The following is a 115,343-nucleotide window of genomic DNA, read 5'->3' on the forward strand; positions in this document are numbered from 1 at the left end:
GTTCATGGGCGTCGGTTTTCTGATCGGCGGCACCGGCGGCATGATGATCGCCTTCCTGGTCGCCGCGGGCACCAATCTGTTCAGCTACTGGAATGCCGACAAGATGGTGCTGTCGATGAACCACGCCGTCGAGGTCGATGCCAGGAACGCCCCCGAATTCCACGCCATCGTCGAGGCGCTGGCCAAGCAGGCCGGCCTGCCGATGCCCAAGACCTATCTGATCGACAATCCGCAGCCGAACGCCTTCGCCACCGGCCGCAATCCCGAGAACTCCGCGGTCGCGGCCTCGACCGGGCTGCTGGAGCGCCTTTCGCATGAGGAGGTGGCGGCAGTCATGGCGCATGAGCTGGCCCACATCCAGCATCGCGACACGCTGACCATGACCATTGTCGCAACACTCGCCGGCGCCATCTCGATGCTCGGCAATTTCGCCTTCTTCTTCGGCGGCAGCCGCGACAACAACAACCCGTTCGGCTTTGTTGGCGTGCTGGTGGCGATGCTTGTCGCGCCCTTCGCCGCCATGATCGTGCAGATGGCGGTCAGCCGCACCCGCGAATACGAGGCCGACCGGCGCGGCGCCGAAATCGTTGGAAATCCGCTTTGGCTGGCATCGGCGCTTGACAAGATCGCCCGCGGCGCCGAACGCATCCGCAACCCGGATGCCGAACGCAATCCCGCGACCGCGCATCTCTTCATCATCAATCCTCTTCACGGCGAGCGCATGGACAGCCTGTTTTCGACCCACCCGAACACCGACAACCGCATCGCCGCGCTGCAGGCGATGGCGCGCGACATGGCAGGCCGCCAGCCGGCGCCGCGCCAGGCGCCGACGCCAGAGCCGATCGAAGAATTGCCGGCCGATGCCGAGCAAGGTCCGTGGGGCAAGGCAGCACGGCCCACGCCGCCGACCAAACCGGCCAAGCCGAAAGCCAATCCGTGGGGCCGCAACCCGACCGGACCCAAAGGTCCGTGGTCGTGAGCGGCGCCAGACCCCGGCTCGCACATTCAGGCGTTCGCGAAAACAGCTCGGACGAATTCGTCGCCGGCCTCGCCGCGCGCAAGGCAGCGGCGCGGCTCCTGGCCGCCGTTATCGACGCCAAAACGCCGCTCGACGGGCTGACGGACCACGAGAACGGCCATCCGCAATACAAGGTGCTCGACCTGCGCGACCGCGGCCTGGTGCGCGCCATACTGGTGACCGCGCTGCGCTACCGCATGACCATTGCCGGGCTCCTCGCCCGCCGCCTTGAAAAGCCGCTGCCGCCCAACGCCACAGCTTTGTTGCACATCCTGCATGTTGCGGCGGCGCAGATCCTGTTCCTCGACATCCCCGACAGCGCCGCCGTCGATTTGGCTGTGACCCACGCCAAGTCGGACCCACGCACGCAGCGCTTTTCCGGCCTCGTCAACGGCGTGCTGCGCACTTTGGCGCGCGCCAAGGAGGCCGAACTGCCTGCCGCTCTTGCCGCCACCGATGAGGCGCCAAAATGGTTCTCCGACCGGCTGAAGGCCGCCTATGGCGCCGAGATGACCAGACAGATCCTGGCGGCGCATCGCGTTGAGGCGCCGGTGGATTTCACGGTCAAGGCCGATCCCGAATCGTGGGCCGAAAAGCTCGGCGGCATCGTGCTGCCGACCGGCACGGTGCGAGTGGAAAAGCTCAGCGCCTCCGTCACCGAACTGCCGGGCTTCAGCGAAGGCGCATGGTGGGTCCAGGACGCCGCCGCCAGTTTTCCGGCGCGGCTGTTCGGCGATGTCAAAGAATTACGCGTCGCCGACCTCTGCGCCGCCCCCGGCGGCAAGACCGCTCAGCTTATCCTTGCCGGCGCCAAAGTCACCGCCTTGGACACCTCGAAGAACCGGCTGGCGCGGCTGACGCAGAACCTCGAACGGCTTGGGCTGTCCGCCGAGATCGTGCAGGCCGATCTGCTGAAATACCAGCCGGCGGAGCTTCTCGACGCCGTCCTGCTCGACGCGCCCTGCTCTTCCACCGGCACGGTTCGGCGCCACCCGGACGTGCCATGGACCAAGACGGCAGCCGACGTCGAAAAGCTGGCCGATCTGCAAGCAAAGCTGCTCGCCCGCGCCGTCACTTTGGTCAAACCGGGCGGCCGGATTGTTTTTTCCAACTGTTCGCTGGACCCGATCGAAGGCGAGGATCTGTATCGCGTCTTTCTGGCCGGCAACAAAACCGTCGCCGACGATCCACTGCAGCCCGGCGAAATCGCCGGCATCGACGCCTTCCTGACCCCGCAAGGCACGCTGCGCACCACACCCGCCGATCTTGACCTTGGTTCGCCAGGGGTTTCCGGCCTGGACGGCTTCTTCGCCGCCCGCATGCGACGTGTCGCCTAGGATTTTGTCGGCAGAGCCGCAGCCCTTCGTGACTTCGTCATCCACGGGCGGAGCAAGGAGCGTAGCGACGCAGCGCAGACCCGAGGATGCCATGCCGCGACACATGAGCGCCGCTACGACGCAGAATCTGCTCCGCTGCAACCCACGGCCAAGGTCACGGAATGGATCCCAGGGCCTCCGCGACGGAGCTTCGCTCCTGCTTCGCCCTGGGATGACGAAGTGCGAATGCCTCGACTAATCCCGAACGGCTGCGCCCCCTAAAGCATGTCGTCCAGGGACCAGTGCTTCCCCCACCTTGCATCGATCTCATCATCGACATTCTGGTAGCGGATATCGGTGGAGAGCCGGATACGCCCCTCCGCGCTCTGGTTGGTCGTCGAGGCGTGGATCATGTAGGGCGAGTGGAGGACGACATCGCCGGCCTCGAAATCCGCGATCAGCCAGCGTGTATCGAACCGCTCCGCCATGTCGGGCAGGTCCTTCGACACCCAGCCGCCCTCGCTCATGTTCCGGTTGTAGGCGCTGATGCGCTCCTGCGGGCTCAGCCCGGCATTTTCCCTGGCGAACCGGGCCTCCATGTCGAGGCCGATGGCGTGCGATCCCTCGAGATAGACCAGGCCGCCCATGTCGACGGGAACGTCGCCGATCGGGATCCAGGCCGTGACGATGCGGCTGGTGCCGCCGCGCAGATAGACGAGGTCGTAATGCGCCGGCGTCGCCACAGTGGTGCCCGGTTGGGTGAAACGCATGATCTTGCGCTTGTGCAAATAGGACAGCCCGCCGACGAACGCATCCATCAGCCGAGCCATCAGGGGCTGTGCGCAGAACCCTTCATAGGCGGTGGAGCGAACTAGCGCCATCAACCGGCGATCGGCGAGCTGACGGTCGAACGTGCCGGCGGCCGCCGCCAGGCCAAGCGCGGGATCGGACCCGGGCTGCAGCAAGCCGGTGTCGGCCAGATATGAAAACACCCAGCCGCGAAAATCGATGACGTCGCGGCGCGGCAGCATACTTTTCAGCCAGACATAGCCTTGCTCGGCAAGGAGGCCGCGAATGGCATCGATGCCGACCCCGGCGTCGGTTGGCACGAGATGACCCAACCGGTTCGGCGCCATCGATAATGTCTTGCCGTTGGCGTTCAGATCGATTGACGCAACAGGACTCCGTCGTTGCGTGCCACCTGTTGAGCTTGACATTTCAGCCACCTGCGATTTTCCATCCTTAGCTGGAAATGCCATACTGTTCGCACGCTCGCCCATGGACGGAACGAAGCCATGGACTTTTCGCTCATGAACGATCACCCTTACGCGCTCTACAGATCCGCACCGGCCGCGGCCGGCGGCCTGTCGGTTACAGGGATTGGTCGGCATCGCGTCACGCAGGCGATCCAAGCGCGCAAATTGCCGGAATTCGCCGTGGTGCTGATTGAGGATGGTCAAGGCTGGCTTGAAACCATGACAGCCGGCATGCAGACGATCCGAGCGCCGGCCCTGTTCTGGCTGCTTCCCGGGAGGATGCATTCCTACGGGCCGGATGCATCGGGATGGCTCGAACGCTGGGCGCTCTTCGACGGCGCCTTGATACGCGATTTCACCCGGCTGCGGCTGATCGCCGAGGACGCCCCTGTCGTCCCCTTGCGCGACCTCGGCAAAATGCAGCGGCTGTTCGACAGGCTGCATGGTGAGCTGTCGCTCGATACGATGCTGAGCCAGGCAGAAGCCGCCGCCACGATGCATCGCATCGTCGTGCGTGCTGCCCGCCAGGCAATGGATTGGAACAACCGTCAACGAAACCCCAGCCTCCAGGATGCCGCTGACATGCAGCCCATCATCGACGAATTGCGCCGCTGCGCGTGCGACCCGGTGGATCTCGATGCCTTCGCCGCGAAATTCTCGATGTCGCCGGCAACCTTGCGGCGCAGATTTGCGCGGGCAGCCGGCATGTCGCCCAAGGCCTTCCAACTGCGCACGAGGCTCGACCGCGCCAAACAGATGCTGGCCGCCTCCGATTCGCCCATCGAGTCCATTGCGGCCGCCGTCGGCATCCACGACGCCTTCTATTTCTCCCGTCTGTTTCGCGACCGCGAAAGCTGTTCGCCCAGCGAATTTCGGTCTCGCCACAACCGCAAGTGAGTGCCGGATTACCAGGCTTAACCCCGCGAAGCACTTGATTTTTTCGGGGTGGGTCGGTGGCCGGCAGCGTGAGGCGCTTCACGTCGGCGGAATTCGACTTCGCATAAGTTCTTGAATCATATAAGCTTGTGCTGGGGTACCGGAACATGATGCCGAAACCTGCGACGCGGTTTTCGGACGACAGCATGCTCTATCTCCAGGCGACGAGGAGGGGTTTTGGCACTGGCTGCCGGCAGCACGACACGTCTGTGGACGCTTGTCGCTAAGGAGTTTTGGCGCAAGACGCGCCGGCGCCTTCGCGCGGGGCCAGTTTATCGCTGGCGCTATTCCGGGCGCACGCCCGAACGCGTCCTGATTGCACCGCCCGACCTCAGGCTCGCCGATCCGCAGATCGCGCTCGAGATTTATTATGGCCGCTATCCGCTGTCGGGACATCTGGTCGAGACCGGCGGCAAGTCACCATTCCAGATCGACGTCGCCAACCGCGGCTGGGTGAAGACGCTGCACGGTTTCCGTTGGCTGCGCCATATGCGCGCCGCCGGCACCGAGCTGGCCGCCGCCAATGCACGCGCGCTTGTCTCCGACTGGATCGCCATGCATGGCAACCAGATTTCCGGCATAGCCTGGGAGCCCGGCACCACCGCCAAGCGAGTCATTGCCTGGTTGCAACACTCCTCGGTTGTCCTACAAGGGGCCGAATTTCCGTTCTATCGCGCCTTCCTGAAATCGCTCGCCGTGCAGATCCGCTATCTCCGCTCGATGGCGCGCGAAATGCCGGACGGCAAGGACAGGCTGCGCGCTCGCATCGCGCTTGCCTTCGCCGCGCTGTCGCTGCCGGCGCCGGCCTCGGCACTGCGCGGCGCCACCCGCAACCTGGCGGAAGAACTCGACCGGCAGATCCTTCCCGATGGCGGCCATATTTCGCGCAACCCGATGGCGGTGCTCGAACTGCTCGCCGATCTCCTGCCGCTGCGCCAGACCTATGCCAACCAGGCCGAAACGCCACCGGCCGCCCTGATGGGCGCCATCGACCGCATGCTGCCGGCGCTCCGTTTCTTCCGCCATCAGGATGGCAGCCTCGCCCGCTTCAACGGCATGGGCGCGACCATCCACGACCGCATTGCCACCATCTTGCGCCACGACGACACCGCCGGTGCGCCACTGCTGCATGCGCCGCATTCCGGCTATGAGCGCCTGTCGATGGGCGGCGTGACGGTGATTGCCGATACCGGCCCGTCGCCGGCCGTCGATGTGTCCAACGCCGCGCATGCCGGATGCCTGGCCTTCGAACTCTCGTCCGGTCGCCAGCATTATATCGTCAATGCCGGCATCGACACCTATGGCGCCGCCGAGTTCCGGCCGCTGGCCCGTGCCACCGCGGCGCATTCGACCGCCACCATCAACGACACCTCGTCGGCGCGGTTTTCCCATTCGCTGCGCGTCAACGACCTGCTCGGCTCACCCTTGCTCGGCGGCCCGCAGCATGTGCCTTGCAAGCGCATCGACCAGAAGGGCACGCAAGGCTTCATCGCCCGCCATGACGGCTATATGCAGCGCTTTGGCTTCCTGCATGAGCGCGAGCTGAAACTGTCGAGCGAGGGCAATGTGCTCGCCGGCAGGGATCGCTTCCTCCGCCCAGGCGGTGCGGCGATCCGCAACAATGGCCGCGACTTCGTCGTGGTGCGCTTCCACATCCACCCTGACATCAACCTTTTGCAGGACGAGCATGACCGCCTGGTGCTGACCGCCGACCAGGCCGACACCTGGGTGTTCACCTGCACCGAAGTGGTGCCGGAGGTCGAGGAATCGATCTATTTCGCCGGCCTTGGCGGCCCGCGCCGCAGCCGCCAGATCGTGCTCGCCTTCAAGGCCTCGGAGATCGCCGAGGTGCATTGGCAGCTCACGCGCACCGGCATCGCCGGCTATCCCGAGAACAGCTGAGCGTCGTTGCCGGCGCCGGCTTGATCGAGCTTCCGGCTTGATTTCCTGACCTCATGTGCTACGGCCCGGCAACGCTCTCCAATCAGCCCTGAAAGGCCGCCAGCCCATGGCCGTCGCCGCCAAGAACATTCCGGCACCCGACCTCGTTCCGGTCCGCCGCGCCCTGCTTTCCGTCTTCGACAAGACCGGCCTGATCGACTTCGCCAAAGGGCTGGTCGCGGCCGGCGTCGAGCTGGTGTCGACCGGAGGCACGGCAAAGGCGATCGCCGAAGCTGGCCTTGCCGTGCGCGACGTTTCCGAACTGACCGGCTTTCCCGAGATCATGGACGGCCGCGTCAAGACGCTGCACCCGTCGGTGCACGGCGCGCTGCTCGGCGTGCGCGACGATCCCGAACACGCCAAGGCGATGCACGATCACCGCATCGAGCCGATCGATCTGCTCGTCTGCAATCTCTACCCGTTCGAGGAGGTCCGCCGTTCCGGCGCCGACTATGCCGCTGTTGTCGAGAACATCGACATTGGCGGCCCGGCGATGATCCGCGCTTCGGCCAAGAATCACGCCTATGTCGCCATCGTCACCGATCCCGGCGACTACGCCTCGGTGCTGAACGCGCTGGAGATGAACATCGGCTCGCTGTCGCTGGATTTCCGCCAGAAGCTGGCGGCCAAGGCCTTTGCCCGCACCGCCAGCTATGATGCGGCGATCTCCGGCTGGTTCGCCGAAACGCTTGAGATCGAGCACCCGACCTGGCGCACCTTCGGCGGCAGGCTGGAAAGCGTCATGCGCTATGGCGAGAACCCGCATCAAAGCGCCGGCTTCTACGTCAATGGCGACAAGCGGCCCGGGGTCGCCACGGCTCGCCAGTTGCAGGGCAAGCAGCTGTCCTACAACAACATCAACGACACCGATGCCGCCTTCGAGCTGGTCGGCGAGTTCGATCCGAACCGCTGTGCAGCGGTCGCCATCATCAAGCACGCCAATCCATGCGGCGTCGCCGAGAGCGCTTCACTGGCTGCTGCCTATGCGAGAGCGCTGGCCTGCGACCCGGTTTCGGCCTTTGGCGGTATCGTCGCCATGAACCGCATCCTCGATGCCGAAGCGGCTCAGGAGATCGTAAAAACCTTCACCGAGGTGATCATTGCGCCGAACGCGTCGGAGGACGCTGTCCGCATCGTCGCCGCCAAAAAGAATTTGCGACTGCTGGTCACCGGCGGTCTGCCCGATCCGCACGCCGGCGGCATCACTGTGAAATCCGTCGCTGGCGGCATGCTCGTCCAGGGCCGCGACAACGCGGTGGTCGACGATCTCGAACTGAAGGTGGTGACCAGGCGCGCGCCGACGGCGGCCGAGATGGCCGACCTCAAATTCGCTTTCCGCATCGCTAAGCACGTCAAGTCGAACGCCATCGTTTACGCCAAGGACGGCGCCACGGTCGGCATCGGCGCCGGGCAGATGAGCCGCGTCGATTCCTCGCGCATCGCCGCACGCAAGGCGCTCGACGCGGCGGAAGCAGCTGGCCTCGCGGAGCCGTTGACCAAGGGCTCGGTGGTCGCCTCCGACGCTTTCTTCCCTTTCGCCGACGGGCTCATATCCGCGATCGAAGCCGGCGCCACGGCGGTGATCCAGCCCGGCGGCTCGATGCGCGACGACGACGTTATCGCCGCTGCCGACGCGCATGGCATCGCCATGGTGTTTACCGGCGTGAGGCATTTCAGGCATTGAGCGCCTCTGCCTTTTCCCACAAGGGGAGAAGGAAAAGTGCGGCGCTATTCCACCGGCTGATCCGCCGGGTACGGCGTCTTGATTAATATCGCTATGCCGACGCCGAGAAACAGTACGATTGTCGCCATGCCGAGCCGATCGGAGCCGCTGACCAAGCCAACTGTTGCCACCATGAACGGCGCCAGAAAACTGGTCGCCCGTCCGGCCAGCGCATAGATGCCGAAATAGCGGCCGGACTCGGCTGCGGTGACGCTGCGCGCCATGTAGGAACGCGACGAGGCTTGCACCGGTCCGAAGGCAACCCCGATCAGCAAACCATAGAGAATGTAAGCCTTTTCCGCCGCCGTGCCGAACAGACCGCCTGAGTCGGCGGTGGGAAGCTGCACAACGCCGAGCAGCGTGAAACCCGGCCCGGTCGAGACGATGCCGATCGTGGCGATGCTGAGCAGTACAAGCGAGATCATCACAATGACCTTCGAGCCGAGCCGGGTATCCAGAAAAGCCGCGCCCCAGCAGCCAAATATGGCGACGACATTGAGGATGATCCCGAACATCCCGACCTCTGTGATCGACCAGCCGAACATCTTGGCGGCGAAGGCCGCGCCCAGCGCCAGAAGCGCATTGACGCCGTCCTGGTAGATCATGCGGGCGATCAGAAAGCGGAAGATGCCTTTGCGCTGGCGCACTTCAGTCAGCGTCGACTTCAGCTCCGACAGGCCTTCCCGTACCGCCGGCCCTATCGGAATGCCTTTGATGGCATCCGGCGTGAAGAAGAACATCGGCAGGATGAACAGGAAATACCAGCCGGCCGAGAGCGGCCCGGTGGCCCGCGCGTCCTCGCCGAGTTTCGGGTCGAGCCCGAAGAGCGGGTCGAGACCGAGAATCGTCTTGCCGGTCTCCGGCGTGCCCGCCATCACCGCAACGACGAAGATCAGCGCGATCATTCCGCCGAGGTAGCCAAGCCCCCAGGCGATGTTGGAAATCCTTCCGATCTCGCTCTTCGGCACCAGGCGCGGCATCATCGAATCGTTGAAAACGGTCGAGAATTCGGCGGCCACCGAAGCCAGCGAGAACAAGGCCACGATCAGAAAAAGGTTTGATCCGGGTGCCGCGAACCAAAGCAGACAGAGACTGGCGATCTTGATCGCGGCGAAGAACGCGATCCAGGGCTTGCGCGGGCCGGTCTGGTCGGCAATCGAGCCAAGGATCGGCGACAAAACAGCGATGACCAACCCGGCGGCAGCAATGCCATAGCCCCATACAGCCAAGCCCGTATCTGGATCGCTCGCCATACGCGAGACGAAATAAGGGCCGAAGATGAAAGTGGTGACGACGGTGAAGAACGGCTGCGCCGCCCAGTCGAAGAACATCCACCCCCAGATGCCACGCCCGGATGCCCGCTGCGCTGTTTCTACTGCCGCCATGATGATTCCCCCGGCACCGCCCGTGTCGGGCGCCATGTCTGCATGTTTCGAATGCTCATGCAAACCGCGAAAGATTCGCGCTGCCCCTCACCTGGATGTCGCCGCTGTCTACCTGCATAGAGACGCGAAGAAAGGCGCCGCGCCCCTACCTCCCCCTTGTGGGGAGGTCGGACCGAAGGTCCGGGTGGGGGTCGGTGCCGCCCCNTCGGTGCCGCACCCCCACCCCGCTGCTTCGCAGCGACCCTCCCCACAAGGGGGAGGGTAAAGTCCCGAGCCTCACATCCCCGTCAGATCGCTCATCAGCCCCGAAGCCACCGACAGCCTGGACACGGTGATATCCCCGCCTTCGGTCAGCGCCTGCAGCCGCTCGCGGATGCGCGCCACGCGCTCGCCGCCGGCTTCCAGCCAGGCCGCCACAGGATCCGCCGTCCCGGCATGACCGGCGAGAGCCGCCACCGCAATGCCGCGCCGCGCCGCGCCGATCGTGTCGGTGGCGCGCGACAGCGCCAGCTGGTCGTAATAGTCCGACGGCGTGATTGAACGCGCCGCCTCTTCGACGCGCGGAATGCGGAAGGCATCGCTGACGGCGAAGAACACCTTGGCCGAGGCGACGACGTCGGCATTGGCCGTGCGCGCCGTCAGTGCGATGTCGGGGATCAGTCCCGCCACATCGGCCATTGCCAACTGCCCGGCGAGCTTTTCCGGGGCGCCGGCCTTGAACAGGCCATACCGCCTCTCCTCGACCCGCTCGCGCGAGAAGGCCGGCAGCAGCGAGAGCAGCTTCGGCTCCAGCGCCATGCGCGCCTCTTGCAGTTCGGCAATGCGCTGGCCGAGCGCTGCGGTGCCGGCATCGTTCTTCAGATACCAGCCGCTGGTCACGAAGATAAGCCGGCTGACGGACTGGTAGAGATCGAGCTGCGCCTGGCCGTCGATGTGGCTGTCCAGCGCATCGATCTCCCGATAGAGCGCCGGCAACGCGAAGCCGTCGCGCACCACGGCGAAGGTGCGCACCACGTCGGCCGCGCTGCACCCCGTGGCTTCCTGCAGCCGGTTGACGAATGACGGTCCGCCGCGATTGACGAGATCGTTGGCGACGACGCGGGCGATGATTTCGCGGCGCAGCCGGTGGCCATGGATCTCGGCCGCATATTTCTTCGTCATCCGGTCAGGGAAATAGCCCATCAGGTCGCGGTCGAAATGCGCGTCGTCAGGCACGTCGCTGGCGACGATGTCGGAAAACAGCACGATCTTGGCATAGGCGAGCAGCACGCCAAGCTCCGCCCGGGTCAGCGGCTCGCCACGCGCCTCGCGCTCGGCAAGGGCGGCCGGCGACGGCAGCGTCTCGACAGCGCGGTCGAGCAGGCCCCGAGCCTCCAGCGCCGCCATGAACCGGCTCTGGTGCGCGATGTCAGCAAGGCCGCGCTTGCGGGCGATGGAAAGCGCCAGCGTCTGTTCGTAATTGTTGGACAGCACGAGGCCGGCGACCTCGTCGGTCATCTCGGCCAGCAGCTTGTTGCGCGCCGGCCGGGTCAGCGATCCCTTGCGCATGGCGGACGCCAGCGCGATCTTGATGTTGACCTCGACGTCGGAGCAGTTGACGCCGCCGGAATTGTCGATGGCATCGGAGTTGCAGCGACCGCCATTCATGCCGAATTCGATGCGGGCACGCTGCGTGACGCCGAGATTGGCGCCCTCACCGATCACTTTGGCCCGCACATCGAGCGCGGTGATGCGGATGGCGTCATTGGCGCGGTCGCCGACTTCGGCATTGGTTTCGCCCGAGGCCCGTAAATACGTGCCGATGCCGCCGAACCACAGAAGGTCGACGTTCGCCTTGAGGATGGCGGTCATGATCTCGGCCGGTGTCGCGGTGGTCTTGGCGAGGCCAATCGCCGCCGCCGCTGCCGCAGGCAGCGTGATCGACTTCTGGCTGCGCGAGACGATGACGCCGCCTTCCGACAGTTTGGTCTTGTCATAGTCCTGCCAGGACGAACGCGGCAGCGCGAACATGCGCTCGCGCTCGGCCATCGACGCCACTCTGTCTGGATCGGGATCGATGAAGATGTCGCGATGGTCGAAGGCGGCGATCAGCCTGGTCTGCGGCGACAGCAGCATGCCGTTGCCGAACACGTCGCCCGACATGTCGCCGACGCCGACGACGGTGAACGGGGTGGCCTGGATGTCGCGGTTGATCTCGCGGAAATGCCGCTTGACCGCTTCCCAGGCGCCTTTGGCGGTGATGCCCATCTTCTTGTGGTCGTAACCGGCCGAGCCGCCGCTGGCGAAGGCGTCGTCGAGCCAGAAGCCGTGGCTTTCGCTGATGGCGTTGGCGGTGTCGGAAAAGGTCGCCGTGCCCTTGTCGGCGGCGACGACGAAATAGGGATCGTCGGGGTCGCGCCTGACAACGCCGGCCGGCGGGATGACACCGTCCAGCCCGATATTGTCGGTAATCGACAACAGGCTGGAAACGAAATTCTTGTAGGCCGAGGTGCCGGCCTCGAAGATGGCGTCGCGGCCGGCGCTCATCGGCAGCTTCTTCGGATAGAAGCCGCCCTTGGCGCCGACCGGCACTATGACGGCGTTCTTGACCTGCTGCGCCTTGACCAGGCCGAGCACCTCGGTGCGGTAATCCTGGGCGCGGTCTGACCAGCGCAGGCCGCCGCGCGCAACCGGGCCGAAGCGCAGATGCACGCCTTCGACCTCGGACCCATAGACGAAGATCTCGCGCCACGGCCGCGGCGCCGGCAGGCCATCGACCGCTTGCGAGTCCAGCTTGATCGCCAGTGACTGGCCCCGCGCCTTCGTTCCCGCAACGAAATGATTGGTGCGCAACGAGGCTTCGATCAGGTTGAGATAGCGGCGGATGATGGTGTCGTCATCGATGTTAGGGACTTCCTCCAGCGCGTCCTTGATCTTGGCCTTGAGGTGCTTGGCGGCGACGACGCCTTCCGTCTCGGCGGTCGGGCCGAGACGAGCGACGAACAGTGCATGCAGGCCGCGCGCAATGTCGGGATAGCGGTTGAGCGCGGCCGCGATGAAATCCTGGCTCTGCGGGATACCGGCTTGCTGCAGGTAGCGGCCATAGGCGCGCAGAATGCTGACTTCGCCCGACCACAGGCCGGCGGTCTGGGCAAGCCCGTTATAGCTGTCATTGTCGATGTCGCCGCGCCAGACCGACAGGAACGCGTCCTCGAACAGCGCGCCGCCATCGCTGAGGTCGATCGGCTTGCCGTAGCTGTTCTCCAGCTCCATGTCGTGGACGAAGACGGTGTCGCCGCCGTCCTCGCCAACCTCGAAGGTGCGCTCGCTGATGACGCGGAAGCCGATGTTTTCCAGCACCGGCACGCGACGCGACAGCGCTACCGGGCTGCCGTGGTGGTAGATCTTCAGCGCTGCCTGATGCGGTTTCTGCTCGGCATGGCGGTAATAGTCGATGGCGATCGGGTTGGCGGTGCTGATGCCGGCGATGCGCCCCGCATCCTTCAGCGCGATGGCCGCGCTGAAGGAATCGCGATAGCTCTCAGGCAGACGCGCGGCGATCGCCTTCAGCGATGGATCGCCGCCGACGGCTTCCGCGGCTTCGGCCAGCGCGTCGTCCCAGGTTCGCACGATATCGCGGATCGCCGCTTCGATCGCCGCCTGCTCGACCTTCGGCGTCTTGCCACCCGAGCGGCCGATGATGAAATGCACACGCGCCAGCCCGCCCTCCGGAAACGCCGGATAATAAGCCGACAAACGGCCCTCGAAGACGGTCTTGAGATAGGTGCCGATCTTCTCGCGCACGACGCTGTCATAGCGGTCGCGCGGCACGAAGACGAGGATCGAGACGAAGCGGTCGAACTGGTCGGCGCGCACCAGCGCCCGCACCCGCGGCCGCTCGACCAGGCCGAGAATGGCGGCGGCGTGCTTTTTCAGGACCGGCACCGGGACCTGGAACAACTCGTCGCGCGGATAGCTCTCCAGAACGTTGATCAGTGCCTTGCCGGAATGGTCGTGCCGGTCGAAGCCGGACTTGGCGATGATGGTCTCGGCCTTTGACCTCAGATACGGGATTTTCATCACCGAGCGCGTGTAGGCAGTCGAGGTGAACAGGCCGACCATGCGCAATTCACCGGCAAGCGTGCCCTTGGCGGTATAGGTTTTGACGCCGATATAATCGAGATAGATGCGGCGGTGCACCAGCGACTTGGCGTTGGCCTTGGTGACGATTAGCGGCTCCGGCCCATGCAGGAAGGCGCGGATTTCAGGCGTCGTCGTCACCGCCTCGGTGCCGCGCCTGAGCACCAACACATCCGGGTCGGCGAGGATGCCGAGACCGGGTTTGTCGGCGCGCTCCAGATTGCCGCTCTCCGCGCCGCCGGAATATTTGAACTCGCGCATGCCAAGGAAAGTGAAATTGTCGTCGCGCAGCCATTCCAGGAAGGCGATGGCCTCGGCAACGCTCTTCTTGTCGAGCGGCACGGCGGAATAGCGGAATTCGGAAATCGCCTGGTCGAGACGGGCGAGCATCGGCTTCCAGTCGCTGACGGCGGCGCGCACCTGGTTGAGCATCTTGCGCAGGCGGTCGGCCAGCGCGTCGGCCTGCTCCGCCGTCAGGCGCGGAATATGGACATGGACGACGCTCAGGCGGTCGTGATTGCCATCGTCCTTGAGGGCGCTGCCGTCGCCGAGGATCTCGTCGACGCCGGCCTTGCCGTGACGCACGACGATGACCGGATGGGTGACCAAAGTCGGTTCGCCGGCAGTTTCTGTGATCTCGCCGAGGATCGAATCGAACAGGAACGGCATGTTGTCGTTGACGACGGTGATGATCGTCATCGGGCGGCCCTCGCGGGAGACGCCCGACCCGGCATCGACGGCGACGACACTTTGGCCCTTCTTGTGGGCGGCGACCGCACGTCCTGCCAGGTCGGCGGCGCGCTCCAGGTCGGCGGCGTCATAGGCGGCAATGTCTTCGGCCGGCGCGCGGGCCAGCAGATAGTCGGCGAGCCTGGCCGGCTTCCCGTCGGGTTTCACCCCGGCAGTGGCTGTTTTCCTCGGCTTAGCTGCGGATTTCACGCTCGCCATGTTGTCCTCCCGTCACATGCTTTTACGACTATGGTAGCAGATGACCGCTGTTTGGCGACAAAGGTTTGACGGCTCGATAAGAATTACAGGAATTCGACGGTCAGGCGGCGGTGAACCAGGAGGGAGACCCCATGTCCGGCAAAATCAGCGCACTTGACCTCGGTATCGCGGAACTGAGCGAGGCGACAAAAGCCTATTTCGCCAAATGCGAGGAAAAGCTCGGCCTGGTTCCCAACGTGCTTCTTGCCTATGCCTTCGACGAGAAGAAGCTGCGCGCCTTTACCGACACCTACAATGATCTGATGCTGGGTGAATCCGGCCTGTCGAAGCTGGAGCGGGAGATGATCGCGGTCGTCGTCTCCTCGATCAACCATTGCTATTATTGCCTGACCGCGCATGGCGCGGCGGTGCGCCAGCTCTCCGGCGATCCGGCTTTCGGCGAGATGACGGTGATGAACTTCCGCGCTGCCAATCTTTCACCGAAACAGACGGCGATGCTCGAATTCGCCGTCAAGCTGACGGAAGAGCCGGCAAAGATCGTCGAGGCGGACAGGGAAACACTGCGCAACGCCGGCTTCACCAACCGCGACATCTGGGACATCGCCTCGACCGCCGCCTTCTTCAACATGTCGAACCGCGTGGCGGCGGCCATCGACATGCGGCCGAACGACGAATACCACGCCATGGCGAGGTGAAAGTTTCCTTCTCCTCGTAGGAGAGGTCAACGCGCCGCGATGGCACCGGCAGCGCCGGCCATCGTCGTGGCGCTGATTCGGTTGGCGATCTTCATGGCGCGCCTGCTTTTGAGCAGCTTGCGCGCCTGTGAGGCCGCGACGACCCAGGCGAGATCGATGGCGATCAGAACCACCGCCATCGTCGCCGTCAGTTCGACCCAGCCGATGACACTCACCGAAGCGAGGTCGATGATCGTCGGCAGCAGCGCCAGATAGAACATCATGATCTTGGGATTGCCGAGCGTCACCGCCATGCCGGCAAAGAACAGTTTTGCCGGCGAATCCTCGCGCGGCATCTCGCCTTCTTTTGCGTCGACAGGTGCGGTCCACATCTTGAAGGCGAGGTAGGCGAGGTAAGCGACGCCGATCCATTTCACGACGACGAAGGCGAAATGGAAGGTCTGCGCCACGACCGCCAGCCCGAACACCGCCAGCGACAGCCAGATGCCCTCGCCGATCCACATGGCGAGCAGGAACGGGAATACGTCGCGAAAGCCTTTCGAGATGACGCGGGCGACAAGGGCTGCGATCGACGGGCCGGGCGAACCGGCGGCGACGAACAAAGCGGCAGCGAAGATCAGGAGCGAGGTGAGGTGCATGACGGAGCCTTCGAGCGTTGGATGGCGAAGAATATCCGATCGGTGGCGATTTGGCACCCTGCAGCCTAGTGGGCCAGCCGACGCGGCAAATTTCGGCGGTCAGACCTTGCCCGCGCTGGTGGTTTGAGAAAGGATCGCGGCCATGAAATCAATCGTCATCCACGCGGCAAAAGACCTTCGCATCGAAGAGACCGATCCCGGCGCGCCTGGCGCCGGACAGGTCGAAATATCGGTCGAGGCCGGCGGCATCTGCGGCTCGGACCTGCACTATTACAATCATGGCGGCTTCGGCGTGGTGCGCCTGCGCGAGCCGATGATCCTCGGCCATGAGGTCGCCGGCACGGTGAAGGCACTTGGCGCCGGCGTTTCCAGCCTTGTCGTCGGCGACCGCGTTGCGATTTCGCCCAGCCGGCCCTGCAATGCGTGCCGGTACTGCCTGCAGGGCGTGCAGAACCAATGCCTCAACATGCGATTCTACGGCAGCGCCATGCCGATGCCACATATACAGGGCGCCTTCCGCCAGTGCCTCGCCGCCGAGGCCTGGCAGTGCCACAAGATCGCCGACCATGTCTCCATCAACGAAGCCGCCTTTGCCGAGCCGTTCGCGGTAACGCTGCATGCCGTCAACCGCGCCGGCTCGCTGCTCGGCAAGCGGGTCTTGGTCACCGGCTGCGGGCCGATCGGTGCGCTCAGCATCCTTGCCGCACGTGTCCACGGCGCGCGTGAGATCGTCGTCACCGATGTCATGGACGCGGTTCTGGCCAAGGCCAACGAGATCGGCGCCGACCGCACCATCAATGTCGCCACAGATGCCGACAAGCTCGCTGGCTACAATGTCGAGAAGGGCAGTTTCGACGTCATGTTCGAATGCTCCGGCAATGAGCGCGCGGTGCGAGCCGGGCTCGATGTGCTGAAGCCGCGCGGGGTGCTCGTGCAGCTCGGCCTAGGCGGCGACATGTCGCTGCCTCAGAATCTCATCGTCGCCAAGGAGATCGAAATGCGCGGCTCCTTCCGTTTCCACGACGAGTTCGCGCTGGCCGTCGATCTGATCAACAACCGTCGCGTCGACGTTAAGCCGCTGCTGACCGGCATCTATCCAATGGACGAGGCGGTTGCGGCTTTCGAGATCGCCGGCGACCGCAACAAATCGATGAAGGTACAGATCGCCTTCGCCTGAGCAGGGCGAGACACCCTATGAACCTTGCCCGCTCGGCATCTTGCCGCTAGAAGAACCGTCCCGACATTCATTTCGAGCTTCATTTTGCCTCAGTAACCGCCGGTCTCGCCAACTCCCCTGATCACACTTGGCAGGGCGCCGCATTAAGCGGTGCCTGCTCCATTTCACGTGTTCCTCAGGCGGCGGTTCGAGACCGGTTTGGCACTGCTGAACCGTTGTCGCGCGCTTTGCCGCCCGTGACAGCTGATTTCCGACATAGCTAGCTCTCGCCACGCCGTGCCCGCATGGGCATCTCGCCATTGCCGACCTGAAGAACTTCCACACTGGAAGGTCTTCCGGCTTGTCCCAACATCTCGCTATCCACTGGGCAATCACGCCCGAAATCGCGCCTCGACCCCTGGTCCACTGCAACCGCTGCAGCGCCGTGAAAGCCTATCGCTGCAGCGACAAATTCCGCGTCAACGCCAATGGCAAGCGAATCGACGTGTGGCTGATCTATCGCTGCATCGACTGCGACAATTCGTGGAATTGCGGCATTTTCGAACGCTGCAACCGCCGCGACATCGAACCCGCGCTGCTGGCAGCGCTCGAAAGCAACGATCCGGCCCTCGCCCGCCGCCATGCCTTCGATGTCGTGGCTTTGCGAAACCGGGTCGGCCGCGTCGAGGAGTTTCCCGATGTCGCCGTTCACAAACACCGGCTCGGCGGCGAAGGCCGACCCGCAGCCGCGCTTGAAATCAGGCTTGGGCTGGAAATGCCGACATCGCTGCGGCTCGACCGCTTGCTCGCCGGCGAACTCGGCATCTCGCGGTCGCGGCTTCAGGCGCTGGAGGAGAAGCGATTGCTGGTTGTCGTTCCCGACGGGACCAAAGCTTTGCGCAAGCCGGCCCGCGACGGCACGGCGATTCGCATTGCCCTGGCCGACGAGCCGGATCGTGAAGCCATCATTTCGGCTGCCATGGGTGAATGACAAGAGGGGCGAAGCACCGGTGCTTCGCCCCTCTTGAATCTAGACAATCAGGCGATTACGCCGCGCCCACAACCTTGGCCGACTTCTCGAAGCGCTTGCGCTCGTTCGGGTCGAGATAGAGCTTGCGCAGGCGGATGGTCTTCGGCGTCACCTCGACCAGCTCGTCGTCCTGGATCCAGGCCAGCGCGCGCTCCAGCGTCATGCGGATCGGCGGCGTCAGCTTGACCGCCTCATCCTTGCCGGCGGCGCGGATGTTGGTCAGCTTCTTGCCCTTCAGCACGTTCACTTCGAGGTCGTTGTCACGGCTATGGATGCCGATGATCATGCCCTGATAGACCTTGACGCCCGGGTCGATGACCATCGGGCCGCGGTCTTCGAGGTTCCACATGGCATAGGCCACTGCCTCGCCCTGTTCGTTGGAGATCAGCACGCCGTTGGTGCGGCCCGGCAGTTCGCCCTTGTAGGGCTGGTAGGCGTGGAACAGCCGGTTCATCACGGCGGTGCCGCGCGTGTCGGTCAACAGTTCCGACTGGTAGCCGATCAGTCCGCGCGTCGGCGCGTGGAAGACGATGCGCTGACGGTTGCCGCCCGAAGGCCGCAGCTCGACCATCTCGGCCTTGCGCTCCGACATCTTCTGCACAACGATGCCGGCGTGCTCCTCGTCGACGTCGATGACGACTTCCTCGACCGGCTCCAGCAATTCACCGTTCTCGCCCTTCTGCATGACGACGCGCGGACGCGACACGGCGATTTCAAAGCCTTCGCGGCGCATCGTCTCGATCAGCACGGCCAGCTGCAATTCGCCGCGGCCGGAAACGAAGAACGAATCCTTGTCGGGCGATTCCTCGATCTTGAGCGCGACATTGCCTTCGGCTTCTCGCAGCAGGCGGTCGCGGATGACGCGGCTGGTCACCTTGTCGCCTTCAGTGCCGGCGAGCGGCGAATCATTGACCAGGAAAGACATGGTCACGGTCGGCGGATCGATCGGTTGCGCATGCAACGCCTCGGTCACCGCCAGGTCGCAGAACGTGTCGGCGACAGTGCCCTTCGACAGGCCGGCAATTGCCACGATGTCACCCGCCTGCGCCTCTTCGATCGGCTGGCGCTCGAGGCCACGGAACGCGAGGATCTTGGAGATGCGCCCGGTTTCGATCTGCGTGCCGTCATGGTGGAGCACCTTGACCGCCTGGTTGGACTTCAGCGTGCCGCTCTCGATACGGCCGGTAATGATGCGGCCGAGGAACGGATTGGCTTCCAGGATGGTGCCGATCATGCGGAACGGGCCGGGATGAACGGTCGGCTCCGGCACATGCTTGATGACGAGGTCGAACAGCGGCGCCAGGCCCTGGTCCTTCGGGCCTTCCGGATTTTCCGAGACCCAGCCATCGCGGCCAGAACCGTAGAGGATCGGGAAGTCGAGCTGCTCGTCGGTGGCGTCAAGCGCTGCAAACAGGTCGAACACCTCGTTGACCACTTCGACGTGGCGGGCGTCCGGACGGTCGATCTTGTTGATGACGACGATCGGCTTCAGGCCGACCTTGAGCGCCTTGCCGACGACGAACTTGGTCTGCGGCATGGGGCCTTCGGCGGCGTCGACCAGCACGATCGCCGAATCCACCATCGACAGGATGCGCTCGACCTCACCGCCGAAATCGGCGTGGCCGGGCGTGTCGACGATGTTGATGCGGGTGTCCTTCCAGTCGACCGAGGTCGCCTTAGCCAGGATGGTGATGCCGCGTTCCTTTTCGAGGTCGTTGGAATCCATGGCGCGCTCGGCGACGCGCTGATTGTCGCGGAAGGAACCGGATTGCCGCAGCAATTGGTCGACGAGGGTGGTTTTTCCATGGTCGACGTGCGCGATGATCGCGATATTACGAATTTTCATTTTGTGGTCTCGGGAGCGTTGCAGGCAGCAGGCCAAAAGGCGCCGCCTATTTCGGTTGGGCGGCTCATACAGGGTTTTTCGCAATTGCGAAAGAGGAGGCGCACCACCAAATACTCATCAAATCTTAAGCATCTCGGTGTGAGATGGTTTTGTTAACCAAGGCGGGAACCTTTCTGGGCCCGGGTAGTTCGAAATTCATGACCGACAAACTCAACCGATTTTGGCCCCTCATCGCTTCGGTCGCATTCGCTGCCATGCTGGCGGCCAATGCCGCTCAATCGGCCGCCACGGTGAAGGAAGCCAATCCGGCTTCGTCGTCCGACCGGACGGCCGAGCAGATGTTTGCCGACGCCCCTGATGGCGTCGACCCAATGGTCACTGGCCCGGTCAGCGCCTCTTTCAAGCAGAGGCAGCAGGTTGCAGGTTGCGACAGCGCGGTGTGGCCGAAGATTCCGACGGTTTGCTACCCGGACTGACGGTTGCCCATTCCAAGCGTAGCGATCCTTCGCGCCGTCCCTACAGGCTTACGCCGACCGCACCGGATCGAGCGTCACCTTGTAAAGCTCGATGTCGTCGCGATCCATCAGCCGCACGGTCAGCTGCTCTGTCGCCCCTGAAATGTCCACCAGGCCAAAGAACTGCAGGCCGGCCGAGGGTGGCAGGTTCTGGCCCTGTTCGGTGGTCGGCGCCTTGATGAATTTCAGCTCCGGGCCGAAGGTCATGTCGAAATCATTGGGACCGAAGGTACCGGCGTGGATCGGGCCCGAGACGAATTCCCAGAAAGGATTGAAATCCTGGAACCGCGCCTTGTCGGGGTTGTAATAGTGCGCCGCCGTGTAGTGGACATCGGCGGTCAACCAGACCGTGTTGGTGATGCCGGCAGTCTTGATGTAGCGCAACAGGTCGGCGATCTCGAGCTCGCGGCCTTTGGGCAGGCCATTGTCGCCATTGCTGATGGCTTCCGCGCCGACCTTCTTGGCGCCGTCGTCCCAGACGACGAGGCCGAGCGGCATGTCGGCGGCAATGATCTTCCAGGTCGCCCTGGAATTCGTCAGCTCGCGCTTCAGCCATTTCGTCTGCTGTTCGCCCAGCATGCGTGACTGCGGCGTCATGTCCTCCTGCATGTCGGGGCCGTTCGGGCCGCGATAGGAGCGCATGTCGAGGAAGAACACGTCGAGCAGTGGCCCATGCGCGATCTTGCGGTAGACGCGGCCGGGCTCGGACGGCTCGTAGCGGATCGTCGTCATCTCATGGAAGGCGCGCGCCGCACGCGCCGCGAGCACATGGATGGATTTTTCGGTGTAGCGGCTGTCGGCGCCGAGATTCTTCGAATCCGACCAGTTGTTCAGCACCTCGTGATCGTCCCACTGGTAGAAGGTCGGGCAGATGGCGCTCAAGGCCAGAACGTTTTTGTCCATCATGTTGTATTTCCACTGGTCGCGGTACTCATCCAGCGTCTCGGCCACCTTGCGCTTGCCGTCGATCAGGACGACGTTTTTCCACTTGCCGCCGCCAGGCAGGTCTACCTCGTCCTTCATGGCGCCATCGGCATAGATGGTGTCGCCGGAATGCAGGAAGAAATCCGGCGTGTGCCTGGCGATGGTGGCGTAGGTTTTCATGCCGGTCTCATCGATTCCCCAGCCCTGGCCGGCCGTGTCGCCCGACCAGGCGAATTTTATGTCGCGCTTCGAGGCGGGTGCTGTGCGGAAACGGCCGACGATCGGTTCGGAAACGGCGTTGATATCCGACAGGTCGGCGGCAGTCATCCGGTAGAAGATATCCTGGTCGGAGGCGAGGTCGGTAAGCAGGCGCTTGACCGTGAAGTCGCTGGCCGGCGAGGTATCGAGCGGCGCCAGCCGCGTCGCATTGGCGAAGTTTTCCGTCGACGACACTTCGAACATGACGCGCGAAGGCCGGTCGGTGCGCGTCCACACCATGCCGCTCGAGGCATCGACATCGCCGGACTGGACGCCATGGGTGAAGGCCGGGCGCTGGCTGGCGCGCGAATAATAGGGCAAAGCGAGCCCCGATGCGCCGAGCAGACCGGCGGCGCTGGCAGAGGTGACGAAAGCGCGGCGGGTCAACGAGATCTTGTTCATGGCTGTCTCCTGATGGCTTCGAACGGTGCCAGCAAGCTCCAGCTTCAATGTTTCAGCCACATCTCGGGAAGATGAAACTTTGATAACAATCGACAGGTGATCTCCGCCCTTGAGGGGGGAGATGTCGCCGAAGGCGACAGAAGGGGGTCGCCTCGCTTGGAGCGCCGACCTCTGCGCAAGAGGCTGAGTCCGGTCGCACGGACCCCCTCTGGCCGCTTCGCGGCCATCTCCCCCCCCTCAGGGGGGAGATTAGTACCGCGCCTTACGCCGCTTGCGGCTCCGGATCGAAAGCCGGCCTGCTCGTATTGATCAGCAGCGACAGACACGCAGCCACGATCGCCGTCATGCCGGCGATCAGGAAGGCCAGTTCGTAATTGCCCTGCAATTCGCGCATGGTGCCGCCGAAGGCGGCGGCGGTGGCGGCGCCGACTTGGTGGCCGGCTACGATCCAGCCGAACACGATCGGGCCGCTGCGGTCACCGAAGGCCTCGTTGGCGAGCCTGAGCGTCGGCGGCACGGTGGCGATCCAGTCGAGACCGTAGAGCACCGCGAAGATGATCAGGCTGGTCGCCGAGAAGCCGGAATAGGGCAGATAGATCAGCGCCAGGCCGCGAATGCCGTAGTAGACGCCGAGCAGCTTGCGCGGGTCGAAACGGTCGGTGAGCCAGCCCGAGAGCGTCGTCCCGATCAGGTCGAAAATGCCCATAAGCGACAGCAGGCCCGCGGCCTGTACCTCGGGGATGCCCATGTCGCCGCAGAAGGAGATCAGATGCGTGCCGACCAGCCCGTTGGTGGTGAAGCCGCAGATGAAGAACGTGGCGAACAGATACCAGAAGACGCGGGTGCGGGCAGCGCGGCGTAGCGTGTTCAGCGTATGCGCCAGGAAATTGCCTTGCGATGCCGGCGATACCGGCGGCACGTCATCCGCCCCGGCGCCATAGCGCACCATGCCGATCGAAGCGGGACGCTCCGGAACCAACAGCCAGACCAGCGGCAGAAGACAGGCGGTGGCGATCGAGACGGCGATAGCGACGGGCTGCCAGCCGCCCGACTGGGCGAGCGATGCCAGCAGCGGCAGGAACACCAACAGGCCGGTGGCGCTGGAGGCCGACATCAGCCCCATCACCAAGCCGCGATTGGTCTTGAACCAGCGGTTGACGATGGTGGCGCCGAGCACGGTGGCGACCGCGCCGGAGCCGATGCCGGAAAACACGCCCCAGGTGAGGAACAGGTGCCAGGGCTCGGTCATCAGTAGGCTGAGCGCGGTCGAGCCCGACATGATCACAAGCGAGGCAAGCAGCGTGCGGCGCAAGCCGATACGCTCCATCAATGCGGCGGCAAACGGCCCGGTCAGGCCGTAAAGGAAGATGCCGATCGCAGCGGCAATCGAAACCGTATCGCGCCCCCAGCCGAAGCTTTTATCCAACGGCAGCATCATCACCGAGGGTGCGGAACGAAGCCCGGCCGCGATCAACAGGCAAAGGAAGATGACGCCAACCACGACGAAAGCGTAGCGCTGGCCAAAGGGACGGGATTGAGCTATCATGTTACTGACCGGTACGTTGCAGGGTGAGGACACGTATACGTACCGATCGGTAACACGTCAATCGAGTCATACCATGCCAACGGACAAAAATATTGAACTGACCATCAAGGACGGTCATGCAGCCGCACCGCCCAAGGCTGCCAAGAAAATCCTCGACGTGGCCTACGACCTGTTCTACCGCCGCGGCATCCGGGCGATCGGCGTCGACGAGATCGTCAAGCGCGCCGGCGTCACCAAGCCCAGCCTGTACCGCAGCTTTCCCTCCAAGGACGAGCTCGCCGCTTCCTATCTCAGGCAATATGACCGTGAGTATTGGGAGCGTTTCGACGAAGCCGTGGCTGCCCATCCCGGCGACCCGCGGGCACAGCTCAGGGCTTTCCTGACTCGCGTCGGCAAGCGCACGCAAAGGCCGGACTATCGCGGCTGCGGCATGACCAACGCGGCGGTGGAATATCCCGAACATGGCCATCCGGCGCGCGTCGTCAGCGAGGCCAACAAGCAGGAGTTGCGCCACCGCCTGCGCGCGATGGCCGCAGCGATGGGCGCTAAAGACCCTGAGACGCTCGGCGACGGCCTGCTGCTGTTGATCGAAGGCGCCTATATCAGTGGCCAGCTCTTCGGCCTCGGCGGCCCGGCGGCAGCGGTCGCCCGCAACGCCGACCTGCTGATCGAGGCGAGCTTGAAGAAATAGACCTCTTGCGATCCATTCCAACCGCAAGCAATATCGCTGTCATGTCAGCGATCAAAACAGAATCGCAGGTAACGACTTGAACATTGCTCAGACGATTTTGGACGATCTCAAAAAAATGTTCGGGATCAATTACATGAAGCGGGGCGACCTGGCGTTGATCTCGCACGAGGAAAAGAGGGATATTGCCACGGTCTTCGACCTGAACGAGCACAGGGTCAAGGAGGCCGTTCTGCGCAGAGTGCTTTTTCTGTTTTTGGTCGCATCGGTTGCGATGTATGTTGGGATGTATTTCGACGGCAAGGCACACGGCATTACCCAAACGGCGCGCATTCTGATCGCGTCGATAAGCGCAGTCGCTTTGGTATTTTTATACCTGGATGTTTTTGTTCCCGTCGTCCTGCTTGCCGCCTGCGCGTCACTCCTCGCAATCTGCTGGATGGACTACCAGGCGTTCGTTGCAGCCGCTTCGTTTTCCGCTTTGTACGCGCTATATTTTTTTGCGAGGCTCAGAGCCCGATAGCGAAATAACCACAGGGATTATTCGCCATGCGCGCTCTTCTGCTCTCGCTTGCCCTTGCCGGCCTCTGCCAGGTCGCCCATGCCGACGGAATATCCAGCGTCTACACCGACCTCGACTCGCAAAAGGATTGCGTCACCTATGCGCAGGCCGAGGAAGGCGATGGCGACTGGGCCGAACTCGCCTGCTCCGGCTATCGCGGCTATCCCGTGCTGATCGCCTACGACGATGCGCGTGAATCGCTATTCTACGGGTTTCCGCCCGGCGGCGAGATGACCTCGGTCTGGGAGAGCTTTTCCGGCTTCAACTCGTCCGGCGCCAAGGTCGAATGGCGCATCGAGACCAAGGGCGACGTTGCCGTTCCCTTTGCCGTGATCCACCGCCGCTCGATCAGCAATCCCGAGGATGAGAACAAGCCGACCGAAGTGCTGCTCGTCGCCAAGGTCGCCCAGATGGAAGCCCGCGACGGCTGCACCATCGGCCTCGTGCTCGCCACCGGCAACCCTCAGGCCAACGACCAGGCGCGCAAGCTGGCGGACGAAAAGGCGAAGAGTTTCGCCTGTGGCAAGGACAAGCACACCGTCATCGGCAACGTGCCGGCGTTTGGTCGGGTGGATAACTAGCCACGTGGGTGCAAGGCACCCCCCTCTGCCCTGCCGGGCATCTCCCCCTCAAGGGGGGAGATTGGCAGCTTCGCTGGCGGCGCTTTTCTTTCGGCGCTGAAAATTGACGAAAGCCGTTGCGACATCCGATCTCCCCCCTTGAGGGGGAGATGGCCGGCAGGCCAGAGGGGGGTGCCTCGCGCTGGCGTTTGCCGCTTACTTGAACGAGACGCAGGCCTCTCTCGGCGCTACTTCGCCGCCTTCGCCCGTGCGATCGCGTCGACGATCATCTTCTTGGCGTATTTCGAATCGTGCCAGCCTTCGATCTTGACCCATTTGCCGGGCTCGAGATCCTTGTAGTGCTCGAAGAAGTGCTGGACCTGGTCGCGGGTGATCTCGGGCAGCTGCGTGTATTCGGTGACGTTTTCGTAGCGCAGCGTCAGCTTCGGCGAGGGCACGGCAATGACCTTCTCGTCCTGGCCGGCATTGTCTTCCATCACCAGCACGCCGATCGGCCGCACATTGATGACGCAGCCCGGCACCAGCGCGCGCGTGTTGCAGACCAGAACGTCGATCGGGTCGCCGTCGCCCGACAGCGTGTGCGGCACGAAACCGTAATTGCCGGGGTAGCGCATCGACGTATGCAGGAAACGGTCGACGAACAGCGTGCCGGCCTCCTTGTCCATCTCGTACTTGATCGGCTCGCCGCCGATCGGCACCTCGATGATGACGTTGATGTCCTCGGGCGGGTTCTTTCCGATGGCAATGGCTTCGATTCGCATGGCTTAAATCCCTCTCTCGATGTCCAAGATCGATAGCGGGCGGCGCGGCATGGTGCAATGCGGCGATTGGTGCGAAGCGCTAACGGAAGCGCACGGTTTATGATGATTTGTAACCGAGGCCGGTCATTCCCAGACGAAGGCGACCTTCTTGAGCGCCCTCTGCTCGAAAATCTCGACGCCTTCGGCGACGTCACGGCCACCCGCGCCGGCATAGAAGGAAAGTGCGTTCTGGTTGTCTTCCAGCGCCCACACCACCATTCCCTTCAGCCCGTGGTCGGCAAGCCGCGCCCGCGCCGCCTTGAACAGCCGGCTGCCGAGCCCGATGCCCTGATATTCCGGACGCAGGTAAAGTTCGTAGATTTCGCCCTGTTGCTTCAGCTCGCGGGCGCGGTTCTTGCCGATCGTGGCATAGCCGGCGATGGTGCCGCCGATCTCGATCACCAGAACGGTGGCGGCGCGGCGGATGGCGTTGGCCCACCAGTCGGCGCCGCGGCGGTTGATCATCGAGGTCAGCGAGCGATGCGGGATGATGCCGGAATAGGCGCCCTCCCAAGCCTGCTGGTGCACGTCGGCAATGGCGCCGGCGTCGCGCGGTTCGGCTTTCCTGATGTCGATGCTCAGCGTATTCATGATTTGTTAACCATAAACCCGCATCGGCCATTTGCAAGAGTCGAGGTCAGCCCGCCGACCGCTTTCTCACAGCGGATCGCGACGCTGCTGACAATGGGCAAAGCCTGCCTGGAAAACGCACCCAGCCGGCGCGATCAGGCGTCCGTCCGGGTAGCGCTTGCTGGCTTTTCAGATCTCGACCAGATGATCGTCCAGTTCATTGGCGTCGCCCGACGTCACCGGGAAATGCTCGGCCAGCACCGCGCCGACCTGCCCGATCGCCTTGACGAAGCCGTCGGCGAGCCGGTCGTGACCGGCATGCTGCAGGAGATCGCGCACCACGCCGTCCCAGACATGCTGGCCGACCTTGCTGTCGATGCCCGAATCGGCGACCACTTCGGCATAACGCTCGGCGATCGACACGAAGACCAACACGCCGGTGCGCGCCGTGGTGCGGTGGACATTGCGGGCGAGGAACTGCCTGAGCGCATTGTGATGTGCCGCCTGATAACGCTGCCGGCGCGGCACCAGATGGATGCGCAAGCCCGGCAGCGCCCACAAAAGCACCAACACCGAGGCCAGTGCCAGCAGTTGGACAATGACGAAATGCGGCAGCCGGATCGACAGCCACCAGGCTTCCAGCCCATAAGCGACGGCGAGGCTGGCAATCAGCATGCCTGATGTCGCCATGAAGGCGGCGGGAAAGAAATAGCCGTCGCTGGCATGCGCAACGACGCAGTAGATCTCGCCGTCGGTTTTGGCCTCGGCCGCGCGGATCGCGGTGGCGATGCGCTCATGGTCCTGTGGGCTGATCGGTCGTGTTGCCATCTTCTCTCACCAGCTCCCTGAAGACCCGCCACCGCCGGACGAACCGCCGCCGCCTGAAAACCCGCCGCCGCTGCTTGAGCCCGAAGACCAGCTGCTGCCCGAACTTCCCGATGACCATCCGCTGCCCGACGACGAACTTGTTGTCCAGCTGCTGGAGCCCGAGGACGATCCGCTCGGCCCCTGGCCGTAGCGAAAGGTCATGCCCAGCCATTTATACACGCCCGGCGACAGCTTGGTGCCGAAGATCGGCGGCAGGAAGGCCATCGCCAGGCCGCCGAAGAACATCGCCGCCCACAGGATCAGGAAGACCGCGACGACGGGATCGATGGGCGTGCTGCGGTCGGCCGGGTTGCGCTTGCCGCGCGCCTCCAGCTCTTCCGGGTTGCCTTCCAGCACCATGACCATGTCGTCGACGGCCTTGGAAATGCCGCCGGAGAAATCACCGGCGCGGAACGCCGGCACCATGTCGTTTTCGATGATCAGTTTGGTGTGCAGGTCGGTCAGCGTGCCTTCCAGCCCGTAGCCGACCTCGATGCGCATCTTGTGGTCGTTCTTGGCCACCAGCAGAAGCACGCCGTTGTTTTCGCCGGCCTGCCCGAGTTTCCAGAAGCGGAACAGCCGGTTGGCGTAGGGTTCGATCTCCTCGCCGTCGAGGCTGTTGATCGTGGCGACGACGATCTGGTCGGAGCCTTTGGTCTCGAAATCCGCGAGCTTCTGCGTCAGTGCCGCCTTGGTCGCGGCGTCGATAATACCGGCATTGTCGACCACCCGCCCGGTGAGTGCCGGCAGGTCTGCCGCCAAAGCTACAAACAGCATGGTGAGCATCGTCAACAGCGCGATGCCGATCGTCGCGGCTGCGCGGCCAGGTCTTGGCGGATTGAAGACGCGTACTGTCATGCCGTCACCAGTTCCCCTCAACCACCATGACTGTCCTCAATCACCATGATCATGTCGTCGACCGCTTTGGAAATACCGCCGGAGAAATCCCCGGCGCGGAAGGCCGGCACCATGCCTTCAATGATCCGTGTGGCGTGCTGGTTGGTGAGCGTGGCTTCCAGCCCGTAGCCGACCTCGATGCGCATCTTGCGGTCGTTCACGGCCACCAGCAGAAGCACGCCATTGTTCTTGGCCTTCTGGCCGAGCTTCCAAGCGTTGAACAGCCGGGTGGCGTAAGGCTCGATCTCCTCGCCGTCGAGGCTGGGAACCGTCGCGACGACGATCTGGTCGGAGCCTTTGGTCTCGAAATCGGCCAGTCTTTGGGTGAGCGCCGCCTCGGTCGCGGCATCGATGATGCCTGCATTGTCGACGACACGACCGGTGAGGGCGGGCAGTTCCGCCGCCAGCGCCGCGAAGCTGACGAGCAAGACCAGCAAGGCAGCGCCGGTCATCGTGGCGAAGCGGCCATGCCAGGGATTGGCGATGCGTGTTGTCATCTCGTCACCAGCTTCCCGAGGAGCCGCCGCCGCCGGACGAACCGCCGCCGCCGGAAAAGCCGCCACCACCGCTTGAACCCGACGACCAGCCGCCCCCGCCCGAAGACCAGCCGCCGCTGGACGACCGCCGGCCCGGCTCGAATGTCATGCCGAGCCAGCGATAGCGGCCGGGACCGAGTTTTTGGCCGAAGATCGGCGGCAGGATGGAGGCGGCCATGCTGCCGAAGAAGATGATTGCCCAGATGCTGATGAAGACGCCGAAGAACAGATTGTCGGTATTGATGGGCGGCTTCTGGTTGCGCTCGCCGCGCGCCTCCAATTCCTCCGGATTGCCTTCCAGCACCATCACCATGTCGTCGACGGCCTTGGAAATGCCCCCGGAGAAATCGCCGGCGCGGAACGCCGGCACCACGTCGTTTTCGATGATCAGCTTGGTGTGCAAATCGGTCAGCGTGCCTTCCAGCCCATAGCCGACCTCGATGCGCATCTTGCGGTCGTTCGGCGCCACCAGCAGCAGCACGCCGTTATTTTCCTTGGCCTGGCCGAGCTTCCAGAAGCGAAACAGCCGGTTGGCGTAAGGCTCGATCTCCTCGCCGTCGAGGCTGGGGATGGTGGCGACGACGATCTGGTCGGAGCCTTTTGTCTCGAAGTCGGCGAGTTTCTGGGTGAGCGCGGCTTTGGTTCCCGCGTCGATAATGCCGGCGTTATCGACGACGCGGCCGGTCAGCGCGGGGAGGTCGGCGGCGAAGGCGGTGAGGGGCAGGAAGACGGCCAGAAAGGCGAGAAGAACACCAAGGTTGGCGTTCCTTCGCGTCCCCCTCTGTCCTGCCGGACATCTCCCCCTCGAGGGGGGAGATTGGCAATCTCGCTGCCGACGCTCAGCCGGCAACGCTGATATTTGGCGCAAGGACAGAAGACAGCTGATCTCCCCCCTTGAGGGGGAGATGTCCGGCAGGACAGAGGGGGGTGTGAAGGAACGCAAGGCTGGCAAAGGCCAAGCTCACCCAGACGTCATCACCCGCCCTGCTTCGTGCCGAAATCGACCTTCGGCGGCTGCATCTTGTCTTCTTCGACGGTGAAGTTGGCGAAGGGCTCGTTGCTGCGGAACCAGAAGGTTGCCCATAGCACCGACGGAAAGGTCCTCAGCGTCAGATTGTAATCCTTGACCGCCAGGATGTAGTCGCGCCGCGCCACGGCGATACGGTTCTCGGTGCCTTCGAGTTGCGCCTGCAGCGCCAGGAAATTCTGGTTGGCCTTGAGGTCGGGATAGGCCTCCGACACCGCGATCAGCCGCGACAGCGCGCTGGTCAGCCCTGATTGCGCATCCTGGAACTTCTTGAGCGCTTCGGGGTCCTTCAGCGTTTCCGGCGTCACCGTGATCTGCGTCGCCTTGGCGCGCGCTTCGACCACCGCATCGAGCGTGTCCTTTTCATGCGAGGCATAGCCCTTCACCGTCTCGACCAAATTGGGAATGAGGTCGGACCGACGCTGATACTGGTTCAGCACCTCGCTCCATGCCGCCTTGGCGTTTTCCTCCGCCGTCGGGATGGTGTTGAAGCCGCAGCCGGCGAGCAGAGGCAGCACGACGGCCATCATCAGCACGGCCGGCAGACTGCGGAAAGGGAAGGCAAGGCGCTGGGCAAACATGGTGAGGTCCCTCGACAGAAGTTGCATGCGAAGCATTAGCACAATCCGCGCTCAAGAAAATGTCTGCCGCTGGCGCGCATTCCTGGCGCGCATTCATGCGCCGGCGAGGCCCTGTGATTGATCGCGCGAACACGGTATGGTTGCCGGCAAACAGGACAGGATCATGGCGGAACGCCACGACGATGACAGCGAATCGCGCCGCATTATCGAGCGCGTGGCGAACGAGGGCGGCCTTGGCGGCGCATCGCTGGTGTCACGGGCAGCGAAAGGCGCGCGCGATCATGTTACCGCAGCGGAGGCCGACCGATCCGATCCGATCGAGGTCTGGGGCACCCGCATCGGTCGCGCACTTGGGCTCATCGTCGCCCTCGGCCTTTTGATCTGGCTCGTGTACTACGTCTCCCGGGGCAGCTAGAGCATGATCCTGAAAAGTGGGAACCGGTTTTCTCGGACAAACGGGAACCGTTTTGTCCGGAGATCATCCTCCAACCAAAGAGATAGATCAGGATGACGATTCAACGAAAAATTATCCGTATCTAGGATTTTCCATGAACCGCGAAAAAGCCGACGCGCCGCGCGCGGTCATCGTCATTTCCAGCCATGTCGCCCGCGGCTCGGTCGGCAACCGCGCCGCCGTGTTTGCGCTGGAGACGCTGGGCTTTCCCGTGTGGGCGGTACCGACGGTCATCTTGCCCTGGCATCCGGGCCATGGCCGCGCCACGCGCATCGTGCCGCCGCTCGACCAGTTCAAGGCGCTGATGGCCGATCTCGAGCGCGCGCCCTGGCTGGGTGAGGTCGGCGCGGTGCTGTCGGGCTATCTTGGCGAGGCCGGCCAGGCCGAGGCCGTCGCCTCGCTGGTTGCGGCGGTCAAGGCCAAGACGCCGGACGCGATTTATATATGCGATCCGGTGATGGGCGATTCCGGCGGGCTCTATGTGCCCGAGCCGACGGCCGCCGCGATGCGCGACCGGCTGATGCCGATCGCCGACATCGCCACCCCCAACCGCTATGAGCTGGAGTGGATGGCCGGCGCGCCTTTGCCCGATCTGAAATCGGTGATCTCGGCCGCCCTCCATGCCGGACCGTCAACAATGCTGGTGACGTCGGCACAGTCGATGATGACCGGCGGCACCGGCAATCTGCTGCTTGACGGCACCCAGGCGCTGCTGGCCGAACACCGCCTCATCGACAAGCCGCCGAATGGCCTCGGTGACCTGACTGCGGCCGTCTACCTCGCCCGCATCCTGTCGGGGCAGCCGCCGATCAAGGCGCTGCAATCGACCACCGCCGCCGTCTACGAAATCCTGGCGCGAACCGCCAAGCGTGGCGGCGACGAGTTGCAGCTTGAAACCGATGCCCAGAGCCTGTCGCATCCGATGGCGATGGTGCAACTGCGCCACCTCACGCATCCGGGGCGGGACCGCCGGGCGTGACCTCGACCGTGGTCGTCGGCGTCGACGGCTGCAAGGCCGGCTGGATCGCCGTCCGCCGCGATCTGGATGCCGCGCCGTCAGTCCGCGTCTTTCCCAGCTTTGCGACCCTGCTCGACGCCTTGCCCGCCGATGCGACAGTGGTCGTCGACATGCCGATCGGCCTGCCGGACGTCTCGAAAAGAGGCGGGCGCGGGCCGGAGACCTTGGTACGGCCAATGCTCGGAGCACGGCAATCCAGCGTCTTCTCTATCCCGTCCCGCCCGGCCCTCTACGCCGACACCAGCGGCTTCACCACGGTCGAGGCCTGGTATGAGGCACATCGGCGCGCCAGCGAGGTGGCCAAGGCGACCTCCGATCCGCCACGCGGCGTCTCGATCCAGGCCTTCGGCATCTTTGCCAAGATACGCGAGATCGACGCGCTGCTGATCGCACGTCCGCAACTGCGCCGCCGCGTCTTCGAATCGCATCCCGAAGTGGCCTTCTGCCGGCTGAACGGCGAAAAACCGATGACACTGCCGAAGAAGATCAAGGGCGCCGTCAATCCGGCCGGGATGGAAGAACGCAAGGCACTGCTCTGCCGGCACGGCTATACCAGAGCTTTCCTTGACCAGCCGCCGCAACGCGGTGCTGCCGCCGACGATTTCCTCGACGCCGCAGCGATGATGCTGATTGCCGGACGCATTGCCGGCGGGGAGGCAACGCCGTTTCCCGACCCGCCGCTTGCCGACCGTTTCGGCATTCCCCTGGCGATCTGGGCGTGAGGCAAGCGGCGCCATGCGTGCGGCATGGCGATTTGCGACGAAGCCATCCGCAATTCGGCATTGCCCGCGACGGGCATTTGCCGTTAGAGCCTTTCTAACTTGAAATGAGCTGCCGTCGCTAACCCCGAAAGGCTTCATCCCTAGCCCATGCCCCATCTCCCCGAACATCTTTGGACCGGCTACCGCAACTTCATGAATGGCCGCTATCTCACCGAGAGCGGACGCTATCGCGAGCTTGCCCGCGAGGGGCAGGCGCCCGAAACCATGATCGTTGCCTGCTGCGATTCCCGCTCTGCCCCCGAGGCGATCTTCGACGCCGGTCCGGGCGAACTGTTCGTCCTGCGCAATGTCGGCAATCTGGTGCCGCCCTATGCGCCGGACGGCGAGTTCCACTCGACCTCGGCCGCGCTCGAATTCGCCGTGCAGAGCCTGAAGGTGAAAAACATCGTGGTGATGGGCCATGGCCGCTGCGGCGGCATCCGCGCCGCGCTCGACACCAATTCGGCGCCGCTGTCGCCCGGCGACTTCATCGGCAAATGGATGAGCCTGATCGCGCCGGCGGCCGAAACCGTTTCGTCCAGCACGTTCATGACGACAACCGAACGGCAGACGGCGCTGGAGCGGATTTCCATCCGCTATTCGATCGCCAATCTCAGGACCTTCCCTTGCGTCTCCATCCTCGAAGGCAAGGGGCGGCTGTCGCTGCATGGCGCCTGGTTCGACATCTCGACCGGCGAGCTCTGGGTGATGAACAAGGACACCGGCGACTTCGAGCGGCCGGATTTGACGTAGACCCATGATCCCGAAAAGTGGGAACCGGTTTTCGGATAAGGGCATGGTCAAATAAGAGGAGGCAAGAATGCGGGTTTGGCCTGCGATCGCTTTCGCCGTAGCGGCGCTGCTGATTTCGCTCGTCCCTGCCCGCTCCGATGACGGCGCCATTATCGACCGCTGGTATTCGGCGCTGCTGGTCGCCGATCGCACCGAATTGTCGGACCTGCTCGCCGACGATGTCCGCATCAAGCTCGACGATCTCGGCGTCGTACAGTCGAAGCAGGAGTTCATCGCGTCGATCGACGAATGGAAGGGCGCGGTCGCCGGCGCCGCAATCCGGCATCGCGTCGAAAAGAGCGAGGCCGGCGTCACAACTGTCATCGCCTGCTATGATTTCCCCAACAATGACATGCTGATGCAGGAGACGTTCGCCGTCACCGGCAACCGCATCACCGCCAGTTCGCAAGCGGCGATCGCGGAAAATTGCGACGGCTTCTGACGCGGGCTTGAACGGCCGCGCTGTTGCGCCGCGCCAGTCATCGCCCTACATCGGTCAGCAAGCTCCGCCAATCATCGAAAGATCCCCCATGCCGTCCACGAAAACCGTCGATCTCGCCGCCCATCCGCTGACCAAATGGCAAGGGCCGCTCGGCCTGCCGGATTTTGCCAGCATCGGCGACGACGATTTCTCCTCGGTGTTCGACGCGGCGCTGAAGGCACATGAGGCCGAAATCGATGCGATCGCCGGCAACAAGGATGCGCCGACCATCGAGAATACGCTGGCAGCCCTCGAGCTCGCCGGTGAGCCGCTCGACCATGTCTCGTCGATCTTCTGGTGCCGGGCCGGCGCCCACACCAACGATGCGATCCAGGCGCTGGAGCGCGATATCTCGCCAAAAATGTCGAGGCATTTCTCGGCGATCTCGATGAACGAGAAATTGTTTGCCCGCGTCGACGATCTCTACCAGCGCCGTGAGACGCTCAAACTCGACGCCGAGACGCTGCGGGTGCTGGAGAAGACCTGGAAAGGCTTTGTGCGATCGGGCGCAAAACTCGACGCCGACGGCAAGAAGCGGCTGGCCAACATCAGCGAGGAGCTGTCCTCGCTCGGCACGACCTTCGGCCAGAACGTGCTGGCCGACGAGCGCGACTGGGCGCTTTTCCTCGACGAGGCTGATCTTGCGGGCCTGCCGGACTTCGTGAAGAGTTCGATGGCCGAAGCCGCCGAGACGCGCGGCCAGAAAGGCCGCTACGCAGTCACCTTGTCGCGCTCTATCTATGAGCCGTTCACGACCTTCTCCGAACGCCGCGACCTGCGCGAGAGCGCCTTCCGCGCTTTCACCATGCGCGGCCAGAATGGCGGCGCCAGCGACAACACCGCAGTGGTGCGCGACATGCTGAAACTGCGCGCCGAAAAGGCCAGGCTGCTAGGCTATGCCTCGTTCGCCGCGCTGAAACTCGACGACACCATGGCCAAGACGCCGAAGGCGGTGCACGACCTCCTCGACCCGGTCTGGGAGAAAGCGCTGGAGAAGGCCGCCGCCGACCAGAAGGAGCTGGAGCGGCTGGCGACCAAGGCAGGCAGCAACGAAAAATTCGCCGCCTGGGACTGGCGCTTCTACCAGGAGAAATTGCGCGCCGAAAAATTCGCCTTCGACGAGGCGGAACTGAAACCCTATCTGCAACTCGACCGCATCATCGACGCCTGCTTCGACGTCGCCACAAAACTGTTCGGCATCACTTTCGAGGAGAAGAAGGGCATCGCCGCCTGGCATCCCGACGCGCGCGTCTTCGTGGTGAAGAACGCCGATGGCAGCGAGCGCGGCCTGTTCCTCGCCGACTATTTCGCCCGGTCCTCGAAGCGCTCCGGCGCGTGGATGAGCGCGCTGAAGTCGGGCTACAAGCTTGGCGATGGCTCCAAGCCGGTGATCTACAATATCATGAACTTCGCCAAGCCGCCGGCCGGGGAAGCAGCGCTGTTGTCGGTCGATGAGGCCAAGACCCTGTTCCACGAGTTCGGCCATGCTTTGCACGGCATGCTGACCGACGTCACCTGGCCGTCGGTGGCGGGCACCTCGGTTTCCCGCGATTTCGTCGAACTGCCTTCGCAGCTCTACGAGCACTGGCTGACCGTGCCCGCAGTGCTGGAAAAGCATGCGCTGCATGTTAAGACCGGCAAGCCGATGCCGAAGTCGCTGCTCGACAAGATGCTGGCCGCCCGCACGTTCGGCGCCGGTTTCGCCACGGTCGAGTTCACAGCGTCGGCGCTGATCGACATGGCGTATCACGCGCGGCCGGATGCGCCGGCGGAACCGCTGCGTTTCGAAGCCGAAACGCTGGAAAAGCTTGATATGCCCGACACCATCGCCATGCGTCATCGCACCCCGCATTTCGGCCATATCTTCTCCGGCGACGGTTATTCAGCCGGCTACTATTCCTACATGTGGTCGGAAGTGCTCGACGCCGACGCCTTCGCCGCCTTCGAGGAGACCGGCGATCCCTTCAACCCGGCGCTGGCGGAACGGCTTCGGAAGAATATCTATGCCGCTGGCGGGTCGAAGGATCCGGAGGAGCTGTACACGGCGTTCCGCGGCAAGATGCCTTCGCCGGAAGCGATGATGGTGAAGCGGGGATTGCTATAGCGCCGCCTTATCTCCCCCCTCGAGGGGGAGATCACCAGCGCCAAGGATCCGCCACCCGTGGCCACACCGGCCGCGTCAGCTTCCTGTAATCCGTCACCGCCGGATTGCTCGGATACGAGCTCGGCGCCGAGACATAGATGATCTCCGCCGCGATCGGTTCAAAGCCGGCGTAGAAATGGTTGGTTGACTTGATCAGCAATATGTCCTTCGACAACGGATCGACACCGATGTTGGAGAAGACATCCGGCTCGAAGGTCTGCGTGCGGTTGGTGTTGAGGATGATGTCGATTTCGGTGCCTTCGAGCCGCACCAGCGCCGTCGGTCCGAGCGTCACCCGGCTCGGCCCGAAGCTCTGCCAGCCCTCGGGGACGGCTTTCAACACCTTGACGCGCGCATCGATCGGTTCGCCGGCCAGCGGCCCGGCCTTGCCGCCGAAGCGCAGGTCGATGACGGCGCCTTCGCCTGCCGCCTGGCAAAAGGTGACAGCGATCGGGTCCCAGATCGTCGCCACGCCAAAATTGTCCACGCCCTGTTCCAGCATGGCGCGCAGCACGACCGTACCGTCGCCGGCGACGCCACCGCCGGGATTGTCCCAGATGTCGGCAATCACAACCGGCTTGCCGGGATTTTCCTTGCGCACGGCCAGTGCCCGCGCGATGCCGTCCTCGGTGTTCAGCATCGTCATCGCCGTCCTTTCGCGGATGGCGTAAAGCTCGTGCCCTAGCCTCTCCGCCAGCGCATCGCCCTTGGCCTTGTCATTGTCAGTGACGACCAGGATGCGCGTGCCCATTTCCGGCACGTCCGCGGCCATGAAGCCATGGATGACCGAGACCGACAGCACGCCGTCCTTGCCGTGCAGCGCCTTGATGCGGTCGACGAAGGAGCGCATCGGCTCGCGGCTGGTCGGCAGCACCTGGATCATGCGGCAGTCGAACGTCGAGATCACCGGCTTGATCTCGTCGCGCGCCGCCGCCAATCCAAGCTCGACGACATGTTCGCCGCGCTCATAGAAGTCGGTGTGCGGGAATTCGAGGAAATAGGCCATGACATTGCATGCCGCGACGCGCTTCGGCGTCAGGTGGCTGTGCGGGTCGAGCTCGACCGCGATCACCACGTCGGGCCCGACGATTGCGCGAACCCGTTCCAGCAGATCGCCTTCGCAATCGTCATAGCCTTGCGCCACCATGGCGCCGTGCAGGCCGAGGATGACGGCGTCGACCGGCAAGGCTGCCTTCAACTGGCCGAGAATCTCGTCGCGCAACGACTCATAGGTCTGCCGCTGCACCAGCCCGCCCGGCTCCGCCCAGGTGGCGGTGCCTTCGATGACGGTCAGCCCTTCGGCAGCCGCACGCCGGCGCAGCGCGACCATCGGCGAGGAGCACAAGGTCGGCGTGTCTGGATGCTTGCCCGGCCCGGCATAGAACGCCATCTCGAACGACGCCCGGTCGGTCGGCACCGGCGAGAAGGTGTTGGTTTCGGTCGCCAGCGAGGCGGTGAAGATGCGCATGAAAGCTCCGTTGTGAATGGCGCCGTTATTTGACCGCCCCGAGCGCCAGCCCGCGGACGAGATAGCGCTGCAGCCAGATGAACAGGATTGCCACCGGCAGCGTCGCCAGCAGCGTCGCCGCCATTACATGGTGCCATTCGATCGTGTAGCGGCCGGCGACCAGCGAGAACACCTGGATAGGCAGCGTGTAACTTTCCTGGCTGCGCAGCATTGTGAGCGCAACGACGAACTCATTCCATGCGTTGATGAAGGTGAAGATGGCGGTCACCGCTATTGCCGGCAGGCAAAGCGGCAGAAACACTTTTCGCAAGGTCAGCCATCGGCCGGCGCCTTCCATCCACGCTGCTTCCTCGAGATCGCGCGGGATGGTGTCGAAATAGCTTTGCAGCATCCACACGGTGAAGGCGACGTTGAAAGCCATGTAGATGACGCCGAGCGCGGTCGTGGATTCGATCAGACCCCAGGCCGCCATCAGCCGGAACAGGCCGAGCACCAGCACGATCGGCGAGATCATCTGCGAGATCAGCAGGAACTGGCGGAAGGCGCCATAGCCGGCAAAGCGAAACCGCGACATGGCATAGGCGGCCGGCACCGAGATCAGGATGGCGCCGACGGTGGCGATAACAGAGACATAGAGCGAATTGGCCAGCGCCTGGCCAAAGCCGGTCGCCACCCACATGTCGGCAAAATTCGACCAGTGGAATTCGCTTGGCCACCAGGTCGGCGACAGCACCTCCTGCCGCGGCTTGACCGCGGTCAAAAACATTACCGCGAAGGGGAAGATCGTCACCACGAGCAGCGGCGAAAGCAGCAGCCAGGTGATGATCGTACGCTTCAGCTTGGGCGTCATGTGCGCTGCTCCCGCATGGCGAGGCGCACATAGATCATGGTGAAGATCAAAAGGATGGCGAACATCAGCAGCGACACTGCCGATGCTTCCCCCAGTTTGCCGATGCGGAAGGCCAGCTTGTAGAGATGGGTGACCAATATGTCGGTCGAGTTGGCCGGCCCGCCCTGCGTCATCACCCAGATGATCGGGAAGGAATTGAAGACGTAGATGGTGTTGAGCACGATGGCGATGTTGATGAACGGCTTCAGCAGCGGAAAGGTGATCTCGCGGAACTGCTGCAGCGGCGTCGCCCCCTCCAGGGCCGCCGCCTCGTAGAGGTCGTCGGGGATCGACGACAGGCCGCCGAGGAAGATGGTCGTGGTGAACGGTACCGTCACCAATATGCCGATCAGCACCTGCATCGGGAATGCCGTCTCGGCGCGCGCCAGCCACTGGATGTTTTCATGGATCAGGCCAAGCCCGATCAGCGCCGAGTTCAGCATCCCGCTTTCGCCGTTGAGCGCCCAGCGCCAGACCACTGCCGTCATCGTCAGCGACACCGCCCAGGGCAGCATGATGATGACGCGGGCAATGCCGCGGCCGTAGAAATCGGTGTTGAGGATCATCGCCACGGGGACGGACAACAGCAGCGCGCCGCCGACCACCAGCACGGTCCACAGGCCGGTGCGCCAGAGTGCCGCCAGAAAATCGGGATCGGCGAGGAAGGCGGAATAATTGGCGAAATCGTTGAAGTCCCGCAGCTGCCCAAAACGGCTGACATCATGCGTTGATATCTGGATCAGGTCCCAGACCGGCCAGAAGATGACGACTGCGGCCAGAAACAGGCTGGGCAAGGTCAATAAATAGGGCAGGTAACGATTTTGCATCGGCCGGATTCGTACCGTGTTGGACATAAGTGGCGCTGGCGCGCCAGCTCGGATCAATCTCGCATATCGGTCTAAGGCAGCGCTTCAGGGTTTGAATTTCCTGCGACGTTTGCGCTGCCCCTCACCTGCCTGCCCATCCTCCGCAACGGTTGCGGAAGGGGCCTTTCCTCTCCCCCGTCGATCGGGGGAGAGGTGTCGAGCGGAGCTCGACGGAGTGGGGGTCGACGGAGTGGATGTCGACCCTTGGGGCGCAAGGCGAGGTGATGTTTGCCCCTATTGCCCTTCCTATGTCCGTCGCGGCGGTTGCCAGGTGGTTCCCCCACTCCGTCTCGGCTTCGCCGAGCCACCTCTCCCCCCTCCGGAGGGAGAGGAAAGTGTGGCGCGCCCCGATCTCTGGGCCGCGCCGGGCGCAGGGAGATACGCCCTATTTCTTAATCACGGCGTTGGCCTTGGCAGCCGCTTCCTTCAAGCCTGCCTCGGGGTCGCCGCCGAGATAGATTTTCTGCATGGCATCCGAGGTGATCTGGGCGACTTCTTCCCAGCCGGGGATGACCGGTGCAAAGCGAGCGTCGGGCAGCAGTGCGGTGAACGCGGCGAGGTCGGCATTGTTGACGTAATAGTCCATCTTGGCCTCTTCCTTGTTCACCGGCAGGAAGCCTTCCCCTTGCGTGAACTTGGCGCGCTGTTCGGTGGTGAACAGGAAGTCGAGCAGCTTCCAGGCCTCATCCTTGTTCTTGGAATTCTTGAACATGATGATGGAATCGGTGACGCCGTACGTGCCGCGCGCGCCGGTCGGTCCGGCGGGGATAGCGGCCACGCCATATTTCAGGTTCGGCGCCTCGTCCTTGATCTGGTTGGACAGGAAGGGTGCGGTGATCATCATGCCGACCTTGCCCTGCTTGAACAGGTTCTGGACGTCCTCGCGGTTGTTGGAGGTGACGCCGGGTTCCGTCAGGCCTTCGTCGATCATCGACTTGTAGAGCTTGGCGGCTTCGAGCGCGCCCGGCGTGCCGAGGCCCGACGTGCCATCCTTGTTGAGAATCTCGGTGCCTTGCGACCACATCGCATAGTAGTAATAGACGTCGGTCTCGATCTCCTTGCCCTGCAGGCCGAAGCCGAACGTGCCGGTGCCCAGCGCCTTGATCTTGCGCGCATCCTCCTGCAACTCGGTCCAGGTTGCCGGCGGGTTGGCGATTCCGGCCTTCTCGAACAATTCCTTGTTGTAGTACATGGCGCGCGCCGAAGCCGCGATCGGCAGGCCATAGGTCTTGCCCTCCATGATCGACGGCGACAGGAAGGTGTCGATGAAGCGATCCTTGAAGTCAGGCTTGATGTAGCCGTCGAGCGGCTCGGCGACATCCTGCTGGACGAAATCGATCAGCCAGCGGGTGCCGATGATCGACAGGTCGGCATTGGTGCCGGCCGTGATGTCGGTGGTCAGCTTCTGCAGCAGCACGTCCCACGGCACAACTTCGAACTTGACGGTGATACCCGGGTTGGCTGCCTCGAATTCCTTTTTCACCGCTTCGAAATACGGGCCGGTCTTGGCGCTGTATTCGGCGACGGTTACGCGCACCTCGCCGGCATCTGCCTGTGCGGTGAGCGCCAGCAGGCTCATTCCGGCCATCAGGCCGACAGTCCATTTTGCAAGCTTCATTCGATCTCTCCCATTTGATTGCGCCTGCGCTCTTGCGGCTTCCAGGCGACCAAGGCTTTATGTGACTTTCCTACATTATCCATCATTTGACGCTGTGCAAGCGGATTATCCTGTTGCTTAATTACATTTCTTAAAATAGCGTTTTCCGATTATCGTAGATCCCAGGAGGCGCGCAGCGTGGTTTCAAAGGCCGAATTCGCAGGCAAGACCGTGCTGGTGACCGGCGCCGGCGGCGGGCTCGGCTCGGCTATTGTGGCGCTGCTGGCCGAACGAGGCGCGCGCGTCGTCGGCTGCGACCAGTCGCAAGACCAGCTCGGCAGTCCGCATCTGGCGTCGCGCCACGTCTTCGACCTTCTCGACCGGATCTCCACCGATGCCGCGATCACGGCGATCCTCGAGAAAGACGGCGTGCCCGACATCCTGATCAACAATGCCGGCTGGACGCGCGCCGAGACTCTTGCAGCGCTGACCCCCGACAAGATCACGCATGAGCTCGACCTCAATCTGACCGGGGTGATGCTGTTCGCCGATCCACTGATCAAGGCGATGGCCGCGCGCGGTTCGGGCAGCGTCGTCTTCATCTCTTCCGTCAACGCCATCGCCCACTTCGGCAACCCGGCCTATGCCGCAGCCAAGGCCGGCATCAATGCCTATGCCAAAGCGATCGCTGTGGAACTCGGCCGCAACGGGCTGCGCGCCAATGTCGTCTGCCCCGGCTCGATCCGCACCGCCGCCTGGGACCATCGCCTGGCCAAGAACCCGGATGTTCTCGGCAAGCTCAAGCGGCTCTATCCGCTCGGCCGCATCGTCGACGCCACGGAAGTGGCCGAAGCGGTGGCCTTCCTTGTTTCGGATCGCGCATCGGGGATAACCGGCGCGGTGGTGCCGGTCGACGCCGGACTGACCGCCGGCTTCCTGCCCTTCATCGACGACATACTGGGAGCGTAGCCATGACCGACGTTGAGTTCCGCGACCTGTCGAAATCCTTCGGACGCCATAAGATTCTCGAAAACATCAGCCTCGACATCAAGAGCGGCGAATTCGTCGTGCTGGTCGGCCCTTCCGGCTGCGGCAAGTCGACCTTGCTGCGCATGCTGGCCGGGCTGGAGCCGATCACCTCAGGCGACCTCTTGATCGGCGGCGTGCGCGCCAACGCTTTGCCGCCACAGCAGCGCAATGTTGCGATGGTCTTTCAGTCCTATGCGCTGTTTCCGCATCTGAAAGCGGCCGACAACATCGGCTTCGGCCCAAAGATCCGCGGCGAAAGCCGCACGGCAATCGACGACAAGGTGAAAAAGGCCTCCGGCGTCCTCAACCTGTTCTCCTATCTCGACCGCTATCCCCGGGAGCTGTCGGGCGGCCAGCGCCAGCGCGTCGCCATGGGCCGCGCCATCGTGCGCGAACCCTCGGTGTTCCTGTTCGACGAGCCGCTCAGCAATCTCGACGCGCAACTGCGCGTGCAGATGCGCACCGAGATCAAGGCGCTGCACCAGCGGCTGAAATCGACCATCGTCTATGTCACCCACGACCAGATCGAGGCCATGACCATGGCCGACCGCATCGTGGTGATGGACCGCGGCAAGATCCAGCAGGTCGGCGCACCGCTGGAGCTCTACGACCGTCCCGCCAACAAATTCGTCGCCTCCTTCATCGGCTCGCCGTCGATGAGTTTTGTCTCCGGCGCCCTGAAGACGACGCCCGAGAAAAGCTGGTTCGAATCGGCCGGCGGAGGGCGACTGGCGCTCGGCAGCAAGACGGTGCCGGCTGGCAGCACGGTCGAGGCCGGCATACGGCCCGAACACTTCGTCATCGGCGAGGCTGTCGACGCGATGGCGATCAAGGTCGATGTCGTCGAGCCGACCGGCTCGGAAACCCATGTCTATGGCGCCATCGGCGCTGACACGGTGCGCGCCGTGTTCCGCGATCGGATACAGGTCAAGCCGGGTGAGATGCTGCCGGTCTCGGTCGCGCCTGCAAACATCCATCTGTTCGACACGGCGACAGGCCTGCCGCTATGAGAGCGCCGGCATGAAAACGAAAACACCACGATGAAGACGACAACCCAGAAATGAAAACGCCGGCCGACATCATCACGCGCCTGCAGCTGATGTCGCAGGACGGCACCAAATCGGACCGCCGCCTGGCCGGCCTCGTGCTGACCGATCTCGACTTCGCCTCCAAGGCGGCAATCTCGGAAATTGCCGCGCGCGTCGGCGTCAGCGAGCCGACGGTCACCCGTTTCTGCCGCAATCTCGGCTGCGAGGGTCTGCGCGATTTCAAATTCTACCTGGCGCAGGCGATCGCCATTGGCGGCCAGTATCTGTCGCCCGAACCGCTGAACCGCGACGCGCGCGAGCAGCGCATTGCGTCGGCCATCACCGAAGCGGCAATCGCCGCCATCCAGCGCGCCAGCGAAAACCTCGACATGAAGACGCTGGTGGGCGTGGCCGCGCGCATCGTCAGTTCGGGCAATGTGCTGTGCATCGGCTCCGGCGGCATTTCCTCGATGATGGCGACCGAGATGCAGAACCGGCTGTTTCGGCTGGGCGTGCCGGTGCTGGCGCAGATCGACGGGCAATTGCAGCGCATGTATGCCGCGGTCGCCACATCGGAGACGACGCTGATCGCGTTCTCGGTGTCCGGCTATGCGCGCTCGGTGATCGACGCCGTTCAGGTGGCCCAGCAATATGGCGCCAGCACCATCGCCGTAACCCCGCCGGAATCAGCGCTCGCCAAGGCCGCCGATACCGTTATCCAGTTCCAGTCGCTGGAAGACGGCAACATCTACAAGCCGACCTCGTCGCGCTATGCGCTGCTGTCGATCGTCGACATGATCGTCACCTCCGTGGCCGAAACGCGCGGACCCAGGGTTCTCGAAAACCTGCGCCGCATCAAGCAGAGCGTGAACACGCTGAAGGTCGACGATCCAAAGTTGCCGCTGGGGGATTGAGGATTATCCGGCGGCCAGTGCCTCGATGCTCTTCACCAGCGTCGATGGTTCGCCAACCACACGCACCGTCTTCAGCCGCGCCGTGCCGCCTGCAATGACCGACACGACCGATGCCGGAACGCCCAGCGCCTTGGCCACCAGCCGTTCCAGCGCCGCATTGGCCGCGCCATTCTCCGGCACGGCGCGCACGCGCGCCTTCAAATGGCTGCGCCCGTCGGCCGATTTTTCGGCGCCTCCGAGCCTGTCCACGGAAGACTTCGGCGTCAGCCGGATAAACAGGTCGATGCCGTCGGCGCGCAAGCGGAATGGCGCGTTCATGCCATCGTCGGGTTCACAGGACCAGCGGCGCTATCGTGGTGAGAATGAGCTGCCTGAGGAAGAACAGGAGCAGAAGCAGGATGATCGGCGAGATGTCGACGCCGCCAAGGTCGGGCATGAACCGACGGATTGGACGCAGCGCCGGCTCGGTCAGCCGGTAGAGCATGTTGCCGATGCTGCCGACGAACTGATTGCGCGAGTTGACGACGTTGAACGCATAGAGCCAGGAAAAGATCGCCGAGGCGATGATGACCCACCAGTACAGGTCCAGCGCCATGACGATTGTTTGAATGAGGGCGAGCATGCCGGTCTCCGATTGTTGCCGACATGTAGCCATTGAGCGCGAAACCGGCAAGGGCCGGTCGCCTACAAGCATCGGGCACAAGGGATTTCGGCAAAACCCCGCCTTGACAGGAAACCGCAGCCTTCGATAAATGCGCCATCCGCTGGACGGGGCTGTAGCTCAGCTGGGAGAGCGCGTCGTTCGCAATGACGAGGTCAGGAGTTCGATCCTCCTCAGCTCCACCAGCGGAATTTTCCTGCCTGTCGACACATCTAAGTTCCGAGACGTCTCGTCAAAGCCCCGCCTTCGCTGCGAGATAGGGCGCCAGGGCAAGCGAGTAGCTGGCGGTCAGATGATGACTGTCCCGCCAGACGATGATGTTGCCGACAACTGCCGGGCATAGTTGCGGCCCGCAAATGGCATCGAGCATATCGATGGCGCGCACATTTTTCTGTCCTTCCGCGGCCAGCGCCAACACGTTGCTCCGCTCAATATCGCTCAGTTTGGTGACGCATTTCGTTGGGGTCGAACTCAGGCATTCGCCCGGGTCGAATTTCATATAGGGCGTGTTGCGGATGGCAACGATTTGCGAGCCGGCGTCCGTCAGCCCGCCCCAGAGACTTCGCAGCCCCTCGATCATCACGTCTTGCTGAACCGCTCCGTAATTGGACTGGCTGGTGAAGATCAGATCCGGTTTCAGCTTTAGGATCTCGGCCAGCACCTTTTCGTGCCACTGCGCGCATAAGACGTTGGGTTTGCCATCCGCCGTGATGGCCACGCGGGTGAATGGGCAGGCGGATTTTGTAAAGGTAACCAGTTTGAAGTTGCGGTCCTTTGCGATCTTGTCCAGTGCCGGCACCCACTGGGCTGCATGAGAATCTCCCACCAGAACCATTGTTTTCGCACCCGTGGGATCGCCTAGAGAGCATCGTTTGGGCTCCGAGCTTTCCTCCTGGTGGCACTTCCTTGCATACACGACCGGCACGTCCCGCCTCAGCCGGGCCAGCGGCGGCAGAAGGTTCACACCGTCCGGGACCACGGCGCCGGAGACGAGAGCGGCGGGCCCAGGGTAGGAAGGCGTGCCGATCAGCGCGGTGTCGATGCGTTCGGTCTTCAGAAAGAGCAGCAGGCTGCCGGATGCGGCCACGCATGTGAGAACCGCCGCGGTGCCGTATCCCAGCGGCTTCCACCAGGCGCCGCCCCGAGCTTGCCGGTAGCGCTGCTCAACATATCGATAGGACAGATCCGATAGAAGCAGGGTCGCCGCAATCAGGCCGAAACCGCCGGCAAGGGTCAGCGAATGACCCTGCGCCTGGGAGATGGTGATCAGCGGCCAATGCCATAGATAGACCGAGTAGGAGCGATCGCCGATGAAACGAAGTGGCAACGAATCGAGCCCACGAAACCGGCCGACTTCAACCTCGCCAGCCAGGATGACCAGCACTGTGGCCAAGGTCGGCAACAACGCACTGACGCCGGGAAATGGAGTTGCAGCGGAAAACAGCAAGGCGGACGCAACGATGCCCAGGATGCCGGCGATCGCCAGCCACTGTCTAGTGAGTGCCGCCAGTCGAAACTGGTGTTCGGTCAGCACCAGCAGACCACCCAGCGCCAATTCCCACAGGCGGGTATGGCTGACGAAATAGGCCTGGGCCGGATCCGTCGCCGTCAAAACGACAGAGGCAACAAGTGATGCCGCGAAAATGAGCGACAACGCCCCGATCAAGCAGGCCCTCAGCGGAAGGTCACGGCGGCGCGCCAGCCAGATCACGCCGATCATCACCAACGGCCAGGCGATGTAGAACTGCTCTTCGATGGAAAGCGACCAGTAGTGTTGCACCGGGCTCGGCAAGGTGTCGGCCTCGAGATAGCTGACCGCAATCGAGGCCAGCCGCCAGTTCTCGACATAAAGAGCGCTCGCCACGATCTGGTTGCCCATTTCCTCCCAGCGCGCCTTTGAGATGAAAAGCAGCGTGCCCAGCAATGCCACCAGCAGCACCAGGGTTGCTGCCGGCAACAACCGTCGCACCCGTCGCGAGTAGAATTCGATCAGTGAAATCCGGCCGCCGCGCAGCGCCATCTGCGCCAGCAGGCCCGTGATCAGATAGCCAGAGATGACGAAAAAGACGTCGACGCCGACATATCCGCCAGGCAGCACATCCGGCCATATGTGATAGACCACGACAAGCGCGACCGCCAAGCCGCGCAGCCCCTGTATTTCGGGTCGAAACCGACGGTTCTGATCGATTGTCACCGGATATCCCCAACAGTCTCAGCCGGCCTGGATCAACCGGCAGTCCGCGCCACGATCTTCATAAGGGCAGAGTGCCGTGAGGCAAGAGCCGATCGCAGCAGTTCATTCCCTTTCCGTCTCCAGTCCGCTCACCAGCGTGTCGACGAAACCCAGCAGCTCACTTTCGAGGTCGGTGGACGCCAGGCCAATGAAACGGTCTTCGAGCGAGATGGCGACGATCCCATGCACGGCGGAGAACAGCGTGCGCGCGCGGGCCAAAAGCTCCGGCGTTGCCGCCGCCGGGAGCAGCTGGGCCAGCGGCTCAACCAGATGCTGGACCAGCACCGCATGTTCGGCCAGATGCCATTCGGGCACCGCCACGCCTGGCGCCATACGGTGCTCGAACAGCGCCTTCCACGCCATGCGGTTGTCGCGGGCGAAGCCGAGATAGGCCTTGGCCAGCGCCTTCAGCCTTGCCCTAGGCTCGGCGACGCCGGTCGCCTCTTGCTGCAGGGCCGCCCCCAGCCTGGCCAGTGTGATCGAATTGACGTGCAGGATGAGCTCGTCCAGGTCGGCGAAGGCGGTGTAGAGCGCGCCCAGCGCGCAGCCGGCATCGGCCGTGATGTCGCGCGCACGCAGACCGGCGAGCCCCGAGGACTGGATGCGCGCTTGCGCGGCCTCGATCAGCCTGCCTTTGAGGTCCTCGCGTTTGGCGTCCCGTTTTGCGGTCATTAACCTTCTCTTATGCGCAATCATGAACACCGTTCATTTTCTCCTTGAACGCCGTTCACAATGTGCTACTTTGCCTCATGAACAACGTTCATAGAGGAGAAACGGAAATGTTGAAACAGTTTTTTGCTCTCGTTCGCGGCCGAAGCTACGAAGCCGCCGAGGCGGTCGTCGACCGCAACGCGCTGATAATCCTGCGCCAGCAGATCCGCGATTGCGCCGACGCTATCGCGGCCGCCCGCCGGGCGGTTGCAATTGCCATCGCCCAGAACGAACAGGAAGTCGCGCAGTACAAGAAGCTTGTCCTCCGCATCGACGATTTGGAGAAGCGCACGATCGCCGCGATCGAGCAGGGACAGAATGAACTGGCCCGCGAAGCCGCCGAAACCATCGCCATGCTGGAAGCCGAACGCGACGCCTCCGCCGAGGCGCAGAAAAGCTTCGGCACCGAGATCGAGCGTCTCAAGCGGATTATCCGCGTCTCCGAAATGCGCCTGCGCGAATTGCAGCGCGGCCAGCGCATCGTTGCCGCGGTCGACTCGACCCAGCGCCTGCGAGAAAGCGCGCCCGGCTCCAGCCTGTCGGCGCTCAGGGACGCCGAGGAGACGCTGCTGCGCCTGCGCACCAGGCAAAAGCAGATCGACGCCACCGCGGCCGCCATGGCCGAGATGGAACAGTCGGGCGATCCTGCCGCGGTCTCAGAAAAGCTTGCGGCCGCCGGCTGCGGCGCGCCGCTGAGAAGCAGCGCCGACGCCGTGCTCGAACGGCTCACGAAGACCATGACCAAGCCGGCCTGATCGTACCCGGCCTGATTGTTATCCAGTCTGATTGTATCCGGCCTGATTGTATCCAGCCTGAAACAGACCCACGCCCAACCAACCTGACCTTGAAACGAAAGGACCATATCGATGACCCCGAACACCTATTCCCCCAAGGACTCAAGCGCCTGGAAGACCTTCACCATGGCCAGTTTCGCCGTTGCCGCCACGATGATGGCCGGCGGCATCTACTTCATGGAGGCGAGCTTCGCCGCCAAGGGGTTTTATGCGATGGCCGCCATCATGCTCGTGCACACCTCGATCACCATCACCAAGACGCTGCGCGACTCGGAAGAGGCAAGCCGCTTCATCAACCGGCTGGAAGACGCCAAGGCCGAGAAGTTGCTGATGGAAGTCAGCCGCAGTAACGAAGTGTAACCGGGTTCCCGCTAAACAAGGCTCAACGCGCAAGACCGCTGATCAATCCAGCCAGGATTTTAATCGGTCTTGCCCAATGGAAGTCGCCGCTATGGAAATCGCCCCGATCAATCGTCCGACAGCTCATCTGATGACATCCAGGCGCTTTGCGCCCTTGTTCTGGACGCAGTTCCTGTCCGCCTTCAACGATAATTTCCTCAAGAACACGCTGGTGTTCCTTATTCTGTTCACGCTGGCGGCGGACCAGGCGGCATCACTTGTCACCTTGGCGGGCGCCGTCTTCATGGCCCCCTTCCTGCTCCTGTCGGCGCTCGGCGGCGAGCTCGCCGACCGCTTCGACAAGGCTCTCATAGCCAAGCGTCTGAAATTCGCCGAGATCGCCGCGGCGGGTGTCTCCGTCGTCGGCATCGCCCTGTCGTCCATTCCCGTGCTGATGACGGCGCTGTTGATGTTCGGCGTTATCTCGGCGCTGTTCGGACCGATCAAATACGGCATCCTGCCCGATCACCTCGAACGCAAGGAACTGCCCAAGGCCAACGCCTGGATCGAGTCAGCTACGTTTGCCGCGATTCTCGGCGGCACCATAGCCGGCGGCGTCGTTTCCGCCGATGGCATCGGCGTCGCGGTGTTCGGACCGATCATGATGGCGCTCGCCGTCGGTTGCTGGCTCGTCAGCCGCTACATCCCGTCGACCGGTTCGGCGGCGCCCGACCTTGTCATCGACAAGAACATCTTCCGCTCGACCTGGCGCCAGGTCGCCGAATTGCGCACCGACACGCGCATCTGGCGCGCCGGCCTGATGACGTCGTGGTTTTGGCTGATCGGCGCCATCGTGCTCTCGCTCCTGCCGGTGCTGATCAAGGATTCGCTCGGCGGCAACGAAATGGCCGTCACCGTCTACCTCGCCGTGTTCGCCGTCTCGATCGCCATCGGTTCGGCCATCGCCGCCTGGATGTCGCAGGGCCGCATCGTGCTGTTGCCGGCACCGGTCGGCACGGCGCTGCTCGCCCTGTTCGGCCTGCATCTCGCCTGGACCATCTCCGGCATGACGCCGTCGCCCCAGGCGGAAACCCTTGGCGCATTCTTCGCCGGCCCAAACACGGTCCGCGTCGCCATCGACCTCGCCGGCATGGCCATTGCAGCCGCTTTCCTGGTGGTGCCGACCTTCGCCGCCGTGCAGGCCTGGTCGCCCGAAGCGCGGCGCGCCCGGGTTGTCGCCGCCGTCAGTATCGTCAATGCCGGCTTCATGACTGGCGGCGGCATCATCATGGCCCTGATCCAGACAAAGGTCTCGACCGGCGGCATCCTGTTCGGCCTCGCCGCGGCCAATGCGATTGCCGCCTGGCTGATGCTGAAATATTTGCCGACGAACCCCTTCCGTGACTTCGTCTCCATCCTGTTCCGCGCTTTCCTGCGCCTCGAAGTCGAGGGCATGGAAAACCTCAAGGCGGCCGGCAAGGCACCGATCCTGGCGCTCAACCATGTCAGCTTTCTCGACGGTCCGCTCGCCTTGACGCTGACCGATGAGGAGCCGGTCTTCGCCATCGACTACACCATTGCCCAGGCTTGGTGGATGAAGCCGTTCATGAAACTTGCCCGCGCTTTGCCGCTCAACCCGGCCAAGCCGATGTCGACCCGCACGCTGATCAAGATCGTGCAGGGCGGCGATCCGCTGGTGATCTTCCCGGAGGGACGCATCACGGTGACCGGCGGCCTGATGAAGGTCTATGACGGCGCCGCCATGGTTGCCGACAAGACCGGCTCGATGGTTGTGCCGGTGCGCATCGACGGGCTGGAGAAGACCTACTTCTCGCGGTTGAGCTCGCAGCATGTGCGCCGCCGCCTGTTCCCGAAGGTCAAGGTGACCATTCTGGAACCGGTCAAGCTCGAGGTGCCGCAAGAGCTGAAGGGCCGCAAGCGCCGCGCCGCGGCGGGTTCCGCGCTCTACCAGGTGATGTCGGATCTCGTTTTCCGCACCCAGGACATCGACAAGACCGTACTGGAAAAGATCATCGAGACGGCGAACGAACGCGGCATGAAACAGCTCGCAGTTCAGGATCCGGTCACCGGTTCTCTCAGCTACAGCAAGCTGCTCACGGCTGCCGCCGTGCTTGGTGAGAAGTTCCAGAACCTTTATGCCGACCAGCAGACGCTGGGCATCATGCTGCCCAACGCCAACGGCTCTTGCGCGACGCTGCTCGGCGTCATGTCCGCCGGCAAGGTTCCGGCGATGATGAACTTCACCGCAGGTGCTGCCAATATTCTGTCCGCCTGCAAGGCCGCCGAAGTCCGCACCGTGCTGACGTCCCGCGCGTTCGTCGAACAGGCAAAGCTCGGCGCCGTGGTCGAGGAACTCGGTCGCTCGGTCGACATCGTGTGGCTCGACGATCTCAGAAAGACCATCAGTCTCAAGGATAAGCTGCTCGGCTTGCTGCGCAAGTCGACGCCGCGCGCGAAACGCAAGCCCGGCGATGCGGCGGTGATCTTGTTCACCTCGGGTTCGGAAGGCACGCCGAAGGGCGTCGTTCTGACCCACCGCAACATCCTGGCCAACGCCGCCCAGGCGGCGTCGCGTATCGACTTCCATTCGGGCGACAAGGTGTTCAACGTGCTGCCGATCTTCCACTCCTTCGGCATGACCGCGGGCACGGTGCTGCCGTTGATCTCCGGCGTGCCGGTCTATTTCTACCCCTCGCCGCTGCACTACCGCCTCGTGCCGGAACTGATCTACGGCTCGAACGCGACGATCATCTTCGGCACCGACACCTTCCTCTCCGGCTATGCCCGCACCGCGCACCCCTACGACTTCCGCTCGATACGCTATTGTTTTGCCGGCGCAGAGCCGGTCAAGACAGCGACGCGCATGACCTATATGGAGAAGTTCGGCCTACGCATCCTCGAGGGCTACGGCGTCACCGAGACGGCGCCGGTGATCTCCATCAACACGCCGATGTACAATCGCTCCGGAACCGTCGGCAAGATCATGCCCGGCATGGAATACCGCCTCGATCCGGTCCCCGGCGTCGACGAAGGCGGCCGGCTGTTCGTGCGCGGCCCCAATGTCATGGCCGGTTATCTCCGGGCCGAGAAGCCCGGCGTGCTCGAACCGCTGGAGGACGGCTGGCATGATACGGGCGACGTCGTCGCTATCGACGAAGGCGGCTTCATCACCATTCGCGGCCGCGCCAAGCGCTTCGCCAAGATCGGCGGCGAGATGATCTCGCTCGCCGCTGTCGAAGCGCTGGCCGGCGAATTGTGGAAGGGCTCGCTGTCGGCGGTCGCCACGGTGCCCGACGCGCGCAAGGGCGAAAAGCTGATCCTCATCACTGAGGCATCCGGCGCCACACGAGCGGAATTCCTCGCCTACGCCAAGGCCAACGGCGCCATGGACCTGATGGTCCCGGCCGAAGTGCGGGTGGTCTCAAAGGTACCGGTCCTTGGCTCCGGCAAGCTCGACTTCGCCGCCGTGACAAAAATGGTGCGCGACGAAGAGGCCTTGAAGACCAAGGCCGCCTGACCCGGCTACGGCAACGGGCCGACGCAAGAGCCGGCCCGTTCAGTATGATCAACCCTTCGCCTGCCGCTGCGAAATCAGCATCGCCATGCGCTGGACTGCCCGCAGCTCCATTTCCACGCCCGGCGATGAGGCAAGCGTCGGCATGTTGAGCGCCACCACGGTCAGCGGATCGAGCGTCGCCAGCAGTACATGGGTCGCCTCATATTTCTCGAACAGCCATGCCAGCTGCTCGCGTATATCCTGGTCGACTGGCGCCCCCGGCTGCGCATCGGCGAGCGAGCGCACGGGCTCCTGCTCCAGTGCACGGGCCAGCACCTTCAGGTCGAAATCGCCGAGGTCCCCTGCCGGCAGGATCAGCGCGCCGTCGACAAGGATATGGCTCTGCAGGCCGCGCAGGAAGCGCGCCGAATCGGTGAGGTCGCCCTCGGCCATATGCTTCAGCAACGAGTCGCGGCGCTTCTCGGCGGTGAGGCTGACGCTGTCATTGTAGATGACTGCCAGCAGCGTCGCCGAAAGCACGATCACCACGCCCTGCACGCTGCCGCGCCAGCCGAGATCGTCGATGCCGCCCAGCGCCAGCCCGGCGAAAACCGAGCTCAGCGTAATCACGGTAAAGGCGCCGATCGTGTCGCGATGGCCGAGGCTGGCGCGCCCGAGGCCGATCGTAAGCCAGCACAGGAACAGGATGGCGATGCCGCCAAGCCGAACCGGCACTTCGAACAGGCCGGGCCGGTAGTCGGTGACCATGAACGGAATGATCAACAGCAGCGACAGCGCCATGCGCTCGACCGTGCGGTTTTCGGCCGCCGACAGGCTGTCGCGATCGCGCGTCATCACCAGCCAGCCGATGGCGAGAAAACCTCCGAACTGGAAGGCAAGTAGTACCGCCATCCGCCATGGCTCGGCAAAGCGTTCCGAGATCGGCGCCAGCAGTAGCAACAGCAGGGCGCCGCCGGCGGCAAAGAACTTTAGCGCAAACGGCGCATGCCGGCGCAACAGCCCCTCGGTCAGCAGCAGTGCGGCCAGCGGCAGCAGGCCCGCCGCCGCGATGGTGACGAAGCGGAAGAGTGCGAGGCCGGTAGTCCAGTCGAGGATTCGGCAGGCGAGCAGCACCGCCAGCACCCGCAAACCGAACAGAAAACGCCGCGACAGCGGATCGCCGGTGTCGCGCCCGCCGACGACCGATATCACGATCAGCAGCCCGAACAGCGCCGCCAGCGAGGTGATGGTGTCGGCCACGAGCGTGCCATCGAGGTTCATCGGTCAGCGCCCATCAGCTCACACCCAGGCATCATCACGGATGAAGCCATCAGCGTGTCCATGGTCTCAGCACATTCCATTGGCGGCTGCTATCCGCCCAGTGTACCACCGGCAAAACCAGCCGCTGCAGCGTGGCCGCCGCACCTGCTACCGCAAGGGCGGCAAGCGAGCCGCGCGGAACCGCGTCGGCGAGATAGGTGCGCGCCGACTGAAAGCTCATCTGTCCGATCTGCAGCACATCATCGCCGCGCGTGTAGTCGAGCTCTTTGTGGCAGAACTCGTTAAAGGTCTCGACGCGGTGCTTGGCCGCCTCGTCGAAGGTCTTCTTCAGATCGTCCGAGCCGCCCGTATAGGCGTTGGTGATGACGAAGCGCTCTTCGTCGAAACCAGCTTCGGGGCCGACACCGAAGACATGGCGATGGCGCGCCATGATCTGCCGCGCCAGAAGCACATGGGTAAGCGAGCGGCGCGCGCCGGCATGCGGTCCTGGGAACACATTGCTGAACGCCTCCGCGACCATGCCGACGACAGCGGGTACCTGGGTGACATTGGAAATCCAGATCGGCCGCAGTTGATTGCGCAAAAACATCAGGAAGCAGGTTAGGCCGTAGAGGATCCAGCTCAGCCCGCGGCTGCGCTCGTCGGGATCGATCATGACCAGACCGAGGTGCAAGACTTCATAGGGCTTGCCGGCGAGCGATATCTCCATCAGCGCCAGCGAGTTGAAGGCGATCGGCTGCCGGTCGCTGCGCCGGTAGACAATGGTGATGATGGAATGTTCCAGCCGGCTGCGGTCGCCGGAAAACACGCCATAGGTCAGGCTGCCGAACTTCAGTGTCTTGGACGCTACCAGCCGCAGATCGCTGCTCAGCTGCTCCAGTTCGGCAGCCTTCATCCAGCGCCCGGGCCGCTCCACGACGCGCGTCTCGTAGTCGGCGGATACGCGCATGCGCACATCCATGAACCGACCCGGCAGCAGCTGCAGAACCGCCTTGAGCACTATTTTTCCCCGTGGCAAGAACGCCGACCGTATAGTGGCCGCCGTCCACCTAAGACGCGGTAAACCCGAGACGGCAGTTCTTGGTTGTACTCAACAAAGTAAAAGAACAGCTGCCAGCCAGTGCGGGCTCAGCTTTCCGCAGTAACCAGATGGCCGCCGCCGACATCGTTCAGCGCCAGCTTCAGCGGCGCCTCCCCGATCCTGCGGGTGGCGCTCGGGATTTCCTGGTCGAGGCGCGCGAAGCGCGTTCTGCGCTGCGCCGGATCGGGCACCGGCACCGCTTCGATCAGCCGCCTCGTATAGGGATGGAGCGGGTTGGAAAACACCTGGTCGCGCGTGCCCATCTCGACGATCTGGCCGAGATACATGACGGCAACGCGGTCGGAAATGTTCTCGACCACCGCCATGTCGTGCGAGATGAAGAGATAGGCGACGCCGAATTCGCGCTGCAATTCCTTCAGGAGATCGAGCACGCGCGCCTGCACCGAGACGTCGAGCGCCGAGACGCTTTCGTCGGCGATGATCAGTTTTGGTCGTAGCGCCAGCGCTCGGGCGATGCAGACGCGCTGGCGCTGGCCACCGGAGAATTCGTGCGGGTAAAGCTCCATCTGGTCGGCCGACAGGCCGACGCGCTCGAACAGCGCCGCGACCCGTTCCCGGCGCTCGTCCTTCGAGGCGATGCCATGAATCACCAGCGGCTCGGCGACGAGCTCGCCGACGCGCATGCGCGGATCGAGCGAAGCGAAGGGATCCTGGAAAATCATCTGGACGTCACGGCGCACCGCCTTGCGCTCGTCGCGGCCAAGACCGGAGAGATTGCGCCCGCCAATGACGATGTCGCCGCTATACGGCGCCAGTCCGGCCAGCGCCTTGGCGGTCGTCGACTTGCCGCAGCCGGATTCGCCGACCAGAGCAAGCGTTTCGTTGGGCGCGATCGAGAAGCTGACGCCCTCGACGGCGTGGACGCGGCGGGTGACCTGGCCAAAGATGCCGCCACGCAGATCGAAGCGGACATGCAGGTCGTTGATCTCGGCGACATTGGCCGGTTTCAAGACGTCAATCGCATCCCTGGATTTCTGTCGACCGACGCCACTGCCGATGCGCGGCACGGCAGCCAGCAGTTCGCGCGTATAGTCGGCCTGCGGCTGGACAAAAATATCCGATGTCGTGCCTTCTTCGACCATGCGGCCGTCGCGCATGACGATGACCCGGTCGGCCATTTCGGCAACCACGCCCATATCGTGGGTGATCAGGATGACGCTGGTGCCATGCTGGCGCTGCAGGTCGCGCAACAGCTCCAGCACTTCGCCTTGCACGGTGACGTCGAGCGCCGTCGTCGGTTCGTCGGCGATCAGCACGTCGGGCTCGAGCGCCAGCGCCATGGCGATCATCACCCGCTGGCGCATGCCGCCGGAGAGTTCGTGCGGAAACTGCTTTAACCGGCTTTCCGCCTCCGAAATGCGCACCGCCTTCAACGCCTCGATGGCGCGCCGGCGGGCTTGCGCCGACGACAGGCTGGTATGCGCCTCGATTGATTCGGTGAGTTGCCGGCCGATCGACAGAACCGGGTTGAGCGAGGTCATCGGCTCCTGGAAGATCATGGCGATGCGGTCGCCGCGAATGCGCCGCATCTGGCGTTCGTCGAGGGTTGCTAGGTCGGTGTCGCCCCGATTCCCATCCCGAAGACGGATCATGCCTGACGATATGCGCGCCGCCGGCTGCGGCAAAAGCTGCATGATCGCCAGCGCGGTCATCGACTTGCCGGAGCCGGATTCGCCGGCAATGCAGAGCGTCTCGCCGCGCGCCAGCGTCAGCGACAGGTTGGAGACGACATCGCGCTCGCCGTCCTCGCCGCGCACGCTGACGGAGAGGTTGGCGATGGAGAGGATGGGGTTGTCGGCGAGGGTCATTGTGGGTGGAGCCCTGCGACGGATTGGTTCCGTCGCACCATTCGCACAAACCTTGGCGCTGACCCCCACCCGGACCTCCGGTCCGACCTCCCCACAAGGGGGAGGTAGGGTGGCAGCGCTTTACCCTCCCCCTTGTGGGGAGGGTCGCTGCGAAGCAGCGGGGTGGGGGTGCGGCGCCGACGTACCGTCATTCAAACACGCAACGCGGAAAATAGAACGACACCACCCAGTTCGGCATGTCGACGATCTCGCTGATGCGCAGGTCCCCGCACACCGAGGCCAGCATATAGGCCTCGACCGGATCGATCTGATACCGCCCAGCAAGCAGATCGACCATCTGCGCCACCGCCTCCTTGGCGCCGGTCATCAGGTCCGGCCCGATACCCGTCGTCACCTCATAGCCCTTGGCGTCGAGATGGCGCGTCACCGGACCGGCGGTGGTGAAGCGCGGCGTCTTCAGCCTGGCGTCCTTGACAAGGTCGAGCTTGAGCACGACGTCCATCGGGCTCTCGATCGCCGTGCCGCAGACCTCGCCATCGCCTTGTGCGGCGTGCGTATCGCCGACCGAGAACAGCGCGCCGGCCACCTCAACCGGCAGATAGAGCGTCGTGCCGGCAGCGAGATCGCGGATGTCGAGATTGCCGCCGACCCGCCGTGGCGGCACCACCGAGTGAAGCCCCATCTCAGCCGGCGCATTGCCGATGGTGCCGGCGAACGGCTTCAGTGGTACGCGCGCGTTTTTCCCGAACAGCGCCGGTTCGAGCGCGGCTGCATCGTATTTCCAGATGTTCAGCGCCGGTTCCGTGAAGTCGTCGGCGAGCAGGCCGAAACCGGGAATGTTCGCCGTCCAACCGAAGCCGGACGGTTTGAACATCTCGATCGTCACCTTGAGCGCGTCACCCGGCTCGGCGCCCTCGACGAAGATCGGCCCGGTCACCGGGTTGACCCCGGCGAAGTCGAGCTTGACGATTTCGGCGACCGTGCTGTCGGCGTTCAGCTGGCCGCCGGCGGCATCGAGGCACTGGAACTCGATGGTCGCGCCGGGCGCCACCCGCTCGGCCGGGATAAAGGAATTGTCCCAGCCGAAATGGTGATGGCGCCCATGGATGGTGTAGTCGCAGCTATTGCACATCTTTTACGTACACATTGTCATAGTTGATCGGGATATGGACCGGGTCGACATAGAGGTTGTCGGCGCCGCCCATTCGGGCGGATTTCATGGTGAAGCGCTGTTCGTTGAAGACCGGCGCCCAGGGCGCGTCTTCCATCACCTTGTCGTAGATGGCGCTCCACATCTTGTCGCGTTCGCCGGCCTTTGCCGGGTCGACCACAGAATCCGCCTCGGCCGCCTTGGCGTCGAGGTCCTTATTGCAGTACCACGACCAGTTCCAGCCGCCCGGCACCGCGCCGGCGCAGCCGAGGATCGGGCCGTAGAAATTCGACGGATCGGGGAAGTCGGCGATCCAGGCCATGCCGCCCGACCAGATCATCGGCGCGCCGGCCTTGTCACCGCCGGCGGCGATGACATTGGCCTGCGCCAGCGACTGGATGCTGGCCTTGATGCCGATGGCCGCCAGGTCCTGCTGGATCGCCTGGGCAATGCGCGGGTTGGGATCGGTGTTCATGGCGAACAGCTGCGTGTCGAAACCATCGGGATGACCGGCCTCGGCCAGCAGCGCCTTGGCCTTGGCTACGTCATAGGGATAACCTTTGTATTCCTTGTCGTAGCCCGGCATCGACGGCGGCAGCGGCTGATTGGCCGGCACGGCGCGGCCGTTGATGATCTGGATGATGCGCGCCTTGTTGAGCGCCATGTTGACGGCCTGACGCACCTTAACATTGTCGAACGGCGCCATGGTGGTGTTCATGGTGACGTAGCCGGTGTGCAGCTGACCGCCTTCGACGACACGCGCCTTCTGCTCGGGATCGGCCATCACCTCCTGGAACTTGGCCGGCGGAATGCCGTCGCCGGGAACATCGATCTCGCCCTTCTGCAAGCGCAGCAGCGCCACGATCGGCTCCTGGCCGATCTCGAAGGTGATCTTGTCGAGATGCGGCAGGCCCTTGTGCCAGTAATCCGCATTGCGCTCGAAGACGATGCGCTGTCCCAGCGTCCACTCGGCGAGCTTGAAGGCGCCGGTGCCGACCGGATGCTTGCCGAAATCGGCGCCATATTTCTCGACCTCTTCCTTCGGCACGACATGGGCGAAATTGATGGCCATGACGTGCAGGAAGGTGGCGTCGGGCCGGGTCAGTTCGAACTTGACCGTGTAGGGGTCGATGACGGTGACACCGGACAGGCCTTCGGCCTTGCCGGCGGCGACATCGTCATAGCCCTTGATCGAGCCGAAGAAGCCGGCGCCGGGGCTCTGCGTCTTCGGATTGGTGACGCGGTCGAGCGAATATTTCACGTCGTCGGCCGTCATCTCGCGGCCATTGTGGAATTTCACGCCATGGCGCAGCTTGAAGGTGAAGGTCTGGCCGTCGGGCGAAATCTCGTAGCTTTCTGCCAGATCGGGCTTCAAATTGGTGGTGCCCGGCTCGTAATCCATCAGCCCATCGAACAGGCTCTTGATCATCGACCAGTTCTGCCAGTCATAGCCGATCGCCGGATCGAGGGTCGCAACATCGTCCTTGTAGGTGATGGTGATGGCGCCGCCTTGCTTGGCGTTGGGATCGACCGTGTCTTCGGCGCGGACGCTTGTCATGCCGAGCATGAGGGCCAAGGCCGATGCCGCGACTGTGGATGCGAGAAACTTTTTCATTGTTGTGTTCCCTTTCTCTGTTTCATTTTCATCTGAGCTTGATGCGGGGATCGATGAACGGCGCGATGATGTCGGCGAGCAGATTGCCGAGCACGATGGCGAAGGCCGAGACCAGCGTGACGCCCATGATGATCGGAATGTCGACGCGCTGGATCGCCTGCCACGCCAGCTGACCGATGCCGGGCCAGCCGAACACGCTTTCGACGACGACGATGCCGCCCATGAAGATGCCGATGTCGATGCCTATCATGGCGATGACCGGCAGGATGGCATTCGGCAGTGCGTGGCGGAATATGATGGCGCTGCGCGCCAGGCCTTTGGCCCGCGCCGTGCGGACATAATCCTGGCGCAGGACGTCAATCATCGACGAGCGCATCATGCGCGCGTACCAGCCGGCGCCGAGTATGCCCATCGTCAGCGACGGCAGCACCAGATGGCGCCAGGTGCCATAGCCGCCGATCGGGAACCAGCTGAGACGCACGGCAAAGACGTAGAGCAGCAACAGGCCGACGACGAATTGCGGCGCCGAGACGCCGACGAAGGAGGCCACCATCAGGGTCTGGTCGGTGGCGGAGCCGCGCTTGACGGCGGCGATCAGCCCCATCGAGAGCCCGATCAGCAATTCGCAAAGGATGGCGCCGACCATCAAAAGCAGGCTGGCCGGCAGCCGCGAGACGATGAGTTCGGTGACCTCCGAGCGCTGGATGTAGGAGCGGCCGAGATCGCCGCTGAGTAGCTTCGTCAGATAGTGCCAGTACTGGACCACGAAAGGCTGGTCGAGGCCGAGTTGCTGGCGGATGTTTTCCACCGTCTGCGGCGTGGCACTGCGGCCGGCGATCTGCCGCACCGGGTCGGCCGGCAAGAGGTAGAGCAGCGCAAAAGTGATCAGCGAGACGCCAAGCAGGATGAGCAGCGACTGGATCAGCCGGCGGCCGAGATAGGCGATCATGACCGGCCCCCCATTATTCCCGGCCCCTTTGCGTCGGATCGAGGATGTCGCGCAACGCGTCGCCGATCAGATTGAAGGCCAGCGCCAACGCGAGGATTGCGGCGCCGGGGAAGAACACCAGCCAGGGCGCGGCCTGGAAATAGGTCTGGTTCTCGAAAATGATGTTGCCCCACGACGCGGTCGGCGGCTGCACACCGATGCCGAGGAAGGAAAGCGTCGCCTCGAGCAGAACCGTGGTCGAGATGCCGAGCGTGCCCCAGACGATGATGGTCGGCAGCAGATGCGGCAGGATGTGGCGAAATAGGATGCGCGGCGCACTCGCCCCGATGCTGCGCTCGGCATCGATGAACTCGCGCTCGGCCAGCGATGAGGTCTCGGTGTAGATGACACGCGCCGTCTGCACCCAGTTGACCAGCGCGATGACCATGGCGACGATCCACAGACTCGGCTGAAACACTGCCGCCAGGCAGATGGCGAGCAGCAGCGCCGGGAACGCCATCATCAGATCGGTGAAGCGCATCAGCGCACTGCCGATCCAGCCGCGGAAATAGCCTGCGGTGACGCCCACCAAAGTGCCGATCAAAAGCGCCACGCCATTGGCGACGATGCCGATGATCAGCGAGGTGCGGGCGCCGTAGAGGATGCGGGTCAAGAGGTCACGTCCGAGCAGGTCGGTGCCGAGCCAATACTGGGCGCTGGGCGGCAGCGGCGAGCCCTCGATGGTCAGGCCGTCGAACATCTGCTCGTTGGGATCGTAGCCGGTCAGCCGGGGCGCCAGCACGGCGCCGGCGACAACAATGGCGACGATGACCAGCCCGAGCAGCGCCAGGCGGCGTTTGACCAGCCGACGCCAGACGCCGGCGCGCGGTTTTGCCGGCATGCGTACCGGGAGATCAGGCGCGATGGGACTGGTCATCGCCGCCTTCCTCATCCGTCATTGCCACGATCCTGCGCGCGGCATCCTCGACGCTGATCTGCCAGCTCATCGCCAGCGATCGCAGTTGTGCATAGGCACGCTCGTCATCGCTGCCTTTCGACAGCGCCGTCACCGCGCGCACAATGGTCTGGCGCTCGGCGACGCGCTGGCGCAGCGACGCTATCTCGCCGGCTAAATGCTTGCGTGCCTCGAAGCTCTGCCTTGCGATCAGCAATGCGCTGTACACACCGGCATTGCCGACCGGCTTCAGCAGCTGCGCATCGGCCTTGTGCGACAGCGCCCATTCGATACGCCCCGGCGCCTCGGAACCGATCAGCGCCACCAGCGGCATCGGCGCCTCACCGGCTTCCCACGGGAACTGCTCGTCGAAACCGAGATCGGCATCGAAGAAGACGAAATCGGCGGCGAGAGCTTCCGGCGGCAATTCCGGCCAGCAGTCGATCGTAGCCAGGCCGATGGCCGACAATTGCCTGGTGATGGCCTGCACCGTCGGATGCGGGCGATGCAGGATGAAAGCCCGCGCGCCGCCGAGATTGGGGATGCGCGTCCGCGTCATGACACCACCCTCAGACGCGGACGGCCGAATGTCTTGGCGGGGTCGTAGCGCGACAGATATGGATCCGGCGCGACCTCATCCTCCTGGCTGACGACCTCGAAGAAGCCATCGGCGATCCGGCCGATGATCACCGGCAGCGTCGCGTGCTGGGAGTGGGCGTCGATGGCGATCGGCCCGAGCCGGGTGGAGAAGCGCCGCTCGGCGAAGGCTTTGGAAAATTCCGCCGGGCCGGCATCAGTGTCGCGCGACAGCACGTCGGCCATCACCTGCACCGAGGCATAGGCGGAGGCCTCGAAGGACGAAGCGAAGGCAGCCGGCCGGGGCGCGAAATAGGGCCCGACCGACAGATGCCCTTTCCCTGTATCGCCGATCGCCGGCAACTCGCCTTCGGTGAGGTTGCAGGAGATGACGGGGCAGTTTTCCGGCCTGAATGCCGCATCCTCATCGCCCAGCTCGCGGTAAGCCGCCAGGAAGGCGTAGGATGAGGTGCCGATCAGATTGTTGAGGATGAAGCTCGGCCTCGTCGCCCGGATTTCCGCGATCAGCCGCGACACGTCGGTCTCGCCGATGCGCAGATAGCGCTCGCCCAGCACTTTGCCGCCGGCATCCGCGATCAGGTCGCGCGCCACGCGGTTCATCTCCCAGCCCCAAATGTAGTTCGAGCCGAGCAGGAAGCCGTTGGCGCCGAAACGCGGCACGACATGCGCCATCAGCGGAACCAGATGCTGGTTGGGGCAGGCGTGCATGTAGACGACATGCTCGTTGGCCTCGAACCCTTCATAGGGGCAGGCATACCAGAGCATGCCGCCGGCCTTCTCCAGCACCGGGATGGTTTCCTTGCGGCTCCACGAGGTGACGCAACCGACGACATGGCGCGCGCTGCTGGTCCTGAAAATGTCCTCGCACAAAGTCGCGTAGCGATCGGCATTACTTTGCGGATCGCGCTCGACCGGAACCAGTTCGATGCCATAGCTCCGATCGGCATTGATGTCGGCGATGGCGCGCATGGCGCCCATCCGGCACGCATCGGAGACCAGCTGGTAGCTGCCCGAACGGGAATACAGGATGCCGATCTCGATACGCCGTTTCAAACCGATCCTCAGAAATGACAATGCCCCGCAGCCAGCGCCGGAGGGCGAGGCATACGAGGCATATTTGCCGCCCGGCGACCAAGGCCGGTATTTTGCGTTAGCGTATTCGGTCCGGCGGGTCAGTCAAGCGGGAAAGTACGTGGTCATGGGATCGGCCTTGTCCGGCTGCTTCTAGTTCCGCAGCGTGAACATCAAAGGCGCCACGACAGCCGTACCGGCCTTCTCAGGCGGTGGCGCGGGCACCGTCGCACCCTGCAGAATGCCGAGCGCGGCGCGATCGAGATCGGCGTCCCCCGAAGATCGTGTCAGCCGGACGGAGGTCACCTTGCCCGAAGCGCTGACGACGAAGGTCACATTTGCGGTACCCACGGCGCGCCGCGACCTTGCCGCGCTCGGGTAGCGCTTGTGCCGATTGATCCATCCGATCAGCTGGGAGTTCCATTTGCTTGCACTGACTGATGATCCTCTCGATTGCGAAGCCTTCGGCGCCGACGCCTTCGCCGCTGCCTTTTGATCGACACTGGCGGTCACGACCGCTTTCGCCGGCGCGGCCTTTTCCTTCTTCTCTTTCGGTTTCGGCTTGGGTTTTTCGGCAGCCTTCTTCGCCTTCTCGATCGGCTTGGCCTCCACCGGCTTGGTCTCCGCCGGCTTGGTCTGGGGCAGCGGAATGACCACATCCGGCGCTATGGTCGGGACGATGTCGGGCACCACCTCATCCAGCGGCGGCGCTTGATCGGGCTGCTCGGCCGCTGCCGTCTCGATCGGAGCGGCGGGTTGAACCGCTTCCGTCTTCTCGGTGACCGGCTCCGGCTGACCGGGCTCGGGCTCTACGACGGGCTTCAGTTCGGCAACCGCCTCCTCGATCTGGTTCGGCGGCTCGGGCGTCACCACGTCGGCCGCTGAGTCCACCCGCACCGCCGGCGCCACCATCATCGGCGACAGCTCGATAGCCACAGCCGGCGGCGGGCCGCCATCGGCCATGTTGGCCAGGCTGAAGCTCTGGACGGCATAGACGATCGCGACATGCGCGCCGACAATGACAATGGCCGCAGCCGCCCACAAGCCAATTTCGCGCACGCCGGCGCGCGGCGCCGCGGGGGCGGCGGCGGCCAGTTGCGTCACGGGGCGGCGCCCGGGTGCGCCGCGGATGCGTCCGCCGGCACCGTCTCCAGCCCCACCAGCGCGATCTTCAGATAACCGGCGCCGCGCAGCAGGTTCATCACCTCCATCAGCTCGCCATAACCGACCGCCTTGTCGGCACGCAGGAAGATGCGGGTCTGCTTGTCGCCCTTGGTTCTGCCGTCGAGCACCGCGGCGAAAGCCTGGCGCGGCACGCTGTCATTGCCGATCGCCAGCGTCAGATCGTCCTTCAGCGTCAGGAACAGCGGCGTTTCCGGCCGCGGCGCCGGTCTCGCGGTCGAACCCGGCAGATCTACATTGACGTCGACTGTCGCCAACGGGGCAGCGACCATGAAGATGATCAGCAGCACCAGGATGACGTCGATGAACGGCGTCACGTTGATCTCGTGGCTTTCCTCGAGATCGCCGTCGACAGTCTCGCGAATTCTAGCCGCCATGGCCCATCACTCCGCCGCCAGCGCGGGCGCCTGCGGCACCGTGCGGAAATCGAGATCGCGGCTGACCAGCCGTTCGACCCCGGCCGAGGCATCGGCAAGGAGCTGCCGGTAGCCGGCTATCGACCGCGCAAAGACGTTGTAGATGACCACCGCGGGAATGGCCGCGACCAGGCCCATCGCCGTGGCGAGCAGCGCCTCGGCGATGCCGGGCGCGACGACCGCGAGGTTGGTGGTCTGCGCCTGCGAGATGCCGATGAAGGCGTTCATGATGCCCCAGACGGTGCCGAACAAGCCCACGAAGGGCGCCGTCGAGCCGATCGTCGCCAGCACGCCAGTGCCGCGCGACATGCGCCGCGCCGCCGCCGCTTCGATGCGCGACAGGCGCGACGTCACGCGTTCCTTCAGCCCGTCGCCGGTGACATGGCCGAGCGCACCGGCCGAAAGGGCAGTCTCTTCCTCGGCCGCCCGCACCAAAAGCGCACCGGGGCCGCCACTGTTGCCAAGCGCGCGCCCGGCCTGGCGCAGCGTGGCGGCATTGCCGATGGCGCGCGCAGCGCGACGGGCGCCGAGCTTGCCGAAGAGAATCTCCAGCGATTTGGCCAGCCACACCGTCCAGGTGACCAGCGAGGCGAAGGCCAACCCGATCATCACCGCCTTGACGATGATGTCGGCGGCCATGAACATGCCCCAGGGCGACAGATCGTGCGGCAGCGTCAGCGATATTGCCGAAGGCTCGGCCTGCGCGGATGCACCGGGCTGGGTTGCCGGCTGTGGCGCGGTCGGCGCCGCCTGCCCGGCAGTTGGCGAAGCCGGCGCGACAGGCGCAGCCGGTGCGGGCCGTTCGACTGCGACCGGGGAAGGCTGGGCCGCCGACCGGGCAGCTGCAGCGGGTTCCGTCGTCACCCTGGGCTGCGTGTTTGGCTGCTCTTGCGCAGCAGCGCTGCCGGCCGACAGCATGACCGCGGCCAGCGCCGCCAACAAACCATTTCTGGACACGCTTCGTCCTCGCTTCGTCATTGCACGTACCGATCGGCTGGTCGGTGACGGAATGTCGACCCCGAAAATCCAGCCACTGGTTCTGGCTTCTCTCAAACGCGGCACAGCCGCTGGAAACAATTCAGGCGGCCGAGTGCCCTGCTTGACTATAAAACATGAGTTTGCCAGTCAACAAACAAGATGGCTTTTTTGGCCAACGATTATCGGCGCGATGTCTCAGCGGCACATCGTCTTGGCGTCGGTCTACCTGGTGTCGTCGCACTGAGGGATGGACGGCCGCAGGGTTGCTGGGCCACGATACCGGGCAGCAATTGAGGCAGGCTGCGATGATCAAGGCGATACCGTTCGATTTCCCCTATGACGGCCGGCTGGTGCCGGCAAACACCGCGCTGCTGGTCATCGACCTGCAGGAGGATTTCCTCTCGCCGACCGGCTATTTCGCCAGGAAGGGTTATGACCCCGCGCCGCTGCGCGCCATCCTGCCGACAGTTAACCGACTGATATCAGCGGCACGCGCGGCCGGCCTCACCATCATTCACACCAGGCAGGGATATCGCGGCGACATGGCCGACATGACGCCGTACGAGAGATGGCGCCGCAAGCGGGCGGGTCTCGAAGGCACCGACGTGCTGCTGCGCTCCGGCCCCGGCTTTCAGATCGTCGCCGACATCGACGTCGCGCCGCACGACATCATCGTCGACAAGACCTGCAACAGCGCCTTCACCTACACCGACCTGGAACTTGTGCTGCGCGCACGCGGCATCACCCATCTGATCTTTTCCGGCTGCACGACCGATGTCTGCGTGCACACGACGCTGCGCGAGGCCTGCGACCGCAATTTCCAGTGCCTGACCATCGCCGATGCCTGCGCCAGCGGCGACCAATACGCGCATGACGCGGCGCTGCATATGGTGACGGTGGAGGACGGGGTATTTGGTACGCTGACGGAATCTGACGCGGTGCTGGAGGCGCTGGCAGTGCTGAGTGGTGATTAGACGCTGGCGGGACAGCACCCCTCTGCCCTGCCGGGCAGAGGGGGGTGTGAAGGAACGCTACGAAATAGCTTTCATTCCACCCGCAAATTCACCCTGCGTGAATATCCGACCCGCCCCGCGAGGCAAACGCGCCGGGCTGCGGCACCTCCGCCTCCCGGCCTGCCAGCGAGTTGCGCAAGAGCGCGATCGTCTCGCGGCCGACGCTGGCGATCTCGCGCGGCCGGTCGACACCGACGATCATGAACTCGCTGATGCCCAGCGCCGCATAGGGCAGCAGCGACAGGGCGATCTGCGCCGGTGGTCCGGAAAGTTCGACCGCCTTGTGGGCGACGGTAGAGGCGCCACCCTCCGAGCGGACCCGGACCGGAAGCGCAAAACGCAGCTTGCCGGCGCGGCCATGCTCGGCGGCGGCGCTGCGCGCCCGTTCCATCAGCTGGCGGATCTCGTCGAGCGAACCAGCCGTGAGTTCAAACACGTCGGCATGGCGGCCGGCGACCTTGAGCGCGGTGCCGGACTGGCCACCCATGCGGATGATCACGTCGACGCCATGCGGCCCCTTGCGCGGCACATAGCCACCCTTGATGCTGTAGAATGCACCTTCATGGTCGAAGGGCCGGTCGTTCGACCACAGCCGCTTCAGCAGCACCAGATATTCGTCGATGCGCTGCCAGACCACGGTGTGGCCGACCGGACGCGTCTCGGCATCGTCGTCATCCAGCGGCTCGCTCAGCATCCTCAGCGCCAGCCGGCCGCCGCTCCTGGCGTCGAGCGCCGCCAGTTGCCGCGCCGCAACGGCTGGCGCGATCACGCCGGCCCAGTGCGTCAGCACCACTTCCAGCGACGAGGTGCGGTCCAGCGCCTGGGCGGCGATGTCCATATTGGTCAACAGCCCGGCCGGGTCGTCGACGACGATGTTCTGGAAGCCGGAATCCTCGATCAGCGACAGCTTGGTCGCCGTCTCGACGAAATCATAGAAGAACGGTACGGCCGAACCGGCATCGGCGGCATGCGTTTTACCGGGAACATGCGTGAACTCGATCGGCATTGCCATCTCCTCCATCACGTTGGACGTATGTCGCCCCCGGTTTTGAGACGACGACATGCGTAAAAACAAGCATCAGCGCCAAAGCGCGTCCGCGTTCGGTTCATCAACTCCGGTCACTCACTGAAAGCGCTAGGTCGCCACCCTTTCGGCCTGATCGGTCAGGGAATCAAGCCGAGCACGACTGCCCCGGTGAACACGAACGCAAGGGCAAAGACGAGATAGGCGAAAGCGCCGGCATAGGCCGGGCGGAAAGCCTGGCTATTGGCCAGCCTCTGGCTGGTGCGGTCCGTCTCGGCGTTCTGGATATAGGACATATCGACCTCCGTCTTGCGGATTAATCTATAAAATCAGTAGACTTTGTCGAGTGCTATTTTTTGGCGATATGTAGAATGATTTTCTCAGTATTCCTTATTATTTGGTTTGGGATTGCTGGGAGACCCCTGCTGGCGACAAGCGAGCGACAAGCTTGGCCGACATCTGCATAGGCGATAGCATCGCCATTCCGGCGTAAATGCGGATCATTTCGATCGGGAACGGGGAACAGAACATGGGTACAAGACTAGCCGGCAAGATTGCAATCATCTCGGGCGGCGCGACCGGAATGGGCGGAGCGGCCTCGGAATTGTTCGCCGCCGAAGGCGCCAAGGTGGCGATCATCGACCGCAATGGCGAGGCGGCGGCAGCCACTGCGGCGGCGATACGCGCGCGGGGACATATCGCCGAACACTGGGTGGCCGACGTCTCGGACGAGGCGCAGGTCGAGGCCGCAGTGAAGGCGGCGACTGCCAGGCTCGGCCCGGCCACGGTGTTGTTCAACCATGCTGGCACCATCGTGATAAAGCCGTTCCTGGAGACGACAGTGCAGGAATGGGACTGGCTGCATGCGGTCAATGTCCGCTCGATGTTCCTGATGACGCGCGCCGTGCTCCCGGGCATGATCGCTGCCGGTGGCGGTTCGATCGTCTGCACCTCGTCGATCTCGGCTGTGGCGGCCACACCCATGGAGGTGCTCTACGACACCACCAAGGGCGCCTGCCACATGTTCGCGCGCGCCATCGCAGTCGAATTCCGCGACCGCAACATACGCTGCAACGCCGTCTGTCCCGGCTTCATCCGCACGCCGCACGGCCTGCGCGAGGTCGCCGATCTCGGCAAGCTCGGCGTCGACGTATCGGACGCCGCATTGGCCGCGCAGCAGGGCCGCATCGGTGAGCCTGAGGAAGTGGCCAAGGCAGCGCTGTACCTCGCCAGCGATGAGTCCAGCTTCGTCAATGGCACGCATCTGTTTGTCGATAATGGTTTTACGGCGATGTGAGTATCCCAGGCTTGGCGCCCTTCCTCTCCCCCGTCGATCGGGGGAGAGGTGTCGAGCGCAGCTCGACGGAGTGGGGGTCGACCCTTGGCGCAAGGAAGATTCATGCGCACCCGTTGGCAACAGTGGCGAGGTGGTTCCCCGCTCCGTCGCTGCTTCGCAGCGCCACCTCTTCCCCCGGAGGGAGAGGAAGGGCGCCAAGTCCTACTCGCTTACCGCTCTTCTCGTCGAAACGGCTTCAGCAGCGCCGACGGCGCAACCGCGTTGCGTGACATCACGGCCATCGCGACGATGGTGAAAATGAACGGCAGCATCAAGAACGTCTCATAGGGAATATGCCCGAGGCCGCTCGCCTGCATGCGCAATTGTAGCGCATCGACGAAGGCGAACAGCAGCGCCGCGCCCGCAGAGCGCCACGGGTCCCAGCGGCCGAACACGACCAGCGCGATCGCCACCCAGCCACGGCCCGACACGACACCAAAGGTGAAGGCGTTGAACTGTGCCATGGTGAGGAAGGCGCCCGCAAGCCCCATCAGCGCACCGCCGAGGATGACCGCCTGGAAGCGCGTGGCGATGACGCTGACCCCAGCGGAATCAGCGGCGCGCGGGTTCTCGCCGACCATCCGCACCGACAGCCCCCAAGGCGTGCGGTAGAGCACGAAAGCAGCGAGCGGGATGGCAATGATTGCCAAGTAGACCAGCGCGAACTGGTTGAAAACCGCTGACCCCAGAACCGGAATATCCGACAGCAGCGGGATCGGCACCGTCTGAAAACCCTTGATGCTGGGCGGCACCGATTGCTGGCCGAAGGTCAGACGGTAGAGGAAATAGGCAAGGCCGGACGAGAACAAAGTAACGCCGATGCCGCAGACATGCTGGCTGAGGCCGAGCGCCACGGTGAACAGCGCATGGAGCGCACTCATCGCCATGCCGGTCAACACCGCGGCCAGCACGCCGAGCCACAGGCTGCCGCTGAGGCTGGCGGCGGTGAAGCCGGTCATCGCGCAGAGCAGCATGATGCCTTCGATACCGAGATTGAGCACGCCGGCCCGCTCGGAGAACATCTCGCCCAGCGTGGCAAATGCCAGCGGCGTGGCGATGCGGATAATGGCGGCGAGGAAGCCGACCTGAAAGATCTGTTCGAACACCGCGCTCATAAGGCGGCACCGACGCGGCGGATGCGATAGGCCGTGAACAGCAGCGCCACCAGCATGGCGAGCAGCGCCGTGCCCTGGATGACATCGCTGAGGAACGCCGGTACGCCGGTGGCGCGCGACATCGCTTCGGCGCCGGTCATCACGGCGGCCAGGAAGATCGCCGCCGGTACGACGCCGAGCGGATTGAGCCTGGCCAGCATGGCAACGACGATGCCGGAATAGCCATAGCCCGGCGAAATGTCGCTCATCACCTGGAAATGCACGCCGCCGACCTCGCCGACGCCGGCAAGCCCGGCCAGCGCGCCCGACAGCAGCGCCGTCGAGATCAGCACCCGCTCGACATGTATGCCGCCATAGCGGGCGGCTTCCGGGCTTTCGCCGGTGACCCTGATCCGGAAGCCGAGCGTGGTGCGCACGATCAGGAACCAGATCAACGGGGCCGCGATCAACGCGGCGATGACACCCAGATGCAGCCTTGTGCCTTCGAGCAGCACCGGGAAATTCGCCGAATCCTCGATCGGCGGCGAGATCGGATAGCCGCTGAACGAGTCCTTCCACGGCCCCTCGATCAGCGCCATCAGCGCATAGTAGATGACCGAGTTGAGCAGCAGCGAGCTGACGACGTCATCCACCTTGAATTTGACCCTGAGCGTCGCGGGCACCAGCGCTACCGCGGCACCGGCAGCAGCGCCCGCCAGCGCCATCGACAGGATCGCCAGCGCGCCCGGCATTGGGATGGCGCCGACGAAGCAGCTGGCCACGGCGCCGGCCAGCAATTGGCCCTCGGCGCCGATGTTCCAGAATTTGGCCCGGAAGGCGACGGCCACAGCCAGCCCGGTGAAGATCATCGGGGCGGCGCGCACCAGCGTTTCGGTGATGGCATAGCTGTCGCCGAACGAGGCCGACAGCATCACGCCATAGGCCTCAAGCACGCCGGCGCCTGCCAGCGCGATGAGGCCGCTGCACAGGACCAGCGCTGCGCCGATGGCCAGCAGCGGCAAAGCGAGATTGAACCAGGCGGGGGTGGAACTGCGGGCTTCGAGGCGGAACATCAGCTATGCCCCTCCGCCGCCCAGACGGTCGCGCCGCCCTTCATCCGCCTGCCGGCACCTTCTCCCCGAATAGACACGGGGAGAAGGGATCCGGGCCCTATGCAACTCCCCTCTTGCAGCTTTGGTGATTGGCGAAACCATGGGTGAGAGCCCCTCTCCCCGTCTCTATACGGGGAGAGGATGCCGGCAGGCAGGTGAGGGGCAGCGCTGACGCTTAAAGTCAGCCAAAAGCGGGCAGTATTATTTGAGGTTTCTGCGAGGAACCGAGTGAGAAAGTCCATCTAGGCTCTGCCCTCTGCCCCGGTCATCAGCAGCCCAAGCCGCGCGATGTTCGCATCGGCGCTGTCCAGCGTGCCGGCGATGCGGCCCTCATACATCACCGCGATGCGGTCGCAGAGCACCAGCAGCTCTTCGAGATCCTCGCCGATGACGATGATCCCGCAGCCCTTGGCACGCATGTCGAGGAATTTTTCGTGGATGAAGCGGGCGGCACCGATGTCGAGGCCGCGCGTCGGCTGCGAGACGATCAGCACCTTCGGGTCGAAAGCCAGTTCGCGCGCCAGCAGCGCCTTCTGCAGATTGCCGCCCGACAGCGCGCCGGCGCGGGTCATCGGCCCGGGGCACCTGATGTCATAGGCCTTGATCTGTTCTTCGGCGAAGGCGCGGATCGCATCTGGCTTGAGCAGGCCCCGGCTGCTGAAAGCCGCAGTACCAATGCGCGGCAACACCATGGAATCGGCGAGCGGCAGATTGGTGACCAGCCCGGTCGTCATACGGTCTTCCGGGATGCGGCCAAGGCCGAGCGCCTGCACCTCGCGCGGGGAGAACCGCGTCACAGGTTTGCCGGCTATCGTCATCACGCCGGCGTCGGGCGCGCGCGTGCCGGAAATCACCTCGGCCAGTGCCCGCTGGCCATTGCCGGAGACCCCGGCAATGCCGAGGATTTCGCCCGCGCGAACGGCAAGCGATACATCGCGCAGCGGCGTCCCCGAATGCCGTGAGGTGGAAATACCGTCGAGCGTCAGCACCGCCGCGCCTGGGGTCGAAGGTCCTCTTGCCGGCGGCACGATCTCATGGCCGCACATCAGCTGCGCCATTTCTGCCGATGTCGTGTTCGCCGGATCGTCGACACGGCCGGCAACGCGGCCGTGCCGCAACACGGTGCAGCGATGGGTGAGCGCCCGCACCTCGTTCAATTTATGCGAGATGAAGATGATGCCGAGCCCCTGCGCCGCCATCGAGCGCAGCGCCGAAAACAGCCCGTCGACCTCGCTCGGCGCCAACACCGCCGTCGGCTCGTCGAGGATCAACAGCCTGGCGCCGCGAAACAGCGCCTTGACGATTTCGAGCCGCTGCTGCTCGCCGACCGACAGCGCGGAGACAGGCAGGTTGGGGTCCAGCGTCAGCCCATACTGACGGCTGATGTCGGACAACCGGGCAAGTCCGCCGGCGCGGTCGATGCGGCCGGATTTGCCGGGAATGCCAATCAGAAGGTTTTCCAGGACCGTCAGCCTTGGCGCCAAATGAAAATGCTGGTGCACCATGCCGATGCCGGCGGCCAGCGCATCGGCCGAACTGGTGATCCGCACGGTCTTGCCCTGGATAAGAATTTCGCCGGCATCGGGCGCATAGGCGCCGAACAGCACATTCATCAGCGTCGTCTTGCCGGCGCCGTTTTCGCCCAGCAGGCCGAGGATCTCACCTGGGGCGACGCTTAGATCGACAGCCTCATTCGCCTTGACGGCGCCGAAGCTCTTGGTGATGCCGCGCATTTCGATGAGAGGGGCGGACAAGGATGCTCCTGCGGAGATACCCCTCCCCCTCGAGGGGAGGGTGCCGAGCGAAGCGAGGCGGGTGGGGTCACCTCAACTGCCTCAACCCATGACTTAGCAGGATGGAGCACTTCGCGGAGGACCCCACCCGGCCCTGCGGGCCACCCTCCCCTCAAGGGGGAGGGTACGCCGAGCTAATCCGAAACCGGCGTGTTCTCATCCACATCCACCCGGAAATTGCCTTCCAGGATCTCGGCCTTCTTCTTCTCGACCAGATCCTTCACATCCGCCGGCAGCGTCTTGTCGAATTTATGGTAGGGCGCCAGGAACGACCCGCCCTTGGCCATGCGCGAGAAATCGCCATAATCCTGCGCGGTGAAGACACCGGCCTTGACCAGCTTGATCGCCTGCTCGACCGTCGGATACATGTCCCAGACCGGCCCGGTTATGACCGTGTCGGGGCCGAGGCTCGACTGGTCGGACATGTTGGAGATGGCGAGGATCTTCTTGTCCACCGCCGCCTCGATGACGCCGAAGCGCTCGGCATAGATGACATCGACGCCGGCATCGATCTGGGCGACCGCCGCTTCCTTGGCCTTGGGCGGATCGAAGAACGAGCCAATGAAGGCGACCTTCTTCTTGATGTTGGGATTGACCTCCTTGGCGCCGGCAAAGAAGGCGTTGACCAGCCGGTTCACTTCCGGAATGCCCATGGCCGCCACCGCGCCGATCGTGCCCGACTTCGACATCTTGCCGGCGATCATGCCGGACAGATAGGCCGGCTCGTGGATCCAGTTGTCGAAGACGCCGAAATTGGGCTCGGCCGGGCCGGCGCCCGAGCCGAACAGCCATGCCGTCTTCGGGAACTGCTTTGCCGTGCGGCGCGATTCACGCTCGGCGGCGAAGGCGTCGCCCAGCACCAGCTGGTACCCGCCTTGCGCATATTCGCGCATGACGCGGCTGAAATCGGCGGTCTGCACCTTTTCCGACCATTTGTATTCGATGCCGAGTTCCTTCTCGGCCTTCTGCAGGGCGACGTGGATCTGGTTGTCCCACGGCTCCTCGATCGGCGTGGCGAAGATCGCCGCCACCTTCAGCTTCTTGTCCTTGGCGAGGGCTGCACCCGGCAGCATGGCTGCGGCCAGGCCAAGTGCGCCGAGTTCCAGCACGTCGCGCCGCGACAGGCCGGTCGATTGCGATTTGTTTTTCCGGTTTTCCATCTAGTGCCCCTCTGTTTGACAGCCGTGTCGAGCCGACTGTTCCGAAATCAGACGCGGAACTATGGAACGGGTGCGGACTTTTGTCCACATGGTCAAATTTGGCGGGACTGCTGCCGGGCTCACGCCTTTTAGCGCAGCGCTTCCTCGCCGCCGGCTACGGTGATGACGCCGACGATGATCAGCCCGGTCAGCAACAGCCGAACGCCGGCGCTGACGCCGAACGTGTTGAGCATGGTCAGAAGCAGCACCAGGAACAGCGCCGCGCCCCAGACACCGGGAACATTGGCCTTGCCACCGGCGACCGAGGTGCCGCCGATGACGACGACGGCGATCGAGGCCAGCAGGTACTCGTTGCCGATATCGACATTGGCGCCGCGGAAATAGCCGGCGAGCAGCGCCCCGTCCATGCCGCCGAGCGCGCCCGACAGCGTGTAAGTCAGGAAGCGGGTGCGGCCGACATTGACGCCGGCAAGCCACGCGGCGCGGATGTTCTGGCCGATCGCCAGCACCGAGCGGCCATAGATCATGCGCTGCAAGGCGATGGCCGCACCGATGCTGAACAATACGGTAAGGATCGCCAGCACTGGAATGCCCAGGATTTGCCAGTTGGCAAAATCGGCAAAGCCGGGCGGCGGCTTGATCTGCAGGCCACGCCCATAGCTGATGTCGATCGACTGGATGATGAAGCTGGCCGACAGAGTGGCGATGATCGGCGGGATCCTCAGCGCCCAGATCAGGAGATAGTTGACGGCACCGATGGCGGCGCCGCAGGCGAGCGCGGCGAGCAGCCCGACCACGATCATGGAATCGCTGCCGCCCATGACCTTCATGGCGACGGCACTGGCGAGCCCGATATTGGCCGGCAGCGACAGGTCGACATTGCCTGGCCCGAGCGTGATGACGAACATTTGGCCGACTCCGACGATGACGGTGAACACCGCCAGCGACAGTGCCGCCGTGACCATGCCACCGCCGCCATAGCCGCCGGTGAAAGCGATGGTCGCCAGCCAGACGAACATCGCGCCGATGAACGACCATATCCAGGGTTTGGCGGCCAGCGATTTAACCAGCGTCATCGCTACCTCTCCCTGCGGCTGATCAGGACGCGGGCTGCCAGCACGATGATCAGGATGGCGCCGTTGGCGGCGACCTGCCAATCCGGCGGAATGTGCATGAAGGTGAGCAGAGGCGATGCCGCCAGCGCCAGTGTCAGCGCGCCGAGCACGGCGCCGATCGGCGACACCCGGCCGCCGACGAACTCGCCGCCGCCGAGAATGACGCCGGCGATCGCCAGCAGCGTGTAGCCATTGCCGATATTGGCGTCGGCCGAGGTGGTGATGCCGATCAGCGCCATGCCGGACAGAACGCCGAATAGGCCGGTCAGCGCAAACAGCACGATCTTGGTTCGAAGCAGCGACCAGCCAGCGCGCCTGAGCGCCGCCGGATTGCCGCCGGATCCCCGCAGGATGACGCCATAGGAGGTGCGCATCAGCCCAAAATGCACCACCGCTGCGATCGCCAGCGCGGCGATGATAGGGAACGGAATGAAGGGCGGCTTGAAGGCCATCAGCGACAAGAGCCAGTCCGGCGCCTTGCCACCGGGCTTGGGCAGCACCAGAATGGCAAGCCCCTGCCAGACGAAGCTCATGCCCAGCGTCACCACGATCGACGGCAGATTGCGCAGATGGATCAGTGCGCCGAGCAGCGCATAAACGCCTATGGAGCCGAGCAGGATGATCACGCCGAGCAGCGGCGCGTCCTTCAGCCAGGTCGCGGTGACGCAGCCGACAAAGCCGACAAAGGTGCCGATCGACAGATCGAGCTCATTGCCGGCGATGACGAACATCTGGGCGATCGTCGCCAGCGCGATCGGAATAGCGAGGTTCAACATCAGGCTGAAGCCGAAATAGCTGATGGCGCGTGGGTTGAGCCAGGCGATGGCGATAACCACCAGCGCCAGCGACAGCGCCGGCAACAGGCTGCGCAGCAGGCGCGCGCGGGCCGCGCTGCTGCGCGGCGAGGACGTAGGGCCGGGAGCGACTGCCGTCATCTCAGGCCGCGTCGCCGAATGAGGACTGGATGATCTTTTCCTCGGTCAGCTCGTCGCGCGTGAGATTGGCGACGATGCGGCCGTTCTTGAAGACATGGATGTGGTCGCAATTGTCGAGCTCTTCGGTCTCGGTGGTGTACCAGAGGAAGGTCCGGCCCTTGGCCGCCTCCTCGCGCACGAGATCGTAGACCTCAAGCTTGGTGCCGATGTCCACGCCGCGCATCGGATCGTCCATCAGCACGATCTGCGCATCGGAACCCAGTGCGCGGGCAAACAGCGCCTTCTGCTGGTTGCCGCCGGACAGCGAGAAGATGTTGTTGGTCATGTCAGGCGTGCGGATGCCGATCTTCTGCTTCCAAAACTCAGCAAGCTCGGCCTCGCGCTGCGGCGAGATCAGCAACCCTTTGCGCAGCCGCGCCAGCGAGCGGATGCCGATGTTTTCGGCAATAGACCATTGCGGGAAAATGCCGTCCGATTGGCGGTCTCCGGCCACCAGCGCCACCGGGGCGGTCACCTCGATATCAAGCCTTCTACGCGTCGCGGCGGCAAAGATCGCCAGCAACAGGTCGGTCTGGCCATGGCCGGCAAGCCCGGCAAGCCCGATGATCTCGCCGGCGCGGGCGACAAGCTCCTTGCCGTCCTGCTGCCGCTCGGGCCGCGCCCGCACCCTGAGCGGGCCCGCCGCCGGCCTGGCGGCGATCTCCGCCGCGATCTTCTCGCGCGCTTCCGCGCCGCCCATGGTGGCCACCAGCCGGTCGCGGTCGAACGCTTTTGCAACGTCCGTGGCGACCACCTTGCCGTCGCGCATCACCACGATGCGGTCAGCATTCTGCAGCACCTCGCCCAGCACATGCGAGATCAGGATGCAGCTGCCCCCGGTGGCGACGAAACGGCGCACGAAGGCAAGCAGCTGGCCCGCAGTATGCGCGTCCAGCGAAGAGGTCGGCTCGTCGAGGATGACCAGGTCGAGCGGATCGCGCGTCACCGTGAAGGCGCGCGCCACCTCGACCATCTGCCGCCGGCCGATGGAGAGATCGCCGGCAATGTCGTCCGCCGAGATGCCGTGATCCGGAAAGATTTCGTCCAGCTTGGCGGCAATGAGAGCAGCCGCCTTGCGTCGCCAGCCGAAGCCGGTGAGCGCCGGATGGTTGATGCGCGTATTCTCCGCGATACTGAGGTTAGGGCAGAGCGACAGTTCCTGGAACACGCAGCGTATGCCGAGTTTCAGCGCGCGCGCCACCGAGTAGTCGGTTTCGGCATTGCCACGCACCGCGATCTCACCGCCATCGGGCTGCAGCGTACCGGCCACCATATGCATCAGCGTCGACTTGCCGGCGCCGTTGTGGCCGACCAGCCCGACGCATTCGCCTGATGCGACATGAAAATCGACGCCGTTAAGCGCCCGAACGGCGCCGAAATGTTTTTCGGCGCCGTTCAGCCTGATGATGTCCAAATGGGCGGCGCCGATTTGTTTTTCGGCGCCGCCCAGTCTGATGATGTCCGTATTGGCCTCAGGCATGCTCAACGATATCCGGTCGGTCATGCCGCTGGCAATGAATGCAATGCATCACTTGATATTGGCTTTGATCGCCGCGATTGCGTCTTCCTGGCTGTATTCGTGGGTGGCGACGCCGCCCTCCTTGATTTTCGGCAGCTCGGTCTCGAAATTGTCCTGGGTAAAGGCGAGATACGGCACCAAAAGGTCATGCGGAANCCTTGATTTTCGGCAGCTCGGTCTCGAAATTGTCCTGGGTAAAGGCGAGATACGGCACCAAAAGGTCATGCGGAATGTCCGTGCGGCCGTCGAGCACCTGCTGCGCCACCCAGAAGGCCAGCGACGACACGCCGGGCGCGATCGAGGCCGACCAGGTCTGGTAGCCGTCCTTGTCCTTCTGCTCCTTCCACCATTTCAGCTCGTCCTGGCGGTTGCCCATGATGATGGTCGGACGCGGCTTGCCTGCGGCGGCAAAGGCTTGTGCCGCGCCATAACCGTCACCGCCCTGGTCGACGATGCCGACGATGTCGGGCAACGAAGGCAGGATCGTCGCGACCGCCTTCTGCGCCGTCGTCTGGTCCCAGTCGCCGGTCACCGAACCGACGATCTTGAACTCGGGATGGGCGGCGACGCCTTCGAGGATGCCGGCATGGATGGCATCGTCGATCGAGGTGCCGGCAAGGCCGCGGATTTCCAGCAAATTGCCGCCCTTGGGCTGGAACTTGGCCATCTGCTCGACTTCCTGCTTGCCCATGTCCTTGAAGTCGACGACGACGCGGTAGGCGCAAGGTTCGGTGACCGTCCCGTCGAAGGAGACGACGACGATGCCGGCATCGCAGGCCTGCTTGATGGCGCCGTTCAGCGCATCCGGCGATGCGGCATTGATGACGATGGCGTCATAACCCTGCAGGATCAGGTTCTGCACCTGGGCAGCCTGCGTCGGCACTTCCTTGTCGGCGGTGGTGAAGATGTCGGCGGCGCCGACGATCTTGTCCTCCACCGCCTTTTTGGTGACGATGCCGTAGCTGTCGAGCATCGCCTGGCGCCACGAATTGCCGGCGTAATTGTTGGAGAAGGCGATCTTCTTGCCGCTGGTGTCGGCAAGCGCCGTGCCCGAGGCGAGCATCGCCGCCAGAGCGCTCAGGACGAGCAGTGTCTTCATGTCATAATCCTCCCATGGATTGTCGGCCCGCCGACTGTTGCAGATGGTTTTGGCGTTGTCTGCCTGTTTTTTATCTATTGTCAGACAAATGCAGATGAGCTCGCTTGTCAACTGCGATCGGTTACGCTTTGGCGATCAACTTCAGGTGCGATGATTGAAAAGCCTTCGCCTGCTGGTTTAGGGAAGGGCCCAGGAGACCATGCATGGCAGCGACGCCGACCCTTCCCCCCAGTGCACCCAAAAGAATGGGCGCGCCCGGAATTCCGGCGCGCTGGACGTCAAGCGCCAAGAGCGGCGTAGGTGCCGCGCTTTCAACGGCGAGCCGCGTCTGGTTCACGCTCAGCCATGGCATCGTCAATGAAGTCTACTATCGGCCTCGACAGCGCCTGCACGCGCGACATGGGACTGCTGGTCACCGGTCCCGGCGGCTGGTTTTCCGAGGAGAAGCGTGACGCCACACATGCCATCGAGCCGTTCGAGGACGGCGTGCCCGCCTACCGGCTGGTCAACGCGACGGCCTGTTACCGGGTCGAAAAGCGCATCCTGGCGGATCCGGCGCGCCCGGCCTTGCTGCAGGAAACCAGCTTCACGGCACTCGAGGGCGTGGCCACGGACTACCGCGTCTACGCCCTGCTGGCGCCGCATCTGGTCAATGCCGGCATGGCCAACACCGCCTGGATCGGCGAGCACAAGGGCAAGCCGATGCTGTTTGCGTCCGGGCGCGGCGTCTGCCTGGCGCTTGCCTCCTCGCTGCCCTGGGGCGACTGCTCGGCCGGCTATGCAGGCTTTTCCGACGGCTGGCAGCAGCTCAGCCGCGCCGGCCGGCTCGATCCGGCCTGCCAAAGCGCGGAGGACGGCAATGTCGCGCTGACCGGCGAGATCGGCTTTTCCTTACGCAACAGCAAAGCCTTGCTTGCGCTTGGGTTTGGGGCAACGCCGGATGAAGCGGCCGAAAACGCCGCCGCCAGCCTGAAACGCGGGTTTGAGCCGGCGGCAAAGGTCTATGTCGCGAAATGGCGGAAATGGCAGGCAGGCCTGACGGCGCTCGACCACTATGATGCATCCGGCCTCAACACCTACCGCGTCAGCACAGCGGTGCTGGCGACACACCTGTCGCTGGCGAGGCCCGGTGCGGCCGTCGCCAGCCTGTCGATCCCCTGGGGGTTCAGCAAGGGCGACGACGACCTTGGCGGATATCATCTGGTCTGGCCGCGCGACCTCGTAGAAACTGCGGGCGGCTTCCTCGCCGCCGGCGATCCGGCGCAGGCGCTTGAGATCCTCGCCTATCTCCGTTCCATCCAGCAGCCGGACGGCCACTGGCCACAAAATGTGTGGCTCGACGGCTCGCTCTATTGGCCGGGCATCCAGATGGACGAATGCGCCTTCCCGCTGCTGCTTGCCGATGCGCTGCACCGCGCCGGCCACCTGCCGCGCGCAAAGCTCGCCGCCTTCATGCCGATGGTCGAGAAAGCAGCGTCCTATATCGTGCGCAATGGCCCCGTCACCGGGCAGGACCGCTGGGAAGAGGACGCGGGCTACAGCCCATTCACGCTCGCCGTCGAAATATCGGCACTGCTTGGCGCCGCCGATCTGTTCGACGTCAACGGCAAACCCGAGCCGGCTAACTATTTGCGCGAGGTCGCAGATTGCTGGAACGACCAGATCGAGCGCTGGACCTATGTCAGCGGCACACCGGAGTGCCACGAGGCTGGCGTCGACGGGTACTACATCCGCATCGCGCCGGCCGACGCTTCAGGCGCCGCATCGCCGAAGGACGGCTTCGTACCGATCAAGAACCGTCCGCCGGGCGATACCGACAAGCCGGCCGAAGCGATTGTCAGCCCGGACGCGCTGGCGCTGGTCCGCTTCGGCCTCAGGGCCGCGGACGATCCGCGCATCGTCGGCACGGTCAGGATCATCGACGCGCAACTGCGCTGCGACCTGCCGCAAGGGCCTCTATGGTACCGCTACACCAGCGACGGTTATGGCGAACACGCCGACGGCGCCCCCTTCGACGGCAACGGCCAGGGCCGACCCTGGCCGTTGCTGGCCGGCGAACGCGCCCACTACGAGCTGGCCGCCGGCCGCAAGGACAAGGCGGCAAGCCTGCTCAGGACATTCGAGGCTTCGGCTGGTGTGGGCGGTCTGCTGCCGGAACAGGTCTGGGACGGCGCCGACATACCGGAGCGCGAATTGTGGCTGGGCAAGCCGTCGGGCAGCGCCATGCCGCTGGTCTGGGCGCATTCGGAACACATCAAGCTGTTGCGCTCGCTCCGCGACGGCGCCGTCTTCGACATGCCGCCGCAAGGCGTCAAGCGCTATGTCAGGGACAAGACCGGCTCGCCGCTGAGGATATGGCGCTTCAACAACAGGCTGCGCACCATGGAAGCCGGCAAGACGCTGCGGGTTGAACTGCTGCAGCCGGCACTGATCCGCTGGAGCGGCGACCAGTGGCAGACCAGCCATGAAATCAACACGTCCGTGAATGTCTTTGGCGTCCATATGGCGGATCTGCCGGTGACCGATATTCCGCGAGGTAATACGATCGTCTTCACTTTTTTCTGGCCCGACGGCGACCGTTGGGAGAATGTCGACTTCACCGTCGGCATTGAGAACTAACTCGCCAGCAATTTTCTTTCCTCAAGCGACTAGGACAACACCATGCAGATCGGAATGATGGGACTGGGCAGGATGGGCGCCAACATGGTGCGCCGCCTGATGCGCGACGGCCATCAATGCGTCGTCTACGACATCAACCCGGCAAGCGTTGCCGCCCTGGTTGCCGATGGCGCCATCGGCGCCGCATCGATGGAGGAGTTCGTCGGCAAGCTTTCCAAGCCGCGCAGCGCCTGGCTGATGCTGCCGGCGGCGATCACCGGCAAGATCGCCGACCAGGTGGCAGCATTGATGGAGCCCGGCGACATCATTATCGACGGCGGCAATTCCTATTATCACGACGCTGTCGACCAGGCGGCCGAGCTTGCGGCCAAGGGCCTGCACTATGTCGATGTCGGCACCAGCGGCGGCGTTTGGGGCTTGGAGCGCGGCTACTGCCTGATGATCGGCGGCCCCGATACGGCGGTCAAACACCTCGATCCGATCTTCGCCACGCTGGCGCCCGGCGCCGATGCCGGCGCCACGCCCGACAAGGCGGGCGGGACCGCACCCTTTGGCTACCTGCATTGCGGACCGAGCGGCGCCGGCCATTTCGTCAAGATGATCCACAACGGCATCGAATATGGCGTCATGGCCGCCTACGCCGAAGGCATGAACATCCTGAAATCGGCCAATGCCGGCAAAAGACAGCGCACTGCCGACGCCGAGACCAGCCCTTTGGAAAACCCGCAATACTATCAGTTCGACATCGACCTGCCGCAGGTGGCCGAGGTCTGGCGCCATGGCAGTGTGATCGGCTCCTGGCTGCTCGACCTCACCGCCGGCGCTCTGAAGAGCGACCCGGCATTGGCCCAGTTCGGCGGCCGCGTCTCCGATTCCGGTGAAGGCCGCTGGACGCTGAAGGCGGCGATCGACACCGGCGTGCCGGCGCCGGTTCTGTCCTCGGCTTTGTTCGACCGCTTCTCCTCGCAGGGCGAATCCGAATTCGCCGACAAGCTGCTGTCGGCCATGCGCTATGCCTTTGGCGGCCATGTCGAAAAGCCGAAGGCCGGCAAGTGAAGGCCGCAGGGGAGACTCGCAAGATGAGCCCGGAACGGTCCGACACGCTGGTGCTCTTCGGAGCAACCGGCGACCTTGCCCACAAGAAGATATTTCCGGCCCTCTACCAGATGGTAGCCAAGGGGACGCTGACCGAGCCGGTGATCGGCGTCGCCTTCGATGCCTGGGACATCAACCAATTGCAGGCGAGGGCCCGCGACGGCATCGTCAACGCTCTCGGCAAGATCGACGAAAAGATCTTCGCCAAATTCGCCAGTCTGCTGCGCTATGTCAGCGGCGACTACCGCGACGGCGCGACCTTCGAGAAGCTGAAGACGGCGCTCGGCTCGGCGCAGCGGCCGCTTCACTATATGGCGGTGCCGCCGACCATGTTCGAGACCGTCGTCCAGGGGCTGGAGCAATCCGGTACCGCGCATGGCGCGCGGCTGATGGTGGAAAAGCCGTTCGGCCACGATCTCCAATCGGCGCGCTGGCTGAACCGCGTGCTGCATCTGGTGTTCGAAGAGCAGNAGAGCAGTCGATCTTCCGCATCGACCACTATCTCGGCAAGGAGGCGATCCAGAACCTGCTCTATTTCCGCTTTGCCAATTCCTTTCTCGAGCCGATCTGGAACCGCAACTTCGTCGAAAGCGTACAGATCACCATGGCCGAGGACTTCGGCGTTGAAGGCCGTGGCAAATTCTATGACGATGTCGGCGCTATCCGCGACGTGATCGAGAACCATCTGCTCAACATCCTTTTGCTGCTCGCCATGGAACCGCCGGTCGGCCGCTCGGCCGACGATCTGATCGACGAGAAGGTGCAGGTGCTGCGCGCCATCCGCACGCTGACCAAGGACGACGTCGTGCGCGGCCAGTTCACAGGCTATCTCGCTGAACCCGGCGTGAAGCCGAACTCGCCGGTCGAAACCTTTGCCGCGGTGCGCTTCATGGTCGACACCTGGCGCTGGCAGGACGTGCCCTTCTTCATCCGCACCGGCAAGAACATGCCGGTGCATGTGACCGAAGTGATCGTGCGGCTGAAGCGGCCGCCGCTGGACGTCTTCGATCCGATCAAGCCCAGCGACGCCAATTACGTGCGCTTCCGCATCGACCCGCAGGTGGCGATCTCGATCGGCGCGCAACGCAAGGCACCCGGCGACGACATGGTCGGCGAGCAGGTCGAACTCACCGCGCTCGACGATTCGAAGGGCGACATGCCGCCCTATGAGCGGCTGATCGGCGATGCCATGAACGGCAATGGCCAATTGTTCACCCGCCAGGATGCCAGCGAGCTTGCCTGGCGCATTGTCGGCCCGGTGCTCGGCGACACCACGCCGCCGCATATGTATGAGCCGAAGACCTGGGGGCCTGCCGACGCCATGGCCAGCTTCGGGCCGCCCAACGGCTGGATCAATCCGAGTTGAGCAACTCCACGAAAAGTGCGAGCGGTCTTTCCGTCCGGAATTGCGTAAAACAAAGAGTTGGAGCGTTCCCCGTTTCCCTGAAACGGGGAACGCGCCAAGTGAGCGGAGGAAACGACATGGCCAAGGCAGCCAAGGCAGCCAGGCCCGCGAAGGCCAAGGCCGAACCGATCGTACTGACGATCGATGTCGGCGGCTCGCATGTGAAAATCCTCACCAGCGCAGGCGGCGAGATGCGCCGGGCCGATTCCGGACCGGACCTGACGCCGCAGCAAATGGTCGCCACGGTGAAGACGCTGGCCGAAGGGCTGGCCTATGACGTGATCTCGATGGGCTATCCCGGCCCGGTCAGGCACAACAGGCCTTCGCTCGATCCCGCCAACCTCGGCAAGGGCTGGGACGGCTACGATTTTGCTGCCGCCTTCGGCAAGCCGGTCAAGGTCGTCAACGACGCGCTGCTGCAGGCGATCGGCAGCTACGATGGCGGGCGCATGCTGTTCCTCGGCCTCGGCACCGGCCTGGGCGCGGCGATGATCCTCAACAATGTCGGCCAGCCGATGGAACTGGCGCATCTGCCGTACCGCAAGGGCGGCAGTTTCGAAGATTATGTCGGCGAGCGCGGCCTGGAGAAATACGGCAAGAAAAAATGGCGCAAATACGTTTTCGACGTCGTCGGGCGGCTGCGTGCGGCGCTGCAGCCGGATTATGTCGTCATCGGCGGCGGCAATGTCGACAGACTGGATGAATTGCCCGCCACATCCAGGCGCGGCGACAATACGCGCGCTTTCGAGGGCGGTTTTCGACTATGGCGCGACAAGGCGCTGATCGTCTGATAGTATTAAAATTCAGTATAGTTGTTCAAAATGACGTGTGGCGCGATACGAAGTCATTGCGTTACGCAGATTTGGCGATTAGATCGGTGGCACCGGATGGAATCATCTGGCGCAACCGCACATATGCGGCAAGACAAATGACTAGAGCGGATTTCCGGCTCCGCTGGGACCACTCTGGGAGTTTCCGCCACCCCCCTAGCGACGGAGAGATAAATTGGCCGACGACAGCAACGACTCTGACAAGGACATCGACCTGCTCGAGCTTACCGCCCATATCGTGTCCGCTTACGTCGAGAAGAACCGCTTGCCCGTTGCCGGCCTGAGCGATCTCATCGCCAGCGTTGCGGCGTCGATCGGCGGGCTCAGCCAGCCGCCGGCCCCAGTGGCGGCGCCGCAGATCCCGGCCGTCAATCCCAAGCGGTCGGTGACGCCGGATTACATCATCTGCCTCGAGGACGGCAAAAAATTCAAATCGCTGAAGCGCCATCTCGGCGTCCATTTCAACCTGACGCCGGAAGCCTATCGTACCAAATGGGGCCTGCCGGCCGACTATCCGATGGTTGCCCCCAACTACGCGGCGTCGCGCTCCGAGCTGGCCAAGTCGATCGGCCTCGGCCGCAAGGCTGCAGTGGCCGCGCCGGCGAAAGCCAAGGGTCGGAAGGCCAAAGTTCCGGCCTGAGTGGGATCAGCGCCTCGGCCCTGAGCCAATCGTTTGGACGACTGGAACAGAAGCCTGCCGGCGAATGAGCCTTGGCAGGCTTCGTGCTTTTGTGGCTTGGATACACCACAGAGATTGCTTTGGGGGAGCAGCGATGAATTACGCCAGAATGGTGATCGAGAAAGAGGCGCCGGAGGAATACGGCTACGATCGCATTCGGTTCAATCTCTCCGAAAGCTCGATCGCCGATCAGAAACTCTCCGACGTCGGCCTGTCGCTGCCGGATCTCACGCTGTTCTACGGCGAGCATCGCGGCGACAAGGAGTTGCGGGCGCTGATCGCGGCGCAAGACAAAGGCATCTCCGCTGACGATGTTCTGGTGACCGCCGGTGCGGCGGGCGCGCTCTTCATCATTTCGACCTCGCTTCTGTCGGAGCGCGACCATCTTGTCGTCGTCCGGCCGAACTACGCCACCAACATCGAGACCCCCAAGGCGATCGGCTGCGCCATCTCCTATGTCGATCTCGATTTCGACGCAGGCTTTGCCATCGATTTCGGCCGCGTCGCCGCCAGCATGCAACCGAACACCAAGCTGATCAGCGTCACCTGCCCGCACAACCCGACCGGCACGATGATGGGCCGGGCCGATCTCGACGCGCTGATTGCGCTGGCCGAAGCGAGCGGCTGCCATCTGCTGGTCGACGAGACCTATCGCGACCTCTCCTATGGACAGCGCCTGCCGGCGGCGGCTTCTCTCAGCCCCAAGGCGATCAGTGTCTCGTCGCTGTCGAAAGCCTTCGGCATTCCCGGCATCCGCATTGGCTGGCTGATCACCAGCGATGCTGAACTGCAGGAGCGCTTCCTCGCCGCCAAGGAGCAGATCGGCATTTGCGGCAGCGTGATCGACGAAGGAATTGCGCGCGGCATGCTGGAGCGCCGCGACGCTTTCTTGGCCGCGCTGCTGCCCGAGATGGCGAAACGCCGCGACATCGTGCAAGCCTGGATTGACCGCGAGCCGCTGGTCGACTGGGTGCGGCCACAAGGCGGCGTCGTTGGATTTCCAAGGCTCGTTGTCAGTCCAGACTTCGACCTCGACCGTTTCTACGTCAATCTGCTGGAAAGCCACGGCACCTATGTCGGTCCCGGCCACTGGTTTGATATGCCCAAGCGCTTCTTCCGCGTCGGTTTCGGCTGGCCGAAAGAGGCGGAATTACAGGGCGGCCTCGACGCCATCACCGCCGCGCTGAGGCAGTAACGTCCGCGTGCAATCGGGCGAGCGGCTGGAAAACCGCTTGATCCAGGCCCGATTTTCACGCATACGCGCCCCGAACTTTGATAAGTTTAATTGGCCGGAACAGCGCCCATTTCCGGGAAGTGCCCCGCCGGCCGTTGCAAGCAACGGGGCCTGTATCCATGACATCCCATTCCCATACACCGCCTGACCGGCGTTACGCCGCCTTCCGCCATCGCTCCTTCCTGAGCTATTGGGCGGCGCGTTTCCTGACCACCTTCGCCACCATGATCGTGTCCGTCGCCGTCGGCTGGCAGATCTATGATCTGACGCGCGATCCCTTCGATCTCGGCATTGTCGGCATCGTCCAGTTCCTGCCGTCGCTGCTGCTGGTGCTGGTCACCGGCGTTGTCGCCGACCGTTTCGGCCGCCGCCTGATCATGGCGCTGGCGACGGTAGTCGAGGCAGGTTGTGCGCTTGTCCTGTTGTACTTCACGCTGCGCGGTCTCGTCAGCCCGCTGCCGATCTTCATCGTGCTGGCTATGTTCGGCCTGGCGCGCGCTTTTTATGGGCCGGCCTCGTCGTCGCTGTTCGCCAACCTTGTTCCGCCGGAAGATTTCGGCAATGCGATCGCCTGGAACTCGTCCGCCTGGCAAACGGCGACCATTGTCGGCCCGGTCGCCGGCGGCCTGCTCTATGGCGTCTCGGCCGAAGCCGCTTACGCCGTTGCCTCCGTGCTGATGCTGGTGGCCGGTCTGCTGATCTTCACCATTCCGAAACCGGCCCAGCAGAGCGCCACCGACAAGCCGACGATGGAGACGCTGTTTGCCGGCTTCCGATACATCTGGAGCGAGAAGATCGTCCTGGGCGCCATCTCGCTCGACCTCTTCGCCGTGCTTCTGTCCGGTGCCTCGGCGCTGCTGCCGGTCTATGCCCGCGATATTCTGGAACTCGGCCCGTGGGGCCTCGGCCTGCTGCGCTCGGCGCCCGGCATCGGCGCCATCTGTGTCGCGGTCTGGCTTGCCGGGCATCCGCTGCGCGACAATGCCGGCAAGATCATGCTCGGCTTTGTCGCCGGGTTCGGCGCCTTCACCGTGCTGTTCGGCGTCTCGACCATCACCTGGCTGTCGATCCTGGCCCTTGCCGGCCTCGGCGCCACCGACATGTTCAGCGTCTATATCAGGGAGACGCTGATCCAGCTGTGGACACCCGACGAGGTGCGCGGCCGCGTCAACGCCGTCAACCAGGTCTTCGTCGGCGCCTCCAACGAAGTCGGCGAGTTCCGCGCCGGCACCATGGCGGCGCTGATCGGCACCGTGCCGGCGGTGGTGATCGGCGGCGTCGGTGCGATTGCCGTCGCCGGACTGTGGGCGGTGCTGTTTCCGCAACTGCGAAGGGTGCGGCATCTCAACAGCCGCAACTGATCGAGTAAGCCGCAGGATCCGGCGCTCGGTCCAAATCAGCTTGCGCCGATGACGGCTGAGATGGGCCGGAAGCGGATGGGCCGGTTCTGGGCGAACTAGCCAGAAGGCGGGGCAGCCACAGGGTGGACATTTCAGTCCATATGGAAAATGATTATGTTGCCATGCACAATACTGCAGTGCTCTGGTCTCGACGAGAAACCTTAAATATAGAAGAAAACCACCCGACCTCCGGGTCCAGCTAGCGGGGACGCAAATGGACACTTCAGGGAATCGGCAATCGCATCGCGACGCAAGCGGGCGACCCAGCCGATCGGTCGGCTGGCTGGCCCGCTCCGCCGTCCCAGTGGCATTCCTGCTCGGCATGGCTTTCAGCAGCAACGCGTTTGCGCAGGACCAGCAACTGCCGGTGGTGACGGCGGCCAAGCCGGTGGTGCGTGAAATCGTCGAAGACGACGAGTTCGTCGGGCGCTTCGAAGCCGTCGACGAGGTCGCCATCCGTTCGCGCGTCAGCGGCTATCTGGACAAGATCAGCTTCCAGGACGGCGCACTGGTCAACAAGGGCGACCTGCTCTTCACCATCGACCAGCGTCCGTACCAGGCGGCCTACGATGCCGCCAAGTCGCAAGTGGACGTCGCCAAGTCCCTGCTCGAATTCTCCAAGATGCAGCTGGATCGCGCCGATGAGCTCGCCAAGACCGGCAATATCTCGGCCGCGACGGTCGACGACCGCCGGCGGGAATACCTTTCGGCGCAGGCGCAGATGCAGGGCGCGACGGCGGCGCTGACGACGGCCAACCTGAACCTGGAGTTCACCGAGATCAAGGCGCCCTTGTCCGGCCGCATCGACCGCCGGCTGGTGTCGGTCGGCAACCTCGTGCAGCCGGATTCCACCTTGCTGACAACCATCGTAACGCGCGATCCGATCGACTTCTATTTCGACGTCGATGAGCGCCTGTATTTCAGCTACGCCCGCGACGCGAAGGAGCGCGGCGGCAGCATGCAGGAAGGCGCCGGCGGGCTCGAGGTGGTGGTTCGCGTCGCCGACCGCGCGGAGGCGGTATTCAAGGGCAAGCTCGATTTTGCCGAGAACCGGATCGACAACGCGACCGGCACCATGCGGGTGCGTGCAAGGTTTGCCAACGCCGACGGCGTTCTCCAGCCAGGCATGTTCGGGCGCATCAACGTGCCGGGGTCGCTGCCGCATAGCGGCGTCCTGGTGCCCGACGAGGCGGTCGGCGCCGATCAGGATCGCCGCATCGTGTACCTGGTGGATGAGGCTGGGATGGTGTCGGCGAAGCCCGTGCGCACCGGCCCGCTTCTCGACGGCTACCGGGTGATCCGCGCGGGCCTGACCGGCGACGAGACGATCATCGTCAACGGGCTGATGCACGCCAGGCCCGGCACCAAGGTGAAGGTCGAGATGGTGACGTTGCCGCCCAAGGTCGAGACCGCCGGGTTGCAGCAATGAGGTTCGCCCATTTCTTCGTCGACCGTCCGATCTTCGCATCGGTGGTTTCGATAGTCCTCCTGATCCTCGGCGGGATTGCTTATACCCAGCTGCCGATCGCGCAATATCCCGAGATCGCGCCGCCGACCATCGTCGTTCGCGCCCAGTACCCGGGCGCCGACGCCGAGACGGTCGCAGCGACGGTGGCAACGCCGATCGAGCAGGAGATCAACGGCGTCGAGGGCATGCTTTACATGTCGTCCTATTCGTCCGGCGACGGAGCGATGGCGCTGACCATCACCTTCAAGCTGGGCACCGATCTCGACCAGGCGCAGGTGCTGGTGCAGAACCGCGTCTCGGTCGCCGAGCCGCGCCTGCCCGAAGAAGTCCGCCGCCTCGGCATCACCACCATCAAGAGCTCGCCCGACCTGATGATGGTCGTGCACATGCTGTCCCCCGACAATACCTACGACCAGCTCTACGTCTCGAACTACGCCCGCTCGCGGGTGCGCGACATACTGCTCAGGTTGGACGGCGTCGGCGACCTCATCATCTTTGGCGAACGCGAATATTCGCTGCGCATCTGGCTCGATCCGGAAAAACTGTCCGCCCTGGGGATGACCTCGGGCGATGTGGTGCAGGCGCTGCGCGACCAGAACGTCCAGGTGTCGGGCGGCTCCATCGGCGCGCCGCCGACCAATACCGGCACGGCGTTCCAGTACACGGTCACCACGCAAGGCCGCTTCAACGACGCACGCGACTTCCGATACGTGATCGTCAAATCGGCCGAAGACGGCCGCCTGATCCAGCTGCAGGACGTGGCGCGCATCGAGCTCGGCGCCAAGGATTACGTCACCAACTCCTATCTCAACGGCAAACCGGCGGTGGCGCTCGCCATCTTCCAGCGGCCAGGCACCAATGCGCTCGCCGCAGCCGCGGAGATCCAGGACAAGATGAAGGAGCTTTCCCAGGACTTCCCGAAGGGGTTGAGCTACGACATCGTCTACAATCCGACCGAGTTCGTCGCCGAGTCGATCCAGGAGGTCTACAAGACGATCCTCGAGGCGATGGTGCTGGTCATCATCGTCATCATCGTCTTCCTGCAATCGTGGCGGATGGCGATCGTGCCGATCGTGGCGATCCCCGTGTCGCTGATCGGCACGCTGGCGGTGCTTTACGCCGCCGGCTTCTCCCTCAACATGCTGACGCTGTTCGGCCTCGTGCTGGCCATCGGCATCGTCGTCGACGATGCGATCGTCGTGGTCGAGAACGTCGAGCGCAATATCGCCAGCGGGCTGGCGCCCAATCCGGCGTCGCATCTGACCATGGACGAAGTCGGAACGGCGGTCATCGCGATCTCGCTGGTGCTGATAGCGGTGTTCGTGCCGACAGCCTTCATTCCCGGCATTTCCGGGCAGTTCTACCTGCAGTTTGCGATCACCATCGCGGTGTCGACGGCGATCTCGGCATTCAATTCGCTGACGCTCTCGCCGGCCTTGGCCGCGCTGCTGTTCAAGCCGCACCACACTGCTGCGGCGCCGCCGCGCTTTTTCCTGGCGCGGTTCGGACGGGCGCTCGCCGACGGCTTCAATCGGGGCTTCGACAAGGTCGCCCATTGGTATTCGAGCATCGTGCGCGTGCTGGTCGGCTCGCGAATAGCGATCGCCGCCACGCTGGCCGTTTTCGCGGCCCTCATCTACGCCACGGTCTATATGGTTCAGACGGTGCCGCGCGGTTTCATTCCGTCGCTCGACCAGGGCTATGCGATCGTCGTCGTCCAGTTGCCGGACGGCGCCTCGCTATCGCGGACCGATGCCGTCATCCAGCAGGCGTCGCAGATCATCCAGAAAACACCGGGCGTCGACTACGCGGTCGCCTTCGCCGGCTTCTCCGGCGCGACCTTCACCAACGCCAGCAACGCGGGCGTGATCTTCGCCAGGTTCAAGCCGTTTGACGAGCGACTGGAAGCCGGCCAGTCGGCGACCCAGGTCATCGGCAATCTGTTCGGCAGCCTGCAAAGCATCAAGGAAGCCTTCATAATCGCACTGCCGCCGCCGCCGATCCGCGGCGTCGGCAATGCCGGCGGCTTCAAGCTGCAGATCCAGGAGCGCAACAGCGCCGACATGCGGCAGATATTGGCGCTTGCCTATGAAATTGCCGGCAAGGCCAACAAGACGGCGGGGCTGACCGGCGTGTTCACCACTTTCTCCGCGTCCAGCCCGCAATTCTTCCTGGCGATCGATCGCGACAAGGCGCGCATCCTGAACGTGCCGATCCCCAACATCTTCGAGACGCTGTCGATCAATCTGGGCACCGCCTACGTCAACGACTTCAACGCTTTCGGGCGCGTCTACCAGGTGCGCGCGCAGGCCGACCAGGCGTTCCGCCTCGATCGCGCCGACATCTTGAAACTGAAGGTGCGCTCGGCGACCGGCGCGCTGGTTCCGCTGGGCACGTTGATCGAGATCCGCGACGTCACCGGCCCGGCGCTGGTCCAGCGCTACAACATGTACGTCTCGGTGCCGCTGCAGGGCAACGCCGCGCCCGGCGTTTCCACCGGCGATGCGCTTGCCAAGATGGAAGCGATCACGGCACAGACGTTGCCGGCCGGTACCTCCTACGAATGGACCGAACTCGCCTATCAGGAGCGTAACACCGGCAATGCCGCTGTCTATATCTTCGGACTGTCGGTGCTGTTCGTGTTCCTGGCGCTGGCGGCGCAATATGAAAGCTGGGTGCTGCCGTTCGCCATCGTGCTGGTGGTGCCGCTCGGCGTGCTCGCGGCGTTGCTCGGCGTGTCGTTCCGAGGGCTGGACAACAACATCCTCGTGCAGATCGGCCTCATCGTGCTGATCGGGCTTGCCGCCAAGAACGCGATCCTGATCGTCGAGTTCGCGCGGCAGGCCCAGGAACGCGGCCTGTCGGCCGCCGAGGCTGCCGTCGAAGCGTGCCGGCTCAGGCTGCGGCCGATCCTGATGACCGCCTTCTCGTTCATCCTCGGCGTCGTGCCGCTGATGATCGCGACGGGCCCGGGCGCGGAAATGCGCCAGTCGCTCGGCACCGCGGTGTTCTCCGGCATGCTGGGCGTCACTTTCGTCGGCCTGTTCCTGACGCCGGTGTTCTACGTCACGCTCAGGTCGCTGTTCTCACGGCGCAAGCCGCATGCCGAGGCCGAGTCTTCGGCACCGGCAGAGGTGCCGTCCGAGACGGCCGCCGAGTAGTGTTACACGGGCAGTTCGTGGCGCTGCCGACTATTTCGTTTTGGTGTTGAATTCACGGTTTGCAGCATAGTCGATAGTGAAGGTGCCCGCAGGAGCGCGAACGCCCTGCTTCACGTTGGATATGGTGACTGTCGAGGTAAGGCCCCTCTCGTCAGTCAGGGTCCATCTGCGTAGATCGAGCGATTCCCTGTCAAACACCATAGTGATATTCGAATTGCCGAAGGCCGACTTGTCGGCCAGCCTGATGATCACCTGGGCGCCATCGTCCCTGATACTTTTGAGGCGATTGCCGGAAAAGTCGACCTGATTGTCGAGGAGCAGCTTGAGCGGCGTCTTCGAGAGAGCATAAAGCCGCGATGTCTTGAGCTTCTTGTTATAGACCACCAAGGATTTTCCATCTGCAATTACGCTGACCCCTGATTGGCCTGCATAGTTGAACCGGATCTTGCCCGGCCGCTGGAGGAAAAATTTCCCTTTGGTCCTTTCCGCTCTTGGGCCCGACTGGACAAAGTCCCCGGACATGGACTTTACCGATGAGAAGTGATCGGCAATCGTCTTCGCTTCTACAGGTGCGGCCAAGGCCGCGGTCGAAAGTTCGGCGTTTATCGCGACAGCGCTGACAACGGCTAACCAGAAAGCCAGCAGTCTTTTGCTGTTATATGCCATTCAGTTATCCTACCCCGAGCAGGCGCGTGATCGAAAGAGATCACGCGCCTTTGAGATCAGTAGCCGTCCGGGCACTGAGCAACGTAAACTCGACCGTTCCGACCGCGATATCTGCACTGGCCGGCTTCGCTGGCGTGCCCGATGACCGCCCCGGCCAGCGCTCCGACCGCCCCGCCAACAACCGCCCCTTTTACCGGGTCGCCGGCCACTGCTGCGCCTACAGCTGCGCCACCCAAACCACCGACGGCAGCGCCTTGTTCGGTGCGGGAGCATGCCGCGAGCGGAATGAGTAGGCTCAAAATGAGCAGCGTCTTCTTCATTGGTTCTCTCCTGGGGCCGTTATTAGCCGAAGCTTAAATGCGCCACGGAGTTTTTCGATCCATCGGAGTGTTTGGGGCGCAATCCAAATCTGCGGGAACGGGCTAAGGTCCCGGATCCATCGTACACGCCTCCCAGAGGTAAGTCGTCTTTGGCAAGCTCGGCCGTTCAGAGTAGTTGGATTTTGCTCTATCCCTCAGTAGGCTTGCCGAAGATCAGGCTCAAAAATTCGCTCAGCCAGCGCTTGAGGTGCATATCCCAGATCAGCCGGCCGCCGAGATGGTCGCGGCCGGGCTGCGCGCCGGGCAATTCGAAACGGTGCGCGCCGCGCACCACCCAGCGCTGCATCATCAACCGGGTCAGTTCGCCATGGAACTGGATGCCCCAGGCATTGTCGCCATAGCGAAAAGCCTGGTTGGGGTAGGTTTCCGCCGTCGCCAGCAGCGTCGCATCCCTGGGCAGCGAAAAGCCTTCGCGGTGAAACTGGTAGACCATGTCGGGCCAAGGCAGCAGTTTCTAGATCGGAAGAGCACACGTCTGANCCAGCCCCTCGCCATGCCCCTCGACCTTGCCGCCGAGATGATTGGCCAGCATCTGCGCGCCAAGGCAGATGCCGAGGAAGGGCCGGTTCTCCTTTAGCGGAACATTGAGCCAGTTGGTCTCGCGGCGGACGAACTCATCTTCGTCATTGGCGCTCATCGGCCCGCCGAACACCACGGCGCCGGCGTGTCCCTCCAGCGTCTCCGGCAGGCTGTCGCCGAGAGGCGGCCGGCGGATGTCGAGGTCGAAACCTTCCTCGAGCAGCATGTGGCCAACCCGGCCGGGGCTCGAAGTCTCCTGATGCAGCACGATCAGGATTTTTGGTTTCGAGCTCGGTCTGGGCGGCATGGAAAGGCGGAATCCTATTCGTCGCTCGACGTTCCGCTGGCGCCGGGCGCGGCGGCCGCCGCCTTGCGGCGCGCCTCGACGCGGTCGTGGCGCTCGACGCCGATCAGTTCGGCGACGCGCCAGACGGTGTTGTCCTCCAACTCGTGCAGTTCGCCATCGGCATAGACGATTTCCCACATCAGGCCGATGAAAGCCTTGCGCGCCTCGGCGTCGAGATGGCGCTTCAAGACGCTGGTGAAGGCATAGAGGTCGATCGCCTCATTGTCGGCGCGCTCGCCGGCGGCAGCCAGTGCATCGAGTTCGTCGCCGCTGATCGAATAGCTCTGCGCCAGCACCTGCTTGAACCGCTCCCACTCGACATCCTGGCGCACGCCGTCGGCATTCATCACATGATAGAGCAAAGCCGACGCCGCAACGCGCGGATCGTCCGCATTGGCGCGAGCCCCAGCCCCGGAGGGCAGGTCTTTCAGAAAGGCCAGGACGCGTTCGAACATGGTGCTCACTTCACATTATTGGAGCATGATCTTTTCCAAAAACCGGTATCCACTTTTTGGGATCATGCTTCAGGGATCAAAACAGGCGGAAGCGGCGCGGTGACTTCTCCGCTTCGTCATCGGGGTCGACGCCGGGGTCGTCGGGCAGCCGCGCCAGTTCCTCGGCAGGTTCGACGGGTTCGGCGTCGTTTGGTATTGCGGCGAAAGCGGCGGCGGTGACCGGCGTGACCTGGTCATCGCCCACAGCGGGCTTCGGCTCGGTCGGCGCCTCGCTGATCGTCTTGGCAACGGCGGGATGATCGATCACTTCGGCTTCCTTTGCCGGCTTGGCGGGNGTGCGCGCCAGGCGAAAGCGTCGAGCTTGCCGCTGACCGGCGATACCGGCGCCCAGCGTTCGGAGACGACGCCGTCGGCGACCCAGGCCGGATCGCGCGGCGCCCTGACCGCCTTGGACAGCAATTGCCTGATCTTGCCCTGGTCGCCGGTCTCTGCCTCCTCGATATCGGCCAGCAGCAGGTAAGCGCCTTCCCGGCGATCCATGCGGATCGCCGCTTCCGCCTCCCGGCGGGCGGTGGAAAAATCCTGCGCATCGAGCGCGGCGCGCGCCACCGTCATCGACGATTCGGCATTGTTGCGCTTCAGCTCCTGCAGCTTCTTCGCCCGGTTGAGACGATCGACCACGGCATCTCCCGGCCTTGCATGGGTGTAGAGCTCGGCGATCTCGGGATGCGGCTCCGCCTTCCAGGCTGCCTCAAGGATCTTCGAGCCTTTGCGCACATCGTTCTGTTTGAACAGAAGATTGGCGGCTGCAACCGCGGCCGGTGCGAAATCGGGCGCGAGCTTGTTGGCCTCGAGTGCCGCTGTCTTGGCTGCATTGGGGTCGCTGTCGGTCAGCGCCTGCGCCTTGGCGGTCAACAGCACGGCGCGGCGGCGATTGGCGGCGTCGCGTTCGATCTGCCTGGTCGACTTCTGCGCCTCCACCAGCTTCAGCGCGCCGTCCCAGTCGCCGCGCCCGGTCAGATCCTCCAGCGTCGATTCGGCGGCCCAAGCCAGTTGCGGCGCGACGGAAGCGGCGCGCCCGGCATAGTGACGCGCCGCGTTGCGGTCGCCGAGCCGCTCGGCTTCGAGATAGAGCCCGCGCAGGCCAAGCAGCCGCATTTCGGGATCGTCGAGCATCGCCTCGAATTTTTCGCGCGCGCCCTCATGGTCGCCTTCGAGCAGCGAGGCTTGCGCTTCGAGCAGCTGGATCAGCGGCTCCTGGTCGGAGCGGATCAGTTTGGCGGCTTCCTTGGACTTCTTGCGGGCCAGCGCGCCATCGCCGGCGCCGGCTGCGATCATGCCGGTCGACAGCGCCTGATAGCCACGGTCGCGGCGGCGGACGCGGAAATAGCGCGAGATCGTGTATGGGCTGTTCCACAGCGACTTGATCAGCCACCAGACGATCATCACCGCTGCGACGACGGCAACGATCGCCACCGCAGCCACCATCAGGCTGACCTGGTATTGGTAACCGTTGAAGGTGACGACCATCTCGCCGGGACGATCGGCCAGCCAGGCAAAGCCAAGACCGAGCGCGAAGACGGCGCCGAGAAAGATGAGAATGCGGATCATCGTGTCGTCCTCATGCCTTCATCGCACCTGCAATCAGCGCGTCGACCTGCGTCTCGACGTCGATGCGCGCCTTCAGTTTGCCGGCAAAGTCGGCGCCGGCGGCCTTGACCGCATCCGGCAGCGTTGCGTATTCGCTGAGCGCCTTGGCGTAGTCGCCCTGATTGACCGCCACTTCGATGCGCGCCACGGTTTCCGGCGCGCCGGCGCCTTCGACGGCGCCGATCGGCCGAACCTTGACCAGCGATTCGGCGCTCGACAAAAGGTTCTGGAAGAAGCCGGCATTTTCATCGACCGGCGTCGCCGCCGCGACCATCGCATTGGCCGCGGCGTCGGCCTCGCCGGCGATCTCGGTGCGGGTTGGGACGCCCTTTTCAGCGTAGGGGCGCAGCGCCGCAATCTGCGGTGCATCGGGCGAGATCGCTGCGAAGGTCTCCAACTCGGCGGCGAACGGCGCGCCGCGGTCAAGCGCCGCCTTCAAGGCCGAAGCGGCGATGGCCATCGCGATCTTTGGCTGCGAGGCCTGCGCATCGACCTTGCCGGCGAGTTGCGTCACCGACTGCTCCAGCGCGGCGATCTTGCCTTCCTGCGCCTTGGCTGCCTCGCCGGCCGATTTCACCAGCGCGTCGAGGCCCGCCAGTCTTTCATTGAGCGGCGCGAGATCGACGGGCGCTGCACCACCGGCCTGGCCAAGGGCGGCGACCGCGGTCTCGATCTGCTTGACCTTGTCGCCAAGCGAGGCAAGCCCGGCATTGTCGCCGGCGCCGCCCCTTTCGACCGCCGATTTCAGCGATGCGACATCGGCCTTGACCTGATCCAGCGCCGAAGACAGCCCGTCGACCTTGGCCGTTGCGGCGCCATTGCCGCTGGCTTCCCTGAGGTCGGCGATTTCGCGCTTCAGCGAAGCGATCTCGCCATTGACGCCGTCGAGCGAGACCGTGCCCGCCCCTGAGCCCGGAGCGCCAAGCACGCCGGCAAACTGCAGCCCGCCGGCGGCAGCCAGCGCGATGACACCGCCGATGATGCCGGCGGCAATGCCGCTCGTGCGCTTCGGTTGCGCGGCCATAGGCTGGTTCCCGGCTGTCCTTGGGGTTTCCTTGGGTGCACCCGGCTTGGGCGAGGCATCCTCGAAACTGTAGTCGGAGGTTCTGGCGCGCGGTGGCGCATCCGAAGCGGTGGGGTAAGGCTGCTCCGCCTGGGTGGACGCCTTGGCATCGGCGCTTTCGGGAGCGGCCTGCGCCGCGGCGTCGGAGTGCTCCCACGGCTCGAGATCGGCTTGATCGGCATGAACGGGCTCGTCAGGCGTCTCCGGCTGCGCATTGGCCATGGCAGCCGCATCCTCGGCCGCAACCGATTCTGCCGGGGCCCCAACGTCGTCCGAGTTGGCGACATCCGTCTTGGCGGCATCCGCATCGGCAATGCGCGAGACAGCGCCGGGTTCGAGTTCGATGGTCACCGGCTCGCGGCGGCTTTTCGAATGTCGCATCTTCGGCGTCTTGACCATGCCTGGGCTCCGCAATCCTGCTTCGTCTGGGCGCCCGACGGCGCGTGATGGTTTGAAAAATGGTCTAGCACATCATCATCAGGTGAAAAGGGGCGGCGTGATGACACGGCGCTCAGTCGCCGCGGTGCAACAGCTCAAGCAGCGCCTCCTCCTGCGGTTCCCGCGCAATGCGTATTTTTTTGCCGGCGGCATTGTCAAACGCCGCTGCCACGCGCTCGGAGAGCGCAAAAGCCTGCATGTTTTCAAAGAGATCGCGCAGTTCCGCCCGGCGGGCCAAGGCCTGCAACGCTGCCGCCGCCTTGGCTGAATAGAGCAGCACCGCGTCGACCGCCTGATCGGACAGGCGTGTACGGATTTCAGCATCGGAATAATCGAGCGAAATCGTGTCGTAGGTTTCGACGGTGCGGACCTCGACGCCGGCCTTTCGCAGCCGCGCCTCGAATGCCGGAAACCGCACGCGCCCTGTGAGATAGACGACCGCCTTGCCGGAAAGGCCGGCAGCAATCGCCTCGGCCAGCCGCTCGGCGTCGCCCGCCCCTTCGCTGACCGACAAGAACCCTGTCGAACGTGCCGCTTCAGCCGTCCTGCGTCCGACGGCATGGCAAGGCAAGGCGGCGAGCGCACGAATGAGTTCTTTCGGCGCATGCCGCACCGCATTTGCGCTGGTCACAGCGACGGCCACGGCATTGTCGCTCGCAGCATCGGCGCCAACCCGCAGTGTCACCGTTTCGGTCAGCGGCAGAAGGAGCGGCTCAAATCCCAATTCCTGCAGCCGCCGCATGGTTCGCGACGCCCCAGGTTGCGGCCGCGTCACCAGGACACGCATATCAGACCCAGCCGTCGAAGAAGGTTTCGCCCGCTTTGACCCGCACCATCCTGGCCGCGTCCGTGCCGATGTCAGCGGCATCCAGCGCCAAGCCTTCGGCTTTGACCTCATGCGATTGCGTGCCATCGGGCGAAATGATCAGCCCGGCGAAAACCAGCCTGCCGCCCGAGATCGTCGCATAGCCGGCGATCGGCGTGCGGCAGGAGCCGTCGAGCGCCGCCAGGAAGGCGCGCTCACAGGCCAGCGCCTGGCCTGTCGGCACATCATGGATGGCCACCAGCATCTTTTCGACCTCGCTGTCGCCGATGCGGGTTTCGATGCCGATTGCGCCTTGTCCCGGCGCCGGCGGAAAGGCATCGAGCGGCATCAGATCGGTGACGACATGGCCGAGCCCGAGCCGCTTCAGCCCGGCATAGGCGAGGATCGTGCCTTCGGCGACGCCTTCCTCCAGCTTGCGCAGCCTGGTCTGCACATTGCCGCGGAACATGACCACGTCTAGGTCCGGCCGCATGCGCCGGATCAGCGCCTGGCGCCTGAGCGAAGACGACCCGACCTTGGCGCCTTGCGGCAAATCAACAATGCGCTTCACCGCCTTTCCGATGAAGGCGTCCCGCGCATCCTCGCGCGGCAGGAAGGCGGACAGCTCCAGCCCGTCCGGCAGCACTGTCGGCATATCCTTGGAGGAATGCACGGCGATATCGATCGTGCCGGCCAGCAGCGCCTCTTCGATTTCCTTGGTGAACAGGCCCTTGCCGCCGGCTTCCGACAGCGGCCGGTCCTGGATGCGGTCGCCGCTGGTCGAAATGACGACGACCTCGAAGGCTTCCGCCGGCATGCCGTGCGCTTCCATCAGCCGCGCCTGCGTTTCATGCGCCTGGGCGAGCGCCAGCGGGCTGCCGCGTGTTCCGATTTTCAAAGTTTGCATGGCGCGCGGTCCGTGATAACCCCCGGCTGGCTTTGCGTTGCCGGCGCTCTCCCTAGCGAGGCCCGCCTCTACTAACTAGGAAAGTCCGGCGACACAATCTCTGGAGATAGCGACGAATTGATCCGCGTTCTGGGCATTGAGACGAGTTGCGACGAGACCGCCGCCAGCGTGGTGACGCTGGACGGCGATTCCGTGCCGGTGATTGCGTCCAACATCGTGCTCAGCCAGATCGAGGAGCACGCCGCCTTCGGCGGCGTCGTGCCGGAGATCGCCGCGCGCGCCCATGTCGAGGCGCTGGACGGCATTGTCGAGGCCGCTCTTGCGGATTCGGGCGTAGCCCTGGCCGACATCGACGCCATTGCCGCCACTGCGGGCCCCGGCCTGGTCGGCGGGCTGATCGTCGGCCTGATGACGGCCAAGGCGATTGCAGCGGCCGCCGGCAAGCCGCTGATCGCCATCAACCATCTCGAAGGCCACGCACTGACCGCAAGGCTGACCGACGGGCTCGACTTTCCCTATTTGCTGCTGCTGGTTTCCGGCGGCCACACCCAGATCGTCGCCGTGCGCGGCGTCGGCGACTACCAGCGCTGGGCGACGACCATCGACGACGCGCTCGGCGAAGCTTTCGACAAGACGGCCAAAATGCTCGGCCTGCCCTATCCCGGCGGCCCGAACGTCGAAAAGGCGGCAATGTCGGGCGATGCGACGCGCTTTGCCTTTCCGCGGCCGATGAGGGGCTCGGCGCAGCCCGATTTCTCCTTCTCCGGCCTCAAGACCGCCGTGCGCCAGGCGGCGACCGCCATCCAGCCGCTAAGCGAGCAGGATGTCGCCGACATCTGCGCTTCGTTCCAGGCGGCGGTAGCCGACGTACTTGGCGACCGCGTGGCCCGCGCGCTGGCCCGCTTCCGCGACGAATTTCCGGACAAGGCCGAGCCGGCGCTGGTCGTTGCCGGTGGCGTCGCCGCCAACAGAGCGATCAAGGCGACGCTGCAGAAGCAGTGCGCCGAGGCCGGCTTCGCCTTTGTCGCGCCGCCGCTCAAACTGTGCACCGACAACGCGGCGATGATCGCCTGGGCCGGCATCGAGCGGTTGCGGGCAGGCCTGTCTCAAGAGAACGGCTTCGATTTCGTGCCGCGTTCGCGCTGGCCGCTGGACAGCATTTCGGCCCCGATGGTCGGCTCCGGCCGGCGCGGAGCAAAAGCATGAGCGCCGGCAACACAAGCGGCAGGGACAGAACCGGCTGGCGCGTCGCCGTGCTCGGCGGCGGCGCCTGGGGCACGGCGCTGGCGCTGGCGATGCTGCGCGCCGGTCACGATGTCCGGCTCTACGCCCGCGACGAAGAGACTGTTTCCGCGATCCGCCGCGGCGAGAACCCGCGTTATCTCCCCGGCATCGCCATTGAAACAGGCATTGCGGCGACGAGCGATATCGGCACGGCCCTGACCGATGCCGATTGCGCGCTGGCCGTGGCGCCGGCGCAGGCGCTGCGCGCCATGCTGACGACGGCAAAGCCCCATATGCCGAAAGGCATCCCGCTGGTTCTCTGCGCCAAAGGCATCGAGCGCGACACCGGCGCGCTGCTGTCGGCGATCGTTGGTGAGATCCTGCCCGAAACTCCGGTTTCGGCCTTGTCCGGTCCGAGCTTTGCCGCCGATGTGGCCAGGGGTCTGCCGACCGCTGTCGTGGTTGCTGCCCCCGACGACGCCTTGGCGGCCGAGCTTGCCGCGCGCTTTTCGGCGCAGAATCTGCGCTGCTATTCCAGCGACGATTTGATCGGCGTCGAGATTGGTGGCGCTTTGAAGAATGTCTTCGCCATTGCCGCTGGCGCCGTCACCGGCGCTGGGCTCGGCGCCAGCGCGCAGGCCGCCATGGTGACACGCGGCTTCGTCGAACTGCGCCGCATCGGGGCATCCTTCGGCGCCAAGCCGGAGACGCTGATGGGGCTTTCCGGCCTCGGCGACCTTTTGCTCACCTGCTCTTCGGCCCAGTCGCGCAATTTCGCCTATGGGCTGGCGCTGGGGCAAGGCAAGCCCTTGGCCGGACTGCCGCTCGCCGAAGGCGTGCCGACGGCGGCGATCGCCGCCCGCATCGCCACCGAGCGCGACATCGACGCGCCGATCATCGCTGCGGTGTCGGCGATACTGGACGGCACGATCACCATTCGGCAGGCTGTCACGGCATTGATGACCCGGCCGCTGAAGACCGAAACCGGTATTTAATTGTAAACTCCCGTGAACAGCTCGGCATTGTCCCCGCCAGGCACGATGCGGTTTTCATAGTCACCTTCCGGCAGCAGCAGTGCCTCGGCTGGACCGTTGCGCAGGACAACGTCGCTGGTACCTGCCTCCAAGGATAGGGGCGAAGAATGCGAGGTGCCGTTTATCTCGACCTCGCCGTCTGCAAGCTCCCCGCTGGTCGTGTACAGGCTGTATCGTCCGGCGACAGGCACCTTGAAAACGACCGGACGACCGGAATAGAGGCGACGACCAGCCATTCTGATGTTGGGAGCGATCTGGACGTAGCTGTCGCGGATGAGAGGCGCGATGACGGTATCGATCAAATCCATGCGATATGACCAGAGGACCATCTTGGGCGGGGAATCCGAGAGAACTTTGTAGGCTTCCGATTGCCTGCCTTCCTGCAATGTTTTCAAGACATAATGCTGGTCGAGCCAGAGTGTGGAGGGCTCCTGTCGATTGGGCAGCATGGCGATGCCGTCGAAATACTTCTCATCCGGTGCGAGCAAAGATTCCGCGCGCGAGACCAGTTCAAGCTGGGTCTGATTGTTGAGGCGTAGGTAAACGACATTGCTCGCGTAGCTCATGGCGATGGCTGTGATCAGCACCGCGAGGACAGGAACCCGGTAGCGCGCGTGGGTTGCGGTGCTGTCGAGAAGCTCCAACGACCAGAGCGCAACGAACGGCAACGCCATGATGAAGACATAAGGCCAGGGCTGGTCGTGCGTGAATACCAGCACCGTGATGACGAGTGAAAAGATCAGCGCAATTCGCCTTCGACCATCGAGTTTCATGATCCGCATCAGTGACAGGGCCATACCGGAGAAACAGATCCCGTAAAGAAGGGCGTTCCGCGCCAGTGTCTGTAACACGAACTGCCTCAGTCCCCCATAGTCACCGCCTCCACGCGTCGCAATCTCGACCGGGCCAAGTATAAGGTTTTTGGCCGCGAGAACAGGGGCTCCTCCACCGAAGATCAAGCAATAGACGATTATCGGAACGGCCCATCCAAGCACGAGCCACCCTCCGCGAACCGCCCCTGTTGCGTAGCGTCTCATCAAGGCTGCGTCAGCAACAAGGCCGATGCCGAGCGCAACGTTGAAGTAGACCGATTTCTGAGTGATGACGAAGGCAAGGCCACTTAGCATGCCGGCGGCAACAAGCTGCCTTGCCCTCAACCCAGGTGCGCGCAGGACAACCAGCAACGCCGCCACGGCGAAGAACACTGCCGGCGGTTCGGCGATGGTACGAAAGATGCGCTCCATGAAATTCGAAAAGCACAGGAGAACGAGGACGATCGTCAAAGCGCGCACGCGATCCTCGCCCAGAGCGCGAGCGCATGCGTAGATCAAAGAGATCGTCCCGCAGGCCAGCAATGCAGTCTGCATGCGGCCAGCAAGCAGAATCGACGTGGCACTCCAGCCGATCAGATGAGCAATCTCATAAAAAGCCGCATAGCCGACCGCCTTGGGATGCCAGATCGTATCGAACAGGCCGTTGGAGAAATATTTCGCCCATCCGAGTTGGACGAATTCATCCATGACGAAGCGGATGTTCCAAGCCAGAACGAACAGCAAGATGATCTTGAGTGCGATCAGGATATGCAGAAAAGTTGTTGTTGGGCGCTGCCCGAGAGCGAACAGCTTGTTTGGTCCCGGCTCCTGCGTATTCAAGACAACCCCCTCGATCGTGCCCAGGCAGACCAACGCCAGGCGTGCTGCCTCGCTGGGCACAACGCCCTTCATCCTCAGACAACAACTTCGAGGCCGGCAGCTCCGCTTGGCGAAGCATGGTTCCACCGCAGTTAATTTTCCGACACTGTGCGGAACTGAAGCCGTCGCGCTTCGGATTCTTGCAGCGCTCCGCTCCAGCCTGTCTATACGTAGCGGACTTTAGCCGCTGTTAGCCTTTTGCTTGCTAAGAAGCGTTACGTTCAGACACGGCAACCTGCCTCTGCGACAATGCGGAGGCTTGAAAGGACATCGCGTGCTACAACCCAAGATGGCATCGGGCCTCGTCTGCCCAGTCTGCTATTCCAGGCTTGGCACAAGCCCGGCTGCCCTGACCTGCGAATCTTGCCCTGCCGCCTATCCCGTGCACAAAGGCGTTCCGTTCTTTGTCGAGTCGCCGGTGAGGGAGGGCTTCGACGCTAGCTTCCATGAAGAGGCGTATGACGGTACCAGCACGCGCGCCCGAATGTACAATTCGCTGAAGCAGGTCATCACCAGCGAATATTCACCTCACGACACGCTGAATTCGTTTCTTGCGTCGATACCTCAGGGCTCGATGGTCGTGGAGTTCGGCTCCGGCGCACGGCGCGTCCGCCCCGATGTCCTCAACATTGACCTGTTCCCCACCCCGAACGTCGATCTGGTTGCTAATGTCGAGCACACGCCGCTTGCGAGCGATTCCATTGACGTCGTCATTCTGGACAGCGTGATCGAGCATGTTCCCAATCCGGCAGCGGTCGTCGATGAAGTGTTCCGTGTCCTGAAGCCGGGCGGAACGCTGCTCTGCATCAACCCTTTCTTGTTCCCCTATCACGGCTATCCCGCCCACTACTGCAACTTCACAAAGGATGGGATCGAGCAGCTTCTGCAGCGGTTCGCAAGGGTGGAGGTCCAGACGCATCAAGGACCGACAAGCGCGATCGTCAACATCCTTTCGGAATATATCGGCGTCGTTATCGGTCGAGAGAACCGAACCCGCTACATGATAGCGAAAGCCGCAATCCTGACGCTGACATTCCCGTTGAAGTTTATCGATAAATTTCTGGTCGATCGCCCGGAGAGTCACCGGATCGCCAGCATGCTCAGCACCATCGCGACCAAATAGCGTGTCGTTGATCCGCGCTTACCGCCCGTGACACGCCGGGATCCACCCATCTGCTACCAGCTGAGCAGTTCACAATAATTCGGCCGGTCCGGTGATGCCGATACTCTCTTTGCCGTCGGGAAATGCCGCTTTGCCATGGCCGCGAAGTCCGAACGCGAAAACAAGACGACATGCTTGTCTCCGGTAATGTGCCGGTCCGCAAGAAGCGACAAGGTGGCGCGTATTCCACCAGGCTCGATGTCCTTGAGGATGATCTTCCGGCAGGCCCAGCGTTCGCAACTGTTGGCCAGCGATTTGAAGAACGCCTCGCGCCGATCCACCGGTACATGATGAATGACGTCGGAAATCGTGACGACATCGTAAGACCCTTGCACGCTGGAAAGGTCCGTCGCGGGCAGAAGTTCGACCTTCGCCCGATTTGCGTTGCTTAGAAACGCACCGATCGAAGGGGCGAGATCGCACATCGTAATCCTCAGGTCGGGGCGCTGATCGAGCAGCCGGTCGACGAGCGCTCCATCGCCGCCGCCGATATCCAAAACCTTCGCGCCGTTCGGCAATTCGCGATCGAGAAAATCCGCGATTACATTGAGATTGACGAAAACACGACGGTAGACGTCTCCGACCGGCTTGAAATGGCGGCCAAGAGCCCTGCGTATGATCTGACCTGGCGGTAACATTCTTATTCCTCGTTTCCCGCAAATTGCTGTGTGGCTGGGCGAGACGATGCCGTCGGCGCGGTGGCGGGCCGCAGATTGAACCGTGACAAGATCGCCAGGTGCGCAACGACAACGTTCCAGATGAGCAATGCGACGGTGGCGATCGGAGACGCAATCGCAACACCAAGGCCAAGCCAGGAACAGAGAAGCACCATCATGGCTACCGAGATCGGGTAGGCCGCAGCCACGCCTGCCGCAAAACGCGCAAATGCCTTGAAGCGTAGCGGTTTGCCGAAGGTGAACCAGCTGTGCAGAGCGTAGCCGGTCGGCGTCACCGCCAGGAATGAAATCATGATGCCCAGCAGGTAGTGCCTGCCCAGCTGATCGACCGTAATCATGATGACATTGTGCGCAATTGCGCATATCGCTCCCACCACAATGTACCGCCATCCCCGTTCCAGAAGCGGTCTTTCGCTCTGGTCCACTGGGATGTCGGCGATCCTGACAGAGCTGGACATTGCCTCAGAAAGCTCCTGTCAGTTTCGCGCGAAGCCGGCACATGACACGCTCACGCAGCCGCGAATCGCGCAAATAGCGCCTCAATCCCGTCGGCCCGAGCGACAGCATAATACGAGCGGCTCGAAGCAAGGCCTTCAAGTCGCCGGCTGACGCAGCCGCCAGCGACACATTAACGCTGATCGATGCCCGAGCAGCAGATTCGATCCGGCGCCGGCTGCGCGCCGAAAGCCGGTCCAAATGGCGCTCCAGGACAGTCTGCATTTGCGAACGGAATTCGTTCGCATCGCGCGATCCGGTTACGGTCAGCGAATCGCCATGAACCCGGAAGGCCGTGGTTATCTCCTGGTGATAAATGACGGGTCCGGCAACGGCGAGCTTCGCCCATATATCCCAATCAGCTGTATACCAGAGCCTCTCATCCATACCCCCGCATGCCAGCCACGCATTCCGACGAAATATCGGAGCAGGCACGGACACGAAATTCTGTACGAGAAGCCGTTCCAGCAAGAAGTCGGATTCGAGCACCTTGTCGCTCGGCAAGGGACAGTTCCAGCATCCCATTCCCCGGCCGTGGCGGTCGACGATCGCAGTCGGGGCCAAGTGAAGCGCTGCTTCGGGCAGGTCCTCGAGCCAGCGTCGCGTGGCCTCGATGCGCCCGGGCAACCAAAGGTCGTCTTGGTGGAGTATGCAGACATAGTCGGCGGCGGCCAGCTCAACGCCCAGATTGGTCTTCGCCTGCCAGGGCGCTAGATCCTTTCGCCGCAGCAGCCGGAAGGCCGGCCGGTGGAGAAATCGCTCGACAATGGCGGAAGTAGCGTTTGTCGGGCTGCTGTCGATGATGATTATCTCCAGGCCATCGCTCGGCTCTGCAGCAAGCGAGTCAAGTGTCGCTCCAATCCATGCCGCCCCGTCATGGACCGGCATGACAACCGACAGAAAAGGCTTTGCGGCCGAGCCGCTTGCCGCTTGAATTTCCGCTCGCAAGGCTGCTGGAGGGCTAGAGCTCACGTCTGCTACTCAACGTATCAAGCAGCAATTTGAGCACGAAGCCGGACAGCACCATCGACATGCCGGCCACGCAGATGGTGGTGACTACAAAGGTCAGGTGCACCGATTGCTCCATGGGGCCGCCAATAAGAATCCAATGTAGCGCGAGTGAACCATCGGCCGCGAAGCCGGTTGCCGCGAGTACGCCACCGGAAAAAACCAGCCATTCCAAAGGCCGGCCGCGCGTCAGCCATGGCACAATTCGACCGCTGTAGACCGGGTGGTAGATGGCGATTGCCACCTTTGCCAGCATACCGAACAGGATCGCTGAAAGGCCAATCAACGTCGCCATGGCCGAAAGCGCGACGAAGTGAATTCCAAAGTACCATCCGCCGATGCGAACAGGCCCAGCCGCGAGAACGGCAAGGCCGGCAATGCCAGCGATCAACAAGGTCAGCCCAGGCACGAGATACATGGTATCGGGCGCATGGGCTATGATCAGCCGCAGATGTCGCCAACCGTCCCGGAAGGAACGCAGATGCGGCGCGCGGTTGCGCTTGTCGGGGTAGAGCTTGATCGGCACTTCACGAATGGCGAGCCCGGCGCGATGCGCATTGATGATCATTTCCGAAGCGAATTCCATCCCTGGCGAGCGCGCGCCGATTTTTAGAAATGCCTCGCGCGTGAAACCGCGCATGCCGCAATGGAAGTCGCGGACCGGAGAGTTGTGCAAACAGCGAGCGATGGTGGAAAGGACAGGATTGCCGAGGTAGCGATGCAACGATGGCATGGCGCCCGGCTGGATCCCGCCGGCGAACCGGTCGCCCATCACAAGTTCCGCACCCTGTTCCAACGCATCGACGAAATCGCCGAGCTGGCTCCAATCGTAGGAATCATCGGCATCCGCCATGATGAGATATTTGCCTTCGGCCGCTTCGACCGCGGCACTGATTGCCGCGCCATAGCCCTTTACCGGCTGATGAACGACCCGCGCTCCCAGCTTTTGCGCAATCTCCACCGACTTGTCCGCGGATCCATTGTCGCCAACGACGACTTCCCCCTTGATGCCGCGCATCGAGAAGGCATTGAAGGCTTTGCGAATGCAAATGCCGAGCGTCAGTTCCTCGTTCAGGCAAGGAATGATTGCAGAGACGAGAACACGCTCGGTCCCCATGCCGGCCGTGAAAGCAAGCGCGACGTCGTCGATCCGAACCGTCGTGTTGCGCGCGATGCTCTCCATTGCGACCTCTATTCAGGCGTTCTGAGCAGACCAGCCCATTTCACAATTGACTTGCTGGAGTGTTGCGTATCGAAAATTGATTATTTTTGAATTTACGAAATACTCGGTAGTGGATTTATAGGCGGCGGCAAGCAAAGCTGGTGCGCTGTTGTGGTGCGCGACGCAGCCTGTCGCCTTCGTCCACTCTTTCGGCGAAGCGGGTTGCGTTTGTGATTTTCATCAACCCAGGACTGTCAACTATTTCAACGCCTTGGCTTGAGCCATAGCGGAGATTCAATGCGTCGAGAGATCGTCATTTGGCATTGACCCGAAGCCAGCATAAAAGCAAAACCGCGATTTCGGCAGTTCAAGCGAGCTGTTGTCGCAATCCCAAAACGGAGTTTTAAAAATGCTGTTTGCGTTGATTTGCAAGGACAAGCCGGGCAGCCTGCAGGTGCGGGTCGATACGCGGCCGGTCCACGTCGCCTTTCTCGAACGCCTGAACGCCGACAACAAACTGGCCTTTGCCGGCCCGTTCCTCGACGCCGAGGGCAAGCCCAATGGCAGCCTCGTCGTCGTGGAAGCGCCCGACCTCGCCGGTGCGCAGGCGCTGTCGGCTGCCGACCCCTACGCCAAGGCCGGGCTGTTCGAAAGTGTCGAAATCCGCCAGTGGAACTGGACCTTCAACAAGCCGGCGGCTAGTTAGTTCCGGCGGCGCCTAGAGCGATCCCAGGAAAAGTGTGTAACGGTTTTCCGTCCGGAATTGCGCAAAAATAGTAGTTGGAGCAAAGACATGAACTACTGGCTGTTCAAATCCGAACCTTCGGTCTTCTCCTTCGAGGCGCTGAAGGCCAAGGGCAAGGCCGGCACGCAGTGGGACGGCGTGCGCAACTATGCAGCGCGCAACAACATGAAGGCGATGCAGATCGGCGATCTCGGCTTCTTCTATCACTCCAATGAAGGGCTGAACGTCGTCGGCATTGCCGAAGTCTGCGGGCTTGCCCATCCCGACAGCACCACCGACGATCCGCGCTGGGAATGCGTCGACATCCGCGCCTTCAAGGACGTGCCGAACCCGCCGACGCTGGAGCAGGTCAAGGCCAATCCGAAGCTTGCCGAGATGGCGCTGGTGCGGCTTGGACGGCTTTCCGTACAGCCGGTGACGCCGGCCGAATGGAAGGAAGTCTGCCGCATGGGCGGCCTGACGCCGGCTCCGTGACGGTCCTTACGCCGAACAGCGCGAAAAAGTTCATTCTCGACAACACGGCGCTTATGTCGCCGCCGCATGTGCCGGAGATTGTCCTCAATCTGGCCGACGAAGCGCATGACCTCTGGCAGCGCACGGAGAACGAGCTGATCGAAATCGGCCTGCCGCCACCGTTCTGGGCCTTTGCCTGGGCCGGCGGTCAGGGCCTTGCCCGCTACGTGCTGGACAATCCGTCGGATGTGCGGGGCAAACGCGTGCTCGACTTCGCCTCCGGCTCCGGCCTTGTCGCCATCGCCGCCGCCAAGGCGGGTGCGGCGCACGTGATCGCCGCCGACATCGACCCGTTCTGCGAAACGGCGATCCGCCTCAACGCAGAGGCCAATGGCGTTGCCATCGACTTTTGCGGCACGGACTGCATCGGCACCGACGCCGGCTGGGACGTGGTACTGGCGGGCGACGTCTTCTACGACAAATCCTTCGCCGACACGCTGATGCCGTGGTTTTCGACACTGAAGGCGCGCGGCGCTGACATCCTCGTCGGCGATCCGGGCCGCTCCTACATGCCGAAGGCGGGACTGGAGCCGCTCGCCGTCTACGAAGTGGCGGTGACGCGGGCGCTGGAGGACGCCCTTGTCAAGCGCACCACGGTGTGGCGCTTCGCTTGACGGCATTGCCGAACAGGCGTTCCATCGCGCATTGATTTGAAGAATACGCATGTCGTTATCCCAGAACCGTCAGGCTTTGGGCTGCATGCTTGAGGGGAGGACTTTATGGATTTTTCAGTGGTGAACTGGCTGGCGGTGGTTGTCGCGGCCGTCGCGGCGTGGCTGTTTGGCGCGGTCTGGTACACGGTCCTCAGCAAGCCTTGGATGAGGGCGGCCAGGATCGATCCGTCAACGTCAAAGAAATCAATATTGCCCTTCATCATCTCCTTCATCGCCGAGCTGATCATGGCGCTGGTCTTGGCCTTGGTCGTCGGCGCGATGACGGGCGGCGAGCCGGTCCTTGTCGCAGGGCTGGTCTTCGGCTTCGTCCTCTGGCTGGGTTTCGTCGCCACGACGCTGACGGCCAACCATAGCTATGAGAATTTCGGCTGGGACCTGACCCTGATCGACGGCGGCCACTGGCTCGGCGTGCTGTTGATCATCGGCGCGGTGATCGGCTGGTTCGGGACGCCGGTCGCCGGCTGAGGCCTGCAGAAGTCGTCAGGTCTGCGTCCTGGCGACTTCGTCGAGGATCCATTCGCGGAAAGCGATGATGCGCGGATCGTTGGCAGTGCTCTCGGGATAGACCAGGAAGTAGCCGAACTCCGGCCCCACGCGCAGACCGAGTTCAAAGGGCTGCACCAGCCTTCCCTGGGAAAGGTCGTTTGCCACCATGGCGAACTCGGCGAGCGCCACGGCATTGCCGTCGAGCGCCGCCTGCACGGCATCGGTAGAGGTTCCAAACACGATAGTCCGGCTGTCGTCGAAATCGTTGATGCCGGCCGCCGCCATCCACATGCGCCAGTTCGGCCATGTCACGCCTTGGCGCGACCATTCGATATGGGCAAGCGTGTGGTTGAAGAGGTCGCGCGGTTCGCGCAGCGACGGGCCGGAGGTCAGCAGGCTCGGGCTGCACACCGGAATGAGGATGTTGTCGAACAGGCGATGGGCGCGAAGCCCCGGATACTTGCCGACCCCGAACCGGATGCCGACATCGACGTCGTCGAGTTCGAAATCGCGCACTTCGTAGCCGATGTCGAACCTCAGCTCGATACTGGGCTGAAGTTTGCGAAAATCGTCGACGCGCCGCATCAGCCATTTTGACGCGAACTGCGCGTCGAGCGTTACCTTCAGCAATGCCGTGCCGCGCGTCAGCTTGCGCGCCCGCGACACCGCCCGGTTGAGCAGGTCGAGCGCATCGATCGAGGCCTCGAACAGCACCGTACCTGCCTCGGTCAACCGGATGGTACGACTGGTTCGCGTGAACAGCACCAGCCCGAGCTGATCCTCGATTTCCTTGATCTGGTGGCTGACCGCCGCCGGCGTCAGCCCGAGCTCGTCGGCAGCGCGGGTGAAATTGAGGTGGCGGGCGGCGGCTTCCAGAGTCCTCAGCGCGCGCGTTCCGGGCAACAGACGGGACATCAACGTATCCTCAAATAAAACTTGACGATCTGAAAAGAACTACTCGTTTCTCTCATGGATTTCAATGCGGCATGATGCATCCATCGAAACACCATCAAGCCGGATTTGATATCCGGCGGAACACGGGAGCGCATCATGTCCATCTTCGTTTTGAACTCGCCAGCAGCTCGCTCGAACTGGTTGCATGCCGTAACGGACTGGCTTCGCCAGGCGAAAGTCGCCATCAACCTGCCGCGCCAGGACGTGGAGGATCTGTCGGATCGCCAGTTGCGCGACGTCGGCGCGCAGCGCAAGGACGTGACGCGGGCCGTGGACCGGGAACTCGGCCGGCTTGGATTGCTGGACACTGGGTGGCAGAAGCCGAGAAGGCGTTAGGCAATGGTGAGTAGTGAGTAGTGAGTAGTGAAGGATTGAAACGACGCCGAGACCATCCTACTCCCTACTCCCTACTCCCTACTCCCTACTCCCTACTCCCTACTCCCTACTCCCTACTCCCTACTCCCTACTCCCTACTCCCTACCTCACCACCCTCACCACCGTCCGGTCCGACACCAGCGGCAACAGCCGCGCCATTGTCCGCGCTGTCACCGCCACGCAGCCTTGCGTCGGTGTGAAGCCTGGGCGCGCCAGATGGAAGAAGATGGCGCTGCCACGGCCGCGCCGGCGCGGCGCCATGTTCCAGTCGAGCACCAGGCAGGCGTCATAGAGGCGGTCGTCGCGCCGCATTCGCTCATGGCTGGCGCCATAGGGGATTTTCACCGGCCGGTTGTAGTTGCGGTCGTCCGGCACCTCGCACCAGCCGAGATCGGCGCCGATCGGCGCCATCGCCAGCCGGGTTTTGCGGCCGGCCGCGAAATGATCGCCCCGAAAATATCCTGACAAAATCCGCATCTCGCCAAGCGGCGTCGCACCGTCGCCTTCGCGCTTGTTGGCTGAGATGCCGCCGCGTCCGAGCGCGCAGGCAAACACCTTGCTGCCGGCCTGCAATATCCCCTGGCTGGGGTTGCCCGGCCTCGCCCGAACCACCAGCACACGCAGCCCTTTCGGCAAAATTGCGCCGGCTGCATTGCGATCGCGTTTTTTCTTGTATGATCGTGTCACGGAACAAATCACTGTGATCGGACTGTTGCGCCGGTCAGCTTCCGCATAAATGGGGGGCGGTCAACTGAAAATTCTTTTCAAAACAATGGATTGATCCATGACATCACGTACCATTCTGATCGTTGACGACGATGACGACCTGCGCGGAACCCTCGTCGAGCAACTGGCCCTTTACGAAGAATTCGACGTCTTGCAGGAAGCGACCGCCGCCAAAGGCGTCGCCGCGGCGCGCGGCGGGCTCATCGACCTACTCATCATGGATGTCGGGCTGCCCGACATGGATGGCCGCGAGGCGGTGAAGATCCTGCGCAAGGGCGGCTACAAGGCGCCGATCATCATGCTGACCGGCCACGATACCGATTCCGACACGATTCTGGGCCTCGAGGCGGGCGCCAACGACTATGTCACCAAGCCGTTCCGCTTCGCCGTGCTGCTCGCCCGCATACGCGCACAACTGCGCCAGCACGAGCAGAGCGAGGACGCCACCTTTTCGGTCGGGCCCTACACGTTCAAGCCCAGCCAGAAGCTTCTGATCGACCAGCGCGGCGGCAAGGTGCGGCTGACCGAGAAGGAAGCCTCGATCATCAAATATCTCTATCGAGCCGACCAGAAGGTGGTCACGCGCGACGTCCTGCTTGAGGAAGTGTGGGGCTACAATTCCGGCGTCACCACGCACACGCTCGAAACTCACGTCTACCGGCTGCGCCAGAAGATCGAGCGCGATCCTTCCAATGCTGAAATTCTTGTGACAGAAAGCGGCGGCTACAAGCTGGTTCCTTAAACTTTTCATTGTTCAATAGGCGGTCGGGGCGGGACTGTTTCGGGGAGGATCCGGCTGGGGGAGCCTGGATCGGCCCGCTGCGCAGATTGAAGTGTTAGAGCGTCCTTTGCGCGTTCAATTGGACGCGCGGCGCTCTAAGGGAGGGATTGGACTGACCGTTCGGGGACGCAGCTAGAGATGGCGCTGGATGACGACATCCGCATCCTGTCCGCCGTGAAGCTCTTTGAGGGTTTCACGCAGGAACAGCTGCGCCTGCTCGCCTTCGGCGCCGAAGCCACCCATCTGCAGGCCGACCGCAAGCTGTACCGCGAGGATGACGAAGCCGACTCGGCCTATATCGTGGTCAGTGGCCGCATCGTGCTCTACCGGGAGCATGATGGCGACCGCATCCCGATCGGCACCGCCGGCCCCGGCACGATCCTCAGCGAACTGGCGCTGATCGCCGACTCAAGACGGCTGACCAGCGCCTCGGCCGAGACCGATTCGGAAGTGATAAGGTTGAGCCGCAAGATGTTTCGCCGCATCCTGGAGGAATATCCCGAGGTGGCGGTGAAACTGCACCAGCGCATCCTCGATGATTTCCAGGCCATGATCGCCCGCATCGAGAAGCTGGCCCCAAGGTTTGGCGGGTAGGTCCCCGCGACCGCGCTCACGCTTGGGTGTGTCGAGATTCAGGTCAGGCCGAGTCGAAAATGGCTGATACCGAGAACCGGAGCGGAGCGTACTCAAAGTACGCGAGCACCGGAAGCGCAGGTATCGGCCATTTGCAGGCCGGCCTCACCTGAATATCGGCCCGCCTAATCCAGGTCGAACCGCGCAATCACCGGCACATGGTCCGAGGGCCGCTCCCAGCCACGCGCCTCTCGCAGGATCTCATAGCCGGCAAAGCTCGGCACCAGGTTCGGTGACGACCAGACATGGTCGAGCCGGCGGCCGCGGTTCGAGGCTTCCCAGTCCCGCGCGCGATAGCTCCACCAGGTGTAGAGCTTCTGCTCTGGCGGCACGTCGAGCCGCATCAGGTCGACCCAGTCGCCGGCGATCCGCATCGCGTCGAAATTTTGCGTCTCGACCGGCGTGTGGCTGACGACGTTGAGCAATTGCTTGTGCGACCAGACATCGTGCTCCTGCGGAGCGATGTTGAGGTCGCCGACCAGGATCGAGGCCGACACCTCGTCATGCGCGGCGCGGATGGCGTTCATCTCGGCAACGAAATCGAGCTTGTGGCGGAACTTGCGGTTGATCTCCGGATCGGGCTCGTCGCCGCCGGCCGGCACGTAGAAATTGTGGACCAGGATTGCCTTGCCGCCGGCCTGCACCTTGACCGACAGATGCCGGCTGTCATCGATCTCGCAGAAGCGCCGTTTCTCGACAATCTCGATCGGCCGCCGCGCCACCGTCGCAACGCCGTGATAGCCCTTCTGGCCATGGAATGCGATGTGCTCGTAGCCGGCCTTGCGGAACGCCTTTTCCGGAAACAGCTCGTCGGGAACCTTCGTCTCCTGCAGGCAAAGCACATCGGGCGCCTGCTCCGTCAGCAGCCGCTCGACGATCGGCATGCGCAGGCGCACGGAGTTGATGTTCCAGGTGGCGATGGAGAAGGGCATGCGGCGGTCCGAACAAGGTCGCCGATCTACTGCCAGCCTAGCGCCACAAACACAAGCCAGCCTTTGCGGGCGGCGGCTCTGATTCAGGTCAGGCCGAGTCGAATGGCGGTCTCCGAGAACCGGAGCGGAGCGTACTTAAACCACGTGAGCACCGGAAGCGCAGGAGATCGCCA

The 115,343-nt window shown here is 63.7% G+C and carries 99 protein-coding genes, 1 tRNA gene and 6 pseudogenes (1 of these 106 only partly in view); 46 read left to right on the top strand and 60 right to left on the bottom strand.

Annotated features, from left to right (window positions below; genetic code table 11):
- Together htpX and X751_RS144400 are read left to right on the top strand one after the other, a co-directional pair.
- Positions 1–979: the 3' portion of a zinc metalloprotease HtpX gene (gene htpX, locus X751_RS144405; RefSeq protein WP_023745352.1), read on the top strand. 47 nt of this gene lie to the left of the window's left edge; only the last 979 of its 1,026 coding nucleotides appear in the window; its start codon lies off the left edge, out of view; its stop codon occupies positions 977–979.
- Complete coding sequence (locus X751_RS144400) at positions 976–2,355, top strand: RsmB/NOP family class I SAM-dependent RNA methyltransferase (protein WP_245265799.1); 1,380 nt, start codon at positions 976–978, stop codon at positions 2,353–2,355. Before htpX ends, X751_RS144400 begins: the two co-directional genes overlap by 4 nt.
- 257 nt (positions 2,356–2,612) lie before the next feature.
- Here the strand turns inward: X751_RS144400 and X751_RS144395 are convergent, their stop codons facing one another.
- The gene (locus X751_RS144395) at positions 2,613–3,551 is read right to left on the bottom strand and encodes a phytanoyl-CoA dioxygenase family protein (protein ID WP_023745354.1); all 939 of its coding nucleotides are present in this window, start codon (positions 3,549–3,551) and stop codon (positions 2,613–2,615) included.
- Positions 3,552–3,644: 93 nt separating this feature from the next.
- On the opposite strand from X751_RS144395, the gene X751_RS144390 reads away from it, so the two are divergent.
- From X751_RS144390 to purH, 3 genes are all read left to right on the top strand, one after another.
- Positions 3,645–4,487 carry an AraC family transcriptional regulator gene (locus tag X751_RS144390; protein ID WP_023745355.1) on the top strand — a complete coding sequence of 281 codons (843 nt, stop codon included), beginning with the start codon at positions 3,645–3,647 and terminating at the stop codon, positions 4,485–4,487.
- A gap of 216 nt (positions 4,488–4,703) precedes the next feature.
- On the top strand, positions 4,704–6,428 hold the full coding sequence (locus X751_RS144385) for a heparinase II/III family protein (protein WP_023693200.1): 1,725 nt from the start codon (positions 4,704–4,706) through the stop codon (positions 6,426–6,428).
- 106 nt (positions 6,429–6,534) lie between these two features.
- Positions 6,535–8,151 (top strand): bifunctional phosphoribosylaminoimidazolecarboxamide formyltransferase/IMP cyclohydrolase, encoded by a 1,617-nt coding sequence (gene purH, locus X751_RS144380; protein WP_023745356.1) that lies wholly within the window; start codon positions 6,535–6,537, stop codon positions 8,149–8,151.
- Between the two features lie 44 nt (positions 8,152–8,195).
- On the opposite strand, the gene X751_RS144375 is transcribed toward purH, so the two are convergent.
- Both X751_RS144375 and X751_RS144370 read right to left on the bottom strand, forming a co-directional pair.
- Positions 8,196–9,575 carry an MFS transporter gene (locus tag X751_RS144375; RefSeq protein ID WP_031247146.1) on the bottom strand — a complete coding sequence of 460 codons (1,380 nt, stop codon included), beginning with the start codon at positions 9,573–9,575 and terminating at the stop codon, positions 8,196–8,198.
- A 276-nt stretch (positions 9,576–9,851) separates the two neighbouring features.
- A complete protein-coding gene (locus X751_RS144370) occupies positions 9,852–14,642 on the bottom strand; it encodes an NAD-glutamate dehydrogenase (protein WP_023745358.1) in 4,791 nt (1,596 codons plus the stop codon).
- A 131-nt stretch (positions 14,643–14,773) separates the two neighbouring features.
- On the opposite strand from X751_RS144370, the gene X751_RS144365 reads away from it, so the two are divergent.
- Positions 14,774–15,337, top strand: a complete 564-nt coding sequence (locus tag X751_RS144365; protein ID WP_023745359.1) for a peroxidase-related enzyme — start codon at positions 14,774–14,776, stop codon at positions 15,335–15,337.
- 26 nt (positions 15,338–15,363) lie between these two features.
- Here the strand turns inward: X751_RS144365 and X751_RS144360 are convergent, their stop codons facing one another.
- Entirely contained in the window at positions 15,364–15,975 is a 612-nt protein-coding gene (locus tag X751_RS144360) for a LysE family translocator (protein ID WP_023745360.1), read from the bottom strand.
- A gap of 142 nt (positions 15,976–16,117) precedes the next feature.
- Here X751_RS144360 and X751_RS144355 point away from each other — a divergent pair, with 142 nt between their 5' ends.
- Together X751_RS144355 and X751_RS144350 are read left to right on the top strand one after the other, a co-directional pair.
- A complete protein-coding gene (locus X751_RS144355) occupies positions 16,118–17,152 on the top strand; it encodes an L-idonate 5-dehydrogenase (protein WP_023745361.1) in 1,035 nt (344 codons plus the stop codon).
- 340 nt (positions 17,153–17,492) lie between these two features.
- The gene (locus tag X751_RS144350) at positions 17,493–18,122 is read left to right on the top strand and encodes a DUF1062 domain-containing protein (RefSeq protein WP_023745362.1); all 630 of its coding nucleotides are present in this window, start codon (positions 17,493–17,495) and stop codon (positions 18,120–18,122) included.
- 55 nt (positions 18,123–18,177) lie between these two features.
- Here the strand turns inward: X751_RS144350 and typA are convergent, their stop codons facing one another.
- On the bottom strand, positions 18,178–20,007 hold the full coding sequence (typA, locus tag X751_RS144345; RefSeq protein ID WP_023681424.1) for a translational GTPase TypA: 1,830 nt from the start codon (positions 20,005–20,007) through the stop codon (positions 18,178–18,180).
- Between the two features lie 197 nt (positions 20,008–20,204).
- On the opposite strand from typA, the gene X751_RS144340 reads away from it, so the two are divergent.
- Complete coding sequence (locus X751_RS144340; RefSeq protein ID WP_245265800.1) at positions 20,205–20,483, top strand: hypothetical protein; 279 nt, start codon at positions 20,205–20,207, stop codon at positions 20,481–20,483.
- Positions 20,484–20,531: 48 nt separating this feature from the next.
- Here the strand turns inward: X751_RS144340 and X751_RS144335 are convergent, their stop codons facing one another.
- Both X751_RS144335 and X751_RS144330 read right to left on the bottom strand, forming a co-directional pair.
- The gene (locus X751_RS144335; protein ID WP_023700189.1) at positions 20,532–22,106 is read right to left on the bottom strand and encodes an alkaline phosphatase; all 1,575 of its coding nucleotides are present in this window, start codon (positions 22,104–22,106) and stop codon (positions 20,532–20,534) included.
- A gap of 262 nt (positions 22,107–22,368) precedes the next feature.
- The gene (locus X751_RS144330) at positions 22,369–23,652 is read right to left on the bottom strand and encodes an MFS transporter (protein ID WP_031198487.1); all 1,284 of its coding nucleotides are present in this window, start codon (positions 23,650–23,652) and stop codon (positions 22,369–22,371) included.
- Positions 23,653–23,725: 73 nt separating this feature from the next.
- On the opposite strand from X751_RS144330, the gene X751_RS144325 reads away from it, so the two are divergent.
- The 3 genes from X751_RS144325 (at position 23,726) to X751_RS144315 (ending at position 25,483) form a co-directional block, all read left to right on the top strand.
- The gene (locus X751_RS144325; protein WP_023681427.1) at positions 23,726–24,343 is read left to right on the top strand and encodes a TetR/AcrR family transcriptional regulator; all 618 of its coding nucleotides are present in this window, start codon (positions 23,726–23,728) and stop codon (positions 24,341–24,343) included.
- A gap of 76 nt (positions 24,344–24,419) precedes the next feature.
- A complete protein-coding gene (locus X751_RS144320) occupies positions 24,420–24,863 on the top strand; it encodes a hypothetical protein (protein WP_023681428.1) in 444 nt (147 codons plus the stop codon).
- A gap of 26 nt (positions 24,864–24,889) precedes the next feature.
- On the top strand, positions 24,890–25,483 hold the full coding sequence (locus X751_RS144315) for a hypothetical protein (RefSeq protein ID WP_023745364.1): 594 nt from the start codon (positions 24,890–24,892) through the stop codon (positions 25,481–25,483).
- A gap of 227 nt (positions 25,484–25,710) precedes the next feature.
- Here X751_RS144315 and ppa read toward each other — a convergent pair whose 3' ends face one another.
- From ppa to X751_RS144280, 7 genes and pseudogenes are all read right to left on the bottom strand, one after another.
- Positions 25,711–26,244, bottom strand: coding sequence for an inorganic diphosphatase (gene ppa, locus X751_RS144310; protein WP_023668623.1), 534 nt, complete (start codon positions 26,242–26,244; stop codon positions 25,711–25,713).
- A gap of 123 nt (positions 26,245–26,367) precedes the next feature.
- Entirely contained in the window at positions 26,368–26,874 is a 507-nt protein-coding gene (locus tag X751_RS144305; RefSeq protein ID WP_023745365.1) for a GNAT family N-acetyltransferase, read from the bottom strand.
- Between the two features lie 168 nt (positions 26,875–27,042).
- Positions 27,043–27,681 (bottom strand): TPM domain-containing protein, encoded by a 639-nt coding sequence (locus tag X751_RS144300; RefSeq protein WP_023728709.1) that lies wholly within the window; start codon positions 27,679–27,681, stop codon positions 27,043–27,045.
- Between the two features lie 6 nt (positions 27,682–27,687).
- Positions 27,688–28,578, bottom strand: coding sequence for a YgcG family protein (locus tag X751_RS144295; RefSeq protein ID WP_023681431.1), 891 nt, complete (start codon positions 28,576–28,578; stop codon positions 27,688–27,690).
- Positions 28,579–28,613: 35 nt separating this feature from the next.
- Positions 28,614–29,069, bottom strand: a pseudogene (locus X751_RS144290) (TPM domain-containing protein); the annotation flags it as partial.
- Positions 29,070–29,118: 49 nt separating this feature from the next.
- Entirely contained in the window at positions 29,119–29,889 is a 771-nt protein-coding gene (locus tag X751_RS144285) for a YgcG family protein (RefSeq protein WP_198022457.1), read from the bottom strand.
- Positions 29,890–30,128: 239 nt separating this feature from the next.
- A complete protein-coding gene (locus X751_RS144280; RefSeq protein WP_023681434.1) occupies positions 30,129–30,761 on the bottom strand; it encodes a LemA family protein in 633 nt (210 codons plus the stop codon).
- Between the two features lie 163 nt (positions 30,762–30,924).
- Here X751_RS144280 and X751_RS144275 point away from each other — a divergent pair, with 163 nt between their 5' ends.
- The 6 genes from X751_RS144275 to X751_RS144250 all read left to right on the top strand — a co-directional run bounded on the left by X751_RS144275 (position 30,925) and on the right by X751_RS144250 (position 36,371).
- The gene (locus X751_RS144275; protein WP_023693217.1) at positions 30,925–31,176 is read left to right on the top strand and encodes a hypothetical protein; all 252 of its coding nucleotides are present in this window, start codon (positions 30,925–30,927) and stop codon (positions 31,174–31,176) included.
- A 133-nt stretch (positions 31,177–31,309) separates the two neighbouring features.
- Positions 31,310–32,194, top strand: coding sequence for a pyridoxal kinase PdxY (gene pdxY, locus X751_RS144270; protein WP_023688841.1), 885 nt, complete (start codon positions 31,310–31,312; stop codon positions 32,192–32,194).
- The gene (locus X751_RS144265; protein ID WP_023693218.1) at positions 32,191–32,955 is read left to right on the top strand and encodes a DUF429 domain-containing protein; all 765 of its coding nucleotides are present in this window, start codon (positions 32,191–32,193) and stop codon (positions 32,953–32,955) included. The genes pdxY and X751_RS144265 overlap by 4 nt, the downstream gene beginning before the upstream one ends.
- Before the next feature lie 147 nt (positions 32,956–33,102).
- The gene (locus X751_RS144260; protein WP_023668613.1) at positions 33,103–33,747 is read left to right on the top strand and encodes a carbonic anhydrase; all 645 of its coding nucleotides are present in this window, start codon (positions 33,103–33,105) and stop codon (positions 33,745–33,747) included.
- Between the two features lie 67 nt (positions 33,748–33,814).
- On the top strand, positions 33,815–34,228 hold the full coding sequence (locus X751_RS144255; protein WP_023688839.1) for a hypothetical protein: 414 nt from the start codon (positions 33,815–33,817) through the stop codon (positions 34,226–34,228).
- Between the two features lie 88 nt (positions 34,229–34,316).
- Positions 34,317–36,371, top strand: a complete 2,055-nt coding sequence (locus X751_RS144250; RefSeq protein WP_023688838.1) for a M3 family metallopeptidase — start codon at positions 34,317–34,319, stop codon at positions 36,369–36,371.
- A gap of 31 nt (positions 36,372–36,402) precedes the next feature.
- Here the strand turns inward: X751_RS144250 and X751_RS144245 are convergent, their stop codons facing one another.
- The 4 genes from X751_RS144245 to X751_RS144230 form a co-directional block, all read right to left on the bottom strand.
- Positions 36,403–37,878 carry a M81 family metallopeptidase gene (locus X751_RS144245; protein ID WP_023688837.1) on the bottom strand — a complete coding sequence of 492 codons (1,476 nt, stop codon included), beginning with the start codon at positions 37,876–37,878 and terminating at the stop codon, positions 36,403–36,405.
- Positions 37,879–37,903: 25 nt separating this feature from the next.
- Entirely contained in the window at positions 37,904–38,728 is an 825-nt protein-coding gene (locus X751_RS144240; protein WP_023745367.1) for a carbohydrate ABC transporter permease, read from the bottom strand.
- Positions 38,725–39,594, bottom strand: coding sequence for a sugar ABC transporter permease (locus X751_RS144235; protein WP_023745368.1), 870 nt, complete (start codon positions 39,592–39,594; stop codon positions 38,725–38,727). The genes X751_RS144240 and X751_RS144235 overlap by 4 nt, the downstream gene beginning before the upstream one ends.
- Positions 39,595–40,018: 424 nt before the next feature.
- Positions 40,019–41,251 (bottom strand): sugar ABC transporter substrate-binding protein, encoded by a 1,233-nt coding sequence (locus X751_RS144230; protein ID WP_023745369.1) that lies wholly within the window; start codon positions 41,249–41,251, stop codon positions 40,019–40,021.
- Between the two features lie 177 nt (positions 41,252–41,428).
- Here X751_RS144230 and X751_RS144225 point away from each other — a divergent pair, with 177 nt between their 5' ends.
- The 3 genes from X751_RS144225 to X751_RS144215 are packed head-to-tail and all read left to right on the top strand — an operon-like array spanning position 41,429 to position 44,201.
- Positions 41,429–42,199, top strand: a complete 771-nt coding sequence (locus tag X751_RS144225) for an SDR family oxidoreductase (protein ID WP_023745370.1) — start codon at positions 41,429–41,431, stop codon at positions 42,197–42,199.
- Positions 42,200–42,201: 2 nt separating this feature from the next.
- Positions 42,202–43,269: a sn-glycerol-3-phosphate ABC transporter ATP-binding protein UgpC gene (gene ugpC / locus X751_RS144220; protein ID WP_023668605.1), complete on the top strand. Its 1,068-nt coding sequence runs from the start codon at positions 42,202–42,204 to the stop codon at positions 43,267–43,269.
- Between the two features lie 50 nt (positions 43,270–43,319).
- Entirely contained in the window at positions 43,320–44,201 is an 882-nt protein-coding gene (locus X751_RS144215; protein ID WP_023668604.1) for a MurR/RpiR family transcriptional regulator, read from the top strand.
- 3 nt (positions 44,202–44,204) lie between these two features.
- Here the strand turns inward: X751_RS144215 and X751_RS144210 are convergent, their stop codons facing one another.
- Positions 44,205–44,519, bottom strand: coding sequence for a DUF167 family protein (locus X751_RS144210; protein WP_023668603.1), 315 nt, complete (start codon positions 44,517–44,519; stop codon positions 44,205–44,207).
- A 13-nt stretch (positions 44,520–44,532) separates the two neighbouring features.
- Positions 44,533–44,823 (bottom strand): YggT family protein, encoded by a 291-nt coding sequence (locus X751_RS144205; protein WP_023668602.1) that lies wholly within the window; start codon positions 44,821–44,823, stop codon positions 44,533–44,535.
- 148 nt (positions 44,824–44,971) lie between these two features.
- On the opposite strand from X751_RS144205, the gene X751_RS144200 reads away from it, so the two are divergent.
- Positions 44,972–45,047, top strand: a tRNA-Ala gene (locus X751_RS144200).
- A gap of 47 nt (positions 45,048–45,094) precedes the next feature.
- Here X751_RS144200 and X751_RS144195 read toward each other — a convergent pair.
- Together X751_RS144195 and X751_RS144190 are read right to left on the bottom strand one after the other, a co-directional pair.
- Positions 45,095–47,056, bottom strand: a complete 1,962-nt coding sequence (locus X751_RS144195; protein ID WP_081726890.1) for an acyltransferase family protein — start codon at positions 47,054–47,056, stop codon at positions 45,095–45,097.
- 102 nt (positions 47,057–47,158) lie between these two features.
- Positions 47,159–47,767: a TetR/AcrR family transcriptional regulator gene (locus tag X751_RS144190; RefSeq protein WP_023737945.1), complete on the bottom strand. Its 609-nt coding sequence runs from the start codon at positions 47,765–47,767 to the stop codon at positions 47,159–47,161.
- A 107-nt stretch (positions 47,768–47,874) separates the two neighbouring features.
- On the opposite strand from X751_RS144190, the gene X751_RS144185 reads away from it, so the two are divergent.
- The 3 genes from X751_RS144185 (at position 47,875) to X751_RS144175 (ending at position 52,477) form a co-directional block, all read left to right on the top strand.
- A complete protein-coding gene (locus tag X751_RS144185; RefSeq protein ID WP_023745372.1) occupies positions 47,875–48,561 on the top strand; it encodes a PspA/IM30 family protein in 687 nt (228 codons plus the stop codon).
- Between the two features lie 111 nt (positions 48,562–48,672).
- Entirely contained in the window at positions 48,673–48,960 is a 288-nt protein-coding gene (locus tag X751_RS144180; RefSeq protein ID WP_023745373.1) for a YiaA/YiaB family inner membrane protein, read from the top strand.
- Between the two features lie 91 nt (positions 48,961–49,051).
- The gene (locus X751_RS144175) at positions 49,052–52,477 is read left to right on the top strand and encodes an acyl-[ACP]--phospholipid O-acyltransferase (protein WP_023745374.1); all 3,426 of its coding nucleotides are present in this window, start codon (positions 49,052–49,054) and stop codon (positions 52,475–52,477) included.
- 48 nt (positions 52,478–52,525) lie between these two features.
- Here the strand turns inward: X751_RS144175 and X751_RS144170 are convergent, their stop codons facing one another.
- From X751_RS144170 to exbB, 12 genes are all read right to left on the bottom strand, one after another.
- Positions 52,526–53,737, bottom strand: coding sequence for a hypothetical protein (locus tag X751_RS144170; protein ID WP_023745375.1), 1,212 nt, complete (start codon positions 53,735–53,737; stop codon positions 52,526–52,528).
- A 49-nt stretch (positions 53,738–53,786) separates the two neighbouring features.
- Complete coding sequence (locus X751_RS144165) at positions 53,787–54,737, bottom strand: hypothetical protein (protein ID WP_031202896.1); 951 nt, start codon at positions 54,735–54,737, stop codon at positions 53,787–53,789.
- 128 nt (positions 54,738–54,865) lie between these two features.
- Positions 54,866–56,647: an ABC transporter ATP-binding protein gene (locus X751_RS144160; protein WP_023745377.1), complete on the bottom strand. Its 1,782-nt coding sequence runs from the start codon at positions 56,645–56,647 to the stop codon at positions 54,866–54,868.
- A 187-nt stretch (positions 56,648–56,834) separates the two neighbouring features.
- Positions 56,835–57,779 carry an acetamidase/formamidase family protein gene (locus tag X751_RS144155; protein WP_023715885.1) on the bottom strand — a complete coding sequence of 315 codons (945 nt, stop codon included), beginning with the start codon at positions 57,777–57,779 and terminating at the stop codon, positions 56,835–56,837.
- A complete protein-coding gene (locus X751_RS144150) occupies positions 57,769–59,412 on the bottom strand; it encodes an ABC transporter substrate-binding protein (protein ID WP_023745378.1) in 1,644 nt (547 codons plus the stop codon). Before X751_RS144150 ends, X751_RS144155 begins: the two co-directional genes overlap by 11 nt.
- Positions 59,413–59,440: 28 nt before the next feature.
- Positions 59,441–60,361, bottom strand: a complete 921-nt coding sequence (locus tag X751_RS144145; RefSeq protein WP_023693234.1) for an ABC transporter permease — start codon at positions 60,359–60,361, stop codon at positions 59,441–59,443.
- Positions 60,362–60,374: 13 nt separating this feature from the next.
- The gene (locus tag X751_RS144140) at positions 60,375–61,277 is read right to left on the bottom strand and encodes an ABC transporter permease (RefSeq protein ID WP_023693235.1); all 903 of its coding nucleotides are present in this window, start codon (positions 61,275–61,277) and stop codon (positions 60,375–60,377) included.
- Positions 61,255–61,854 (bottom strand): ANTAR domain-containing protein, encoded by a 600-nt coding sequence (locus X751_RS144135; RefSeq protein ID WP_023693236.1) that lies wholly within the window; start codon positions 61,852–61,854, stop codon positions 61,255–61,257. The genes X751_RS144140 and X751_RS144135 overlap by 23 nt, the downstream gene beginning before the upstream one ends.
- Positions 61,851–62,945, bottom strand: coding sequence for a transporter substrate-binding protein (locus X751_RS144130; protein ID WP_023700174.1), 1,095 nt, complete (start codon positions 62,943–62,945; stop codon positions 61,851–61,853). Before X751_RS144130 ends, X751_RS144135 begins: the two co-directional genes overlap by 4 nt.
- 171 nt (positions 62,946–63,116) lie before the next feature.
- On the bottom strand, positions 63,117–64,067 hold the full coding sequence (locus X751_RS144125; RefSeq protein WP_023745379.1) for an energy transducer TonB: 951 nt from the start codon (positions 64,065–64,067) through the stop codon (positions 63,117–63,119).
- Positions 64,064–64,522, bottom strand: coding sequence for a TonB system transport protein ExbD (gene exbD, locus X751_RS144120; protein WP_023745380.1), 459 nt, complete (start codon positions 64,520–64,522; stop codon positions 64,064–64,066). The genes X751_RS144125 and exbD overlap by 4 nt, the downstream gene beginning before the upstream one ends.
- 6 nt (positions 64,523–64,528) lie before the next feature.
- A complete protein-coding gene (gene exbB / locus X751_RS144115) occupies positions 64,529–65,518 on the bottom strand; it encodes a tonB-system energizer ExbB (protein WP_023687757.1) in 990 nt (329 codons plus the stop codon).
- Positions 65,519–65,844: 326 nt separating this feature from the next.
- Between exbB and X751_RS144110 the strand changes: the two genes are divergently transcribed.
- Entirely contained in the window at positions 65,845–66,513 is a 669-nt protein-coding gene (locus X751_RS144110) for an isochorismatase family cysteine hydrolase (protein ID WP_023686098.1), read from the top strand.
- Between the two features lie 88 nt (positions 66,514–66,601).
- Here the strand turns inward: X751_RS144110 and X751_RS144105 are convergent, their stop codons facing one another.
- Positions 66,602–67,558, bottom strand: coding sequence for an LLM class flavin-dependent oxidoreductase (locus X751_RS144105; RefSeq protein WP_023745381.1), 957 nt, complete (start codon positions 67,556–67,558; stop codon positions 66,602–66,604).
- Between the two features lie 158 nt (positions 67,559–67,716).
- Positions 67,717–67,872, bottom strand: a complete 156-nt coding sequence (locus X751_RS1000000165830) for a hypothetical protein (RefSeq protein WP_023670454.1) — start codon at positions 67,870–67,872, stop codon at positions 67,717–67,719.
- A gap of 233 nt (positions 67,873–68,105) precedes the next feature.
- Here X751_RS1000000165830 and X751_RS144100 point away from each other — a divergent pair, with 233 nt between their 5' ends.
- A complete protein-coding gene (locus X751_RS144100; RefSeq protein WP_023686096.1) occupies positions 68,106–68,873 on the top strand; it encodes an SDR family oxidoreductase in 768 nt (255 codons plus the stop codon).
- A 209-nt stretch (positions 68,874–69,082) separates the two neighbouring features.
- Here X751_RS144100 and X751_RS144095 read toward each other — a convergent pair whose 3' ends face one another.
- From X751_RS144095 to X751_RS0133760, 8 genes and pseudogenes are all read right to left on the bottom strand, one after another.
- Positions 69,083–70,027: an ABC transporter permease gene (locus X751_RS144095; protein ID WP_023694455.1), complete on the bottom strand. Its 945-nt coding sequence runs from the start codon at positions 70,025–70,027 to the stop codon at positions 69,083–69,085.
- On the bottom strand, positions 70,024–71,079 hold the full coding sequence (locus X751_RS144090) for an ABC transporter permease (protein ID WP_023683937.1): 1,056 nt from the start codon (positions 71,077–71,079) through the stop codon (positions 70,024–70,026). Before X751_RS144090 ends, X751_RS144095 begins: the two co-directional genes overlap by 4 nt.
- A 281-nt stretch (positions 71,080–71,360) precedes the next feature.
- The gene (locus tag X751_RS144085) at positions 71,361–72,872 is read right to left on the bottom strand and encodes an ABC transporter ATP-binding protein (protein WP_023745383.1); all 1,512 of its coding nucleotides are present in this window, start codon (positions 72,870–72,872) and stop codon (positions 71,361–71,363) included.
- A gap of 173 nt (positions 72,873–73,045) precedes the next feature.
- Positions 73,046–74,071, bottom strand: coding sequence for a BMP family protein (locus tag X751_RS144080; protein ID WP_023694458.1), 1,026 nt, complete (start codon positions 74,069–74,071; stop codon positions 73,046–73,048).
- 128 nt (positions 74,072–74,199) lie between these two features.
- The gene (locus X751_RS144075) at positions 74,200–75,147 is read right to left on the bottom strand and encodes an ABC transporter permease (RefSeq protein ID WP_023745384.1); all 948 of its coding nucleotides are present in this window, start codon (positions 75,145–75,147) and stop codon (positions 74,200–74,202) included.
- A gap of 2 nt (positions 75,148–75,149) precedes the next feature.
- Positions 75,150–76,121 (bottom strand): ABC transporter permease, encoded by a 972-nt coding sequence (locus X751_RS144070; RefSeq protein WP_023694460.1) that lies wholly within the window; start codon positions 76,119–76,121, stop codon positions 75,150–75,152.
- Between the two features lies 1 nt (position 76,122).
- Positions 76,123–77,640 (bottom strand): sugar ABC transporter ATP-binding protein, encoded by a 1,518-nt coding sequence (locus tag X751_RS144065; RefSeq protein ID WP_023745385.1) that lies wholly within the window; start codon positions 77,638–77,640, stop codon positions 76,123–76,125.
- Positions 77,641–77,688: 48 nt separating this feature from the next.
- Positions 77,689–78,778: pseudogene (locus X751_RS0133760) on the bottom strand (substrate-binding domain-containing protein).
- A 203-nt stretch (positions 78,779–78,981) separates the two neighbouring features.
- Between X751_RS0133760 and X751_RS01000000163990 the strand changes: the two are divergent.
- The 9 genes and pseudogenes from X751_RS01000000163990 to X751_RS144030 all read left to right on the top strand — a co-directional run bounded on the left by X751_RS01000000163990 (position 78,982) and on the right by X751_RS144030 (position 92,669).
- Positions 78,982–81,397 (top strand): annotated as a pseudogene (locus X751_RS01000000163990) (glucan 1,4-alpha-glucosidase).
- Between the two features lie 42 nt (positions 81,398–81,439).
- A complete protein-coding gene (gnd, locus tag X751_RS144060; RefSeq protein WP_023683928.1) occupies positions 81,440–82,453 on the top strand; it encodes a phosphogluconate dehydrogenase (NAD(+)-dependent, decarboxylating) in 1,014 nt (337 codons plus the stop codon).
- A gap of 23 nt (positions 82,454–82,476) precedes the next feature.
- Positions 82,477–83,858, top strand: a pseudogene (zwf, locus tag X751_RS01000000163995) (glucose-6-phosphate dehydrogenase).
- 116 nt (positions 83,859–83,974) lie between these two features.
- Positions 83,975–84,688 (top strand): ROK family protein, encoded by a 714-nt coding sequence (locus tag X751_RS144055; RefSeq protein ID WP_023745386.1) that lies wholly within the window; start codon positions 83,975–83,977, stop codon positions 84,686–84,688.
- A gap of 214 nt (positions 84,689–84,902) precedes the next feature.
- Positions 84,903–85,367, top strand: a complete 465-nt coding sequence (locus X751_RS144050) for a MucR family transcriptional regulator (RefSeq protein WP_023687743.1) — start codon at positions 84,903–84,905, stop codon at positions 85,365–85,367.
- A gap of 133 nt (positions 85,368–85,500) precedes the next feature.
- The gene (locus X751_RS144045; RefSeq protein ID WP_023745387.1) at positions 85,501–86,601 is read left to right on the top strand and encodes a pyridoxal phosphate-dependent aminotransferase; all 1,101 of its coding nucleotides are present in this window, start codon (positions 85,501–85,503) and stop codon (positions 86,599–86,601) included.
- A gap of 158 nt (positions 86,602–86,759) precedes the next feature.
- Positions 86,760–88,001, top strand: coding sequence for an MFS transporter (locus tag X751_RS144040; RefSeq protein WP_023730214.1), 1,242 nt, complete (start codon positions 86,760–86,762; stop codon positions 87,999–88,001).
- A gap of 361 nt (positions 88,002–88,362) precedes the next feature.
- Complete coding sequence (locus X751_RS144035) at positions 88,363–89,469, top strand: efflux RND transporter periplasmic adaptor subunit (RefSeq protein ID WP_023687741.1); 1,107 nt, start codon at positions 88,363–88,365, stop codon at positions 89,467–89,469.
- Entirely contained in the window at positions 89,466–92,669 is a 3,204-nt protein-coding gene (locus X751_RS144030; RefSeq protein ID WP_023745388.1) for a multidrug efflux RND transporter permease subunit, read from the top strand. The genes X751_RS144035 and X751_RS144030 overlap by 4 nt, the downstream gene beginning before the upstream one ends.
- A gap of 30 nt (positions 92,670–92,699) precedes the next feature.
- On the opposite strand, the gene X751_RS144025 is transcribed toward X751_RS144030, so the two are convergent.
- The 8 genes and pseudogenes from X751_RS144025 to hemC all read right to left on the bottom strand — a co-directional run bounded on the left by X751_RS144025 (position 92,700) and on the right by hemC (position 99,898).
- Positions 92,700–93,335 (bottom strand): outer membrane lipoprotein carrier protein LolA, encoded by a 636-nt coding sequence (locus X751_RS144025; protein WP_023745389.1) that lies wholly within the window; start codon positions 93,333–93,335, stop codon positions 92,700–92,702.
- A gap of 56 nt (positions 93,336–93,391) precedes the next feature.
- On the bottom strand, positions 93,392–93,655 hold the full coding sequence (locus tag X751_RS144020) for a YMGG-like glycine zipper-containing protein (RefSeq protein ID WP_023670477.1): 264 nt from the start codon (positions 93,653–93,655) through the stop codon (positions 93,392–93,394).
- 187 nt (positions 93,656–93,842) lie between these two features.
- A pseudogene (locus X751_RS01000000164000) lies at positions 93,843–94,541 on the bottom strand (glutamine amidotransferase).
- 14 nt (positions 94,542–94,555) lie between these two features.
- Complete coding sequence (locus tag X751_RS144015) at positions 94,556–95,035, bottom strand: TerB family tellurite resistance protein (RefSeq protein WP_023698391.1); 480 nt, start codon at positions 95,033–95,035, stop codon at positions 94,556–94,558.
- 76 nt (positions 95,036–95,111) lie between these two features.
- Positions 95,112–96,646, bottom strand: a pseudogene (locus X751_RS01000000164005) (heme biosynthesis protein HemY).
- Positions 96,647–96,656: 10 nt separating this feature from the next.
- Positions 96,657–98,147 (bottom strand): COG4223 family protein, encoded by a 1,491-nt coding sequence (locus tag X751_RS144010; RefSeq protein ID WP_023745390.1) that lies wholly within the window; start codon positions 98,145–98,147, stop codon positions 96,657–96,659.
- A gap of 112 nt (positions 98,148–98,259) precedes the next feature.
- Positions 98,260–98,973: a uroporphyrinogen-III synthase gene (locus X751_RS144005; protein ID WP_023745391.1), complete on the bottom strand. Its 714-nt coding sequence runs from the start codon at positions 98,971–98,973 to the stop codon at positions 98,260–98,262.
- Between the two features lies 1 nt (position 98,974).
- Entirely contained in the window at positions 98,975–99,898 is a 924-nt protein-coding gene (gene hemC, locus X751_RS144000) for a hydroxymethylbilane synthase (RefSeq protein ID WP_023736796.1), read from the bottom strand.
- Positions 99,899–100,018: 120 nt separating this feature from the next.
- Here hemC and tsaD point away from each other — a divergent pair, with 120 nt between their 5' ends.
- Together tsaD and X751_RS143990 are read left to right on the top strand one after the other, a co-directional pair.
- Entirely contained in the window at positions 100,019–101,104 is a 1,086-nt protein-coding gene (gene tsaD / locus X751_RS143995) for a tRNA (adenosine(37)-N6)-threonylcarbamoyltransferase complex transferase subunit TsaD (protein WP_196815009.1), read from the top strand.
- Positions 101,101–102,117 carry an NAD(P)H-dependent glycerol-3-phosphate dehydrogenase gene (locus tag X751_RS143990; protein WP_023745393.1) on the top strand — a complete coding sequence of 339 codons (1,017 nt, stop codon included), beginning with the start codon at positions 101,101–101,103 and terminating at the stop codon, positions 102,115–102,117. The genes tsaD and X751_RS143990 overlap by 4 nt, the downstream gene beginning before the upstream one ends.
- On the opposite strand, the gene X751_RS143985 is transcribed toward X751_RS143990, so the two are convergent.
- Positions 102,114–103,808 carry a hypothetical protein gene (locus tag X751_RS143985; RefSeq protein ID WP_198022456.1) on the bottom strand — a complete coding sequence of 565 codons (1,695 nt, stop codon included), beginning with the start codon at positions 103,806–103,808 and terminating at the stop codon, positions 102,114–102,116. The genes X751_RS143990 and X751_RS143985 overlap by 4 nt on opposite strands.
- 313 nt (positions 103,809–104,121) lie before the next feature.
- On the opposite strand from X751_RS143985, the gene X751_RS0133785 reads away from it, so the two are divergent.
- The gene (locus tag X751_RS0133785) at positions 104,122–104,970 is read left to right on the top strand and encodes a methyltransferase domain-containing protein (RefSeq protein WP_155923597.1); all 849 of its coding nucleotides are present in this window, start codon (positions 104,122–104,124) and stop codon (positions 104,968–104,970) included.
- A gap of 53 nt (positions 104,971–105,023) precedes the next feature.
- Here the strand turns inward: X751_RS0133785 and X751_RS143980 are convergent, their stop codons facing one another.
- From X751_RS143980 to X751_RS143965, 4 genes are all read right to left on the bottom strand, one after another.
- Complete coding sequence (locus X751_RS143980) at positions 105,024–105,647, bottom strand: class I SAM-dependent methyltransferase (RefSeq protein WP_023745395.1); 624 nt, start codon at positions 105,645–105,647, stop codon at positions 105,024–105,026.
- Between the two features lie 2 nt (positions 105,648–105,649).
- Positions 105,650–106,144, bottom strand: coding sequence for a GtrA family protein (locus X751_RS143975; RefSeq protein ID WP_081726168.1), 495 nt, complete (start codon positions 106,142–106,144; stop codon positions 105,650–105,652).
- Between the two features lie 4 nt (positions 106,145–106,148).
- Positions 106,149–107,069, bottom strand: coding sequence for a glycosyltransferase (locus X751_RS143970; RefSeq protein WP_031247151.1), 921 nt, complete (start codon positions 107,067–107,069; stop codon positions 106,149–106,151).
- Positions 107,070–107,142: 73 nt separating this feature from the next.
- Positions 107,143–108,372, bottom strand: coding sequence for a glycosyltransferase family 2 protein (locus X751_RS143965; protein ID WP_023745397.1), 1,230 nt, complete (start codon positions 108,370–108,372; stop codon positions 107,143–107,145).
- A 388-nt stretch (positions 108,373–108,760) separates the two neighbouring features.
- Here X751_RS143965 and X751_RS143960 point away from each other — a divergent pair, with 388 nt between their 5' ends.
- The 4 genes from X751_RS143960 to X751_RS143945 all read left to right on the top strand — a co-directional run bounded on the left by X751_RS143960 (position 108,761) and on the right by X751_RS143945 (position 110,748).
- Positions 108,761–109,057 carry a YciI-like protein gene (locus X751_RS143960; protein ID WP_023687732.1) on the top strand — a complete coding sequence of 99 codons (297 nt, stop codon included), beginning with the start codon at positions 108,761–108,763 and terminating at the stop codon, positions 109,055–109,057.
- An 87-nt stretch (positions 109,058–109,144) separates the two neighbouring features.
- Entirely contained in the window at positions 109,145–109,570 is a 426-nt protein-coding gene (locus tag X751_RS143955; RefSeq protein WP_023683904.1) for an EVE domain-containing protein, read from the top strand.
- Positions 109,525–110,223, top strand: a complete 699-nt coding sequence (locus tag X751_RS143950; protein ID WP_023702382.1) for a methyltransferase — start codon at positions 109,525–109,527, stop codon at positions 110,221–110,223. The genes X751_RS143955 and X751_RS143950 overlap by 46 nt, the downstream gene beginning before the upstream one ends.
- 105 nt (positions 110,224–110,328) lie before the next feature.
- Positions 110,329–110,748: a DUF1761 domain-containing protein gene (locus tag X751_RS143945; RefSeq protein ID WP_023702381.1), complete on the top strand. Its 420-nt coding sequence runs from the start codon at positions 110,329–110,331 to the stop codon at positions 110,746–110,748.
- Between the two features lie 15 nt (positions 110,749–110,763).
- Here the strand turns inward: X751_RS143945 and gcvA are convergent, their stop codons facing one another.
- Positions 110,764–111,684 (bottom strand): transcriptional regulator GcvA, encoded by a 921-nt coding sequence (gene gcvA / locus X751_RS143940; protein ID WP_023702380.1) that lies wholly within the window; start codon positions 111,682–111,684, stop codon positions 110,764–110,766.
- Between the two features lie 135 nt (positions 111,685–111,819).
- On the opposite strand from gcvA, the gene X751_RS143935 reads away from it, so the two are divergent.
- Complete coding sequence (locus X751_RS143935) at positions 111,820–112,059, top strand: hypothetical protein (RefSeq protein WP_023670491.1); 240 nt, start codon at positions 111,820–111,822, stop codon at positions 112,057–112,059.
- Positions 112,060–112,200: 141 nt separating this feature from the next.
- On the opposite strand, the gene X751_RS143930 is transcribed toward X751_RS143935, so the two are convergent.
- Entirely contained in the window at positions 112,201–112,737 is a 537-nt protein-coding gene (locus X751_RS143930) for a L,D-transpeptidase (protein WP_196813612.1), read from the bottom strand.
- A gap of 145 nt (positions 112,738–112,882) precedes the next feature.
- On the opposite strand from X751_RS143930, the gene X751_RS143925 reads away from it, so the two are divergent.
- The gene (locus X751_RS143925) at positions 112,883–113,566 is read left to right on the top strand and encodes a response regulator transcription factor (protein WP_023670493.1); all 684 of its coding nucleotides are present in this window, start codon (positions 112,883–112,885) and stop codon (positions 113,564–113,566) included.
- A 177-nt stretch (positions 113,567–113,743) separates the two neighbouring features.
- The gene (locus tag X751_RS143920; RefSeq protein WP_023670494.1) at positions 113,744–114,199 is read left to right on the top strand and encodes a cyclic nucleotide-binding domain-containing protein; all 456 of its coding nucleotides are present in this window, start codon (positions 113,744–113,746) and stop codon (positions 114,197–114,199) included.
- Between the two features lie 164 nt (positions 114,200–114,363).
- On the opposite strand, the gene xth is transcribed toward X751_RS143920, so the two are convergent.
- Positions 114,364–115,170 (bottom strand): exodeoxyribonuclease III, encoded by an 807-nt coding sequence (gene xth, locus X751_RS143915; RefSeq protein ID WP_023670495.1) that lies wholly within the window; start codon positions 115,168–115,170, stop codon positions 114,364–114,366.
- Positions 115,171–115,343: the final 173 nt, after the last annotated feature.

Source organism: Mesorhizobium sp. LNJC394B00 (assembly GCF_000502555.1).
Taxonomy (GTDB): domain Bacteria; phylum Pseudomonadota; class Alphaproteobacteria; order Rhizobiales; family Rhizobiaceae; genus Mesorhizobium.

Coding starts and splice junctions, on each gene's coding strand:
- X751_RS144210 (WP_023668603.1), bottom strand. CDS start 44,519: ATGAACGCGCCATTCCGCTTGCGCGCCGACGGCATCGACCTGTTTATC.
- X751_RS144295 (WP_023681431.1), bottom strand. CDS start 28,578: ATGACAGTACGCGTCTTCAATCCGCCAAGACCTGGCCGCGCAGCCGCG.
- X751_RS144030 (WP_023745388.1), top strand. CDS start 89,466: ATGAGGTTCGCCCATTTCTTCGTCGACCGTCCGATCTTCGCATCGGTG.
- X751_RS144360 (WP_023745360.1), bottom strand. CDS start 15,975: ATGCACCTCACCTCGCTCCTGATCTTCGCTGCCGCTTTGTTCGTCGCC.
- X751_RS144155 (WP_023715885.1), bottom strand. CDS start 57,779: ATGTGCAATAGCTGCGACTACACCATCCATGGGCGCCATCACCATTTC.
- X751_RS144335 (WP_023700189.1), bottom strand. CDS start 22,106: ATGAACAAGATCTCGTTGACCCGCCGCGCTTTCGTCACCTCTGCCAGC.
- X751_RS143975 (WP_081726168.1), bottom strand. CDS start 106,144: ATGTCCAGCTCTGTCAGGATCGCCGACATCCCAGTGGACCAGAGCGAA.
- X751_RS144215 (WP_023668604.1), top strand. CDS start 43,320: ATGAAAACGCCGGCCGACATCATCACGCGCCTGCAGCTGATGTCGCAG.
- X751_RS144045 (WP_023745387.1), top strand. CDS start 85,501: ATGAATTACGCCAGAATGGTGATCGAGAAAGAGGCGCCGGAGGAATAC.
- X751_RS143970 (WP_031247151.1), bottom strand. CDS start 107,069: ATGCCGGTCCATGACGGGGCGGCATGGATTGGAGCGACACTTGACTCG.
- X751_RS144025 (WP_023745389.1), bottom strand. CDS start 93,335: ATGGCATATAACAGCAAAAGACTGCTGGCTTTCTGGTTAGCCGTTGTC.
- X751_RS143925 (WP_023670493.1), top strand. CDS start 112,883: ATGACATCACGTACCATTCTGATCGTTGACGACGATGACGACCTGCGC.
- X751_RS144260 (WP_023668613.1), top strand. CDS start 33,103: ATGCCCCATCTCCCCGAACATCTTTGGACCGGCTACCGCAACTTCATG.
- X751_RS144250 (WP_023688838.1), top strand. CDS start 34,317: ATGCCGTCCACGAAAACCGTCGATCTCGCCGCCCATCCGCTGACCAAA.
- X751_RS143935 (WP_023670491.1), top strand. CDS start 111,820: ATGTCCATCTTCGTTTTGAACTCGCCAGCAGCTCGCTCGAACTGGTTG.
- X751_RS144080 (WP_023694458.1), bottom strand. CDS start 74,071: ATGGAAAACCGGAAAAACAAATCGCAATCGACCGGCCTGTCGCGGCGC.
- X751_RS144190 (WP_023737945.1), bottom strand. CDS start 47,767: ATGACCGCAAAACGGGACGCCAAACGCGAGGACCTCAAAGGCAGGCTG.
- X751_RS144330 (WP_031198487.1), bottom strand. CDS start 23,652: ATGATAGCTCAATCCCGTCCCTTTGGCCAGCGCTACGCTTTCGTCGTG.
- X751_RS144245 (WP_023688837.1), bottom strand. CDS start 37,878: ATGCGCATCTTCACCGCCTCGCTGGCGACCGAAACCAACACCTTCTCG.
- X751_RS144150 (WP_023745378.1), bottom strand. CDS start 59,412: ATGAAAAAGTTTCTCGCATCCACAGTCGCGGCATCGGCCTTGGCCCTC.
- X751_RS144075 (WP_023745384.1), bottom strand. CDS start 75,147: ATGACGCTGGTTAAATCGCTGGCCGCCAAACCCTGGATATGGTCGTTC.
- X751_RS144055 (WP_023745386.1), top strand. CDS start 83,975: ATGGCCAAGGCAGCCAAGGCAGCCAGGCCCGCGAAGGCCAAGGCCGAA.
- gnd (WP_023683928.1), top strand. CDS start 81,440: ATGCAGATCGGAATGATGGGACTGGGCAGGATGGGCGCCAACATGGTG.
- X751_RS144300 (WP_023728709.1), bottom strand. CDS start 27,681: ATGGCAACACGACCGATCAGCCCACAGGACCATGAGCGCATCGCCACC.
- X751_RS143945 (WP_023702381.1), top strand. CDS start 110,329: ATGGATTTTTCAGTGGTGAACTGGCTGGCGGTGGTTGTCGCGGCCGTC.
- X751_RS144395 (WP_023745354.1), bottom strand. CDS start 3,551: ATGTCAAGCTCAACAGGTGGCACGCAACGACGGAGTCCTGTTGCGTCA.
- X751_RS144100 (WP_023686096.1), top strand. CDS start 68,106: ATGGGTACAAGACTAGCCGGCAAGATTGCAATCATCTCGGGCGGCGCG.
- X751_RS144040 (WP_023730214.1), top strand. CDS start 86,760: ATGACATCCCATTCCCATACACCGCCTGACCGGCGTTACGCCGCCTTC.
- X751_RS144010 (WP_023745390.1), bottom strand. CDS start 98,147: ATGGTCAAGACGCCGAAGATGCGACATTCGAAAAGCCGCCGCGAGCCG.
- X751_RS144110 (WP_023686098.1), top strand. CDS start 65,845: ATGATCAAGGCGATACCGTTCGATTTCCCCTATGACGGCCGGCTGGTG.
- X751_RS144145 (WP_023693234.1), bottom strand. CDS start 60,361: ATGATCGCCTATCTCGGCCGCCGGCTGATCCAGTCGCTGCTCATCCTG.
- X751_RS144235 (WP_023745368.1), bottom strand. CDS start 39,594: ATGCAAAATCGTTACCTGCCCTATTTATTGACCTTGCCCAGCCTGTTT.
- X751_RS144070 (WP_023694460.1), bottom strand. CDS start 76,121: ATGACGGCAGTCGCTCCCGGCCCTACGTCCTCGCCGCGCAGCAGCGCG.
- X751_RS144065 (WP_023745385.1), bottom strand. CDS start 77,640: ATGCCTGAGGCCAATACGGACATCATCAGACTGGGCGGCGCCGAAAAA.
- X751_RS144305 (WP_023745365.1), bottom strand. CDS start 26,874: ATGAATACGCTGAGCATCGACATCAGGAAAGCCGAACCGCGCGACGCC.
- X751_RS144160 (WP_023745377.1), bottom strand. CDS start 56,647: ATGACCCTCGCCGACAACCCCATCCTCTCCATCGCCAACCTCTCCGTC.
- X751_RS144230 (WP_023745369.1), bottom strand. CDS start 41,251: ATGAAGCTTGCAAAATGGACTGTCGGCCTGATGGCCGGAATGAGCCTG.
- X751_RS143980 (WP_023745395.1), bottom strand. CDS start 105,647: ATGTTACCGCCAGGTCAGATCATACGCAGGGCTCTTGGCCGCCATTTC.
- typA (WP_023681424.1), bottom strand. CDS start 20,007: ATGAAAATTCGTAATATCGCGATCATCGCGCACGTCGACCATGGAAAA.
- X751_RS144185 (WP_023745372.1), top strand. CDS start 47,875: ATGTTGAAACAGTTTTTTGCTCTCGTTCGCGGCCGAAGCTACGAAGCC.
- X751_RS1000000165830 (WP_023670454.1), bottom strand. CDS start 67,872: ATGTCCTATATCCAGAACGCCGAGACGGACCGCACCAGCCAGAGGCTG.
- X751_RS144370 (WP_023745358.1), bottom strand. CDS start 14,642: ATGGCGAGCGTGAAATCCGCAGCTAAGCCGAGGAAAACAGCCACTGCC.
- hemC (WP_023736796.1), bottom strand. CDS start 99,898: ATGCAAACTTTGAAAATCGGAACACGCGGCAGCCCGCTGGCGCTCGCC.
- X751_RS143990 (WP_023745393.1), top strand. CDS start 101,101: ATGAGCGCCGGCAACACAAGCGGCAGGGACAGAACCGGCTGGCGCGTC.
- X751_RS144020 (WP_023670477.1), bottom strand. CDS start 93,655: ATGAAGAAGACGCTGCTCATTTTGAGCCTACTCATTCCGCTCGCGGCA.
- pdxY (WP_023688841.1), top strand. CDS start 31,310: ATGAACCGCGAAAAAGCCGACGCGCCGCGCGCGGTCATCGTCATTTCC.
- X751_RS144175 (WP_023745374.1), top strand. CDS start 49,052: ATGGAAATCGCCCCGATCAATCGTCCGACAGCTCATCTGATGACATCC.
- X751_RS144140 (WP_023693235.1), bottom strand. CDS start 61,277: ATGACCAGTCCCATCGCGCCTGATCTCCCGGTACGCATGCCGGCAAAA.
- X751_RS143960 (WP_023687732.1), top strand. CDS start 108,761: ATGCTGTTTGCGTTGATTTGCAAGGACAAGCCGGGCAGCCTGCAGGTG.
- X751_RS144365 (WP_023745359.1), top strand. CDS start 14,774: ATGTCCGGCAAAATCAGCGCACTTGACCTCGGTATCGCGGAACTGAGC.
- X751_RS144095 (WP_023694455.1), bottom strand. CDS start 70,027: ATGAGCGCGGTGTTCGAACAGATCTTTCAGGTCGGCTTCCTCGCCGCC.
- X751_RS144005 (WP_023745391.1), bottom strand. CDS start 98,973: ATGCGTGTCCTGGTGACGCGGCCGCAACCTGGGGCGTCGCGAACCATG.
- X751_RS144280 (WP_023681434.1), bottom strand. CDS start 30,761: ATGTTTGCCCAGCGCCTTGCCTTCCCTTTCCGCAGTCTGCCGGCCGTG.
- ugpC (WP_023668605.1), top strand. CDS start 42,202: ATGACCGACGTTGAGTTCCGCGACCTGTCGAAATCCTTCGGACGCCAT.
- X751_RS144090 (WP_023683937.1), bottom strand. CDS start 71,079: ATGTTCCGCCTCGAAGCCCGCAGTTCCACCCCCGCCTGGTTCAATCTC.
- X751_RS143920 (WP_023670494.1), top strand. CDS start 113,744: ATGGCGCTGGATGACGACATCCGCATCCTGTCCGCCGTGAAGCTCTTT.
- X751_RS144205 (WP_023668602.1), bottom strand. CDS start 44,823: ATGCTCGCCCTCATTCAAACAATCGTCATGGCGCTGGACCTGTACTGG.
- gcvA (WP_023702380.1), bottom strand. CDS start 111,684: ATGTCCCGTCTGTTGCCCGGAACGCGCGCGCTGAGGACTCTGGAAGCC.
- X751_RS144015 (WP_023698391.1), bottom strand. CDS start 95,035: ATGTTCGAACGCGTCCTGGCCTTTCTGAAAGACCTGCCCTCCGGGGCT.
- purH (WP_023745356.1), top strand. CDS start 6,535: ATGGCCGTCGCCGCCAAGAACATTCCGGCACCCGACCTCGTTCCGGTC.
- X751_RS144105 (WP_023745381.1), bottom strand. CDS start 67,558: ATGCCGATCGAGTTCACGCATGTTCCCGGTAAAACGCATGCCGCCGAT.
- X751_RS144275 (WP_023693217.1), top strand. CDS start 30,925: ATGGCGGAACGCCACGACGATGACAGCGAATCGCGCCGCATTATCGAG.
- exbD (WP_023745380.1), bottom strand. CDS start 64,522: ATGGCGGCTAGAATTCGCGAGACTGTCGACGGCGATCTCGAGGAAAGC.
- X751_RS144240 (WP_023745367.1), bottom strand. CDS start 38,728: ATGACGCCCAAGCTGAAGCGTACGATCATCACCTGGCTGCTGCTTTCG.
- X751_RS144355 (WP_023745361.1), top strand. CDS start 16,118: ATGAAATCAATCGTCATCCACGCGGCAAAAGACCTTCGCATCGAAGAG.
- X751_RS143955 (WP_023683904.1), top strand. CDS start 109,145: ATGAACTACTGGCTGTTCAAATCCGAACCTTCGGTCTTCTCCTTCGAG.
- X751_RS144180 (WP_023745373.1), top strand. CDS start 48,673: ATGACCCCGAACACCTATTCCCCCAAGGACTCAAGCGCCTGGAAGACC.
- X751_RS144135 (WP_023693236.1), bottom strand. CDS start 61,854: ATGACGCGGACGCGCATCCCCAATCTCGGCGGCGCGCGGGCTTTCATC.
- X751_RS144315 (WP_023745364.1), top strand. CDS start 24,890: ATGCGCGCTCTTCTGCTCTCGCTTGCCCTTGCCGGCCTCTGCCAGGTC.
- X751_RS144255 (WP_023688839.1), top strand. CDS start 33,815: ATGCGGGTTTGGCCTGCGATCGCTTTCGCCGTAGCGGCGCTGCTGATT.
- X751_RS144170 (WP_023745375.1), bottom strand. CDS start 53,737: ATGAACCTCGATGGCACGCTCGTGGCCGACACCATCACCTCGCTGGCG.
- X751_RS144325 (WP_023681427.1), top strand. CDS start 23,726: ATGCCAACGGACAAAAATATTGAACTGACCATCAAGGACGGTCATGCA.
- X751_RS143965 (WP_023745397.1), bottom strand. CDS start 108,372: ATGGAGAGCATCGCGCGCAACACGACGGTTCGGATCGACGACGTCGCG.
- xth (WP_023670495.1), bottom strand. CDS start 115,170: ATGCCCTTCTCCATCGCCACCTGGAACATCAACTCCGTGCGCCTGCGC.
- ppa (WP_023668623.1), bottom strand. CDS start 26,244: ATGCGAATCGAAGCCATTGCCATCGGAAAGAACCCGCCCGAGGACATC.
- X751_RS144035 (WP_023687741.1), top strand. CDS start 88,363: ATGGCTTTCAGCAGCAACGCGTTTGCGCAGGACCAGCAACTGCCGGTG.
- X751_RS144340 (WP_245265800.1), top strand. CDS start 20,205: ATGACCGACAAACTCAACCGATTTTGGCCCCTCATCGCTTCGGTCGCA.
- X751_RS144390 (WP_023745355.1), top strand. CDS start 3,645: ATGAACGATCACCCTTACGCGCTCTACAGATCCGCACCGGCCGCGGCC.
- X751_RS143950 (WP_023702382.1), top strand. CDS start 109,525: ATGGAAGGAAGTCTGCCGCATGGGCGGCCTGACGCCGGCTCCGTGACG.
- X751_RS144375 (WP_031247146.1), bottom strand. CDS start 9,575: ATGGCGGCAGTAGAAACAGCGCAGCGGGCATCCGGGCGTGGCATCTGG.